This window comes from Streptomyces sp. SAJ15 (genome assembly GCF_007595705.1).
In the GTDB taxonomy this organism is placed as follows: domain Bacteria; phylum Actinomycetota; class Actinomycetes; order Streptomycetales; family Streptomycetaceae; genus Streptomyces.
In genome coordinates this window covers 1-97,489 of record NZ_NISY01000021.1, presented here as the reverse complement: position 1 = coordinate 97,489, position 97,489 = coordinate 1, and the positions used below count along the sequence as shown (strand labels likewise).

The following is a 97,489-nucleotide window of genomic DNA, read 5'->3' as shown; positions in this document are numbered from 1 at the left end:
GGCTGCACACCTACAATCACCACCGCGGCCACACCGCACTGAAAGGCCAACCACCCGCCAGCCGCGTCCCCAACCTCACAGGGCAATACACCTAGCCGAGCAGCCCGCCCAGCGCGCCGCCGCTGGAGCCGCCGCCGGAGGTGGAGCCGCCGCCACCGCCGCCACCCGCGCCCGGGGCGCTGCCACCGCCGGGGGCGGCGGGGGCGGTGTCGCCGGCACCACCGGTGCCGCCGGTGGAGGAGGGGCCGGCGGAGGTGGTCTCCGGGGCTGCGGGCTGCTGCTCCTGCGGCTGCGGGGCCTGCGGCGCGGTCTGCGCGCCCTGCGCGCCCTGGGTCTGGCTCGGCTGACCGCCGACGGTGGCGTTGCCGGAGCCGATGGTGCCCGACTCGCGCACCGCGCCCGGCGCGGAGGACGACGGGACCGAGGCCGAGGGGGCCGGGGTGCGCTCACGGGTCGCCGGGGCGCCGGTCGACCCGGCCGGCCCCTGGGTGTCGCGCGGAGTGCGGCCCTCGGACTTGCGGGGCAGCGGCGAGCCGGGCAGGTCGTTGGTCGGGGGGTCGCTGGGGCCGGGCGCGTTCACCATGTCGGAGGTGCGCACGGCGCCACCCAGCATCGAGCCGAAGAGCAGGGTCAGCCCGGCGATGACGGAGACCATGACGGTGCCGCGGCGCAGCACCCGACGGCGCAGCTGCCACACCTCGACGCGCGGCCCGAGCCGCCGCCATGCCTCGCCGGCGAGCCGGGCGTCCATGGAGTACACCGGGGCCCCCGCGATGATCAACGGGCTCCAGGCGGCGAGGTAGATGATGTCGGGGGCGTCGTAGGCGGGGACGGTGCGCCAGCTGACGGTCACGATCAACGCGGCGGACAGCAGCGCGCCGATCGCGGCGGCGACCCGCTGCCAGAGGCCGAAGACGGTGAGCACGCCGACCACGACCTGGAGGAACGCCACGGTCAGCCCGGCGCCCACCGGGTGCGCGAGGGCGAGGTCACGCAGCGGGGAGGCCATCGGCCAGGGGTGCAGGGACTGCAGCCAGGTGACCATCGAGCCGCGCTCGCCGCCGTCGAAGTAGACGGGGTCGGAGAGCTTGCCCATGCCCGCGTAGATCGAGATGAGGCCCAGGAAGATGCGCATGGGCAGCAGCACGACGCCCAGGTTCATCCGCCGGCCGGGGTAGTACGCGTGCCGCACGGAGTCGCCCGACCGCCGCGACCGCCGCGGCTCCTCGTCGTCGGCGCCCAGATGGGCCTCGGCGACCAGGCCGCCCGGCCCGTCGTCGTACGCGCGCCGCGGGTACTCCCCCGGCGCGCTGCGGGCCAGCGGCAGCTGCGCGGTGGCATCGGCCTCGCCCCGGGGGCTGCGCGGCCCGATGACCCCGGTGGGCGGGTCGTCGAGCCGCACCCGCGGCAGCACCTGGGTGGCCGCCCCCGCCTCCTCGGCGTCCACGCCGCGGATGCCACCCGCGTGCCGTACGGCCTGGAGGAGCTGGGCCGCGGCCGGGTCGCCGCCCGGCCCGGTCCGCCCGGTCCACACCACCGGCCGCCGCCGCGGCGCCGATGGCACCGCGTCCAGCCGGACCGTGTCCTCCGCCAACCGGCTCCCGCCCGGCGGCTCGGCGAGCCGCACCCGGAAGCTCGCGTGATTGACGATGACCTGCGCCGGATCACATGGCACCTTGGCCATGATCAGCTGCGGCTCGTCATCAAATCCCGATGAGCGTCCCCCCGAAGGCGTGCGGGGTGTTCTGGTGTCCACGCTCATCTAACCGAGTGACCCGCGTTTAAGACACTCCCTTGACCGCCACCAAGTGTCCGAGACCCGTCAAGTCAAGATCACCCCCCGCCTCCCACCCCGAGTCCGCGCCCGCCGCCCCGGCGCCGCCCGCGGGCCCCCACCCCCACGTCGGGCCGCGTCCGCGGAAAGCCCCCGCACGACCCCCACCAGCCGACTCTGGCCGGCGCGGCCACAGCAGCGGCCTGGATCGCGGGACGACGTAAGCCCGCCCCGAAGGCGCTGACACTGGCGACGGCGCGCAAGCCCCCCGGAACGGACACGGGCCGCCCCACCCAGCCCCCCAGACGGCCGCACGAGCACGGGCGGGACACCCCACCCCACCCCCAACGGGCACACGACAACGTCGCCCGCCACCAGCCACCCGGGCCAGCGCCAGCCGGCTCCGCAGGCGCGAGCGACAGCACGGGCCGGGGCCCGGACACCCCACCCCACCCCCAACGGGCACACGACAACGTCGCCCGCCACCAGCCACCCGGGCCAGCGCCAGCCGGCCAGCAGGCGCTGCCAACAGCACGGGCCGGGGCACCGCCCAGGAACACCCCACCCACCAACGGGCACACAGGGCAGCCACGCGGGCCGGCGCCAGCCGGCTCCGCGGGCGCTCGCGCCGGCACGGGCAGGGGCACCCGCCCCGTCAGGGGCGGGTGGGCGGGGAAAAAACCGCGTACGGCGGCGCACGCCACGAACCGGCACAGCGGAACACGCACCCCCGTGCCGCAGGCCAAAAGACACCGCCCGCAGAGGCGCCCCCGGGTACGCCCAATGGGTCACACCCGCCGGCGCAAGGCTCAGCGGGCCCTGGCGACGGCACGCACGGGCAGGCACCCACCCGCCCCGTCAGGGGCGGGTGGGCGGGAAAAAACCGCGTACGGCGGCGCACGCCACGAACCGGCGCAGCGGAACACGCACCCCCGTGCCGCAGGCCAAGAGGCACCGCCCGCAGAGGCGACTCGGGGCACACCCAAAGGGGTCACGCCCGCCGGCGCGAGGCTACGCGCGGCGGCGCGCGGCCTCGTACAGGACGACGCCCGCCGCCACACCCGCGTTCAGCGACTCCGCGCCGCCCGGCATCGGGATCCGCACGCGCAGATCGCAGGTCTCGCCGACGAGCCGCGACAGGCCCTTGCCCTCGCTGCCCACGACGATGACGACGGGGCCGTCGAGGGCCTCCAGCTCGTGCAGCTCGACATCGCCGTCCGCGGCGAGGCCGACGACCGTGAGCCCGGCCTTCTGGTAAGACTCAAGGGCGCGCGTCAGGTTGGTGGCGCGCGCCACCGGCGTACGGGCGGCGGTGCCCGCCGAGGTCTTCCAGGCGCCGGCCGTCATGCCGGCGGCGCGCCGCTCGGGGACGACCACGCCGTGCCCGCCGAAGGCGGAGACGGAGCGGACCACGGCGCCCAGGTTGCGCGGGTCGGTGACGCCGTCGAGGGCGACGATCAGCGGGTCCTCGCCCTCCGCGGCGGCCGCGTCGACGAGGTCCTCGGGGTGCGCGTAGTCGTACGGCGGGACCTGGAGCACCAGGCCCTGGTGGTTGAGCCCGTTGGTCATCCGGTCGAGCTCGCCGCGCGGCGCCTCCATGAGGTTGATGCCGCCGCGCTCGTTCGCCAGCTGCAGCGCCTCGCGCACCCGCTCGTCGTTGTCGATGAACTGCTGCACGTAGAGCACGTTCGCCGGGACGCCCTCGCGCAGCGCCTCCACGACCGGGTTACGGCCGACCACCAGCTCGTTGGTGCCCTTGGGGCCACCGCGGCGCGGAGCCGGACGGCGGGCCGCCGCCTTGGCGCGGGCGTTCGCGGCGCGCTGCTTGACGTGTCCCTTCCGCATCTCGGCGGGCGGGGTCGGGCCCTTGCCCTCCAGGCCACGGCGTCGCTGGCCGCCGCTGCCGACCGTCGCGCCCTTCTTGTTGCTGGTGCGGCGGTTCCTGCGCTGGCTGTTGCCGGCCATGGGTCACCCGTTTCCTACAAACGTATGTACTAACTCAGTCATCAGTGTGCCGCCCGGTCTCCCAGGCGGCACAACATGCGAGGTCAGCGCCTACGCGCGGACCCCTGGCTCAGCGGCTGCCGAGCTCCCAGCGCGGACCCGCCGGAGTGTCCTCGATGACCAGCCCGGACTGCTGAAGCTGGTCGCGGATGGCGTCGGCCGTCGCGTAGTCCTTGCGGGCGCGGGCCGCTTGCCGCTGGTCCAGCACCATCCGGACCAGGGAGTCGACCACGCCGTGCAGGTCGTCGCCGCGCTCGCCGCCGGCCCACTGCTCGTCCAGCGGGTCCAGGCCCAGCACCCCGAGCATCGCCCGGACCTCGGCCAGCCGCGCCACCGCCGACTCCTTGTCGTCCGCGGTGAGGGCGGAGTTGCCCTGTCGGACGGTGGTGTGCACGATCGCCAGCGCCTGCGGCACGCCCAGGTCGTCGTCCATCGCCTCGGCGAAGGCCGGCGGCACCTCGGCGGCCGGGTCGACGACCTTGCCCGCCAGCTCGGTGACCCGCTGCACGAAGCCCTCGATGCGCGCGAAGCCGGCCTCGGCCTCGCGCAGCGACTCCTCGCTGTACTCGATCATCGAGCGGTAGTGCGGGGTGCCCAGGTAGTAGCGCAGCACGATCGGGCGCCACTGCTTGACCATCTCCGAGACCAGCACCGAGTTGCCGAGCGACTTGCTCATCTTCTCGCCGCTCATGGTGACCCAGGCGTTGTGCGTCCAGTAGGCGGCGAAGTCGTCGCCGAACGCCTTGGCCTGGGCGATCTCGTTCTCGTGGTGCGGGAAGATCAGGTCCACCCCGCCCGCGTGGACGTCGAAGGCGCGGCCCAGGTACTTGTGCGCCATCGCCGAGCACTCCAGGTGCCAGCCCGGACGGCCGCGGCCCCACGGGGTCTCCCAGCTGGGCTCGCCCGGCTTGACGGCCTTCCAGAGCGCGAAGTCGCGCGGGTCGCGCTTGCCGCCGTCGGCCGCGTCGCTGGCCGCCTGGAGGTTCTCCAGCTCCTGGTTGGACAGGCTCAGATAGCCCTCGTACGAGCGCACGTCGAAGTAGACGTTGCCCTCGGCGGCATAGGCGTGACCGCGGTCGATCAGCCCGCGCATCATCTCGATCATCTCCGGCACATGGCCGGTCGCCCGGGGCTCGTACGTCGGCGGCAGGCAGCCCAGCGCGTCGTACGCCGAGTTGAACGCGCGCTCGTTCTCGTAGCCGATCGCCCACCACGGGCGGCCCTGCTCCAGGGACTTGACGATGATCTTGTCGTCGATGTCGGTGACATTGCGGACGAACGTCACGTCATAGCCGCGGTACGCGAACCAGCGACGCATGATGTCGAAGTTCAGCCCCGACCGGATGTGTCCGATGTGCGGGGCGGCCTGCACGGTCGCGCCACACAGGTAGATCGAGACGCAGCCCGGCGTGAGCGGGGTGAAGTCACGGATCTGCCGGGCGCTGGTGTCGTACAGGCGAATAGTCACGCGTCAAGGGTAGTCGGAACGCGGCAGTGCCCCGCGACCATTCGGCCGCAGGGTCACCGAAGCGTGACAGAAGTCCGGAATCACCCCATCCGTGGGCCGGTCAGAGCCCCATGCCCGCGATGTGCGCCGGCTGGACGCGGACGATGACGCGCGGCGCGTCCTGCGCCGAGGCCGGGTTGAAGTCCGCGTACCGCTTGCCGGTGTACTTCAGCGACAGTTCGTCGATGAGCTCCTGCGCCCCCTCGCTGTCCAGCCGCGCCTCGCCGCGCAGCTCCGCGTAGGTGTACGGGGAGTCGCTCGGCTGCACCACCACCGACACCCGGGGGTCGCGGCGCATGTTCTTCTCCTTGCGGCGGCCGAGCGTGGTGGAGATGAGCACGTCGTCCCCGTCGCGCTTGACCCAGGTCGGCGACGCCTGCGGGCTGCCGTCGGGGTTGAGCGTCACCAGTGTGACGAAGACCGGGGAGTCCAGCATGTCCTTGACCGCGTCGGGAAGTGTGACCGGCACCGGCGGAGTCCTTCCGTAAGGGGCCCGGATGGGCCGCGTACGGATAGCCGTTCCGCGCCGGGCCACCGCCGGAGCGACGCCCGGTCCGGCTTCCACCCGTAGGGCCACGGAGTTACGCCGGGAAGACCAGCGCCGGCCGGCCCGAGTCCCTCCGCCGGCCCTCGCCGGCGCCGAGGCTCACCGGCCCAGGCCCTCGCCGGCCCAGGTCCTCGCCGGCGCCGGGCCTCATCAAGCCTCGCCGGCCACCGGCGGCCACCGCCGACCACGGGCCCCGCAGGGGGATCGGCTCCTCGGGCCGCTCCCGCCGGGCCCGGCGCGGCGCCCGCGGCGCGGCCCGAGCCCGCCGCCGGGGGCTACACCGGGTAGACCAGCGCCGTGGCGATCGCCGCCAGGCCCTCGCCGCGCCCGGTCAGGCCCAGGCCGTCGGTCGTGGTGCCGGAGACCGACACCCGCGCGCCCACCGCCTCGGAGAGCACCCGCTGCGCCTCGTCCCGCCGCTTGCCGACCTTCGGTCGCACGCCGATCACCTGGATCGCGACGTTGCCGATCTCGAAGCCGGCCGCGCGCACGATCCGGGCGGCCTCGGTGAGCAGGGTGACGCCGGAGGCGCCGGCCCACTCGGGGCGGTCGGTGCCGAAGTGGGCACCGAGGTCGCCGACACCGGCGGCGGAGAAGAGCGCGTCACAGGCGGCGTGGGCGGCGACATCGCCGTCGGAGTGCCCGGCCAGCCCCCACTCGTCGTTCCCCGGGCCCTCCCAGCGCAGGCCCGCGCACCACAGCTCGCGGCCGCGCTCGAAGGCGTGCACATCGGTGCCGATGCCGGTCAGCGGCAGCGGCGGCACGGCCGGGGTCCGGCCCTCGGCCGACGTCCGCGGCGGCTCAGGCGAAGCCATCGGTCACCCTCCTCCGGGCCAGCACGGCCTCGGCCAGCACCAGATCCAGCGGACGCGTCACCTTGAACGCCTCCTCGTGGCCGGGCACCACCACGACCTCGACGCCGAGCCGCTCCACCATGCCCGCGTCGTCCGTCGCGCCCTCGCCGGCCACCGCGACCTTCGCGTGGGCCTCCGCCAGCGTGGCCCGGTCGAAGCCCTGCGGGGTCTGCACGGCGCGCAGCAGGGCGCGCTCGGGGGTGGCCACCACCGGCTCGGGCTCGCCGGCCCGCTCGCCGGTGCGCGGCTCGACCTGCTTGACGGTGTCGGCGAGCGGCAGCGCCGGGACCACGGCGGGCGCCCCGTCCCGCACCGCCGCGACGACGGCGTCCACGGTGTCCACCGGCACCAGCGGGCGGGCGGCGTCATGGACCAGCACGGTGGTGACGTCGTCGGGAAGCGCGGCCAGGCCCAGCCGGACCGACTCCTGGCGGGTGCCGCCGCCGGGCACCACGAGCACCTCGGTGTCGCGGGGCAGCGGGTACTCGTCCAGCAGGTGGCGCACCTCGGCCGCGCCGTCCGGCGGCGCCACGACGACGACCAGGGAGACGGCGCGGGAGCCGGCCATCGCCCGGACGGCGTGGACCAGCATCGGAATGCCGCGCAGCGTACGCAGCGCCTTGGGGGCGCCGGGGCCGAGGCGCACGCCTCGGCCGGCCGCGGGGATGACCGCGGCGGTGCGGGAGAGCCGCCCGGGGCCCTGCGGGCCCTCGGAGGCGGACAATGCGTTGGCGTTCAGGTTTGCTTCCTCGGCCGAAATGGGTATGGCCACAGCGTGCCGGGCGCGATGCCCCGACCGGACCCTTCCGTGACACCGGTCGAGCCAGCTGCCCGGGCCCGGCACACCCAGTTCCGTGACCCCCGCGCAGAGCACCGGCTCGGCGTCTGGAGATCGCGGCTCGGGGACCCGTTGCAGATCAGGTTCGGCGGATCAGCGGATCGGAGTCGCTAGGGGCGTCGATCGGCCCGGTCGGCCGGGGCGCCAGGGAATGCACAGATGCCGCAGCGCCCGGCGACGGCGGACAAGGCTTGGTGAGCACCAAGCCCGCGTCACGTCTTCCGGGCACCGCGGCATTCGTACGTCAGGACGCGAGGACCTCGTCGAGCAGGGCCTCTGCCTTGTCCTCGTTCGTGCTCTCAGCGAGGGCGAGCTCACTGACCAGGATCTGCCGGGCCTTGGCGAGCATGCGCTTCTCACCAGCGGAGAGACCGCGCTCGCGCTCACGACGCCACAGGTCGCGCACGACCTCGGCGACCTTGATCACGTCACCGGAGGCGAGCTTCTCGAGGTTCGCCTTGTAGCGACGGGACCAGTTCGTGGGCTCTTCCGCGTACGGTGCGCGCAGCACCTCGAAGACCCGGTCCAGCCCGTCCTGGCCGACCACATCACGCACACCGACGAACTCCGCATTGTCCGCCGGCACACGAACCGTGAGGTCGCCCTGTGCGACCTTCAGCACCAAGTAGGTCTTGTCCACGCCTTTGATCTGGCGAGTTTCGATGGCCTCGATCAGCGCGGCCCCGTGATGGGGATAGACCACGGTGTCGCCAACCTTGAACGTCATGTGACAGGTACCCCTTCCGTGGCTATCCAGGGTAACACGGGAAGAGGCTGTTCTGAATGGCGTTTTCGCAGGTCAGGGCATATCTCGGGGCTTGACAACAACAGCCGGAACGTGCTGCGAGGGGGTCGCGGAAGCGGGTATTCGCAGGTCGGAGCCACTGTCCGGGCACACTGAAACGCGCACGTTACACCGCCCGAGACCGCCACGCGAGTGGCTGTACGTCCCGTTTTGCCGGAGTCCGCGGGCGCCTCTCGCGCTACTCCGTTCGATCCCCGTCCGCCGGAACGCGGTGATTCGCGAATTGATCACGCCACAGATGATCAAGAGAGTGATCAATTCACGGTCGGTGGCTCCCGGCGTACTCCACGCATTCCTTACGGATAATCCGCCTTCCGGACGCCGGGACGATATTCCGACCCGCTACTGATCGTCGGGGGGCGGGTCGGGTGCGGCCCGGCGAGGACGGCTCGGTAACCTAAGCCCGCTGATCCAACCTTTACCTCGTCCTAGGAGATGCCGCCGCCGTGAGCAGCGACCTTCGACGCGGCGCCCTCGCCGCCACCGCCCTCGTGCTCTCGATCGCCCCGCTCTCCGCCTGCGCGGCCGGGAACGACGCACAGACGCTGGAGATCAAGCCGGACAACGCCGCGACGTCCGTGGGCGGCATCAAGCTCCAGAACGCGACGCTGATCACCCAGCCCGACCTCAAGGGCCACGGCCCGGCCGTGATCTCGGTCAAGATCTTCAACAACGGCCAGCGCGACCAGACCCTGGAGGGCATCGCCGTCAAGGGCGCGGACGAGCCGGTCAAGCTCACCCCGGCCAAGGGCTCGGGCAAGCTGGTCGTGCCGGCCAACGGCTCGCTGACGCTCGGCGGCAAGGACAACGCCTCCGCGGTGATCCCCAGCGGCCGCGAGGCGGTCAAGGACGGCGACGCGCAGACCATGACCTTCGACTTCAGCGAGACCGGCAAGGTCTCGCTGGACGCCTTCGTGGTGCCGGCCACCAGCTACTTCGACAAGTGGGGCCCGGAGAAGCCGCCGACCGCCCCCAAGCCGCAGACCCCGGCCAAGCCGGGCACGCCGACCGGTGAGACCACCCCGGGCGCCCCGACCGGCTCTCCCACCGGCACCCCGGCCGGCACCCAGAACCCGAAGAACCCGGAGCAGCCCGGCGCCGAGACGAACAAGCCGGGCGGCGCGGCCACCACCCCCGGCGGCGCGGTCGCCCCGGGCGAGCCCGACCCGAACGGCGCCCACGCCGGTCACTGATCCACCCGTCCCGCCCGCGCGGACGCCTACGACAGGGGCGTACGCGCGGGCGTAGCGGCGAACACGCGTGAGGGCGGCCCCGCAAGACCCGGGGCCGCCCTCACGCGTCGTAGGCGCCGCTCGGCCCGGTGGAGGACCGGACCTACGGCGCTCTACGGCTCGCGCCCGCGGCGCGTTCTACGGCTCGAACTTGTAGCCCAGACCGCGCACCGTCACCAGGTACCGCGGGGCGCCCGGGTCCGGCTCGATCTTGGCGCGCAGCCGCTTGACGTGGACGTCGAGGGTCTTGGTGTCGCCCACGTAGTCGGCGCCCCAGACGCGGTCGATCAGCTGCATGCGGGTCAGCACGCGGCCCGCGTTGCGCAGCAGCATCTCCAGGAGGTCGAACTCCTTCAGCGGGAGGTCGACCTTGCCACCGCCGACCGTCACCACGTGCCGGTCCACGTCCATCCGCACCGGACCCGCCTCCAGGGCGGCCGGGGCGACCTCCTCCGGCTCGCCGCGACGGCGCAGCACGGCCCGGATGCGGGCCACCAGCTCGCGCGACGAGAAGGGCTTGGTCACGTAGTCGTCGGCTCCTATCTCCAGCCCGACGACCTTGTCGATCTCGCTGTCCTTGGCGGTCACCATGATCACCGGGACGTTGGAGCGGCCGCGGAGCTGGCGGCACACCTCGGTCCCCGGCAGACCGGGCAGCATCAGGTCGAGCAGCACCAGATCGGCGCCGTTGCGCTCGAACTCATCCAGCCCCTCGGGCCCCGTTGTCGCGATGGCGACCTCGAATCCCTCCTTGCGGAGCATGTACGACAACGCATCGCTGAACGACTCTTCGTCCTCGACGACGAGCACTCGGGTCACGGAAGGACCTCCGGGGCTGAAAGCGGATCGTTGGTGAAGGTCTCGTACGCCCGGTCCGGGTCCTCGCCTTCGAGGTCCTCGGGGCCGATCAGGGGGTGACCGAGGCGGCCGCGCTCGCGCTCCGCCTTGGCCGCGGCCCGATCCCGGACGCTGCCTGCCTCCGGCAGGCGCAGGGTGAAGGTGGAGCCCTGGCCTTCGGCGCTCCACACCGTGACCTCCCCGCCGTGCGAGGCGGCCACGTGCTTGACGATGGCGAGACCGAGGCCGGTCCCGCCGGTCTGCCGAGAGCGGGCCGGATCGACGCGGTAGAAGCGCTCGAAGATCCGCTCACGGTCCTTCTCGGAGATGCCGATGCCCTGGTCGGTCACCGCTATCTCGATCAGATCCCCGCCGGGGGCCACCACCCGCCGGGCGGCGATCCCGACCCGGGTGCGGGCGGGGCTGTAGTTCACGGCGTTCTCGACGAGGTTGCCCAGCGCCGCCGCGAGCTGGCCGCGGTTCCCCCACACATGGAGGTCGGCGGAGCCACCCGCCCGTCCGTCCTCGCCCGTGCCCCCTCCGGGCGCCACCAACGAGGTGGCCATGGTGATCTGCTTGGTGCCCGCCTGGTGGCGGCAGCGGTCGATGGCCTCGGTGACCAGCTCGTCCACCCGCACCGGCTCGGCGTCCTCCAGCGGGTCGTCGTTCTGCACCCGGGAGAGGTCGATGAGCTCCTGGACCAGGTTGGTGAGCCGGGTCGCCTCGATCTGCATCCGCCCGGCGAAGCGGGTGACCGCCTCGGGGTCGTCGGAGGCGTCCATGACGGCCTCGGAGAGCAGCGAGAGCGCGCCGACCGGGGTCTTGAGCTCGTGGCTGACATTGGCCACGAAGTCGCGTCGTACGGCCTCGATGCGGCGGGCCTCGGTGAGGTCCTCCACCAGCAGCAGCACGAGCCGGGAGCCGAGCGGGGCGACTCTGGCGGAGACGGCCAGCGCGTCGCCGCGGCCCGTGCCGCGCCGTGGCAGGTCCAGCTCGATCTGGCGTATCTCCCCGTCCCGCCGGGTGTCGCGCGCCATCTGCATCATGGGCTCGACGGCGAGCTTGCCGCCGCGCACCAGTCCGAGGGCGTACGCGGCGGAGCTGGCCTTGACGACGGCGTCCGCCTCGTCGAGCACCACGGCCGAGGAGCGCAGCACCGAGAGCACGGTGTCCACGCCCGGCGGCAGCACGGCGTCGGTGTGCAGGGAGGACCGCGTGGGCTTGGCCTGGTCGCGCTCACTCCAGCGGAACGCCAGCATGGCGATCACGCCGGTGCACAGACCGGCGATCGCTGCCAGTGCGGCGACGGCCGCGTCCACGTTCATGCATCCAGGTTATGCGTGCCGCGGGACCGCCCCCTAGCCGTCGAGGGGCTCCCCCGGGGAGACGTTTCCCAGAGTTCACCGGGGAGTCGGTGCCGGTTCATTCCGCCCGCCCCGCCCGGCCGGCCGGTGCCCGCCGGGCGGGGCGGGCATCCGCCGTTCGAAAATGTTTGTTCCCCAGAGTTCACCGAGGGGTCTGGACGCGTTCATACAACATGCCGAAACCCGACGCGTTTCAGCCGGACCGTAGGCATCGTGGAACCGGCATGACAGTCGGGCAGAGAGACGAGAGAAGGTCAGTGATGCGGGACGCCTACCACGAGGAGCTCGATTCGATCGGTGAGGGCCTGGTCGAAATGGCCCGGCTCGTCGGGTCGGCCATCGGCCGCGCCACGACGTCGATGCTCGACGCGGACCTGAAGCTCGCCGAGAGCGTCATCGCCGCCGACGAGAAGGTCGACGACCTCCAGCGCGACCTGGAGGCCCGCGCGATAGCCCTGCTCGCCCGCCAGCAGCCGGTCGCCACCGATCTGCGGATCGTCGTCACCAGCCTGCGGATGAGCGCCGACCTGGAGCGCTCCGGGGACCTGGCCCAGCACGTGGCCAAGCTGGCCCGGTTGCGCTTCCCCGACACCGCGGTCCCACGCGACCTGCACGCCACCATCCTGGAGATGGGCCAGCTCGCCCAGCGGCTGATGGCCAAGGCGGCCGAGGTGATCATCACCAAGGACGTCGACCTGGCGCTCCAGCTGGAGCACGACGACGACGCGATGGACCTGCTGCACCGCACGCTCTTCCAGCACCTGATGGACGACCGCTGGAAGCACGGCATCGAGACCGCCGTGGACGTGACCCTGCTGGGCCGCTACTACGAGCGCTTCGCCGACCACGCGGTGTCGGTCGCCAAGCGCGTGGTCTACCTGGTCACCGGCGAGCACGCGGACGAGATCGTTCCGGCCGAGCCGGTGGACGGGGCCTGAGCCGCGTTCCGGCCAGCACCGGGAGAGGTTCCGGCCGCACCGGGGGAAGATGCGGCCGAATGCCGCCACGCGCCCTTGATGCGCCCTTACCGACGGGAGTGGAATAGCCCTCAGGAATTGACCCCATTCCAGGAGGTACACCCATGGCGAACTCCTCCAGCCCCGTCTCGCGCATAGCACCTCCCGTGGAGAGCAGCGGCTGCAACTGCGGCCCCAGCTGCCAGTGCGGCTGCCAGTCCGGCGGCCCCTGCAACTGTGGCGGCTCCTGCGGCTGAACCTGACCCGTGCGACCACGTACGGAGGGCCCCCGACCGACGTCCGGTCGGGGGCCCTGCCATGGCTCAGGACCTGCCCGGTCGGCTCAGGACGCGCTTGAGCCCCTGCACGGGGCCGCGAGGGGGAGACCAGCGCGCGATGGGTCAGTAGAGTCGCCGCATGGCGGCACCAGTGCTTCAAGCGATCGAGGCGGACGGGACGACCTGGGACGACCCGTCCGAGGAACAGCTACACGACCTGCTGGCCGACATGAGTCTCAGCTGTCGGTTCGTCGTCGTGAACCGGCTCGATGGGGAACCCGCTGACCAGCACTACATGCAGGTGTATCTCAACGACGACCTGAGCTATCAGGTGGAGTACCGCGAGGGAGGGCCGGACCGGCACTTCCAGGCATGGGTACCCCGCGAGCACGAGATCTTCGCGGTGGAACCCGTGGCGAAGGTGCTTCAGGACTGGGCCTTCGGACGACCCGGTTGGCGTGAGGCCCTCTCCTGGGTCCCGTGGTCGCCCGCGGAGTCGTGCGCCCGCCACCACCCCCTCACGGCCCCTCGCTGACGGCTGCGACCAGGACAGGCGCCTCGTAGCGGGCGGCGAGCAGCGACAAGCCCCCTACTCGCGGAGCATCCGCGGGTAGGGGGCTTGATCGTTGGTTCTTACTTCTTCTTGCCCTGGTTCTTGACGGCCTCGATGGCGGCCTTGGCGGCCTCCGGGTCGAGGTAGGTGCCGCCCGGGGTGACCGGGCGGAAGTCGGCGTCGAGCTCGTAGGCGAGCGGGATGCCGGTGGGGATGTTCAGCCCCGCGATGTCGGCGTCGGAGATCCCGTCCAGGTGCTTGACCAGCGCGCGCAGGCTGTTGCCGTGCGCGGCGACCAGCACGGTGCGGCCGGCGAGCAGGTCCGGGAGGATGCCGTCGTACCAGTACGGCAGCATGCGGGTGACGACGTCCTTGAGGCACTCGGTGCGCGGACGCAGCTCGCTCGGGATGGTCGCGTAACGCGGGTCGTCGCTCTGCGACCACTCGGTGCCGTCCTCCAGCGGCGGCGGCGGGGTGTCGTAGGAGCGGCGCCACAGCATGAACTGCTCCTCGCCGAACTCGGCGAGGGTCTGCGCCTTGTCCTTGCCCTGCAGCGCGCCGTAGTGGCGCTCGTTGAGCCGCCAGGAGCGGTGCACCGGGATCCAGTGCCGGTCGGCCGCCTCCAGCGCCAGCTGCGCGGTGCGGATGGCGCGCTTCTGGAGCGAGGTGTGGACCACATCGGGGAGCAGGCCGGCGTCCTTCAGCAGCTCACCGCCGCGGACCGCCTCCTTCTCGCCCTTCTCGTTGAGGTTGACGTCCACCCAGCCGGTGAACAGGTTCTTCGCGTTCCACTCGCTCTCGCCGTGGCGGAGGAGGATCAGCTTGTACGGTGCGTCGGCCATGCCGTCGAGCCTAATGGAAATCCATGGCACCCCGACCGCCAGGGGATGTAAGCTGCGCTGGGCCAATTCGGCTCTTACGCAAGCTGGCACACTCGGGGGAGCGGCACGTGTCCTTGGCCACGGTGAAGAGGGCGGCGAAAGAGAGCGTCTCGGGGCTGCCCCGCGCGTTCTGGTGGCTGTGGACCAGCACGCTGGTCAACCGGCTCGGCGCCTTCGTCGCCACCTACATGGCCCTCTACCTGACCGTGGAGCGCGGCTACTCCGCCTCGTACGCGGGCCTGGTCGCCGCCCTGCACGGGCTCGGCGGCGTGGTCTCCTCGCTCGGCGCCGGGGTGCTGGCCGACCGGCTGGGCCGGCGGCCGACCATGCTGATCGGGCAGATCGCCACCGCCGTCTCGGTCGCCGCGCTCGGCTTCATGCGGCACCCGGTGGCCATCGCGGCCATGGCCTTCGTCGTCGGCGCGGCCGTCAACGCCTCGCGCCCCGCCGTGCAGGCGATGCTGGCCGACATCGTGCCCCCGAAGGACCGGGTGCGGGCCTTCGCGCTGAACTACTGGGCCATCAACCTGGGCTTCGGCGTCTCCGCCGCGGCCGCCGGCTTCCTGGCCGAGTACAGCTACCTGGCCTGCTTCCTCGGCGAGGCCGCGCTCACCCTCGCCTGCGCCCTGGTGGTCTTCGTGAAACTGCCGGAGTCCCGGCCCGAGCAGACCCCGCGCGCCGAAGGGGCGGCGGCGGAGCCGGAGGTCCGGCTGGGCACGGTGCTCCGCGACGGCCGCTTCATGAGCGTGGTCGGGCTCTCCTTCCTCATCTCCCTGATCTTCCAACAGGGGATGGTCGGCCTCCCCGTCGCCATGGGCGCCGAGGGCTTCTCCAGCGCCGACTACGGCCTGGTCGCCGCCGTCAACGGCGTTCTGATCGTCGCCATGCAGATCCCCGTCACCCGGCTCATCGAGCACCGCGACCCGCGGCGGCTGCTGGTCCTCTCCGCCCTGCTGGCCGGCTACGGCTTCGGGCTCACCGCCTTCGCCGGCTCGCTGGGCGTCTACGCCCTCACCGTCTGCGTCTGGACCCTCGCCGAGATCGTCAACTCCCCCACCCAGATGAGCCTGGTCGTGAAGCTCTCCCCGCTCCACGGCCGCGGCCGCTACCAGGGCGTCTACTCCATGTCCTGGTCCGTCGCCGCCCTCGCCGCGCCCCTGGCGGCCGGCCAGGTCGTCGACCGCTACGGCGCCGACTGGCTGTGGGCGGGCTGCGCCGCGCTGGGGACGGTGGCGGCGCTGGGGTACTGGCTGCTGATGCGGAACCTCGCGGGGCGGGAGGAGCCGGTGGCGGCGCGGGCCGAAGACCGCAGGGATGAGGGCGACGCCGACGCCGACGCCACCGCCGGCACCAACGCCCCCGGCTCTGTCGCCTGACGGGTGGTCATTCCGGTTGCCGGTTGCCGTGACCGGCGACGCCAACCATCACAGGTGCCTGGCCCGGACGGTCGCGCCCAATTCGGGCTGAAGACCGGCGTTTCGGAGTTCGACCAGCAAGGATTGCCTGACCTGACGCAGCTTCTCCCCGCCAACCCGTATCGCTACCTTCTGGTACGCCGTCTCAACAGCAACCCATACGCCGATGACGTTCGTCTGCCGCTTGCACTCGACATCGGCGACGGCAGTTCGAATCTCCAGCTGTCCAGGCTTCGCGGTGTTCAGGAACACATCGCTGTCTCCCGGGTCCATTGGATGGGTGTACTGGAACCCCTTTTGTTTCATACATGCGGACCACGAACGAAAGGCAGAACGCACACGAGAGTCTTTTTCGACTTCTCTGCCGACATCAAGAGCCACGGCCGCCGCATAGTCTTCGTCATCCATACGAGGCGCACCTTTTCCCAGAGAACGCTCGGCCTCGGCCCTGCATCCGCCAGCGGGCAGTTTCTTACCGTCTTCGGTATGCGTCGCCCCACCATTGAGTGCGTGTTGCTGCCGCTTCGTGAGTGACGGCTCTTTTATGTCACCGCCGCTCTCCTCGGCCTTGGTTAGGTGATATCCGTAACGTCGAGCCCGAGAAAGCGAGGTGAGACCGTAAGCATTCTCATTCATTCCTTGGTTCAACATGGGCGAGGGGGAGGAATTGTGCTGGGTGAGGTCGACTCGATATCCAAAGCGATTCATGCAGGATTGCGCCCGCCGGTTCAGTTCATCCTGCAGCGCAGCCATCTGACTCATGGTCAGTCGATAGGAGTCCAGAGGCAAGTTGACCTTACCGGTGTCAAGAATGCGCGCTATGTGCGCGACCGGAGGTTCACCAGGCGGCGGCTGGCGTGGCGTTTCCGAAGCGCAGCCGGCGAGCAGGGCTGCGGCGCATATCATCCACGTGACACCTTTTCGGGTTTCCATCTTCCCCCCACGTCGGTACCCGGTACCGCCCGCTGCCCCTGCCGATCACAGCAGGGGCAGCGGAATCGCTCCTCAATCGATCGGATCAGCCAGTGTAGATGAACTGGTTCGAAGAGGCCGTGTTGTCGTACTGAGCCCCAAGAGTCGCACGGGACTTGTCCGACCCGACACAGATGCTCTTCCCCCTATAGTTCGCCTTCGTGTAGAGGCAGAGCTTGTAGGTGTTGGCCGTGTTCTTCACGGAGGAGAACCGGTTGTCGATGGAACCTCCTTGGTAGAACTTGTACCCCGAATAGCTCTTCAGAGAGCCCGCACGGTCAAAGATATTTCCACGGAAGTTGTCACCGTCATAGGCGCACATCTCCGAGTCACCACACTTGCCGTCGTAGCTGTCAGCAAACGCCGGCCCAGATATGCTTAACGTTCCCACGATGGCAATCCCGGCAGCAATGCCCGCGATCTTCCGCATGAACTGATCCCCTCGTAGATGCTGCCCACGGGACAGCAATGGTCAGAAACCTTCCGGGTGGTGATGTGTCCGGCACCGGGGGACTCCAGTCGGCACCCCGTCGGGTGACTGGCCGCACAGCCTGGCAGCCTGTGCGGCTCGGCAAGCACGACCCCTGCTGCTGGATCACGCATCAAACGCTATTGACGTCAAGCACAGGCGCACGAGGAACCAGAGCACGATCCGTATCCCTCGCACGGCGGAGCAACGTCATCCCTCTGGTGGAGAAGCCCAGACGCGAGTGGGTGCCGCGGGGTGCCGCGCTCGGCGACCGGCAGACACCCTGAACCCCCACCCCGACGACGGGAAAGCGCAGACCGGAGCCCTGCGGCCGATCCAGAAGCTCATCCGCTACGACATCGAGCACAGCCGGGCCGGTCGCCCCCGGCTCTGCCGCCTGACGGGAGGTCATGTCGGGTGCCGGGGGTTGCGGTGCCCCTCCGTCTGACGGCCTTCCGCCAGCCCGCTGGCCCGTTAGCCCGTCGAGTCCCGCGTCGGCCCGTCGACCCGTCGGGCCTCGACAGCCCGTCGATCCGTCAGCCCGTCGGGTCCTGGGTCAGGCGGGTGAACGCCTCCAGGTTGCGGGTGGACTCGCCGCGCGCCGTACGCCACGCGTACTCGCGGCGGATGGCCGTCGCGAAGCCCATCTCCAGGAGGGTGTTGAAGCTGCCGTCCGCGTTCTCGAGCACCGTGCCGAGGAGCCGGTCCAGCTCCCGGGGGGTGACGGCCGCCAGCGGCAGCCGTCCGACGAGGTAGATGTCGCCCAGCTGGTCGATGGCGTAACTCATCCCGTACAGCCGGGTGTTGCGCTCCAGCAGCCAGCGGTGCACGGCCTCGTGGTTCTCGTCCGGCCGGCGCACCACGAAGGCGTTGACGGAGAGGGAGTGGCGGCCGACGCGCAGCGAGCAGGTGGTGGCCAGCTTGCGGGTGCCGGGCAGCTTGACGACGTAGGAGCCGTCGGAGGGGCTCTCCCACTCCAGCTCGGCCTCCTTGAGCGTCGACTCGATGACCTGCCGCGCCTCGGTCTGCTCCGCGGTCCTGTCCACCTTGTCCACCGCCTTGTCGGCCGTGTCAGCCTTGCCGGTCGTGTCGGCCCTGCCGGTCGTGTCAGCCCTTTCAGCCATGGTGCGAGCGTACGCGACGACGCTCGTGCAGGGCGGCTTGATAGACGTCCGCCGTGGCCGCGGCGGCGGTGTCCCAGCCGAAGGAGCGGGCGTGCTGGGCGGCGGCCGCGCCCATCCGCTCCGACAGGGTGGCGTCGGCGACGAAGCCGTGCAGCGCGGCGGCGTAGTCGGCCGGGTCGTGGCCGTGGACCAGGAACCCGGAGACCCCGTGGCGCACCGCCACCGGCAGGCCGCCGACGGCCGCCGCGACGACCGGCGTGCCGCAGGCCTGCGCCTCGATGGCCACCAGCCCGAAGGACTCGCTGTACGAGGGCATGACCAGCACCGACGCGGCGCGGTACCAGTCCGCCAGCTGGTCCTGGCCGACGGGCGGCCGGAAGCGGACGACGTCGGCGACGCCGAGCCGCGCCGCCAGCTTGTGCAGCCGCTCCGGCTTGGCCAGGCCGGTCCCGCTGGGCCCGCCGACCACCGGGACCACCAGCCGGGAGCGGAGCGCCGGCTCGCGCTCCAGCAGCTCCGCGACCGCGTGCAGCAGGATGTCCGGGCCCTTCAGCGGCTGGATGCGGCCGGCGAAGAGGGGGATCAGCGCCTCCTGCGGCAGCCCGAGCCGGGCCCGGGCGGCGGCCCGGCCGTCGGCCGGCCGGAAGCGGTCCAGGTTCACCCCCGGATGGACGACGGCGACCTTGGCCGGATCCGCGTCGTAGAACCGCTCCAGCTCCCGCGCCTCACCTTCGGTGTTGGCGATCAGCCGGTCCGCGGCCCGGACGATCTGCGTCTCGCCGATGACCCGCGCGGCGGGCTCCGGGGTGTCGCCCTCGGCCAGCGCCGCGTTCTTGACCTTGGCCATGGTGTGCATGGCGTGCACCAGCGGCACGCCCCAGCGCTCGGCGGCGAGCCAGCCGACGTGGCCGGAGAGCCAGTAGTGCGAGTGCACCAGGTCGTAGTAGCCGGGCCGGTGCCCCGCCCACGCCTGCATCACCCCGTGCGTGAAGGCGCACAGCTGGGCCGGCAGGTCCTCCTTGGCGAGGCCCTCGTACGGGCCCGCGTCGATGTGGCGGACCAGGACCCCGGGCGCCAGCTCCACGGCGGGCGGAAGCGCTCCGGTGGTGGCGCGGGTGAAGACCTCCACCTCGATGCCGAGGTCCGCCAGCCGCTTGGCGAGCTCGACGATGTACACGTTCATCCCGCCCGCGTCGCCGGTGCCCGGCTGGTGGAGGGGCGAGGTGTGCACGCTCAGCATGGCGATGCGGCGGGGGCGGCGCAGGTGCCGCAGCGTACGGGCGGCGCCGGCGGCGCGCCCGGTGGTTCCGCCGCGGCCGGCGGCTCCACGCACCGAGCCGCTGCCGCGGCCGGTTCCGAGCGCGCGGTCCCGCAGGCCGCCGAGCCGCGATATGTACTGGCTCACCGCGCGATACCTCCTTGCCGGGTACGTGGCTCTTGGTCGCTCTTGGTCGCTCTTGGTCGCTCTTGGACGCGCTTCGACGCCTCAACGCGTCAACACCGGAACGACCCGTTCCCATTTCCGCTTTGCCAAAGCGTGACCCGGGGCGGCGAGGGGAGCGGCGAGGAAAGTGGGTGGGTCGGGCCGTGGGCGCAGCCGGGCACAGGACCGAAACCGCATATTTACGGGCGACGACCCCACAACGCTGACTTACTCCCTCTTTGCCCACAAATATGCGACAGCGTTTCGGCCCTGTGCCCTGCGCCCCCGGCCGCTCCCGCCGTCCCCCGGCCGCGGGCCCGATCACGGACGGGGGAGTTGGGGTGGGCGGGCCGGGTGGGTGGGCAAAGGTGGGCGGGTGGGAGCGGTGGGCGGGCCGGGTGGTGGGCACCCTGCGGGCCCGATCACGAACGGGCGGCTGGGGTGGGTGGCAGCGGTCAGCCGGACTGGGCCGTCCGTGGGGCGGTGGGGGCGACCCGGCGGCGGTGGGTGCTGGGGCTGACCCCGCGTACGCGCTTGAACGCGGTGCTGAAGCCGAAGGCGTCGGCGTAGCCCACGCGGCGCGCCACGGACGCGACCGTGGCGTTGGGCTCGGCGAGGAGGTCGGCGGCGCGGGCCATGCGCCACTCGGTGAGGTACGCCAGAGGGGACTCGCCGACCAGGTCGTGGAAGCGCTTGGCCAGGGTGGTGCGGGAGACCCGGGCCTCGTCGGCCAGGGAGGCGAGCGTCCAGGCGCGCTCGGGTGCCGCGTGCATGGCGCGCAGGACCGGGCCCACGGCGTCGTCGCCGAGCGCGCGGTACCAGCCGGGCGAGGCGGCCTCGGGGCGGTCGAACCAGTCGCGGAGAGTGCACACCAGGAGCCAGTCCAGCAACCGGTCCAGCACGATCTGGCGGCCGGGGCGGCCGGCGGACAGTTGGGCCTCCAGGTAGTCGCGCATGCCCGTGCAGTCGTGGTCGTCCGGCACCACCAGCACCGGCGGCAGCACCCGCAGCAGTCGTCCCGGCACCTCGCCGCGCACGTGGTAGGCCCCGGCCAGCAGTACCGTGCTGCCCTCCGGCGCGTCGCCCCGGGCCGTCCAGGGGCCGGCGCAGCGCACGTCGCGCACGCGCTCCGCCGCCGTGTCCGGGTCGTCCGCGAAGACGAAGGGCTCCGGGCCGCGCACGATCGCCGCCTCGCCCAGCCGCAGCCGGCGCACCAGCCGCCCGCCGGGGCCGGCCGCGATCCAGCCCTCGCCGCGCATCGGGACGCACAGCGTCAGCGAGGCGCCGTCGGTGAACCTCAGCGCCCAGGGGGGCGACAGCACCGAGCGGTCGAAGACGGCGCCGTCGGCGCGCACACCGCGCAGCAGATCGTCGAACGGGTCCATGACCTCACCCTATGCGCCGCGTACGAACACGCATGCGTCCCGGACGGGCGGCCATGTCCGCTCGTGATCACGGCCGGTTGACTGCCTGTCATGACAACGAACACGAACGACATCCTGGTCCTGGGCGCCACCGGTAAGACGGGGCGCAGGTTGGTACGGCGGCTGCGTGAGCAGGGCGCCTCGGTGCGCGCCGCCTCGCGCTCCAGCGCGGTGCGCTTCGACTGGACCGAGCCCGCCACCTGGGAGCCGGCGGTGGCCGGGGCCGCGGCGGTCTACCTGATCACCCCGGAGGAGGCCGAGCCGGTGCACGACTTCGTCGGGCGGGCCGCGGCGGCGGGGGTGCGCCGCTTCGTGACGCTCTCCGGACGCGGCATGGATCTGGTCGGCGAGGACTTCGGACGCGGCATGGCCGCCGGTGAGCAGGCGGTACGGGAGTCGGGCGCCGAGTGGACCATCCTGCGCCCCAACAACTTCAACCAGAACTTCAGCGAGGACCTCTGGCACCAGCCGCTGCGCGACGGGCGGCTCGCGCTGCCCATCGGCGACGTTCCGGAGACCTTCGTCGACGTCGACGACGTCGCGGAGGTCGCGGCGACCGTGCTGACGCGCGACGGGCACGCGGGTCGGGTGTACGAGCTCTCCGGCCCGCGCGGGCTGACCTTCCGGGAGGCCACCGAGACCATCGCCCGCGCGACGGGCCGCACCATCGACTACGTCGAGCTGACCCCGGACGAGTACCGCGCGGAGCTGCGCGGCCTCGGCTACCCCGAGCCCTTCGTGAGGGCCTTCAGCGCCCTGTTCGATCTGCATCGCGAGGGGCACACCTCGGAGCCGGTGGACGGGGTGCGGCAGGTACTCGGTCGCGAGCCCCGCGCCTTCGAGGCGTATGTCGAGCGGGCGGCGAAGGCGGGCGCCTGGTCCTAGCGCGCCACGCGTGGCCGCTGGCGCATCCGAGCGCGGATCCCGTCCGCGTACGCCCGTACGGCGGCGCCCCGGCGGTCGTCCGGAGCCGCCGCCTCACCGCGACACTCGCGGCACACCCCGCCGGGGAGCGCCTGCGGGCTGCCGGGCGCGCGGCAGACTGCGCACTCCATGAGGACGGGCGCGAGGCGCGGCGGCGCCGGAAGCTCTCGTTCGGGTGGCATTTTCGCGGTCAGGCGGGCCTGGAGGAAGCGACGCGGGTGGTGGACGGCCTCGGGCAGCCCGGCGGTCAGTACGGAAGCGGCGTACGGCTCGCTCGCCCCGCGTCGGAGCCACTCCCGGGCGAGCGGTTCGAGCGCGGCGCAGTCGGCGGCGGAGAGGGCGAGACGGGGGTCGACCTCCCCGAGCCGGGCGAGCACGGCGTACGCGGGACGCGGCGCCGCCGCACCCTCCGCGCGCGGCTCGCCCTCCGGGGCCTGGCCCGTGTCCCGCCCGGCCTGGTAGGCCGCCCACCAGGCGTCATCTCGGGCGACGCGCGAGAAGTGCGTACGGGTCACCCACCGCCCACCCTCGGTCCGCTCCCGGAACAGCCGAAGATGCCCGGCCTCGGCCAGCCGCCGCAACGCGGTCCCCAAGGCGCACTGTCCGTAGGGAAGCTGCGCGGCCAGCGCCTTGATCGAGATGCACGCCCCGTCCGGCAGCCGATCGACGTACGCGGCGATGGCCGCCTCCCGCGCGGGCAGCCCGGCGAAGTCGTCGGCACGGCGCGGCCCTTGACCGGAAACGGCCCGCTTCCCGAAGCCGGGACTGGCCATCGGAGGCGAGGAGGGGGCGGAGGGGGGCGCGGGAACGCTAGAGTCTGAAGCAGCCATTGAGATCGCTCCTAACGATCTTGAAGGTCAGACCCCTGGCAGGTGCTGCTAACACCCGCTGGGGGTCGTTGCTTTGTGGCCCGCACGCTACACGCCCGCCCCGCTCCGTCGCGACTCGATCACAAAAAGTCATCTGGCCTGCTGAGGGCGGCCGTTGGTGCGCGGGGAGGGTGGGTGGGTCAAGCCTCCCGGCCAATCCTTCGGAGAGGTCTCGGGTCCCGAATCCCGCGCCCCGAGACCCGGACTTTCAGTTCACGGAGTCTCGCCCATAGCGGCGTGGAGCCAGTCCAAGGACCCGGTGTTCAGCAGCTCGTCGGCAAGGCGATTCGCTGTCTCGGTGGTGAGTCGAGCGCGGCTGTTGTCGATCCACCGCTGCGCGTTCTCGTAGCCCTGCGCCCGGTACTCAATCCCTTGAATCAGGCATTCGAGCTTGTCGGCGTCACGCGCGCACCGAGCCTCGGGTGTCTCCTTCGCCTCGTACTCAGCCACGACGCCCCGCACTGCCTCCGCCAGCGGTTCAGGCATACCGGCCGTCTGGTCAGCCGTCACGGCTTCAGGGTCAGCCGAGGGGGCGTACTTCTTCCCCAGGTGGTTGACGTCGCCAGTCCTGGTCTCTTGGGAGTCATGCCACACGGCCAGCAGCGCCGCCCGCGCCGGATCGGCTCCCTCCAACTGGGCGATCACAGAGGCGATCAGCGAAGTACGCCACGAGTGCTCGGCCACGCTCTCCGGGTCCCGCACGCCCGCCATCCACCAGCCCGTGCGCCTGGCGTGTTTGAGCGTGCCCGCCTCAAGCAGGAATCGCGACACCGCGGACAAGTCGTCAGCCACCGTCAGCCCCTCTCACGCCTCATGCGTCGGCGAGGCGAATCGCGTATCGGATGCCGTCGAGCTCACGGCGCGCTCGTGCCGAGACCTCCCTGCTATCCAACATCACGCCAAGCCGTTCGCGCAGACCACTCGCGCGGCCGGCTACGTGTAAGAGACGAGGCCGAATGGCCAACAATGCCCAAAGTGTGTGCACGTACAGCTCCGAGTAGCCGTGCCTGGGGTCGAGCCTCTCTACGAGGTGCTGCAGCAGCTTGCCGCCGGTCCACGGGCCCGGCTTGCCGGATGCGATGAAGTCGTCTGACAACTCGACCTGCTCGACTTCTCCGACCCAATACGCCCAGTAGTTCAGATTCGCTGCTTCGCCTGATTGATCACCAGCAAGCTTCGTTGAGACGAAGTGGCCCATGCGGTCACGATCTCCCTGCCGTGTGGCCACCGCCGCCAAGGAACGGGAGCTGAGCCAACCGGTCAACCAGTCCTCGGCGCACTTGACCCGTTGTTGGCAGGCGAGCCAGTCGGCGGAGTCACGCCGATCGTCATAGCCCGAGAGGTAGAGCGCTTGACGCCGAAGAAGGAACTCACCTGGCTGCCTGGCCTCCTCAGCCGTCCGCCGCAGTTGGCTGAAGAACCCTTCCCGATCTGCAGCGGACATCTCCGGGCCTCCCGGAACCGGGCCTCGTCGTGGTCGAGAGGGCGCTGACCGTAGACGCACTGCCTCAGGAGCCTCGCCGTTGAGCGGCCACGCAAGCAGTTCGACTAGATCGCGCTGCATCACCCATGCACCGAGGGGGCTGGCCTCCTGGCTGCCAGCGGCCTTCTCCAGAGTGCTGGAAAGAATCACGTCAGCCTCCATCGCCCGCCCGAGGAGGTGTATCAAGCCCGGCGAGGCACCCATCCTCAGCAGACGATGCCGGTGTGTCAGCGTCTGACCGACCGGAACCGCCGTCAGGGGCCGGCGGCCGGACTCCCACCCAGCCACGGTGTCCGCCGATACATCAAAGCGATCCGCCAACCCTTCCTGTGTCAGGCCAAGGTGCTCCCGGATCAGCCGCAGCACGTAGCCGGACACGACACCGCCGCGGGCGCGTTCGGGCCTTCCCCGACTGTCAGTAGGGGTTGTGGAAGAGCGGACCGCCATGTTGCCCCCAAGTGTCGTCGTCACGCCGCCGATACCCGTACTCGCAGTCCGTTCCTGACTGGGGCGCGCGACCCTACTGTCTCACTCACCGATTCGCATCGGCGACTGAGCGTAGCGAGGAAGGGAAGCATGGTCATGGGCAAGCACGACGGCAAAGACCCCGACCAGCCGGAGGAGCCGAAGCTCCCCCCGCCGAGCCAGGACGGCCACAACCCCGATTCGGACATCTACAAGGACGGAACGGGAGACCACCGGAAGTGAGCCACCGCGACACGGAAGACCTGGTCCAGGGACTCGCGCAGTCCCTGGACCAGGGCGGCTGGTTCACGAAGCCGTGGATGCGTGAGGCGTACCTGGCCGTCCCCCGGCACGCGTTCGTCCCCGACCTCGTATGGGTGTGGGACGAATCCGCCGAGCTCTATCGCGCGCTGCGCCGCTCGCAGGACGAGGACCGCTGGCATACGTTGGTGTACGCGCGCGAGCCGGTTGTCACTCAGGTGGATGATGGCGTCGAACGCGATACGGGCCGGGAACCGACGAGTTCGCTCAGCGCGCCCGGCGCGGTCTTCGCCATGCTCGGCGCCAGCGATCTCGACGTGGGCATGCGGGTCCTGGAAATCGGGACGGGTACGGGCTACAACGCGGCGCTGCTGTCTGAGTGGGTGGGCGCGGAGAACGTGACCACGATCGAGGTCGATTCGGCCGTGTTCGCGCGGGCGCGCGCCGCGCTGAACGGGTGCGGCTACCGGCCCACGGCGGTACACGCGAACGGCGAAGCCGGCTACCAGGCCCGTGCTCCGTACGACCGGCTGCTGTCCACGGCCGCCGTGCGGCGGATTCCCCGTGCGTGGCTGGAGCAGGTACGGACGGGCGGCGTGATCGTCACGCCGTTCGGCACCGCCTACCGCAACGCGGGGCTGCTGCGCCTCGATGTGGATAAGGACGCCACGGCGAGCGGCCAGTTCGTGGACTCGGTGGACTTCATGTGGGTCCGGGGCCAGCGGCCGTCGCAGGTGAGGCCCCGGCGCGAGGGCGAGCCACGACTGTCGGCGTCGCCGATCGCGCCACAAACTGTCACCGAGGCGGGTAAGCACGCCGAGTTCGCCATGGGGCTGCGCGTGCCCGGCGTCCGCTCCGGGCACCTGGGCACCCGCCCCGACGGGACGTACCGCCTCCTGCTGTGGGACACGCGCGGCTCCTACGCCTCCGTGCACTACGCCGGATGGCGTGATGGCGACGGGGTCCTCCAGCACGGCCCCCGCGACCTGTGGGACGAGCTCGTCGCCGCACACACCTGGTGGGACCGGCACGGCAGGCCCCCGCTCACCCGCTTCGGGCTGACCGTCTCTCCATCCGGCGAGCACCAGGTGTGGCTGAACAGTCCCGACGGTCCCACCTGGGAACTCCGGGATCCAAGGGAGATCTGAGAGGGGTGCAGGACCCATGACCGAAACAACCACCACAGGGACCACAGCACGGCATGCGGCCGCCAGCCCACCCCCCACCGTCACCCACGCCACCCCCCTGAAACGGGACGTGATCTACGACCGCCGCGCCCAGCAGGCCGCGCTCGCGATCCGGCTGCACTGTGCGGACGGCAGTGCGCTCGATTCGGCGCTGATCCTCACCCCGGACCAGGTCGAGCTCTACCACCTCCAGCTCGCCCAGGCGATCGAGCAGCGGGCCGCCGCGCGCCGTGAGGGCGCGTGGTGACGGGCGAGGGGGCGGGCGGGCCCTCCCGTCGTGAGGCGCTGCGCCGGGTCGGGGCGGTGACCGACGGGGTCGTACGGGCGCAGAACGAGCGCGGGCCCGTCGACGCGGGGCAGGGGGCGTACACGGCGGGCCATCAGCGCGTCGACCGTGCCTGGCGGGCGGCGCTCATCCACCTCACGGAGTGCGCGGCCTGCCGCAAGGGCGACGCCGCGTGCGAGACGGGGCGCGGGCTGCTCGGGGCGTACCGCGCCGCGCGGAGAAGCGGATCGTCGCAGCCGGGGGCGTAGAGGGGCGGGGCCGTGGGTCCGGGTGAACGCTTAGAGTCATAGACATGCCCGCCCGTCCCCCCGCCCCGGCCCGACCCGTCGGCTCGGTGACTCGCGGCACCACCAATCCGAACCGGCTGCGGCGTATGGACCGCTGGATCGCCGCCGTACACGGTCCCGCGCTGCTGCGGGCGGAGGCGCCGGTGGCGGTGGATCTGGGGTACGGGGCGGCGCCCTGGACGGCCGTGGAGCTGCTGGAGCGGCTGCGTACGGTGCGGCCGGACGTGCGGGTGGTCGGGGTGGAGATCGAGCCCGCGCGGGTGGCGGCCGCCAAGCCGTATGAGCGGGAGGGGCTGGTCTTCGCGCACGGCGGGTTCGAGGTGCCGCTGCCGGGCGGGCACGGGGAGCGGCCGGCGCTGATCCGGGCGGCGAACGTGCTGCGGCAGTACGGGGAGGACGAGGTCGCGGCGGTGTGGCGGCGGCTGTGCGATCGGCTGGCGCCGGGCGGGCTGCTGGTGGAGGGGACCTGCGACGAGATCGGGCGGCGGCACGTGTGGGTGGCGCTGACCCCGCAGGGGCCGCTCAGCGTCACGTTCGCGACCCGGCTCGGCTCCCTGGAGCGCCCCTCCGACCTGGCCGAGCGGCTGCCCAAGGCGCTCATCCACCGCAACGTCCCCGGCGAGCCCGTGCATGCCTTCCTGCGCGACTTCGACAGGGCCTGGGCCGCCGCCGCGCCGTACGCCCCGCTCAGCGCGCGCCAGCGCTGGGTCCGCACCGTCCGCGTGCTCCGCGACGACCTGGGCTGGCCGGTCCTGCACGGGCCCCGTCGCTGGCGGCAGGGTGAGGTCACGATCGCCTGGGAGGCCCTCGCCCCCGGGTCCGGCTGACCCGCGCGACCTGCTGGACCGGGTCGCCGGCCACCCTTGCCTCGGGCCGGGCTGACCCGCGAACCGCCGGACCGGCGCCGGCCCGTCTTCCCCGGGTCCGGCGCCGCCGGCGACCCGCTAGACCGGGGCGCCGGCCGGGAGGGCCGGGAGGGCCGGGAGGGCCGGGAGGGCCGCGAGCTCCCGCAGGGCCTCCGCCGTGCGCGTCCCCCGCCGCGCCGTGTACGTGCACAGCACCTGGCCCTCGTCGGTGGGCAGCGCCAGCACCTCGTAGGTCAGGTCGAGCTCGCCGACCAGGGGGTGCCGGACGCGCTTGGTGCCCGAGGTGCGTTCGGTGACGGCCTGGGCCTCCCAGTGGCGTCGGAAGTCGGGGCTGTGGTCGAGGAGCCGGCAGGCGACCTCGCTGATCCGCCCCTGGGGGCGGCGGCCGGCCTCGGCGCGGAGGGCGGCGACCATCTCCTCGGCGAGTCGCTCCCAGTCCGGGTGGAGGGCCTTGGCGTCCGGGTGGAGGAAGGTCAGCAGGGCGGCGTTGCGGTCGGCCTCGGGGACGGCCGCCAGGTCGAAGGAGACCAGGCCGCCGAGGCGGTTCCAGGCGAGGATGTCCAGGGCGGGGCCGTAGACGAAGGCCGGCACCGTGTCGTCGAGGGCGTCCAGCAGCTGGCGCACCTGGGGCCGCACGCGCGCGCGGGGCCCCTGGTCGCCGCGCTGCCGGCGCCGGGGCTGGGCGACGTTGCGCAGATAGGTGTGCTCGGCGGGGGTCAGCCGCAGGGCCCGCGCGATGGCGTCCAGGACCGGGTCCGAGATGGCGGGGGCGCGGCCCTGCTCGATGCGGGTGTAGTAGTCCACGCTGATCCCGGCCAGCTGGGCGACCTCCTCGCGGCGCAGCCCGCGCACCCGGCGGCGGGTCGATCCCGCGGGCAGCCCGAGCGCGGCCGGGTCGAGCGCGGCCCGGCGGGACTTCAGGAAGGCGTTGATCTCCGGTTCGGCATGCCGCATCGGCCCATTATCGACGGGGCGGCAACAAGGTGGTTCTGGCGGACCCAGGTTGAAACGGGCCTGGTACGTGCTGCGCCGGCGGCGGAAGGTGGAACGCGTAACCGAAAGACAGCACAGGTCACGGCTCGACGGAGGCACCCCCCATGCAGCGCAGGATTCTCGGCGGCACCGGCATCTCGGTCAGCGAATACGCGCTGGGCACGATGATGTTCGGTGCCTGGGCCAACAACGACCACGACGACGTGGTGCGCATCATCCACCGCGCCGTCGACGCGGGCATCAACCTCATCGACACCGCCGACGTGTACTCGGCGGGCGAGTCCGAGGAGCTCGTCGGAAAGGCGCTCAAGGGCCGCCGCGACGACATCGTGCTGGCGACCAAGGGGCACAGCCCGATGGGCGAGGACCCCAACCTCGGCGGCAACTCACGACGCTGGATCACCCGCGCCGTCGAGGACAGCCTGCGCCGGCTGGACACGGACTACATCGACCTCTACCAGATCCACCGCCCCGACCCGGCGACCGACATCGACGAGACGCTCGGCGTCCTGACCGACCTGGTGCGCGCCGGCAAGGTGCGGGCGGTCGGCTGCTCCACCTTCCCCGCCGAGCAGATCGTCGAGGCGCACTGGACCAGCGAGCGGCGCGGCCACGTCCGCTTCCGCAGCGAGCAGCCGCCGTACTCGATCCTGGCGCGCGGCGCCGAGGCGGCGGTGCTGCCGACCGCGCAGAAGTACGGGATGGGGGTGCTGGCCTGGGGTCCGCTGTCGGCGGGCTGGCTGTCGGGCCGCTACACGAAGGCGTCCGACATCGATCTGACGGGCGGTCGGCACGCGCTGGAGCGGCAGAAGTTCGACCCGGCGCTGCCGGAGAACGCACGGAAGCTGGAGGCGGTGGGGCAGCTGGTCCAGGTGGCGGAGGAGGCCGGGCTCTCCCTGCCGCACCTGGCCACCGCCTTCGTCCGCGCCCACCCGGCCATCACCTCGGTCATCATCGGCCCGCGCACCTACGAGCAGCTGGAGGACCTGCTGGCCGGCGCCGACGCGGTGCTCGACGACGGGGTGTTGGACCGGATCGACGCGATCGTGCCTCCCGGCATCGACCTCAACCGCGCGGACAGCTACTACCTGCCCCCGGCCCTGAAGAACGCGGCGCTGCGCCGCCGGTGACGGCACCGCTCCGACCGCTAGAGTGCGGGCCCTACGAAGGGGGCGCCCATGGCCAAGGTCGAGATCAGCCTCGATGCCGAACTGGTGGTGGAAGTCATGGTGCTGGCCGGGGTGGGCTCGCCCCAGGACGCCGTCGAGGCGGTGGTGCGCGACTACATCGCCCGCGGCCACCGCACCGAGGCCCGCACCGAGCTCCGCGACCAGGGCCTGCGGGAGGCCGAGGCCGCTCCACGAGAACAGGGCTGACCGGCCGCTCAGGACAGCGTACGGAGGAGGGCGGCGACCAGTTCGCGGTCGCTGTCCGCGGTGAGGCGGTCGGCCGCGGCCGCCGGGGGCAGCCACTCCAGCCGGTCGACCTCGCGGTTCGGCACGAACGAGCCGCCGGTGGCCTCCGCCGCCCAGTAGCGGACCTCCTTGGGGCGGCCCTGCGCCAGGTAGTGGCGGGTGGGCAGCTCGTCCCCCAGGGCGCAGGTCATGCCGGTCTCCTCCAGCACCTCGCGGACGGCGGCCTGCCGCGCCTCCTCGCCGCGCTTCAGCTTGCCCTTGGGGAACGACCAGTCGTCGTACTTGGGCCGGTGCACCAGGGCGAGTTCGATCCGCCCGACGGCACCGGCGCGGCGCCACAGCACGCACCCCGCGGCGAAGACGGGCCGGACGGCCGCCGTGTCCGGCACCGCCGCGGGCTCGCTGCCTGCCATCACGTCCACGTCTCCTTCCACCGACACCTGGACTTCCACCGGCGCCCGGACTGCCATCGGTGCCTGGGCCTCCGCCGGTGCCTGGGCCTCCACCGGCAGCCGGACTCCGTCGGCGGACCTCGGCGCCCGGTTACCAGGCGGTCGCCCCCGCCGCCAGCCGCTGCCACACCCGGCCGAAGGCGAACCTCGCCGCCTCGACATCGTGCCGCTGGTCGGCGTGGAGCACCCCCAGCGCGTACGCCGTGGCCGGGGCGATCCGCGGGGTGCGGGCCGCCGAGGCCGCGGCGGCCGCGGCCTCGGCGGCGTCGCGGTGCCGGTCCAGGGCCTGCGCGGCGGCGAGGAGCCGCACGGCGAGCGAGGGTTCGGCCTCGACCGGGCCGGTCGTGTCCGCGCGCTCCCCCTCGTCCAGCACCTCCAGCGCGTAGCGCCGCAGCCGCACCAGGCGCCGCACCTGGTGCCAGGGCGCGTCCTGCCGTTCGCTGGCCGGCGGCGCGTCGGCCGCGGCGGTCGCGGCGAGGCCGTAGGCGAGCGCGTCGGCGTTGTACGGATGCCCTGCCACGCCCAGCGGCAGCGCCTCGACGGCCTCCACCAGCCGCCGGTGCGCCAGCTCCGCCAGCGGTGGCAGCTCCTGCCCGGCCGGGCGTTCGGCGGCGCCCGGCGCCAGCGGCACCTCGGAGGCGAGCAGCGCGACGGCGTCGGCGACGGCGTGGAAGCGCGAGGAGCCCAGCGCCTGGAGCGCAGCAGTGTGCGCGCGGGTCCGGGCCAGCGTCAGCTGGCGCTCGAGCAGCGCGCCGGCCCGCGCGGCGCCCACGGTGAGCGTGCCGCCACGGGACTCCTCCCGCGACCCGGCCACGGCGCCGCCGGTTCCCCGGCCCCCGGCCGCCGCCCGGCCACCGGTCCCGTGGCGCCCACCGGCCCCCGCAGACCGCGTCGCGTCGCCGCCGGTCACCTCCGCGCCGCCGGGCACGGACGGTCCCGCGCCGCCGGCACCCGCGCGCCCCGTTCCGGTCGGGTCGCCCGTGCCTCCCCCGGCGTCGCCGCCGAGTCCCGGCGCTCCGGCCCGGCCGGCCGCGCCCGCCTCCGCCCCGCGGTCCGTGCGGCCGCCCCCGCGCCCCGTGCCGCCGACGCGTCCGTCGGGCTCACCGTCGTCGGCCGCCAGCGAGACGCCGCGGCGGCCGCGCCCGGTCCGGGCGCCGGGCACCGACGCCCGCGTCCCGCCGCGCCGGGCGCCGGGCCCCGCGGCCGTCGAGCCGTCGACGGGCGCGGGCTCGGCGCTCCCCCCGTCGCCGATCTCCGCCGTGACCCCGCCCCGCGCCACCGGCGCGGCGCTGACGCCCGGCGCCGCGGCGGCACCGGCGACCTGGTCCGCGCCGGAGAGCCGGTGGAGGGCGCCGCGCAACCGGCTCAGCCGGGCGGCGTAGGCGTGCTCGCGGGCGAGCAGGCCGGCGAGCCAGGCCAGTTCGGCGCGCAGCTCGTCGGCCCACGGCTGGTCGGTCAGCGGCTGGTAGACGAGGAGCGCGCCACTGATACGGCGGGCGGAGCGGCGCAGCAGCCGGGCCGCCTCGGCCGCCTCCTCGGCATCGGAACCGCTCTCGCGGTGCAGCCGCAGGCTGCGCAGGAAGTCGGCGGCCTGCGCGTGCAGATAGCGGGAGAGCACCTCCCCCGCGGAGGGGGCGCCCGCCTCCACGGGCCGCGCCGCGGCGGGCCCCCGCGGACCGTGCGGGGCGGCCCCGGTCGGCGCCCCGACCATGGCTGAGGCGGGGGCCGGGAGCCCGGCCGCGCGATCGGTCATGTCGTGTCCCCCGAGGCCGAAGACGTCGGTCGAGGGGGCACCGGAGCCGTCCGGCCCGCCCCCCGTAACCCCTGTCGGCGGCAGGTCATGTCGCTGTACCACGCCGGCGCCTCCGGGCGTCGATGAGCATCTCTTGTACGTTGTGCAGCGGCTGCCCGTTGGCGTCCATGGCGTGCCGCGTCCACTCGCCGTCCGGGCCCAGGTGCCAGGAGGCGGTGGAGTCGGCCATGCCGGTCTCCAGCAGCCGGTTCAGGGCGGCGCGGTGGGCGGGGTCGGCGACCCGCACCAGCGCCTCGATCCGTCGGTCCAGGTTGCGGTGCATCATGTCGGCGCTGCCGAGCCACACCTCGGGCTCGCCGCCGTTCCCGAAGGCGAAGACCCGCGAGTGCTCCAGGAAGCGGCCGAGCACGCTGCGCACCCGTATGTTCTCCGAGAGCCCCTCCACGCCCGGTCGCAGCGCGCAGATGCCGCGCACCCACACGTCGACCGGCACCCCCGCCTGGGCGGCGCGGTAGAGGGCGTCGATGACGGCCTCGTCGACCATCGAGTTGACCTTGATGCGGACGGAGGCGGGCCGCCCCGCGCGGTGGTGGGTGATCTCCTTGTGTATCCGCGTGACCAGCCCGTCGCGCAGCGACCGGGGGGCGACCAGCAGCCGGCGGTAGGTCTCCCGGCGCGAGTAGCCGCTGAGCCGGTTGAACAGGTCGGACAGGTCGGCGCCCACCTGCGGGTCGGAGGTCAGCAGCCCCAGGTCCTCGTAGAGCCGGGCCGTCTTGGGGTGGTAGTTGCCGGTGCCGACGTGCGAGTAGCGGACCAGGGTGTCGCCCTCCTGGCGGACCACCAGCGACAGCTTGCAGTGCGTCTTGAGGCCCACCAGGCCGTAGACGACGTGGCAGCCGGCCTCCTCCAGCTTCCGGGCCCACTTGATGTTGGCCTGCTCGTCGAAGCGCGCCTTGATCTCGACCAGCACCAGCACCTGCTTGCCGGCCTCGGCGGCGTCGATGAGCGCGTCGACGATCGGCGACTTGCCGGAGGTCCGGTAGAGCGTCTGCTTGATCGCCAGCACGTCCGGGTCGCCCGCGGCCTGCTCCAGGAACGCCTGCACCGAGGTGGAGAAGGAGTCGTACGGGTGGTGCAGCAGCACGTCCCGCTCGCGCAGCGCGGCGAAGATGTCGGGCGCCGAGGCGGACTCGACCTCGGCCAGGTCGCGATGGGTGCCGGCCACGAACTTCGGGTACTTCAGCTCCGGCTGGTCCAGCGACGCGATGCCGAAGAGCCCGGTGAGGTCGAGCGGGCCGGGCAGCGGATAGACCTCGGCGTCGGAGATCTTCAGCTCGCGGACCAGCAGGTCCAGGACGTACGGGTCGATGGACTCCTCGACCTCCAGCCGCACCGGCGGGCCGAAGCGGCGCCGCAGCAGCTCCTTCTCCAGGGCCTGGAGCAGGTTCTCGGCGTCGTCCTCCTCGACCTCCAGGTCCTCGTTCCGGGTCACCCGGAACATGTGGTGCGCCAGCACCTCCATCCCCGGGAACAGCTCCTCCAGGTGCGCCGCGATCACGTCCTCCAGCGGGACGTACCGCTGCGGCGAAGCCTCCAGGAAGCGGGTCAGCAGCGGCGGCACCTTCACCCGTGCGAAGTGGTCATGGCCGCTGACCGGGTTGCGCACCACGACCGCGAGGTTGAGCGAGAGCCCCGAGATGTACGGGAAGGGGTGCGCCGGGTCCACCGCCAGCGGGGTGAGCACCGGGAAGATCTGCTGCTTGAAGAGGGTGAAGAGCCGGGACTGCTCCTTCTCGGTCAGGTCCGGCCAGCGGATCAGGTGGATGCCCTGGTCGACGAGCTCGGGCGCCACGTCCTGCTGGAAGCAGGCGGCGTGCCGCGCCATGAGCTCACGGGACCGGGTCCAGATCAGGTCCAGCACCTCGCGCGGCTGCAGCCCGGAGGCGGAACGGGTGGCCACCCCGGTGGCGATGCGACGCTTGAGACCGGCGACCCGGACCATGAAGAACTCGTCCAGGTTGCTGGCGAAGATCGCCAGGAAGTTGGCGCGCTCCAGCAGCGGGGTGTTCGGGTCCTCCGCCAGCTCCAGGACCCGCTCGTTGAACGCCAGCCAGCTGCGCTCGCGGTCCAGGAACCGGCCCTCCGGCAGCTCCCCGCCCTGGTCCGGGCCGTGTCCCTCCTCGTACGCGTCCGCGTCCGTGTCCAGCTCGGGGTCGAGCACCCGGGTGCTCTGGGCGCCGACCGCGTTCGGCCGGTGCGCGGCGATCGAGCCGACCGACGGCTGCGGCTCGGGCTCCGCCTTGGGCGCGGGGGCGGGTGCGGTGCGCGACGGGGCCGACTCGGCGGGCGCGGCCGCGCCGCCCGCGCGGGAGGCCGTCCGCTCCACGCCGGAGGCCGCGTTCTCCGCGCGGGACTGCGTCCGGGGGGCGGGCGCCCCCTGGCCGGGCTCCGGACGCGGCCGGGACTGCTGTGAGCTGGACTCCGGCTGCGGCTGGGAATGAGCGTGCGCCTGACCACTGGACTGGTTCATGTCCTCATTCTTCCGCGCTCGGGGGAGGTCGGGCGCGTCGGAACTGGGCACCGGAGCGACACGGAGCCTCCGGTACTGGGGCTTGGGCACAGCGGGCTGCATTCAGTGATGCTCGCAACCGAGATTGAATCAGCGGTAACGGCGACATGGCGGGAAGGAAATGGCGGCGCATCCCGCAGGCGACCATGCCTTCACAGGCCCCCGCACCGCCCACGGGCTCCGGCGCCCACCTCGCCTCGCTGACCGCGACGCTCCGCCGGCCACCGGGCGCGCGGCATCGCCGGCCGCCGGGCCCGGAGCACCGCCGGCCGCCGGGCGCGGGCACCCGCCGTCGGGTGTCCGTAGGACGGGTACGCCCCGGGCCCGGCCCGGCCCCGGAGGGCGGGGCCGGGCGGGCTGCGAGGCCGGTCGGGCCGCGGAGCCGGGCGGGCGGCGGGGAGCCGGGGCCGGGCGGAGCGCGGAAGGTCAGGCCTCCGTGCGGTACATCAGGTCCACCTCGTGGGTGACGAAGCCGAGCCGCTCGTAGACCGTGACGGCGGCGGTGTTGTCGGCGTCGACGTAGAGCATCGCGGTCGGCAGGCCCTGGGCCGCCAGGTGGCGGAGACCGATGGCGGTGAGGGCCTTGCCGAGGCCGCCGCCCTGGGCGCCGGGGGCCACGCCGAGGACGTAGACCTCGCCGAGCTGCTCGGCGGCGTGCACCTTGGTCCAGTGGAAGCCGGCGATCCGGCTGGGCTCCGCCTCGCCTTCGGCGCCCGCGGCGCCGCCGCGCCGTTCGGCCAGGAAGAAGCCCTTGGGGTCGAACCACGGCTGGGCCTTGCGGTCGTCCAGGTCGCGCTGGCCGAGGGAGCCCTGCTCGGGGTGGTGGGCGAAGGCGGCGGCGTTGACGGCCAGCCAGGCGGCGTCGTCCTCGCCGGGCCGGAAGGTCCGCACCGTCACGCCCTCCGGAAGGACCGGCTCGGGGATGTCCAGGGTGCTCAGCTCTCCCAGCGGCCGGCGCATCTGGCGCAGTTCGCGGAAGAGGGACAGCCCCAGCACCTGCGCCAGGTGGCGGGCGGCCGGATGCCCACCGTGCGCCCACACCCGCAGTCGCTTGCCGGACTCGTGCAGCAGCGCCACGCCGAGCGCGCGGCCGTGCCCCTGGCCCCGGTGGGCCGGGTGGACGACCAGCTCGGCCGCGGGGGCCTCCACCGGGTCGGTGTCCTCCAGCTGCGCGTATCCGACGAACTCGCCCCCGCGGTCGTGCAGCAGCAAGTGGCGCACCCCGGCCCGCTGTCCCCGCAGTTGGATCCGGCCCTGCTCCGACACGGCCGGCTGTCCGTCGGTCCGCGCGGCTTCCGCGATGAGGTCCAGCACCACCTGGGCCTGCTCGGGCGTCAGCTCCTGGAGGACGTCGATCCGCCGCCCGCCGATCGCCCCGGCCATCTCGTTCACCACGTCATTCATGGGCCCGAGCCTACGGCGGAGCCCGCGCCGACAGGGCGCAACCAGGTCGTAACCCCGGCCCCCCTGCCCTGCTACGCGCGTTGACCGTATGCTGCGGCCGTTCGACCAGAGCACATCAAAAGGGGACCACATGCCGGCAATGAGATCTCAGGGACAACGGCGCGGGACGCGGCGCCGGTTGACGGCGGCGGTGGCCGTGCTCGCGGGCACGGCCGGTGTGCTGACGGCCGCGATACCCGCGGGGGCGCAGGGGACCGACACCACGTCACACGGGCCCGCCGGGCACGGGGGCGACCACCACGGCCGCACCGTCGACGTGCAGCTGCTGTCCTTCAACGACCTGCACGGCAACCTCGAGCCGCCGCAGGGCTCCTCCGGCACCGTCACCGAGCGGCTGCCGGACGGCACCACCAAGGCGATCCCGGCGGGCGGCGTGGAGTACCTCGCCACCGCGCTGCGCAACGCCCGCAAGGGTCACCCGTACTCCGTCACCGCCGCCGGCGGCGACATGATCGGCGGCAGCCCGATGCTGTCCGGGCTCTTCCACGACGAGCCGACCGTCGAGGCGCTCAACAAGCTCGACCTGGACGTGACGTCGGTCGGCAACCACGAGTTCGACGAGGGCCTCGCCGAGCTCAAGCGGATGCGGGACGGCGGCTGCCACCCCACGGAGGGCTGCTACGAGAAGGGCAAGACCTTCCGCGGCGCCGACTTCCCCTACCTCGGCGCCAACGTCGTCTCCGAGAAGACCGGCAAGCCCGTCCTCCAGCCGTACACCGTCTGGAAGCGCAACGGCGTGAAGATCGGCTTCATCGGGGTCACGCTGGAGGGCACCCCGGACGTGGTGACCGCCGAGGGCATCAAGGGCCTGAAGTTCCGCGACGAGGTGGAGACGATCAACAAGTACGCCAAGGTGCTCCAGCGCCAGGGCGTGAAGTCGATCGTCGCGCTCATCCACGAGGGCGGCATGCCCGCCTCCGGCGCGTACAACTACGACTGCGACAGCCCGAGCGGCGGCGCCGGCGTCTCCGGCCCCATCGTCGACATCGCCAAGAACGTGACGCCGAAGGTCGACGCGCTGGTCACCGGCCACACCCACCAGGCGTACGCGTGCACCATCCCGGACCCGTCCGGCACCCCGCGCACCGTCACCTCCGCGGCGTCCTTCGGGAAGCTCTACACGGAGACCACGCTCACCTACGACCGCCGCACCGGCGACATCGTCCGCACCCGGGTGAAGTCCGCCAACCACGTGGTGCACCGGGAGCAGCCCAAGGCCCCCGACATGACCTCGCTCATCAAGCGCTGGAACGCGCTGGCCGCGCCCATCGCCGGCCGGCCGATGGGCTACATCTCCGCCGACATCCCGGGCCGCGGCGCGACCACCCTGGAGACCCCGCTGGGCGACCTGATCACCGACGCCCAGCTGGAGGCGCTCGCCCCGGCCGACAAGGGCGGCGCCCAGCTCGCCCTGATGAACCCCGGCGGCATCCGCTCCGACCTCGTCTACAAGGCGGCGGGGAGCGAGGGCGACGGCGTGGTCACCTACGGCGAGTCCTTCACCGTGCAGCCCTTCGCCAACATGATGAACGTCATCGACCTGACCGGTGATCAGCTGCTGACCGCGCTGCGCCAGCAGGTCAGCGGCCCCAACGCGGAGGCCCCGAAGATCCTCCAGGTCTCCAAGGGCTTCACCTACACCCTGGACATGACGAAGTCCGGCGCGGACCGGATCGTGACCGGCTCGGTGAAGTTGAACGGTGAGCCGATCGACCCGGCCAAGACCTACCGCGTCGCGCTGAACCAGTTCCTCGCGGGCGGCGGCGACGGCTTCCCGGTCTTCAAGGAGGGCGGGAACAAGGTGGTCGGCCTGGCCGACCTGGAAGCCCTCAACACCTACCTGGGCGCCCACTCCTCCGCCCAGTCCCCGCTGGCGCCGCCGGCGGCGGACCGGATCACGGTCGTCGAGTAGCACCCGAACCACCGGCCGGCGGTCCGGACGGCGGCGCCCCGCGATGGCGGGTCGCCGCCCGGCCGCCGGCCGTCCTCCCCGCACTCACTGCAGACAGACCCCGGCGAACCGCAGCGCCCCGCCGGCCCGCTCGTCGTCGGCGCCCAACAGCGCCTGCCCGAGCTGTCCGGCCTGGCTCGCCTCCCCGGTCCGGGGCAGACAGCCGAGCGCCTCGACCTTGTGTCCGGGGAAGCGGCCGAGCTCCACGGGGGCCGTGCGCATCGTCAGCGAGACGGTTCCGGCACCGTCGACGGAGAGCCGTCCGGCGTCGTGGACGACCGAGTCGAACGGCCCCTCCTCGCCGGGGCCCGACGTCGAGACCACCATCAGCGCGCCGGACGGCGAGACCTTGAGGTCGCTGGCGTGCCGCACGTCCGCGGCCGGCAGGGGAACCCGCCAGGCCACCGCGGTGGGGGTGCCGAGGGCCAGCCGGCCCGGATCGAAGGTGGCGGCGCGCACCGTCGCCGGGCGCGTGTCGTCGCCCCGGTCGGCCCACACGGCCACCAGCCGCTCCCCGTGCGGGAAGAGCGCGAAGCCCTGGTAGTCGTCGCCCCGCTCCACACCGGGGACGGTGAAGGAGCCCAGCACCGCGAGGGTGTCCCGCACCACCCGCAGGTGGTAGCCGGTGCCGCCGCCGGCCAGCGCGATGTAGTGGTGCGGCCGTCCCGGCACCGCGTCCAGCGCCTCCAGGTCGCCCGGGGGCGTGCCCTTCCAGTGCAGCTCCCGGACCTCGGGGTCGGCGCCGGGCCGCAGCCGCACCGTCGCCACCCGCCCCTCGCCCGGCTGTCTGTTGTCCCGCACCAGGAGCGCCTCGGTGGCCTCCCGATCGTGCCCGACCACCGCGACCCCGCTGATCCCGTGGGTGGCGCCCTGCTCCCCCACGGACTGCCAGCCGTGGTCCATCGCGGCCGGTGGATACGCGTGCGCGGCCATGGGGACGGCGCCCAGACACACGAGGAACGCGACCGCGACGACCAGCCTCTGTCTGATCATCATGTCGCGACGGTAAGCGGGGGCACCCCCCACGGACGTGAGGCCGGAAGCGGACCTCCCCACGGCGGGGGCGATTTCCGCCCGACGGCCTACAACGGGTGGGCCATCCGGCCGGGACACGGGGGCCGGCCGCCGGGCCACCCGCACCGGCCACCGGGATACGGGGGCCGGCCGCCGGGACGCCCGGACCGACCACCGGGACACCCGCACCGGCCGACAGGCCACCCGGGACACCCGCACCGGCCGACAGGCCACCCCGGCCGGCCGGTGGGCAGAGCCGGCATCGCGGAATGCCCGCTACCAGCGCCAGTAGCCGTGCGCGATCCAGCCGGACACACCGGTGTCCCCGTCGTGGACCTTGTCCCACTGGCCGTCGGCGGAGACGTCGCGGTGCGCCAGCCGGTGGTCCCGGTAGCAGAGACCGAGCACCCCGCTGGAGGCGCTGGCGGCGGCGCGGATGCGCACGCCGTCGCCGGTGCACCGGCCGTGGACGTCGTCGGCGCTGGCCGGCGCGGCGAGGACCGCGCCGCCGATCGTGGTGGCCACCATCAGGGCCCGCACACCGGAGCCACACACTCCGCACACCGGAGGCGCGCACTCCGCCCGCGCCGCGCGGATTCCGGCGTGGGCTACGCCACGTACCACCGGTTCGGCTTGCGTGCGGCGCGGGAGCCCGTGGTGGGATGGACCGATGCGATCCCCCACACGCATGCCTTCTTCACCCTCGTACGCCTTCGACTCGGAACAGCGCCCCCGCAACCCGTACGACGAACTCGCCGAGTTGGCCGACCCGTACGACCCCGACGACCCGCTGGGGCTCGGGCTCAAGGCCGACGATGAGGAGGGCGACTCCTGGTCGCCGCCGGACCACCGGCGGGTCAGGCGGCGTCGACGCCGACGCCCGTTCGGGACCGTCCGCGCCGCCCTGCGCGCCCTGCCCCTGCTGCTCAAGCTGGTCATCGGGCTGGCCGCCGGCACGCTGATCCTCGTGCTCGCCGACCGCTGCGCCGTGATGTACGCGGAGCGGCAGGCGGCGCAGCGGGTCCAGCAGCAGCTCGGGCTGGCCACCGCGCCGGAGGTGACGATCCGCGGCTTCCCCTTTCTCACCCAGGTGTTGGACCAGCGGCTGGAACAGGTGGACATCGCCGTTCCGGACGTCGCGGCGAACCGGGTGTCCCTGGCGACCGTGCGGGCCAGCGCCCGCGACATCCGGCTCACCGGCTCGCTGCCCGACGCCATCGACGGTGCCGTCGTGGGTAGTTTGAAGGGGGAGGTGCTCCTCTCCTTCGACGACCTCAACCGCGAACTCGGGGCCTCACAGGTCCGGTTCAGCGAACTCGGACACGACCGGGTGCGTGCCTCCGGGAAACTCCCGGTGGCGGGGCAGGAGTTCCAGCTGCGGGCCGAGGCCAGGATCCGACGCGAGGGCACCCGGGGCATCTCCACCGACGTCAGCGGCGTACGCCTGGACCTCCCCGGCGTCGCCACCTACCGGCCCGACCGGCCCGCCGGGCTGTTCCTGCACCGACCGGCCGCCGAGCGGATCGGCCGCGACGCGAGCAAGGCGAAGGCCATGCTGTCGGTGCCCGCGCTGGCCCGGCGGCTGGGCGTGCCGGACGGCGCCGCGCGGGAGGCGCAGCACAGCGACGCCCGGCTGCACGAGATCACCGGCTCGCCCCGGTTCGTCAAGCGGCTGACCGGCGTCAACCTGGTGGACACCCTTGCCGACCACCCCTGGCTGCTGCGCCGGCTCGGCATCGACCCGGACGTGGCCACCGCCCTGACCCGACTCCGGCCGCCGGAGCTGTCGAAGCAGCTCGCGCTCTCCTTCCGGCTGCCCGAGCAGGCCGACGAGCTGCGGCTGCGCCATGTCACCGTGGAACGGGACGGCATCCGGGCCGAGCTGAGCGGCCGCCACCTGGACTTCGGCCGAGGACGCGGCACGGGCTGACCCCGACCCGCCGGCCCCGGACCCGCGGCCGAACACAGGCGCCGGAGGGCCGCGCCGCCGGACCGCCACGCGGCCCGCGCCCGGCCGGCGTCAGCTACAGCCGCAGGAGCGCCGCACCACCAGGGCGGACGGGAACTGCTTCAGCCGCTCCCGCCGCGAGCCGGTCACCCGCAGCCCGTCGTCGAGCACCAGGTCGACCGCGGCCCGCGCCATCGCCTCTCGGTCGGAGGCGACCGTGGTCAGCGGCGGGTCGGTGAGCGCCGCCTCCTTCACGTCGTCGAAGCCGGCGACGGCCAGGTCCCCGGGCACGTCGAGCCGCAGCTCCCGCGCGGCGCGCAGCACGCCGATCGCCTGGTCGTCGGTGGCGCAGACGATCGCCGGCGGCCGGTCCGGGCCGGAGAGCAGCTCCAGCGCGACCTTGTAGGCGTCGTAGCGGTTGTACGGGGCCTCGAAGAGGCGTCCCTCCAGCGGCTGCCCGGCCTCCCGCATGGCCCGCCGCCAGCCCTCGACGTGGTCGGTGACCGGGTCGCCGACGGTCGGCGTGGTCTCCAGACCGCCGAGGCAGGCGACGTACGGATGGCCGTGCTCCAGCAGGTGGCGGGTGGCCAGGTGGGCGCCGCCCACGTCGTCCGTGACCACCGCGACGTCCTCGATCGCCTCGGGACGGCGGTGCAGCAGCACCACGCGCGCGTCCCAGGCGTCGATCTCGGCGGCGGCGTGCTCGCTGGGGCCCTGGCTGATCAGGATCAGCCCGGAGACCCGCATGCCCAGGAAGGCGCGTAGGTAGTGCACCTCGCGCTCGTCGAGGTAGTCGGAGTTGCCGACGAGCACCATCTTCCCGCGCTCGGCGGCCGCCCGTTCCACGGCGTGCGCCATCTCGGCGAAGAACGGCTGCCGGGCGTCGGGGACGATCAGTCCTATGAGGTCGGTCCGGCGGCTGGCCATCGCCTGCGCCACCCGGTCCGGCCGGTACCCCAGCTCCTTGATCGCGGCGAGCACACGCTCCCGCGTGGCCGGGGCGACCGGCCTCGGTCCATTGTTGATGACGTAGCTGACGACAGCGGTCGAGGTCCCCGCCAGCCTTGCCACATCGTCCCGCGTCACCTTGGCCACGGGCGCAGTCTACGCGGGTCCAGCTACGGCTTGGCCGTGCGTCCGACGGCGGCGCTCGCACCCCGCTCGGCCGACCGGTCCGACTCCGCCTCGCTCCGGGCCGCGCCGCCCCTCGTCGCGGCCTGGGCCTTGGCCTCCTCGGCGACCCGTTCGGCCTTCTCCGGGATCACGAAGCGATAGCCGACGTTCCGCACGGTCCCGATCAGCGACTCGTGCTCGGGGCCGAGCTTGGCGCGCAGCCGCCGTACGTGCACGTCCACCGTCCGGGTGCCGCCGAAGTAGTCGTAGCCCCAGACCTCCTGGAGCAGCTGGGCACGGGTGAAGACCCGCCCGGGGTGCTGTGCCAGGTACTTCAGCAGCTCGAACTCCTTGAAGGTGAGGTCCAGCACCCGGCCCTTGAGCTTGGCGCTGTAGGTCGCCTCGTCCACCGAGAGATCGCCGGTGCGGATCTCCATCGGGGAGTCGTCGGAGCCGATCTGCTGGCGGCCCATGGCCAGCCGCAGCCGGGCCTCGACCTCGGCCGGGCCCGCGGTGTCCAGCAGCACGTCGTCGATGCCCCAGTCGGCGGTGACCGCGGCCAGGCCGCCCTCGGTGACCACCAGCATCAGCGGGCAGCCGGGGCCGGTGGAGCGCAGCAGCTGGCACAGGCTGCGCACCTGGGGAAGATCGCGGCGGCCGTCGATGAGGATCACATCGGCGCCGGGGGTGTCCACCAGCGCCGGGCCCTCCGCCGGCGCGACCCGCACGCTGTGCAGGAGCAGACCGAGCGCGGGGAGCACCTCGGTGGAGGGTTGCAGTGCGTTGGTCAGGAGCAGGAGCGAGCTCATCGGCCGCCACCCTCCCCGGTCGCGGTCGCACGGTACTGCACGCTCATCCGGTCCTGCACGCCTGGCTCACCCATCACGTCAGTTCCTTCCTCGGTCCCTGCGAGGCTATGCGGCACTGCTTCGTACGCTCGCGCTCCGCGCCCTGGAGCACGTGTGCGCTCAAACGCGCGAAACGCGCCTGAAAGCACAAAAGGACCCGGGGGCTGCGTTGCCCGAGTCCTCTTCCCAGCAGAATAGCCCACATGGCACCTGGAGCAGAGGCCGGAACGGAACGCCGCCGTGTTCCCCCGGTCACTCGGCGGAACACCTCCGTCCCCCGGCGCGTCACCCTGTTGACGGCCGACGGGGTCCCGATCGAGGCGGCGTACGCGCCGCGCGCGACGGCGCCCGGGACGGCCGGCGACCCGGCCGCCGAGCCGGTCATCGTCGTCGCGCACGGCTTCACCGGGGCCCTGGAGCGCCCCGCGCTGCGCCGCGCGGCGGAGACGTTCGGCCAGCGTGCGGCCGTGATCACGTTCTCCTTCCGGGGGCACGGCCGGTCCGGCGGGCGCTCCACCATCGGCGATCTGGAGGTCCTGGACCTGGCGGCGGCGGTCCGCTGGGCCCGGCGGTTGGGCCACCGACGGGTGGCCACGGTCGGCTTCTCGATGGGCGGCTCGGTGGTCCTCCGACACGCCGCGCTGCACAGGCCCGGAGACGGAACCGGGGGCGCACGGCCGGCCCCCGGGCCGGCGCGCGACCTGGGGCACGGGGCGGAGCACGAGGGGCGCACGGACGCGCACTCCGACGCGGTGGTCGCCGTGAGCGCCCCGTCCCGCTGGTTCTACCGCGGCACCGCGCCTATGCGGCGGCTGCACTGGGTGGTATCCGGCCCGGCCGGCCGGATGGTCTCTCGGTACGGGCTGGGCACCCGCGTCGCCGCCCGGCGCTGGGACCCGGTGCCGCTGTCCCCCGTCGCGGCGGTCCCGCTCATCGCGCCCACCCCGCTGCTCATCGTGCACGGCGACCGCGACGCCTACTTCCCGCTCGACCACCCCCGCATGCTCGCCGCGGCGGCCGCGCCGGGAGGGGCCGAGCTGTGGCTCGAACCCGGCTTCGGCCACGCCGAGGCCGCCGCCGACGCCGCGTTGCTGGACCGGATCGCGACATGGGCCGTGCGGACGGCCGCAGCCCCCGACTGAGGCCGCCGTCCCCGACCGGCCACCGCCCCCGACCGAGACCGCCGTCCCCGACCGGCCGCCGTCCCCCGACCGAGGCCACTGCGCACACCCGAGCCGACACGTACGCCCGACCCCGCCGGGTGAGCCCGAGACGACCCATACGCCCGAGCCGCCGCGTACGCCCGGAACGGCCCCGGCGGCACCGCCCCGCCGCGGCTAGCCTGGAATGAGCGCAGACGCGGCTTGGAGGCGGATCATGACCTCTGCCCGGTCTCTCCCCATCGCGGACCACGGCCTCATCGGCGACCTGCGCAGCGCCGCGCTGGTCGCGACGGACGGCACCATCGACTGGTACTGCTGTCCCCGCTTCGACGCGCCCAGCGTCTTCGGCGGGATCCTCGACGCGGAGCGGGGCGGCCGGTTCGAGCTGGCGCCGGACATCCCCACCCGGACCAAGCAGTTCTACTTCCCCGACACCAATGTGCTGATCACCCGGTTCTTCGCGGAGGACGGGGTGGGCGAGGTGCAGGACTTCATGCCGGTCACGGACGACTCGCGGGAGGCCGACCGGCACCGGCTGATCCGGCGGGTGCTCTGCGTCCGTGGGTCGCTGCCGTTCCAGGCCCGGATCGCGCCGCGGTTCGGCTACGGCGCCGAACCGCACACGGTGCGCGCCCGCTACAACGACGCCCTCTTCGAGTCGCCCTCGCTGACCCTGGACCTGAACGCGAGCGTCCCGCTGGAGCCGCAGGGCCAGGACGTGTGGGCCACGTTCAAGCTGCACGAGGGGGAGCAGGCGGTCTTCGCGCTGGACCGGGTCGGCGGCACCTCCCACCTCACCCACCGGGAGTGCGCGCTGACCGAGGCGCAACGCCAGTTCGACGCGACCGTGCGCTACTGGCGCGGCTGGCTGGCGGCGTCCCGCTACCGCGGCCGGTGGCGGGAGATGGTGCACCGCTCCGCGTTGACCCTGAAGCTGCTCAGCTACGCGCCGACCGGCGCCATGGTGGCGGCACCCACCACCAGCCTGCCCGAGCAGCCCGGCGGCGAGCGGAACTGGGACTACCGCTACGTCTGGGTGCGGGACGCCGCGTTCTGCGTCTACGCGCTGCTGCGGCTCGGCTTCACCCGCGAGGCCGAGGCGTTCATGCGCTTCCTCCGCGAGCGGATCCACTTCGAGCAGGACGACTCCACCGGTCCGCTCCAGATCATGTACGGCATCGACGGCCGCCGCGACCTCCCCGAACGCACCCTGAACCACCTGGCGGGCCATCTCGGCTCCCGCCCGGTGCGGGTCGGCAACGGCGCCGCCGACCAGCTCCAACTGGACATCTACGGGGCGCTCATCGACTCCCTGTACCTGTACGACAAGTGGGGTCAGCCCGTCTCCAGCGACGACTGGGACACCGTCAGCGCGCTGGTCGACTGGGTCTGCGCACACTGGGACCAGCCCGACGAGGGGGTGTGGGAGACCCGCGGCGGCCGCAAGAACTTCCTCTACTCCCGGCTGATGTGCTGGGTGGCCATCGAGCGGGCCGTCCGGATGGCCCGACACCGCGGGCTCCCCGCGGACCTGACCTACTGGGGCGGGGTCCGGGACGAGATCTACCGGCAGATCATGGCGCGCGGCTGGTCCGCCGAGCGCGGCGCGTTCACCCAGACCCTGGACGACTCCACGGTGCTGGACGCCTCGGTCCTGATGATGCCGCTGGCGAAGTTCGTCTCCCCCACCGACCCCAAGTGGCTCTCCACCCTGGACACCCTCGGCAAGGACCTGGTCTCCGACTCGCTGGTCTACCGCTACGACCCGGAGGCCAGCCCGGACGGCCTGCGCGGCGAGGAGGGCACCTTCTCGATCTGCTCGTTCTGGTACGTGGAGGCGCTGACCCGGGCCGGACGGCTGGACGAGGCCCGGCTGGCCTTCGAGAAGATGCTCACCTACGCCAACCACCTGGGGCTCTACGCGGAGGAGATCGGCCGCACCGGCGAACAGCAGGGCAACTTCCCGCAGGCGTTCACCCATCTCGCCCTCATCAGCGCGGCCTTCAACCTCGACCGCGCGCTGGGCTGAGCGGGGCGGCCGCCGGGGTCCGGGCAGAGCCCCCGGACCCCGGCGCCGGGCTCACTCCGCCAACGGCTCCGCGAACTGCGCCTCGTACAGCCGGGCGTACGCCCCGCCCGCGGCGACCAGCTCCTCATGGGAGCCCTGCTCCACGATGCGGCCCGACTCCATCACGAGGATGACGTCGGCGTCGCGGATGGTGGAGAGCCGGTGGGCGATGACGAAGCTGGTGCGGCCGGTGCGCAGCGAGGCCATGGCGTGCTGGATCAGCACCTCGGTGCGGGTGTCGACCGAGCTGGTGGCCTCGTCCAGGATGAGGATGGCCGGCTCGGCCAGGAACGCCCGGGCGATGGTGATCAGCTGCTTCTCGCCGACGCTGAGGTTGGACCCCTCGTCGTCCAGCACGGTGTCGTAGCCGTCCGGGAGCGTCCGTACGAACCGGTCCACGTGTGTGGCCTTGGCCGCCCGGACGATCTCGTCCATGCCGGCGCCCTCCGCCCCGTAGGCGATGTTCTCGGCGATGGTGCCGCCGAACAGCCAGGTGTCCTGGAGCACCATCCCGATGTGGGAGCGCAGCTCCTCGCGCGACATGGCGGCGATGTCCACCCCGTCCAGGGTGATCCGCCCCCCGCTGACCTCGTAGAACCGCATCAGCAGATTGACCAGGGTGGTCTTGCCGGCGCCGGTGGGACCGACGATGGCGACCGTCTGCCCGGGGTGGACCGCCAGCGACAGGTCCTCGATCAGCGGCTTCTCCGGCTGGTAGCGGAAGGAGACCTTCTCGAACGAGACGCGTCCGGTGACCCGCTCCGGCCGGGGCGCGCCGACCGCGTCCGGGCGCTGCTCCTCGGCGTCCAACAGCTCGAAGACCCGCTCGGCGGAGGCGACGCCGGACTGGATCAGGTTGGCCATGCTGGCCACCTGGGTGAGCGGCTGGCTGAACTGGCGCGAGTACTGGACGAACGCCTGGACGTCGCCGATCGACAGCGAGCCGCTGGCCACCCGCAGCCCGCCGACCACCGCCACCAGCACATAGTTCAGGTTGCCGATGAACATCATCGCGGGCTGGATGATCCCGGATATGAACTGGGCCTTGAAGCCGGCCTCGTACAGCTTCTCGTTCTGCTCGCGGAAGATCTGGGCCGACTCCTGCTGGCGTCCGAAGACCTTCACCAGCGCGTGGCCGGTGTACATCTCCTCGACGTGGGCGTTGAGCGTGCCGGTGGTCTTCCACTGCGCCACGAACTGGGGCTGCGCCCGCTTGCCGACGCGGGCCGCCACCACCACCGACAGCGGCACCGTCACCAGGGCCACCAGCGCCAGCAGCGGCGAGATCCAGAACATCATCGCCAGCACGCCGACGATGGTCAGCAGCGAGGCGACGGCCTGGCTGAGCGTCTGCTGCAGGGTCTGCTGGATGTTGTCGATGTCGTTGGTCGCCCGCGAGAGCACCTCGCCGCGCGGCTGCTTGTCGAAGTACGACAGCGGCAGCCGGGACAGCTTCTCCTCCACCTGCTCGCGCAGCCGGAAGACGGCACGCTGCACCACGACGGTGTAGATACGGGCCTGCACCAGGCCGAACACCGAGGCGCCGAGGTAGATCAGCACCACCCAGCCCAGCACCACCCCGACCGCGTCGAAGTCGATGCCCTGGCCGGGGACGACGGGCATGGAGGCGACCATGTCGGCCAGCGTGCCCTCGCCGCTGTCCCGCAGCCGCCGCACCGCCTCCGCCTTGCTGACCCCCTCGGGCAGCGAGCGACCGACGATGCCCGCGAAGATCAGGTCGGTGGCGTGGCCGAGGATCTTCGGGCCGAGGACGGTCAGCGCGATGCTCACCACGCCCAGCGCCAGCGCGACCATGGAGATGCCCCGCTCGGGGCGCATGGTCGCCAGCAGCCGGCGGCCGGAGCCCCGGAAGTCCATCGAGCGCTCCGTGGGCTGACCGCCCATGAAGCGCGCCATGCCGGAGGCCGGCGCGGGCCCCCGGCGCGGCGTCGAGCCGCCGGGCTGCCCGCCCTTGGTCGTCGACGTGCTCATGCGGCCTCCCGCTCGGTGAGCTGGGAGAGCACGATCTCCCGGTAGGTGGGGTTGGACTCCATCAACTCGGGGTGGGTGCCGGTGCCGACGACGCGGCCCTCGTCCAGCACCACGATGCGGTCCGCGTTGCGGATGGTGGAGACCCGCTGGGCGACGATGACGACCGTGGCCTCGCTCGTCTCCGCGGCCAGCGCCAGCCGCAGCCGGGCGTCGGTGGCGTAGTCGAGCGCCGAGAAGGAGTCGTCGAAGAGGTAGATCGCCGGTCGGCGCACCAGCGCCCGGGCGATCGCCAGCCGCTGCCGCTGACCGCCGGAGACATTGCCGCCGCCCTGGGCGATCGGGGCCGCGAGCCCCTCCGGCAGTTGCTCGACGAACTCCCGTGCCTGGGCCACCTCCAGCGCCCGCCACAGCTCCTCGTCCGTCGCGTCGGGGTTCCCGTAGCGCAGGTTCGAGGCGACCGTCCCGCTGAACAGGTACGGCTTCTGCGGGACCAGGCCGACGGTCTCGGTCAGCACCACCGGGTCCAGCGCGGTGACGTCCACGCCGTCCACCCGCACCCGGCCGGCGGTGGCGTCGAACAGTCGCGGCACCAGCCCCAGCAGCGTGGACTTGCCACTGCCGGTGGAGCCGATGACGGCCGTGGTCTCACCCGGCCGGGCGATCAGCGAGACGTCCCGCAGCACCGGCTCCTCGGCGCCCGGGTAGCGGAACTCCACCCCGGTCAGCTCCAGCAGCCCGCGACGCCGCGCGGCCGGGACGGTTACCGGGACGCGCGGCGGCGCCACGCTGCTCTCGGTGGTGAGCACCTCCTGGACGCGTTCCGCGCACACCTCCGCGCGGGGCACCATCATGAACATGAAGGTGGCCATCATCACGGACATCAGGATCTGCATCAGATAGGCCAGGAACGCGGTCAGCGCACCGATCTGCATCTCGCCGTCGTCGATGCGGTGTCCGCCGAACCAGACCACGGCCACGCTGGAGAGGTTCACCACCAGCATCACGGCCGGGAACATCAGCGCCATCAGCCGGCCGGCCCGCAGCGAGACGTCCAGCAGGCCCTCGTTGGCCGTCGTGAAGCGTCGGCGCTCGTGGTCGTCCCGCACGAAGGCGCGGATCACCCGGATGCCGGTGATCTGCTCGCGCAGCACCCGGTTGACGGTGTCGATCCGGGACTGGACGCCGCGGAACAGCGGCCGCATCCGGATCAGGACGACCCCGGTGATGAGGCCCAGCACCGGCACGATCAGCAGCAGCAGCCCGGAGAGCGGCACATCCTGCTGGAGCGCCAGGGCGATGCCGCCCACGCACATGATCGGCGCCGCGACCATCAGCGTGAACGCCATCAGCACCAGCATCTGGACCTGCTGCACGTCGTTGGTGGTGCGGGTGATCAACGAGGGCGCCCCGAAGCGACCCAGTTCGCGGGCGGAGAAGGACTGCACCCGGTCGAAGACGGCCGCCCGGATGTCACGGCCGAGCGCCATGGCGGTGCGCGCGCCGTAGTAGACCCCGCCGATGGAGCAGACCACCTGCACCAGCGTCACGCCGATCATGACGCCGCCGAGCCGCAGGATGTATCCGGTATCCCCCTTGACCACGCCGTCGTCGATGATGTCCGCGTTCAGCGTCGGCAGATACAGCGTGGCGAGCGTCGCGACGAGCTGTAAAAAGACGATAAGTGTGATGGGACGGATGTAGGGCTTGAGATGGGCCCGTATGAGTCGGAGCAGCACATCGAAACCCTAAGCGGACAGCGACCGGCCCGGCGCCTGGATTGGCTGTGGCGTTCCACCCGTCATCATGGAGGGCGTTAACCGCCGCGGCGCGCCGGGCGGACGGACGCGAAAGGGGGTCGCGATGGCGACCGGGGACAGGGCCGGGCATCCGGCCGGGCCGCCCGTGCCCGCCGGCACGATCCGCTACTGGGCGGCCGCGAAGGCGGCGGCCGGCACCGCCGAGGAGGCATACGCGGCGGGCACCCTCGCCGAGGCCCTCGACGCGGCCCGGCGGGCGCACAGCGAGCGACCGGACTTCGCCCGGGTGCTCCAGCGCTGTTCGTTCCTGGTCGACGGGGCCCCCGTCGGCACGCGCGACCACACGACGGTCCCATTGGCCGAGGGCGGCACGGTCGAGGTGCTCCCGCCGTTCGCAGGAGGATGACCCCGAGCGATGAGCAATCAGCCACACGATCCACAGCACGCCTACGACCAGCGGCAGCCGTACGGGGGCTATGACGCCTACGGGCAGCCGTACCCGTACGGGCAGCCCCAGCAGTCGTACGGGCAGCAGGACTCCTACGCCGGGTACGACCCGCACGGACAGCAGCCCGCCGCCGACTGGAACGGCTACGGCGAGCAGCAGGCGTACCCCCATCCGCAGGCGCCCTACGGGCAGCAGGACCCGTACGCCTATCCGCAGGACGCGCAGGGCCACGCCGGCTACCAGGAGCCGTATCCCGCGCCGGTGGGGGCGGACACCGCCTACTTCCCGCAGCAGCCCGCCGACGCCACCGGGTACGCCGCGCCGGGCCACCCGGCCCCGACGGCCGTGCCGGAGCCGCCGCTTCCGGCGCCGGAGCCGGCGGCCGCTCCCGCCGCGCCGAAGCCGATGACCGCGGCCGAGCGGGCCCGCGCCGAGGGGCGCGCGCAGATCATCGACCCGGGGATGACGCCGGCGCTGCTGACCGCCGCGCTCGCCGGACTGCTGGCCGCCACCGCGCCGCTGCCCCGGGTGGCGGTCGCCGTGGTCGTGGCGCTGCTCCAGGCGGTCACCGCGGCCGGCTGGTTCCGGCTCAACGGCATGTGGCCCGCGCGACAGGGCATCGCGCTGGCCTTCGCCGGCGGGCTGGCCGCCGACGTCGGACTGCTGGCCACCGACCGGGCGGACGCCCCGACGGTGGTCCTCGGCACGCTGGGCGTCTGGCTGCTGCTGGTGCTGATCCTCCAGCTGCGCAACCGCAGCAACCCGGACGAGCGGATGTACAGCCTCACCACCACCACCGTCTCGACGGCACTCGCCGTGCTGGCGGGCGGCTATCTGGCCACGGACGCCGAGTCCTCCGACGCGGTCGTCGTGGGGGCGGCCGCCGTGGCCGTGGCGGCACTCGCCCGCGCGCTGCCGCTGCCGACGGCCGTCTCGGTCGTCGTCGCCCTGCTCGCGGCGGCCGGCGCCGGTGTGGGCGCCGGGCAGCTGACCGACACCGGCGCCACCGGGGCCGCCGCGCTGGCGCTGGCCGCCGGGGTCTGCGCGCTGATCGGGCTGCGTGTGGCGGCCTACGACTACCCGTCGCGCTTCGTCCATATGACGGCCGGTGTCGCGCTGCCGCTGGCCGCCGCCGCGCCCGCCGTCTACTTCATCGGTCGCGCTATCGCTTAGGTGTTCCCGTTAGGCTCGACAGCCACGGAACGGCCTGATCGAGATCTTGGGGGACGACATGGCGGACGCGGAGATGACCTATGCGGCGGACGGCCGGCCCGGGGCACCGGCCCCGGCCGGCCCACCGCCGGCGCCCCCCGCCCCGCCCCGGCGGCGCAAACGCGGCCGCGGACTGAAGATCACCGCGGTCGTCCTGGTGGTCCTCGGCGGCCTCTTCACGGCCGCCGACCGTCTCGCCGTGGACTTCGCCGAGTCCGAGGCCGCCGAGAAGATCAAGTCCAAGCAGGGCCTGGACATCACCCCCGAGGTCTCCATCAAGGGCTTCCCCTTCCTCACCCAGGTCGCCGGCAAGGAGCTGGACGAGGTCGAGGTGAGCCTGGACGGCATGACCTCCAGCACCAGCGACGGGCGGCAGGTCAAGGTGACCGAGCTGTCCGCGACCCTGCACCAGGTGCGGGTCTCCAGCGACTTCTCCTCCGCCACCGCGGACCGCGCCTCCGGCAAGGCGCACATCAGCTACGCGGACCTGTCCGCGGCCGCCGGCCCGGGCATCAAGGTCTCCTACGCCGGGAAGAGCGCGGCGGACCGAAACCAGGTCAAGATCACCGGCTCCCTGCTGGGCCTGAACGTCAGCGCGCGCGGCACCATCGCCGTCGCGGACGGCAACACCATCCGGGTGCGGGCCGACAAGATCCCCGGCAGCAGCCTGCCCGGCTGGGAGGAGAAGGTCCGCAAGCGCACCGACTGGGAGCGCACGATCAACGACATGCCCGCGGGCCTGAAGCTCAGCGACGCGAAGATCACCCCGGACGGCATGGACATCACGGTGACGGGCACCGACGTCAACCTGGCCGGTTAGGCGCAGCCCCCTCTCTCCCCCCCGGCGCAGACCACCCCTCGGAAATCCGTTCTCAAAATCCGGACACACTCCCGCGGTCGGGGGACGGCGGGAGCGGCCGGGGGCGCAGGGGCGGAGAAGTCCGGGACGCTGTCGCATATTTGTGGGCAAAGAGGGGGCGCCGCCGCGGCACGGGGTCGTCGCCCGTAAATATGCGGTCCCGGACCTCCGCCCTGGAGCCCCCGGCCCGGCACCACGGCTCACGCGCTCCGAGGCCGGCACAGCCGGCCCGCCACCCCCGCACGCACGACGATCCCGCAGAGCGGACGATCGCATCTCACCATTTGACACACCGGTGACATGCCCGCCGATCCGTCCCTACGATCGGCCCTATGAAGCGACAGGCGGATCTCACGAAGCGGCGGGCAGTCGATCTGTGCCGTGTCGCCGCCATGCTCTGTCGCACCGTCTGACGGGGCTGTGCGCTTCACGCCGCACCCGCCGCCCCCTCGCCCGTTCAGGGCCTCCCCGCATATCGCTCGCGCAGGGCGCGCGGCCGAATCGCCGCCGTCGCCATACCGTCGCGTACCGCAAGGCCCGTACCGCAGGGCCCGCACAAGGCCCGTACCGCAAGGCCCGCTCGCAGGGACCGTACCGCCCGTACCGCCGCAACTGCCCCGGAGGAGAGAACATGAGCCGCAGTGACGTCCTGGTGGACGCCGACTGGGTCCAGGACCGCATCGACGACCCGAAGACGGTCATCGTGGAGGTCGACGAGGACACCTCGGCCTACGACAAGAACCACATCAAGAACGCCATCCGCATCGACTGGAAGAAGGACCTCCAGGACCCGGTGCGCCGCGACTTCGTGGACCAGGCCGGCTTCGAGAAGCTGCTGTCCGCCAAGGGCATCGCCAACGACGACACGGTCGTCCTCTACGGCGGCAACAACAACTGGTTCGCGGCGTACGCCTATTGGTACTTCAAGCTCTACGGGCACCAGGACGTCAGGCTTCTCGACGGCGGCCGCAAGAAGTGGGAGCTGGACTCCCGCGACCTGGTCGCCGAGGTCCCCGAGCGGGCGGCGACCGAGTACACGGCCCAGCCCCAGGACTCCTCCATCCGCGCCTTCCGCGACGACGTGGTGGCGGCGATCGGCTCGCTGAACCTGGTCGACGTGCGCTCCCCCGACGAGTTCTCCGGCAAGCTGCTGGCCCCGGCCCACCTGCCGCAGGAGCAGTCGCAGCGCCCGGGCCACGTGCCCACCGCCCGCAACATCCCGTGGTCCAAGTCGGCCAACGACGACGGCACCTTCAAGTCCGACGAGCAGCTCAAGGCCCTCTACGAGGGCGAGGGCGTCGACCTGTCGAAGGACACCATCGCCTACTGCCGCATCGGCGAGCGCTCCGCGCACACCTGGTTCGTACTGCACGAGCTGCTCGGCCAGACCAACGTCAAGAACTACGACGGCTCCTGGACCGAGTACGGCTCCCTGGTCGGCGTGCCGATCGAGCTCGGCGCCAACGCCTGATCGCTCCCCTCCCTCCTCCCCCTCCCCCCTCCCCCCTCCCCCCTCCCTCGCGAGAACAGCGAACCAAAGGAACGTCACATGTGTGGAGCACAGGCAGGCGGCCCCGACGCCTCGACCATCAAGCCCGGTGAGACCACGATCCAGGGATCGGTGACCCGCGACGGCGAGCCCGTGGCCGGTTACGTCCGCCTCCTGGACAGCACCGGCGAGTTCACCGCGGAGGTCCCCACCTCCGCGACCGGACAGTTCCGCTTCTACGCCGCCGAGGGCACCTGGACCGTGCGTGCACTGGTCCCGGGCGCCACGGCGGACCGCACCGTCGTCGCCCAGCAGGGCGGCCTGGCGGAGGTCGCGATCGCCGTCTGAGTCTGGTCCCGGCTCGACGGACACGAGGGCCGCACCCCTGGGGTTGGACAGCTCGCAGCGGGGTGCGGCCCTCGGCATGCCGTCGTTCGGACACGCCGGGACGGGCGAGCCGGGCCGGAGGCGTCCCCCCGTCAGCCATGACCTGTCAGCCATGACCCGTCAGCCATGACCCGTCAGCCATGACGCGTCAGCCATATGATCGGCACGCCTCCATGTGACCCGGGTCACTTTTCCTTACGTTGGTGACCGTGCCAACAGTGAGAAGACCCAGGTCCCGGCGGTGCCGACTCCTCACCGCGTGCTGCGCCCTGCTGTTCACGGCCCTGACGCCGGGCGTAGCCCAGGCCGCGGCCCAGCTCCAGGCCGGGGTTCCCATCCAGGGCCCAACCCCAACCTCGACCTCGACCTCGACCCCGACCTCGGTCGAGGCCCCCGCGGTGCGCCCCCTCGACCCGCGGATCACCGAGATCATGCGGAAGCCCGCGTACCGGCACGCCCTGTGGGGGCTCTACCAGAAGCGCCCGGAGACCGGCGAGGTGCTCCACTCCGAGCTCGCCGACCGCTTCTTCCTCCCGGGCTCCACGGCCAAGCTCTTCAGCGTCTCCGGGGCCTGGCACACCCTCGGCGGCGACCACCGCTTCGTCACCCCGGTGCACGCCGTCGGCACCCGGCGCGGCTCCACCCTGGAGGGCGACCTGGACCTGGTCGCCCAGGGGGACCTCACGATGGGCGGGCGGACCCGCCCGGACGGCACCGTCGCCTTCACCGACGTCGACCACACGTACGCCAACGACGTCCCCGGCGCCACGCTCACCCCGGAGAACCCGCTGGCGGGCCTCGACGAGATCGCGCGGCAGGTGCGGGACGCCGGCATCACCCGCGTCGAGGGCGATGTGATCATCGATGACCGGCTCTTCGAACGGGAGCCGGTGTTCGACCCGGTCCCCACCCCGCTGATCATCAACGACAACGTCATCGACCTGCTGACCACGCCCGGGGCGAGCCCCGGCGACCCGGCCCGGCTGGACTGGCGGCCGCGGGTCGCCCCGTACCAGGTCACCTCCTCGGTCCGTACGGTCGCGGCCGGCGAGCCCACGAACATCACCGTGACCGCCTCCGAGGACGGCACCCGGATCCGGCTCTCCGGCACCATCGCCGCCGACTCCGACCCGGTGCTGCGGATCTCCGAGATCGCCGACCCGGCGGCCTTCGGCCGCACCGCGCTGATCGAGGCGTTGGGCCGGGCCGGAGTGACGGTGACGGCGGACGCGGTCGGCCCCAACCCGGCCGACCGGCTGCCCGCCGACTACCAGGGCGATCCGCGTGTGGCCGCGTACACCTCGCCGCCGTACGCCGAGTACGCCAAGCTGATCCTCAAGGTCAGCCACAACCTGGGCGCCAACCTGGCGATCTGCCTGATGGCGGTGAGCACCGGCAGCCACGACTGCATGGCCGGCTTCCCGGTGCTGGCCCGCTTCCTGGAGGGGGCGGGCGTGGACCCGACCCAGATCCAGCTGTTGGACGGCCGGGGCGGCAACCCGGTGGACCGGGCCACCCCGCTGGCCGAGGCGCAGTTGCTGGAGTACTGGCTCCGTACGGACGAGGCCACCCGCTTCCGGGAGGCGCTGCCGATCCTCGGCGTCGACGGCACCCTCGCCGACTCCTGCCGCGACTGCCCCGCCCGCGGCAAGGTCTTCGCCAAGACGGGCACGGTCGCCGGCTACGACGCGCTGAACGACCGGCTGGCGGTCGGCGCCGAGACCATCGCCGGCTACCTGGAGACCGGCGACGGCCACTACGACGTCTTCTACGCGGGGGTGAACGGCGCCGCCACGCCGACCGCCGACATCTCCGGCGTGCTGGACATCGCCAACGACCTGGCCCTGATCGCCGCCTATCTCCAGGAGGACGCCAGCCCGCCCCAGGAGGAGTCCGGCCGGCCCCGGGAGGACGCCGACCAGGGGACGTAGCCGCCGCGGAGCGTTACAGAACGCGCTCGCGGTCGTACGCTGAAGGCATGTACGCGCGACGGCGGCGCGCCTACTTCTTCATGATGGGCGCGTGTCTGACGCTCTTCATCACGGCCTGGGCCGTGGTACGGCTGTGGTCGGTCCCGGTCGCCGTCGGCATGTGCGTGGTGGCCATGGTCATCCCGCCGCTGGCCGCGATCGTGGCCAACCGCAGGGGGCCGGACGACCGGTGGTGGGACGAGACCGGGGACCGGCAGTCGGACGAGTGGTGGCGCGAGCTGGACCGCCGTGAGCCGCGCTGAGCCACCCGCGTGAGCCGGCGGCTGAGCCACCCGCGTGGACCACGGCGCGGAACGACCGCGGCCCGGCCGCCGTCAGCGCACGAGCGACCGCGGACCGGCCGCCGTCAGTAGACGAGCGACCGCACCCCGTCCGGCATGATCTCGCTGACGAAGACCTGCGCCCCGGCGATCCGCGCGCCCTCGATGAGGTCCTTCTCCTCGATGCCGCGCCGGGCCGCGCACTGCGTACAGAGCGTGATCTTGCCGCCGCCCGCCAGGATCCCGTCGATCAGGTCCGGCAGCGGCGCCGCGTGCGGCAGCTCGAACTCCGCCGCCCGCCCCGGCAGCGCGAACCACGAGGACTCCCCGGTCAGCCAGAGCGAGACCTCGACGCCACTGGCCACGGCGACCGCCGCCACCGTGAACGCCTGGGAGCACCGCTCGGGCGCGTCGGCCCCCGCCGTCACCTTGATCACCAGCTTCTTCGCCATATCCGCACTGTAGTGCGCGCGGGGCGCGCGCCGACGGGGCGCACCTCACGGTGTCGCGAGACCGGTGCCGACTAGACTTGGGCACGGTCCGTAACACCTCATCCCCCGAGGAGCACGCTCGTGCTTGAGGCAGTCTTCACCGCCCTGATGGTCCTGGTCGCCGTGGCCACGCTCGGCTTCGTCGGCCTGACCTGGAAGAAGCTCTACCAGGGCCAGCGCTGATCCCGCCGCAGCCCGCCGCCCACCCCGACTCACAGATCGCCTGAGTTCATGATCGAGATTCCGTCCGACCTCCACCCGGACCTCGTGCCCCTCGCCTTCCTCCTCGGCAACTGGCAGGGCGTCGGCGTCGCCGACTTCCCCGGCTCCGAGAAGTGCAACTTCGGCCAGGAGGTGACCTTCACCCACGACGGCCGGGACTTCCTGGAGTACGTCTCGCACAGCTGGGCGCTCGACGCCGAGGGCAACAAGGTCCGCCCGCTGGAGACCGAGTCCGGGTACTGGCGCATCGACAAGGAACGCAAGGTCGAGATCGTGATGATCCGCGACCAGGGCGTGGTCGAGGTCTGGTACGGCGAGCTGGCGGACAAGAAGCCGCAGATCGACCTGGTCACCGACGCCGTCGCGCGCACCGCGGCCTCCGGCCCGTACTCCGGCGGCAAGCGGCTGTACGGCTACGTCAAGAGCGACCTGATGTGGGTGGGCGAGAAGGCCACCCCCGAGGTGCCGCTGCGGCCGTACATGTCGGCGCACCTGAAGAAGGTCGTCACCCCCGAGGAGGTCGCGGAGATGGCCCGCAACCTCGGCGACCTGCCGGACGACGGCATCGCCTTCTTCCGCTGACGCACCACCGATCCACCCACCGCCACCACGGGGGAAGTCCGGTCCGAGTCCGGCGCTGACCCGCAACGGTAGGCGGCACCCCCCGTGGGCGCCGCGAGCCCGATCACCCGTGGTGGCGTTGCTCCTGACAACTCGCCGTGGACTGCGAGGGGAACGACGCCGGCGCGCCGTACGCGAGGACAGCGCACCCGGACCGCTCCTCGGCACGTACGGGACGCGGCCCGAGCGGAAAGCGACGGCGCCGCGGTGACACCTCCGAGCATCAGCCCGAGCCCGATGACGACGGAAGCGCCGGTGGCGGGCGAGGGCGCCGACGGCGCACCGGCGCGGCGGCTGCCGTTACCGCCCCTCGTGGCCGGCCTCTCCCTCGCTCTGCTGGCCTCCCTCGTCTGCGGCGTGGGACTGGGCGCGGCGGGGCTGTCCTGGGCCGAGGTGCTGCGTCATCTGCGCGCCGGGCTGACCGGGGCCACCATCGGGCGGGACGAGGTGGCCGCGTACACGATCGTCTGGGAGCTGCGCTTCCCGCGGGCGGTGCTGGCCGCCGTGGTCGGGGCCGGGCTCGCGGCCATCGGGGTGGCCGTGCAGGCCATGGTCCGCAACGCGCTCGCCGACCCGTTCGTGCTGGGCATCTCCTCCGGGGCCGCCGTCGGAGCCAACGCGGTGCTGCTGTTCGGGGCCTTCTCGGGGCTCGGCCTCTGGGCGCTCTCCGCCTCGTCCTTCGTCTCCGCGCTGGCCGCGATGGCGCTGGTGTACGCGGTGGCCCGCTCGCCGCACGGGCTGACCCCGCTGCGGCTGGTGCTCACCGGCTCCGCCATGTACTACGGCTTCTCGGCCATCACCACCCTCATGGTCTTCACGGCCAACCGCGGAGAGGCGGCCCGCTCCGCGCTGATGTGGCTGATGGGCAGCCTGAGCGGCGCCAGTTGGGCCTCGGTGCCGATCGCCGCCGTCGCCGTGCTGGCCGGACTGGCCCATCTGGGCTACTCCGCCCGCCGGCTCAACGCGCTGGCCATGGGCGACGAGACGGCGGCGGCGCTGGGGGTGGACGGCCGCCGGCTGCGCGCCGAGCTGTTCCTGGTGACCGCCGCCGTCACCGGGGCCGTGGTGGCCGTCAGCGGAGCGATCGGGTTCGTCGGGCTGATGGTCCCGCACATCGCCCGGATGCTGGTCGGCGCCGACCACCGCCGGCTGCTGGCCGTGGCCCCGCTGCTCGGCGCGGTGCTGCTGGTGTGGGTCGACATCCTCTCCCGGGTGCTGCTGGCCCCGGTCGAGCTCCCGCTCGGGGTCATCACCGCCGTCCTGGGCGTGCCGTGCTTCGTGCTGCTGATGCGCCGCCGGGGCTACACCTTCGGAGGTGCGTGATGCGCCTCGCCACGCCCTCCGCCAGCGCCCGGCCCGCCGCGCCCGGGGTCGCCCGCCGGGCGGCGCCCGCCACCCTTCGGCCGGGCCCCTCCCCCGCCATCCCCCGCCCCCATGGAGGTGCCTGATGCGGGTCGACATCGACGGGCTCGGCGTCGAGATCGCCGGAGCGCGACTCGTCCGGGACGTGGCGCTGCGGGCCGGCAGCGGGCAGCTGGTGGGACTGGTCGGGCCGAACGGGAGCGGCAAGTCCACCCTGCTGCGCTGCGTCTACCGGGCGCTGCGGCCGGCCGCCGGGACGGTGCGGCTGGACGGGGAGGACCTGTGGGCGATGAGCCCCCGGGAGAGCGCCCGGCGGCTGGCCGCGCTGCCGCAGGAGTCGAGCAGCGAGTTCGACTTCACCGTGGCCGAGGTGGTCGCCATGGGCCGGCTGCCGCACCAGAGCGGCGCCGGCCGGACCACCGCCGCCGACCGGGAGGCGTGCGCCGCAGCGCTGCGTCGGGTCGCCGCCGACCACCTGGCCGGCCGCGGCTTCCTCACCCTCTCCGGCGGCGAGCGGCAGCGGGTGCTGATCGCCCGCGCGCTCGCCCAGCAGCCGCGGGTGCTGGTGCTGGACGAGCCGACCAACCACCTGGACATCGCCCAGCAGCTGGAGGTGCTGGCGCTGGTGCGGGACAGCCGGCTGACCGTGCTCACCGCCCTGCACGACCTCAACCTGGCCGCCGTCCACTGCGACCTGCTGTACGTCATCGCGCGGGGCCGGATCGTCGCCTCAGGCGCCCCGCACGACGTGCTCACGCCCGAGCTGCTCGCCGAGGTCTTCGGGGTGCGCGCGCACCGCGTGCCGCACCCGGAGTCCGGGGCCGTGCAGCTGCTCTTCGACCGGCTGCCCGCGGGCTGACCACCCCGCCCCGCCGAGTCCGCCCCCCGCCCGTGCCCACCGCCCCTCCGCGCCCCCAGACGAGGACCCCATGACCTTGCGCAGCCACGCCCTGCCCGCCGCCCTGACGCTCGCCCTCGCGCTCGCCCTGACCGGGTGCGGCGCCGATGTGGCGGACGACAAGCCGTCCGCGGCGGACTCCGCGAAGGACCGCCCGGTCACCGTCGAGAACTGCGGCAGGAAGGTCACCTACGACCGGGTCCCCGAGCGGGTGGTCACCAACGACGTCGGCATCACCGAGATCATGTTCGCGCTCGGCCTGGAGGACCACATGGCCGGCTATGTGATGGGGGACGACCGGGGCGACCTGGAGGACATCCCCTGGAAGGGCGGCTACGACAGGGTCGAGCGGCTCTCCGACAAGGAGATCAACCGGGAGCTGGTCCTGGACGCCGGGGCCGACATGGTCTTCGCCGGTTGGAACTACGGCTTCGGCGAGGGCAACGGCTTCACCCCCGCGGCCCTGAAGAAGGTCGGCGTCGACTCCTACGTCCTCACCGAGTCCTGCCGCAACGGCGGCGACGGCAAGGCGCGCGGCGTGATGTCACCGCTGGAGGCGCTCTACACCGACCTGGACAACCTCGGGAAGGTCTTCCATGTGGAGGACCGGGCCACCGCGCTGATCGCGAAGTTCAGGAAGCAGGTCGCCGACGCCCAGGCGGACCTTCCGGCGGCGGGCGACCGTCCCACCGTCTTCCTGTACGACGCCGGCGAGGACAAGCCGTTCACCTCCGGCCGCTACGCTGGGCCGCACGACATCATCACCAAGGCCGGCGGCGACCACGTCATGAAGGACCTCGAGGACTCCTGGACCACGGTCGGCTGGGAGAGCGTGGTCGAGCGGGACCCCGAGGTCATCGTGATCAACGACTACGGCGACACCACCGCCGAGCAGAAGAGGAAGTTCCTCAAGAGCTACCCGCCGCTGCGGAACGTGTCGGCGGTCAGGAACGACCGGATATTCGTCCTCGACTACGTCGACCTGGTGGAGAGCCCCCGCAACCCTGCCGCCATCGCCACCCTGGCCGACTATCTCAAGGGTGTGCGGGAGACGAACCGCGAACACGGGGGCTGATCCTGCCTACACTGGGCGGGTGGCGAGTACCGACTGGAAATCCGATCTGCGGGAGCGCGGATACCGCCTGACCCCGCAGCGCCAGCTCGTTTTGGAGGCCGTCGAGCGCCTCGGGCACGCCACCCCCGACGACATCCTCACCGAGGTGCGCCGCACCGCCAGCGGGATCAACATCTCCACGGTCTACCGCACCCTGGAGCTGCTCCAGGAGCTGGGGCTGGTCAGCCACGCCCACCTCGGCCCCGGCGCGCCCACGTACCACCTGGCGGACCGGCACCACCACATCCACCTGGTGTGCCGGGACTGCACGGACGTGATCGAAGCCGATCTGTCGGTGACCGAGGAGTTCGCCTCCCAGCTGCGCGACACCTTCGGCTTCGAGACCGATCTCAAGCACTTCGCGATCTACGGCCGGTGCGCCGACTGCGCCGCCAAGAGCGGCCGGCGGCCGGGACGGGGCCCGGACGCCAAGTCGTAGGCTGTGCTGCATGAAGAGCCCTTTGCTGTCGCTGCCCGGCGCCGTCCCCGGCGAGGGCCCCGACGAAGGTGTCGCCGCGCACTACGGCGACCTGTTCCGTGAGCAGCGCGCGCTCGCCGACGGCACCGGTTTCGTGGACCTCTCGCACCGCGGGGTGGTCACGGTCAGCGGTGCCGACCGGCTGAGCTGGCTGCATCTGCTGCTCACCCAGCACGTCAGCGAACTCCCCCCGGGCCAGGCCACCGAGGCGCTGGTCCTCTCCGCGCACGGCCACATCGAGCACGCCCTCTACCTGGTCGACGACGGCGAGACGACCTGGGCCCATGTGGAGCCCGACACCCAGGGCGCGCTGATCGCCTATCTGGAGAGCATGAAGTTCTTCTACCGGGTGGAGATCGCCGACCGCACCGACGCCTGTGCCGTGGTGCACCTGCCGGCCGGCTCCATCGCCACCGCACCGCCGGACGCGGTGGTGCGCGAGACCGCCCACGGCCGCGATCTCTTCCTGCCGCGCGCGGAGCTGGAGTCCTTCGCCGCGGCCCACGGCCCGGCCGCCGGCATGCTGGCGTACGAGGCGCTGCGCGTGGAGGCGCACCGGCCGCGGGTGGGCATGGAGACCGACCACCGCACCATCCCGCACGAGCTGGGTTGGATCGGCACCGCCGTCCACCTCCAGAAGGGCTGCTACCGCGGCCAGGAGACCGTCGCGCGGGTGCAGAACCTGGGCAAGCCGCCGCGCCGGCTGGTCTTTCTGCACCTGGACGGCAGCGAGGTGAAGCTGCCGGGGCACGGCGCGCCGGTGCGGCTGGCCGCCGACGGCGAGGAGGGCCGCCAGCTCGGCTTCGTCACCACCTCCGCCCGCCACCACGAACTGGGCCCGATCGCGCTGGCGCTGGTGAAGCGGAACGTTCCGGTGGACGCCCCGCTGATCGTGGACACCACGGCGGCGGCCCAGGAGGTCGTCGTAGAGCCGTAGCCCGGCTACGTCGCCTGTACTACACCTCGATCAGCACGGTGAACGGGCCGTTGTTCGTGAGCGAGACCCGCATGGACGCTCCGAAGCGGCCCGTCTCCACCTGCGCTCCCAGGGCCCGCAACCGGGCCACCACCTCGTCGACGAGCGGCTCGGCGACCTCGCCGGGCGCGGCCGCGTTCCAGGTGGGGCGCCGACCCTTACGGGCGTCGCCGTAGAGGGTGAACTGGCTGATGACCAACAGCGGGGCGGAGATGTCCGAGCATGACTTCTCGTCCTCCAGAATGCGTACCGTCCACAGTTTGCGGGCCAGTTGAGCGGCCTTCTCCGCGGTGTCCTCGTGGGTCACCCCCACCAGCACGCACAGCCCCTGACCAGCGATCTCGCCGACCGTCTCGCCGTCGACGACGACGCTCGCCCCGTCCACTCTCTGTACCACAGCACGCATGGGCACCATCATGCCTGCGTGCCACAGGGCACCGCCTCCGCGCATGCCTATGCGCGCCCCTGACGCAGAGTGGCACGATGCGTGCTGCCAGTGCGTGACGAGGCCACGCGGCCGGGGCGCGTGGCGAGGGGACGGAGAGCCATGAGTACGACAACCGACGACGAGCGGCGCCTGGACGGCCTGCACCTCGCCGAGCTGCGCAAGCTACGGCGCGGCTCCCAGCGGGAGGAGGCCGACCTCAGCTATGTGCGCCGGCTGCTCCAGGGCCGGATCGACATCCTCCGCGCGGAGTTGGGCCACCGCTCGGTGGCCTCGGTCCCGGCGCAGCCGGTGCTGGACCGGCTGCCGGAGATCCTGGCGGACGAGCCCTCGCGGCAGCGGACCTCCGCGCGCCATGTGACGCTCGGCACCCCGCGCAGCGAGGAGTACCGGCGGCTGGCCGACGCGATGCTCGCCGAGGTCGAGCTCTCCGACCTGCGCGCCCGCACCGACGAGGAGCTGCACGGCGCGATGGGGCGGCTGATGAGCTACGAGCAGCAGGTTTCGCGGCGGCGTCAGCAGCTCCAGCACACGGCGGACGGTTGCAGTGCCGAGATCGCGCGCAGGTACCGTGAGGGAGAAGCACAAGTAGACGACCTGCTCGCCTGACCCGTCGGCCCCGCGCGGCGCGCGGCTCCGTACGGAGGGCGGGGTCTCCCGCTCCGCTCGGCGGCCCCGGGGGCAGGTCGCGCACCACCCCCGGAAGGCCGACGATGACCTCCTCCAGCACCGCCACCGCCATACGCCCGGTCCTCGCCGAGGTCGTACGCTCCGGCTTCGTCGAGGGCCACCACCGCGGGTCGCTGGTGGTGCTGGCGGCCGACGGCGGCGTCGAGCTGGCGCTGGGCGACCCGGACGCGCCGGTCTTCCCGCGCTCCGCCAACAAGCCGATGCAGGCGGCCGCGGTGCTGCGGGCCGGTCTGGAGCTGTCCGGGGAGCGGCTGGCGCTGGCCGCCGGGAGCCACTCCGGAGAACCGTTCCACCTGGCGCTGGTGGAGAAGATGCTGGCCGAGTTCGAGCTCCCCGCCACCGCCCTGCAGACCCCGCCCGACCTGCCGCTGGACCCGGTCGAGGCGGAGAGCTACCTGGCGGCGGGCCGGGTCCGGGACCCGCTGACCATGAACTGCTCCGGCAAGCACGCGGCCATGCTCGCCGCCTGCGCCGTGGCCGGCTGGCCGCGACAGAGCTACCTCGACCCCGCCCACCCGCTGCAGCAGCTGACCCGGGAGGTCGTGGAGGCGGCCGGCGGCGAGCGGGTGACCCATGTGGGCACCGACGGCTGCGGCGCCCCGCTGATGGCGCTGAGCCTCACCGGGCTGGCCCGCGCCTTCCGCTCCTTCGTGCTCGCCGACCCGGGCACCCCCGAGCGTCGGGTGGCCGACGCGATGCGGGCGCACCCCGAGTACGTCGCCGGCACCCGCCGCCCCGACACCTGGCTGATGCGCGAGCTCCCCGGCACCCTCGCCAAGATGGGCGCCGAGGCGGTCCAGGCCGTGGCCCTCCCCGACGGCCGGGCCCTCGCGTTCAAGGTCGACGACGGCGCCACCCGCGCCCTGGGCCCCGTCCTGGCCCGCGCCCTGGCCCACCTCGGCGTCTCCTCCCCGGTCCTCGCCCGCATCGGCGACGCCCCGCTGCTGGGCGGCGGCGAACGCGTGGGCGAGATCCGCGCGGCGTTCTGACGGCGGCCGCCAAAACCACATGCGGGCAGGGCCCGACGGCACCTAGCGTTGAGGACATGGGCCTCGACATACGGACGGTCGGCGACTCCGATCTCGCCGACTGGATTCGCGCGCTGCACATCGGCTTCCTCCAACCGCCCAAGGTCACCAAGGAGGAGCTGGAGTTCCGGCGCACGGGCATCGATCTCGACCGGACGCAGGGGGCGTTCGACAGCGAGGCCGACCGCTGCGTGGCCACGTTCCGCAGCTTCGCCCTGGAGCTGACCGCGGTCGGCGGGGCGGCCGTGCCGACCAGCGGCATCAGCAATGTCACGGTCTCGCCCACCCACCGTCGCCGGGGCCTGCTCGGCCGGATGATGGAGCGCGAGCTGCGGGCGGCCCGGGAGCGCGGGGACGCCGCCGCGTCGCTGATCGCCGCGGAGTACCCGATCTACGGGCGGTTCGGCTTCGGCCCGGCCGCCTGGGTCACCGAGTGGGAGATCGACGTGGCCCGCTCCGGCCTGGACCCGCGGCACTCCGGCCCCGTCGACGGCGCCCGGATCGACCTGGTCGACGCCGCGACGGTGCGCACCCTGGGCCCCGCCCTGCACGACCGGCTGCGCGCCACCCGGCCCGGCTTCATCGAGCGGTCGGAGCGCTGGTGGCTGATCCAGACCGGCGAGCTCGGCTACCCCGACAACGGCTGGAAGGAGCCGTTCTACGCCGTCTACCGCTCCCCCGAGGGCTCGGTCGACGGGCTGGTGGCGTACGTCTCCGACGACCGCTGGGAGGCGAAGCGCCCGCACGACACCGCCACCGTGGTGCAGTTGCTCGCCGCCTCCCCGGCCGCCGAGCGCGCGCTGTGGCACTACGTGATGTCGGTCGACTGGGTCACCCGGGTCAGGACCGGGCTGCGCGCCCCCGACGACCTGCTGCCGCTGCTGCTGCCGGACCCGCGGGCGGCCACGGTGGTCGCGCACGCGGACTTCCTGTGGCTGCGGCCGCTGGACGTGCCCCGCCTGCTGGAGGCCCGCGGCTACGGATGCGCGGACACGCTGGTGCTGGAGCTGACCGACCGGGCGGGGCTGGCCGGCGGCCGCTATCTGCTGGAGGCGGGCCCGGACGGAGCGAGCTGCGCGCCCACCACCCGGTCCGCCGATCTCGCCCTGGACATCGCCGACCTGGGCACGCTGTGGCTGGGCGACGAGTCGGCGGTGCGGCTGGCGGCGCTGGGCCGGGTGGCCGAGGAGCGGACCGGCGCGGCCGCGCGGGCCGACCTGCTGCTGCGCACCCCACGCCGGCCGTGGTGCCCGGACGTCTTCTGAACCGCCGCACGCCCGAGCCGCCGCACGCCCGCGCCCCCGCCAGGGTCAGTTCTTGAGCAACCGGTGTGGCCCGGCGCCCTGTTCGGCGAACCGGTCGTAGGGGTTGGCCAGCGCGCACTTGGCGATGGAGAGGCAGCCGCAGCCGATGCAGTCCGTCAGATGGTCGCGCAGGTTCTCCAACTGCTCGATCCGCTCGTTGAGATCCTTGCTCCAGCAGCGGGAGATCTGCGCCCAGTCGTCCTTGGTCAGCACATGGTCGTCGGGGAACATCGAGAGGACGTCGCGGATCTGCGCCAGCGGCATGCCCACCCGCTGCGACGCGCGCACGAACGCCACCCGGCGCAGCGTGTCACGGGTGTAGCGGCGCTGGTTGCCGCTGGTCCGGCGGCTGTGGATGAGGCCCTCCCGCTCGTAGAAGCGCAGTGCGGAGGCGGGCACCCCACTGCGCTGGGACAGCTCTCCGACGGTGAGTTCGTGGGTCTTCCAGGAAAGTTGGGACATGATCCCGAGACTAGCTTGACTTCAACCTTGGTTTAAGTCGGATTCTCGACGCATGGACACCACGAAGAACGTTTCCGCAACCCCCGCCGCTCCGCTCCGCGTCGCCGTCATCGTCGGTTCCACCCGCGACGGCCGCTTCGGCCCGGTCGTCGCCGACTGGTTCACCGAGCGCGCCCGCGCCCACGGCGGACTGGAGGTCGATGTGATCGACCTGGCCAGGACACCGCTGCCGTCCGAGCTCAGCCACCAGCCGGACGCGGAGGCGGCCGCCGCGCTGGCCGAGGTGACCCCGCGGCTGGCCGCCGCCGACGCGTTCGTCGTGGTCACCCCGGAGTACAACCACAGCTACCCCGCCTCCCTGAAGAACGCGCTCGACTGGCACTCCACCGAGTGGCACGCCAAGCCCGTGGCCTTCGTCTCCTACGGCGGGCTCTCCGGCGGCCTGCGCGCGGTCGAGCATCTGCGCCCGGTCTTCTCCGAACTGCACGCGGTCACCATCCGGGAGACCGTCAGCTTCCACCAGGCCTGGGCGCGCTTCGACGAGGACGGCCGCCCCAAGGACCCGACGGGCCCCGACGGCGCCGCCAAGAGCCTGCTCGACCAGCTCACCTGGTGGGCGCGGGCCCTGAAGGACGCCCGCGCGGTGCGGCCGTACGCCGCCTGAGGGCATGGCACCGCGCCATCTGAGGGGTACGACGCCGCGACGGCTGAGAGGGACGACACCGCGACCGCTGGGCGGCACCGCCCCGCGACGCCTGTGGGGTACGACACCGCGGCGTCCGGGCGCCACGAGGCCACGGCGCCCGGGCGGGAGCGGCCCCGGGGCCCGAGGGGCGGCTCTCCCGGCCGCTGGGCGCACCGCCGTCGCCGGCCCGCCCGTTCGGCTCCCGCACCCCGTACGGCGGGGGGCCGCGCACCCCTCACCCGGGCGGCGCCCCGGCGTCCGGCCGGAAACCGACGGCCTCCGTCCCGGCGCGAGGTCGCGGCGCGGCGGTCGCCGTCCCCGCGGTCACGGGGTGCTCCCCCGGCAGCGGTCGCCGCGCGACCTCATGGGCGTCGTCCGGGGCCATGCCCAGCATGCGCAGCATCAGCTCCGCCATCTCCTCGCACACCTCCGGGCCGGCGCCGTCCGGGCGGGAGAGGGTCAGCTCGACCAGCCCCAGCAGCGCCCCGGCGACACCCGCCAGCGCCACCTGGGAGTTGGCCACGCGGAAGCTCCCGGCGGCCACCGCCAGCTCGATGTCGCGCGTCGCGCGCGTGGTCAGACCGCACTCCTCGTGCAGGCAGTTCATGCCCGTGCGGAGCAGGATGCGGGCGACCTCGGGGTGGGTCTCGGCGAGCCGGCCGGTCAGTCGGACGCCCACCGCGAAGGACTCGGCGGGGTCGTCGAGCCGGGCGGTGCGCTCCTCCAGCAGCGTGGCGTACTCCTCCAGCGTGTCCGCGACGGCCGCCTCGAACAGCTCGGCCTTGCTGGTGAAGTGGTTGTAGAAGGAGCCGAAGCCGACATCGGCGCGGTCGGTGATCTGCTGGATGCTGACGTCGGCGGGGCCCTGGTCGGAGAGGATCGCGCGGGCCGCGCCGATCAGCGCGCCGCGCGTCCGCGCGCGCCGGCGGTCCGTGCGGGTGGCGCCGGTCACCGCACCCGCCCCGGCCCGCCGGGCCCGGGCCCCCCTCGGCTGCCCCGCCGGCGTCTCGCGCGTCTTCGTGGCGCCGGGTGAAATCCCGTCGTTCTGCACGGCGTTGCCCCCGTCTCGCGTCGTACCGCTCTGGGCTCACCCTACTGGCGGCCACAGATCTGAGCGGAGCATCAGGACCGTCACTGCCATCAGGGTGGCAGGCGCGCCCCGTGCCCCGACACCCCATTCCGGCCAGCATCGTTGCCAGACCTCAACATTCTCCGCACAACCGTTTTCCGTTGCCGACGCATCTAGTGAGTCGAAGCACAAAGATCATCATCTAGTCGCAACGGGGGACCCTCTCATGTCGCAGAACGGGATATCTCGGCGCGCCCGCGGGGCACTCTCCGCGGTCGTGGCCGCCGGGGTGCTCGTCCCGACGGCGCTGGCCGCCGGGACCGCCCACGCCGCACCGGCCGCCGCTGCCGCTCCCAAGGTCGTCTGCACCTCGGCCAAGGCGGGCCTCGCGGACAAGCTCACCAAGGACATCACCGCGGCGCTGCGCGGCCGCCCCGGCACGGTGGCCGTCGGGCTCAACGACCCGGCGACCAAGACCGTCTGCACGCTGCGCGGGGACCAGCGGTACGACTCGGCGAGCACCGTGAAGGTCACCGTCCTGGCGACGCTGCTGTGGGACGCCAAGAAGAGCAACCGGAAGCTCACCGAGCGCGAGTCCCGGCTCGCCACCGCGATGATCACGCGCTCGGACAACGACTCCACCACCGCGCTGTGGAGGCAGCTCGGGACCTCCAAGGTCAAGGGCTTCCTCAAGGCCGCCGGGATGACCAGGACCACCCTCGACCCCGACCGGCCGGACCGGTACTGGGGCCTGACCCAGATCAACGTGCGGGACGAGCAGAAGCTGCTGTCCCTGATCACCACCAAGAACAAGGTCCTCAGCGACAGCGCGCGCGCCTACATCCTCAAGCTGATGAACAAGGTCGTCGCCGACCAGCGCTGGGGCACCCCGGCCGGCGCCCCGAGCACCGTGAAGGTCCACGTCAAGAACGGCTGGCTGCCGCGGAAGACGCACGGCTGGCGGGTGCACAGCCTGGGCGCCTTCACCGGCGGCGGCCGCACCTACACGATGACGGTCCTCACGCACGACGTCCGCACCGACACCGACGGCATCAACACCATCCAGGCCGTCTCCCGCGTGATCCACAGGGACCTCAACCCGGGCGCCAAGAAGGTCACCCTCGTCCCGACCCACACGCCGAAGGCGGTCATCCCGCCCGTCGCCGGCTGACACTCCCGCGCCGCGGAGCGGGTACGCCCTTCCCCGGGCGTACCCGCTCCGCGGCGCCCGAGTTCACGCGTCGAGGAGCGGGATCAACTCCTGCTCCTCATACCGCAGATGGCCTTCGAGCTCGTCCGCGAGCCGCTCCACCTCGGCCAGCACCAGCGCCGGCTCCACCCCCCGCGCGGAGACCGCCTCGCGCAGCCCCTCCAGGGCGGCCGCGATCTTCACATGCTCCTCGCGCAACCGCTCCAGCACCGGCGCGAGCTCCGGGTGGCGCCCGGCCAGGAACGGGAACATCCCGGCGTCCTCGCCGGCGTGGTGGTTGTGCAGTCCCTGGCAGAGCGTCAGGCAGTTGACGCGCAGCTGGGCGCCGAGCCCCGGCCCGGACGCGGCGATCTCCGCGCGCACCAGCGCCAGTTCGCGGCGTATGCCGTCGTGCGCCTGCTGGAGCACCGCCCCCATGGACGTCGCCGTCGGCTTCGGCGGGCCGTCCGGGATCGGCTCCAGCGCCACCACCGGTATCACGCGCTCCGTCTTCGCCTGGTACTCGGCCCATCCGGGGTCCGACTCCACCGCCCGCGCGAACGCCTCGTCCCGCTCCGCGCCCTGGAGCACGACGGCCCGCGCGTCATAGGTGAACAGCCCGTCCTCGACGGTCACCCGGGGCTGGGCGACGAGGTTGTGGAACCAGGCCGGGTGCTTCGGCGCGCCCCCCGCGGATGCGATCACCAACACCCGCTCCACATCGGGGAGGAAGCCCACCGGCGTGGTGTGCCGGGCTCCCGACCGCGCCCCGGTGGTGGTCAACAGCAGCAGGCGCGCCCCCTCGAAGGGGCCTCGCACCCGCCCGCCGTTGGCGCGGAACTCCTCGATGACCTGCTGATTGAAATCGTTTGGCATGCGCTGCTTTCCTGGTCCGCCACATGGCGTGACCCGTTGAGGGGAAGTGCTCAGAGCAGAGAACTGAAAGCGCCAAACGAAACGGTGGGCCCCTCGCCCACGCCGGCCTCAAGCGGAGGCCGGGTACCTCACTCGCTCACGGCCCATGGCCGACCCGGCAGTCATGAGCACGACGCTAACGCCGCCGTCGCCCCGACACAAGATCTTTTTTTCCCGGGCCGGCGACACATAGCACTCTTGCAAGCATTCGCTTGCAAAAGTTAGCAGGGCGCGGCACCATCGGAGCCATGGCATCACTGAACGTCGGCAACCTGGGCGACTTCCTGCGCGAGCAGCGGCGCACCGCCCAGCTCTCGCTGCGCCAGCTCGCCGATGCCGCGGGGGTGTCGAACCCGTACCTCAGCCAGATCGAGCGCGGGTTGCGCAAGCCGAGCGCCGAGATCCTTCAGCAGCTCGCCAAGGCGCTGCGGATATCCGCCGAGACGCTCTACGTCCAGGCCGGCATCCTCGACGAGCGGGATCGGGAGGAGGCGGAGGTCAGAAGCGTGATCCTGGCCGATCCGTCGATCAACGAGCGGCAGAAGCAGGTGCTGCTCCAGATCTACGAGTCCTTCCGCAAGGAGAACGGACACGCGCCCACCGGCGGCGCCGAAGCCGGCGACACCCACGACTCCAGCACCACCGACGGCGGCGTCCGCGCCGACGACGCCTGACCCTCGACCCACCCATCCGGGAGGACCATTCGCCATGGCCATCACCGACGACGTGCGCAAGTCCCTCACCGACCCCACCCCCCTCTACTTCATGGCGGGCACGGCCGACCTGGCCGCCCAGAAGCTCAAGGAGGTGCCGGCGCTCGTCGACAAGATCCGCGCCGAGGCCCCGGAGCGCATCGCCGCCGTGCGGAACACCGACCCGCAGGCCGTGCAGGAGCTGGTGACGCAGCAGGCCAAGGACGCCCAGGAGAAGCTCGTCGAGCTGCTCGGCTCGCTCGACACCGACCTGAAGAAGGTCCGGGACACCGCGCAGGACCTCGCCCTGCAGGGCGTGGGGCGCGCCGTCGAGCTGGTCGTCAAGGCGCGGGAGACCTACGAGGAGGTCGCCGAGCACGGGCGGGAGACCGTGCGGAACTGGCGCGGCGAGCCCGAGGAGGCGACCGAGAGCGCCGCCAGCCGGCCCGCCCAGCCGCCGGCCGACTCCGGCTCCACCGCCGGTTCCGGGGCGTCCACCGCAGGCTCCGGGACCTCCACCGCCGGCTCCGCCGCGGCCCCCGCGGGCGGTGCGGCCAACGGGTCCGCGGGCGCCACCGGCGGCTCCACCCAGCCCCGGGCCGCCGCCGCGGCCGCCAAGCCCGCCGCCAAGAAGCCGGCCCCGGGCCGCAAGCCCGCCGCGAAGAAGCCGGGCGCCAAGGCCGGCGAGTAGCACCCGGCACGGGCGGAGCGGGCACGCCCCGCGTCATCGCTCCGCCCACCCGGTACCGTGGCAGGCCAGGCACATCGACACATCAACGAGGCGGTGGACCACGTGCTCATGGAGAAATTCGGCGAGCTCCTCTCCTATGTTTCCCTTGGCCTGCTGCTCTTCAGCCTGTTCGCGTTCGTCGACTCCGCCTTCCGGCGCGAGGACGCCTATCGCGCCGCCGACAAGCAGACCAAGCCCTTCTGGCTGATCATCCTGGGGCTGGCGACGGCGGTGAACCTCTTCATGGGGATCTTCTCGTTCCTGCCGATCATCGGGCTGATCGCGACGATCGTGTACATCGTCGACGTGCGGCCCGCGCTGCGGCAGGTCTCCGGCGGCCGCGGCGGCGGACGGCGCCGCGGCTCCAGCTCGGACGGGCCGTACGGCCCCTTCAACGGCCGCTGACCCGCACGACCGCAAGGTCCACGGCGCGCACCCGCCGTACGTGCTCCTCGGCGACCGTCAGGGCCGCGGCGCGGACCCGCCGCCCCGTTCCAGCAGCAGCACCGCCAGGTCGTCCGTCAACTCCCCGCCGTTCAACGCCCGTACCTCGGTGACCATGGCGTCCAGCAGCGACTCGCCGCGCAGCCCGGCCGCCAGCTGACGGGTGGCGATGTCCACCATGCCCTCCTGGCCGAGCCGTTGACGGCTGCCCTGTCCGACGCGGCCCTCGATCAGCCCGTCGGTGTACATCATCAGGCTCCAGGAGTCGCCGAGTTCGACCTGTCGGCGCGGCCAGCGGGCGTTCGGCAACAGACCCAGCGCCGGGCCGCTCTCCTCGTACGGCAGCAGCCGCGGCGGCTGGCCGGGGCGCATCGCCAGCGGCGAGGGATGGCCGGCCAGGCAGACCCCGGCGCGGCGGCCGTCCGGGGCGATGTCGATCGTGCACAGCGTCGCGAAGATCTCGTCATCCGCGCGCTCGTGCTCCAGCACCTGCTGCAGGGTGTCCAGCAGCCGGTCGCCGCAGAGCCCGGCGAAGGTCAACGCGCGCCAGGCGATGCGCAGTTCGACACCGAGCGCCGCCTCGTCGGGGCCGTGCCCGCAGACGTCGCCGATCATCGCGTGCACCGTACCGTCCGCGGTGCGCACCGCGTCGTAGAAGTCCCCGCCGAGCAGCGCCCGGCTGCGGCCCGGGCGGTAGCGGGCGGCGAAGCGCAGGTTGGAGCCCTCCAGCAGCGGGGTGGGCAACAGCCCGCGCTCCAGCCGGGCGTTCTCCTGGGCGCGCAGCCGCGACTCGCTGAGCTGGCGCTGCGCGAGATCGGCGCGCTTGCGCTCCACGGCGTAGCGGATGGCGCGGCCGAGCACCCGACCGTTGAGCTCGTCGCGGAAGAGGTAGTCCTGCGCCCCGACGCGCACCGCCTCGGCGGCGCGCTCCGTGTCGCCCTCGGAGGTGAGCGCCAACACGGCGTGCGCGGGAGCCAGCCGCAGCACCTGCCGCAGCGTGTCGAGGGCGTCACCGGCGGCCTTGCCGCGGTCGGGCAGGGCCAGGTCGAGCAGGATGCAGTGGACGTCCTCGGTGAGCAGCCGGGCCGCCTCGGTGAGGTTGCGGGCGGTGCGGATGCGCAGCCGGGTGCCGTCGTCGTCGAGCAACTCCGGCACGGTGACGGCGCAGGCCGGATCGTCCTCGATCACCAGCAGCGTGAGCCCTGTCTCGGGCATCGCTACGGGCCGGGGCTGAGCGGTCAACACCTCCCGTTGCCGTGGCACGGGTACGGACATGCTTGGCATCCTTCCCTCCCCCCGAGGGCACGGCTCCCCGCCCAAGCGGCGGATCACCGGTCCCGGTCCACGCCCGCCGGTTCGGCCTGGCGGTGTGCTCCGGAAACACTGCCTGGCGACCCTAGCGGTAGGGCGGGCCGAAACGGAATGACCTCCGGCAAGCGACTTTTGTCATATGCCGCTGCGCTTCGGAGATTTGACGCCCATAACTGAAACCCGGGATGACGAAAGTCACGCGAGAGGCAGGAGAATCACGCGCCCGTCACACATTCCGTCATGATTCGTCACCCGATCCACGCAAACGGATCGCGGCCCCGATTCGGTCGGCGGAACGTCACCGCACCACCACGCCACGCACCACCACGGAGCGCCACCGGCGCCCCGGAAACGGCCCGTGGAACGGCGCCGGCACACCCCGCGGCGCATCTGTGGCGCGCCCTGCGGCTCCCCTGTGACGCGCCCCGCGGCTCACTCGTGGCGCCCCCGCGGCTCACTCACCCGGCCGCACCACGCCCAGGATCGGCATGGAGCCGGCGCCCGCCATGGTGATCTGCCGACCCGGCCGCGGCGCGTGCACCATCGTGCCGTCCCCGACATACATGCCGACATGGCTGGCGTCTTTGAAATAAATGATCAGATCGCCGGGGCGCATGTGCTCGATATCCACTTTCGGCAGTTGTTTCCACTGCTCCTGCGAGGTCCGCGGGATCGTGTGGCCGGCCGCCGACCACGCCTTCGAGGTGAGCCCCGAACAGTCGAAAGAGTCCGGCCCCTCGGCACCCCACACATAGTCCTTGCCGATCTGCGCCGTCGCGAAGTCGACCGCCCGCCGACCCGCCGGGGTGGCCCCGCCGGTGATGTCGTCGAGTATTCCGGAGCCGAGCCAGCGGGTCTGGGCCGCGCGTTCCTTCTCCTCCTCCAGCTTCCGCAGCCGCTCCCGCTCCTCCTTCTTCAGCCGCGCCTCCCACTGCTTCGCCCGCGCCAGCTTGGCCCGCACCCGCTGCCGCGCGGCCGCCTTCCGCGCCCGGCTCCGGTCGAGGCCCTGCCACTCCCGGGTGGCGGACTCGGCGTAACGGTCGAGGGTGGTCTGGGTCGCCGCCAGCCGGGCGATCACCCCATGGGTGGCCCGCTGTCCCTTGCGTACCAGATCGACCCCCTTGAGGAAGTCCTCCGGGTCGTCCGAGAGCAGCAGCCTGGCCTCGGGCGGCACACTGCCGCCGTGCCGGTACTGCGCCCGGGCCATCGCGCCCGCCTGCCGCTTGAGCGTGACCAGCTCGCCCTGGGTGCGCACCACCGCCTGGGCGATCCGCACGATCTCCTTCTCCTGGCGGGCCTGCTTCTCCCGCGCCAGGTTGTAGGCGTCGGTCGCGGCCTCGGCCTGCCGATAGAGGGTCTCCACCTGTCGGTGCACCTCGGCCACGCTGGGCCGGTCGTCCGCGGAGCCGGAGGGATCCGCCGAGCCGGAGGGGGCGGGGGAGCCGGAGGGGGCGGGGGAGCCGGGGGACGCCGTCGCCGAGGGCGATCCCGCGCCCGGGCCGCCCCCCGGGCCCGCGGACGGCGTCGGTCTGGGTGGGGGCTCCGGACGGCCCGGCGCCGCGTACCCCCCGTCGGGGAGGCACAGCATCCCCACCGCACAGACCACCGCGGTCGCCGTGAGGACGCCCGCACCCCTTCCTCTGCCGCGCCCCGCCCTGCCGTCGCGCCCCACCGGCCGCCTCCGTCCCTCCCGCAGGCGCCGGAGTCCCGCGGCCGACGCCTTACTGACGCGTAGGGACGGATAGTGACACGCCCTTACGCATTCCGACAGAGCGCGGCCCGCGTGGCGGACCGGGCCGGCGCACCGCGGGCGCGTGACGGGCGCACGGCGGGTGGCGCGCCTGCGAGGCCCGCGTGCGCGGCAAGAGGTGCACCATGGAATGCACGCCGGAGTGCGCCACCACCCTGACGGGCGAGGTTCACCTCTCGTTCACTCACCCCCATCGGCGGCTTCACCTGATCTGCCTAATTTCGGCGCTACGAGGTGCGGACCGCGACGGATGCGGTCGCAGCGCGTCACGACTGACGTCGGACCGCACCCCACCTGTCTCCTCGCACGCCGTCCCCACCGGCGGCTCCCGGAAGGAACTCCCGAAAAGTGAAGCTTCAGCGCAACAACCGGCTTCGCGCCATCGCCGCCGGTGCCCTCGTCGTCTCCGGTGTCCTCGTCCTCTCGGCGTGCGGTTCGGATGACAACAGCGGCTCCTCCGGCGGCGGCTCGTCGAAGGCGACCAGCAACATCAAGTGCGATGGCTCGGGCAACCTGCTCGCCTCCGGCTCCTCGGCGCAGAAGAACGCCATGGACCTGTGGATCAAGAACTACGGCGGCGCCTGCGACGACGTCAAGATCAACTACAAGGCCACCGGCTCCGGCGCCGGCATCCAGGAGTTCCTGCAGGGCAAGACCGCCTTCGCCGGTTCGGACTCCAAGCTGAAGCCCGAAGAGGTCACCGCCTCCGAGAAGGTCTGCAAGGGCGGCAAGGGGATCAACCTGCCGATGGTCGGCGGCCCGATCGCGGTCGGCTTCAACATCTCCGGCGTGGACAAGCTGGTCCTGGACGCCAAGACCCTCGCCGACATCTTCGACTCGAAGATCACCAACTGGAACGACGAGGCGATCAAGAAGCTGAACCCGGACGCCAAGCTTCCCGACCTGAAGATCCAGGCGTTCCACCGCTCCGACGAGTCGGGCACCACCGACAACTTCACCAAGTACCTCAAGGCCGCCGCGCCCGAGGCGTGGAAGCACGAGCCGGGCAAGGCCTGGGAGGGCAAGGGCGGCCAGTCCGCCGACGGCTCCTCCGGTGTCTCCTCGCAGGTGAAGCAGGTCAACGGCGCGATCTCCTACTTCGAGCTGTCCTACGCCACCTCCCAGAGCCTCAAGACCGTCGACCTCGACACCGGCGCCTCCGCCCCGGTCCCGGCCACCGTCGACAACGCCTCCAAGGCGATCGCCGAGGCCAAGGTCGTCGGCCAGGGCAAGGACCTCGGGCTGGACCTGGCCTACGACACCAAGGCCGACGGCGCCTACCCGATCACCCTGGTGACCTACGAGATCGCCTGCGACAAGGGCAACAAGGCCGACACCCTGGCCGCGACCAAGTCCTTCCTTGAGTACGCCGCCAGCGAGGGCGGGCAGACCTCCCTCAAGGAGCTCGGCTACGCCCCGATCCCGGCCGAGATCATCGCCAAGGTCCGCCAGAGCGTCAGCAGCATCTCCTGACCCGTATCCGGCCCGACCTGATCTGAAGAGTGCGGCCGGTTCCCCTTCAGCCCCGCTGGAGCGGAGCCGGCCGCGCCATCCGGTGCACCGCCGCACCAGAAGCCGCCGCGCCCCGGCGCGCTTCGCAGACCGGAGAACCCATGAAAACGGATATAAAGCCAGACTTCCCAGCCGCGCCTCCACCGGCGGCGCGCGACAAGAGCACCGGCCGCATCGGTGACAAGATCTTCGTCGGCCTGGCCCGGGGCGCCGGCGTCACCCTCCTGGTGATCATGGCCGCGATCGCGGTCTTCCTCACCCTCCGCTCGGTGAACGCCATCTCCAAGGACGAGGGCAACTTCTTCACCACCTTCGAGTGGAACGCCAACGCCAACCCGCCGGTGTTCGGCATCGCGGTGCTCGCCTACGGCACCATCGTGACCTCGATCATCGCGCTGGTGATCGCCGTCCCGGTCGCCGTCGGCATCGCGCTGTTCATCTCGCACTACGCCCCGCGCCGGCTCGCCGCGCCCATCGCGTACGTCATCGACCTGCTCGCCGCCGTCCCCAGCATCGTCTACGGCCTGTGGGGCGCGCTCTTCCTGGTCCCGCACCTGAGCGGCCTCTACGAGTGGTTCGACGAGTACCTGGGCTGGACCGGGATCTTCGAGTACAACGACGGCGCCGCGCGCTCGCTGTTCACCGTCGGCATCCTGCTGGCGGTCATGATCCTGCCGATCGTCACCAGCGTCAGCCGCGAGGTCTTCCTCCAGGTCCCCAAGATGCACGAGGAGGCCGCACTGGCCCTCGGCGCCACGCGCTGGGAGGTCATCCGGATGTCGGTGCTGCCCTTCGGCCGCTCCGGCATCATCAGCGCCTCGATGCTCGGCCTGGGCCGCGCGCTGGGCGAGACCATGGCCGTGGCCACCGTGCTCTCCCCGAGCAACGACATCATCACCAGCCTGCTGGACCCGGGTGGCGGCACCTTCGCGCAGAACATCGCCGCGCGCTTCAAGGAGGCCACCGACATCGAGGGCAGCATCAGCCGTGACGCCCTGATCGCCTCGGGCCTGGTGCTCTTCGTCATCACCCTGCTGGTCAACGGAGCGGCCCGCATGATCATCGCCCGCCGCAAGGAGTACTCGGGGGCCAACGCATGAGCGACGCACGCGCGGCCGCTCAGCCGCAGACGAGTACGAAGGCCGCACCTCTGCGCCGCGCGGGCGGAGAAGCGAATGAAGGGGCCCACGCATGAGCGACGCACGCGCGGCCGCTCAGCCGCAGACGAGTACGAAGGCCGCACCTCTGCGCCGCGCGGGCGGAGAAGCGAATGAAGGGGCCCACGCATGAGTGACGTGCTGATGGACAAGCGTCCCGCCGCGGACAACGTGCCGCCGCCGGCCCCGCTGCGCCAGCCCCGGCTTCCCCGCTGGACCCCGTACGCCATCGCCGTCGGCGCCGTCGCCGCGGGCTCCGGCATCGGGCTCGGCTTCGACCTGCACAGCAAGATCCAGTGGGGCCTGATCGCCTCCCTGCTCTTCGTCCTGGTCAGCTATGTCCTCGCCGCCAAGGTCGAGGGCTCCCGCCAGGCCAAGGACCGGCTGGCGACCAGCCTGGTCTGGGTCTGCTTCCTGCTCGCCGTGATCCCGCTGGTCTCGCTGATCTGGGAGACCATCGCCCGCGGCCGCAAGGTCCTCGACGGCTACTTCCTCAGCCACTCCATGGAGGGCACCCAGGGCATCTTCCCCGGCGGCGGCGCCTACCACGCGCTCATCGGGACCCTGGAGCAGGTCGGCATCGCCACCCTGATCGCGACCCCGATCGGCCTGCTGACCGCCATCTACCTGGTGGAGTACGGCCGCGGGAGGCTCGCCAAGGCCGTCACCTTCTTCGTCGACGTCATGACCGGCGTCCCGTCGATCGTGGCCGGCCTGTTCATCCTCAGCTTCTGGATCATCGCGCTGGACTTCGAGTACTCCGGCTTCGCGGGCGCGATGGCTCTCGCGATCCTGATGATGCCGGTGGTCGTCCGCTCCACCGAGGAGATGCTCAAGCTCGTCCCCAACGAGCTGCGTGAGGCCTCGCTCGCCCTGGGCGTGCCCAAGTGGCGCACCATCCTGAAGGTGGTCGTGCCCACCGCCATCGGCGGTATCACCACGGGCGTGATGCTCGCCGTGGCCCGTATCGCCGGTGAGACGGCCCCGATCATGCTGTTGGTCTTCGGATCGAACTCGATCAACAACGACCCCTTCAACGGCGCGCAGTCCTCCCTGCCGTACTACATCTACGAGCAGTGGGGCCAGGGCAACGAACCCTCCTTCGACCGGGCCTGGGCAGCGGCGCTGCTCCTCATCGCCTTCGTCATGATCCTGAACCTGGTGGCCCGCGGCATCGCCCGCTGGAAGGCCCCGAAGACCGGTCGCTAAGCAATTGCGGCTCCGCCGCGAGGCGGCCAACCTCGAAGAGAAGTGATTTCCATGGCCAAGCGAATCGACGTCAGCGGCCTCACCGCCTTCTACGGCAACCACAAGGCCATCGAGGACATCTCGATGACCGTTGAACCCCGCTCCGTGACCGCCTTCATCGGCCCGTCCGGCTGCGGCAAGTCCACCTTCCTGCGCACCCTGAACCGCATGCACGAGGTCACCCCCGGCGGCCGCGTCGAGGGCAAGGTGATGCTGGACGACGAGAACCTCTACGGGGCCGGTGTCGACCCGGTGGCGGTGCGCCGCACGGTCGGCATGGTGTTCCAGCGCCCCAACCCCTTCCCGACCATGTCGATCTTCGACAATGTCGCGGCCGGGCTCCGGCTCAACGGCTCGTACAAGAAGAGCGAGCTGGCCGACGTCGTGGAGAAGTCCCTGAAGGGCGCCAACCTCTGGAACGAGGTCAAGGATCGGCTCAACAAGCCGGGCGCCGGCCTCTCGGGCGGTCAGCAGCAGCGACTGTGCATCGCCCGGGCGATCGCCGTCGAGCCGCAGGTGCTGCTGATGGACGAGCCCTGCTCGGCGCTCGACCCGATCTCGACCCTCGCCATCGAGGACCTGATCGGCGAGCTCAAGGAGCGGTTCACGATCGTGATCGTGACCCACAACATGCAGCAGGCGGCGCGTGTCTCGGACCGCACGGCCTTCTTCAACCTGGCGGGCGTCGGGCAGCCGGGCAAGCTGATCGAGATCGACGAGACGGAGCGGATCTTCTCCAACCCGTCGGTCCAGGCCACCGAGGACTACATCTCGGGCCGCTTCGGCTGACCGGCGCGGCGTCCGTGGCCGGCTGACCGGCCCGGCGCCCACGGCCGACGGAGGCTGCCTTGCGGCGCTGCATGGCGGTGCCGCCGCAAGGTGAGAAAGAGGGCCCGCCCCCGGCTCCCGGGGGCGGGCCCTTCCGTATGCGTCAGGTGCGGGTCGGGGGTGCGGGGCGTCGGCCGACGCCCCGCACCCGACCGTCAGCCGAAGGCGAGGCTCACGACCCAGAAGCTGAACGCGGCGACCAGGGCCGCGGCCGGCATGGTGATGAACCACCCGAGGATGATGTTCTTCGCGACGCCCCAGCGCACCGCGCTCACCCGCTTCGTCGCGCCGACACCCATGATCGCCGAGGTGATCACATGCGTGGTGGAGATCGGGGCGTGGAACATGAAGGACGCCGTGTACATCACGGACGCCGCGGTGGTCTCGGCGGCGAAGCCCTGCGGCGGGTCCAGCTCGATGATCCGGCGGCCGAGGGTGCGCATGATGCGCCAGCCGCCGGCGTAGGTGCCGAGCGAGAGCATCAGCGCACAGACGATCTTCACCCAGACCGGGATGGGGTCGCCCGCGTCCTCCACATCGGCGATGACCAGGGCCATCACCACGATGCCCATGGTCTTCTGGGCGTCCTGCAGACCGTGACCGAGGGCCATGCCCGCCGCCGAGACGGTCTGGGCGATGCGGAAGCCGCGCTTGGCCTTGTGCGGGTTGGTCCTGCGGAAGATCCACATGATGAGGACCATCACCAGGTAGCCGAGGAGCAGCCCGACGAAGGGGGAGACGAACATCGGGATGACGATCTTCTCCAGCACCCCGGACCAGATGACCTCGGTCCCGCCGGCCAGCGCCGCGCCCACCATGCCGCCGAAGAGGGCGTGCGAGGAGGACGAGGGCAGGCCGAAGTACCAGGTGATCAGGTTCCAGGCGATGGCGCCGACCAGGGCGGCGAAGAGGATGCCCATCCCCTTGTCGCCGTGCGGCGTCTCGATCAGGCCCTCACTGACGGTCTTGGCGACGCCGCTGCCCAGGAAGGCACCCGCGAGGTTCATCACCGCGGCCATCGCCAGCGCGGCCCGCGGGGTCAGCGCTCGCGTGGAGACCGAGGTCGCGATGGCGTTCGCGGAGTCGTGGAAGCCGTTGGTGTAGGTGAAGAAGAGCGCGACCCCGATGGTCACGACAAGCGCGAAGGTGTCCATGGCCGGGGGTCAGGACTCCTTGACCGCGATGGTCTCGACGGTGTTCGCCACGTGCTCGAAGGCGTCCGCGGCCTCCTCCAGCACATCCACGATCTGCTTGAGCTTGAGCACCTCGATGGCGTCGTACTTGCCGTTGAAGAGTTGCGCCAGCAGCTTGCGGTGGATCTGGTCCGCCTGGTTCTCCAGACGGTTGACCTCGATCCAGTATTCGGTGAGGTTGGTCATCGTGCGGAGGTTGGGCATGGCCTCGGCGGTCAGCTCCGCGGCCCGCGCCAGCACCTCGATCTGCTGCTCGACCCCCTTGGGCAGCTCCTCGACCTGGTAGAGAACCACCAGGTCGACGGCCTCCTCCATGGCGTCCATGATGTCGTCGAGCGACGAGGCGAGGGAGTAGATGTCCTCACGGTCGAACGGCGTGATGAAGGAGGAGTTCAGCTGGTGGAAGATCGCGTGCGTCGCGTCGTCCCCCGCGTGCTCCGCGGCCCGCATCCGTTCGGCAATCTCGGCCCGAGCGGAGGAGTCCGCCCCGAGCAGTTCCATCAGGAGCTTCGAGCCCGTGACGATGTTGTCCGCGGAGGCCGCGAACATGTCGTAGAAGCTCGTCTCCCTGGGGGTCAGACGAAAGCGCACTGGGGATCCTCGGGGTACAGCGGATTCGGTCTCGTTGATGCTAGGCGCATCATCCGGCCACGGCTAACCGGCATTCACCCAGTGTCGCTTATCAGGCAGCGCGCTCATCACAGGGTCCTGACGCCAGGGGACAAATGGGGTATCACATACCCGCGGGGGGTATGCTGGCGGTATCGCGAAAGCAACGGGAGGACGCGATGACGACCATGGCAGCCGGCACCGGCGCGGCGGACGACGAGGAGCAGGCGACGGCCCCCGGCCGGCCGCTCGGTCCGCACGGCTACAGCAAGCAGAAGGACCAGCACCTCAAGCGACTGCGCCGGATCGAGGGCCAGATCCGGGGCCTGCAGCGGATGGTCGAGGAGGACGTCTACTGCATCGACATCCTCACGCAGGTCTCCGCCGGCACCAAGGCGCTCCAGTCCTTCGCCCTCCAGCTGCTCGAAGAGCACCTGCGGCACTGCGTCGCGAGCGCCGCGGTCAAGGGCGGCGAGGAGATCGACACCAAGGTCGAGGAGGCCACCGCGGCCATCGCCCGACTGCTGCGGACCTGAGGACCGGGCCGGACGGCGCCGACCCGCCGCGCCCGCGCTCCGCGACCCCTTTCTCCAGGGCTTCCCTCTCGCCGGCCGGCGGCAGCGGCGCGGCTACGGAACGTTACTGTCGGGGGTCGGATTCCGCGGCTGGATCTGATCGGTCCGGCCGGTCGGCGTCCACCCCGAGAACCTCGTCGATCCGGTCCGGACTGAGCCGGTCCTCATCCGCGCTCGATGCGGCGATCATCAGGTCGCCGTACAGATCGATCTCGATGAGGGCCACGGGGTCCGGGCCCGCCGAGCCACGACGCGCAACCACGTGTCACACCTCCTCTTGCGCATACACGCGAGCACCTACGAGCAGCGGCTTCCCAGCGTAGGGATCGGTACACACTCCGCGCATGGCACGGACGGACCATTTCGAAGGGATCCGAACGGCCCTACCCCACCGGGCGCTGCTCAAGAGCCGGTCCGGAGACGATTGCCAAGGCGCCGAGTCCGAATCCGCCGCCGCGGGGCTAGCCCCGGCGCGGTCCGACCGTGCCCGTGTAGATGTCCGCGGGCGCGGGCAGCCGCACCGCGACCTCGATCCCGAAGTCATACAGCTCCGTCGTCGATACGACCGTCGATACGACGTCCTGTCGGCCGGAGCCGTCGCCCCAGCCCTTGCTCACGGTGAAGCGATGCCGCACCTTCCGCAGCCGCCCCAGCTCGTCGACGTACGCGTCGAACGCCACCGTGTCCTCGGCGAACCCTTTCGCCGCGGCGGCCAGCGCGTCCCGCACCCCGGAGGAGGCGGCCCGCGCCGCGGCGCCGATGTCGGTGATGCCGCGGTAGTGCCGCACCACGGCGCCGTCCAGCCGCTCCTCGCCGACCAGGGTCACCCGGCGCGCCGCGCGGAGCAGTTCGGCGGCGGCCATCGGATCGGTCGCCCCGCCGGTGACCAGGTTCCCGTCCGAGGCGCCCGAGACGTCCACCCGGACCCACTTCCCGGCGGGCACGCCGGCGCCCCGGTTGCGCATGAACAACGCGCCCGACGCCAGCAGCTCGGTGATCGGCTCATGCTCGACCTCCCCCATCGCGTCCTTCGGCAGCACCACCCGCAGCCGGCCCATCCGGCGGGCGAAGTCGTACCGGCCGCTCCCCCGGATCGCGACCCGGGTGCCGCCGCTCGCCGTCTCCATGGTGGTGCGCACCCGCGAGGTCTCGGCCCAGGCCAGCACGTCCGCGGCCCGGCGCAACTCGCCCCGGGCCGTCGTCGTCTCCCGCTCCCCGGACGCCCCGAGCGCGCCCGGCCCGGCGTCGGCCCCGGACTCCCCCGGCCTTCCCGGCTTCCCGGTGTGGCCATGGGCCCCCGGCCGGTCGTCCACCACCACCGTCTCGGCCGAGCAGGCCGCCGAGGTCACCATCAGGCCGGCCATCAGACTCCCGGTCACCGCGGTCGCGAGCGCCCCGCGCCGGACACCGCCGTCCGCCGGAGAGGCACCGCGCTCCGGCGCCTCGAACCCGCGCCCGCGCTGCTGTCTCACCATCGGCCGCCGACCCCCTGGCCACGCTCGTGCTCACGCGCCCCTGCCGTGAGACCCACCGTGTCCAACGACCCGGCCCAGCGGGCCGTCACGGCCAGGTAGCGTGGTCTCGTGCTCGACCAAGGCGACTCAGGCAACACCGGAAACGCCGACCACACCGGCCTCGCTGAACACCACACGTCCGTCCTGGAGAAGGGCGCGTTCGCCATGGCCCACTGCTCCTGCGGCTGGCTCGGCCCCGCACGGCGGGCGCGATCCCGGGCCCGCGCCGACGCCGACTCCCACACCCCGGCCTGAGCGCCCGTACGGCCCGTCCCGGGCGCGCGTCCCGGATCTCCACGTTCCGCCCCCTCCTGTGAGGGAACCGCGGCCCCCCGGTAGCCCTCTGGCTAGTGGGGAAGCAGAGCCGTGACAGGACGGGGAGGCGAAGGCCGCTATGGACAGGCGCACACTGCTGGCAGCCAGCACGGGACTCGCGGCGGCAGCCGCATGGACCACGGGATGTGACGACGAGTCGGCCACCTCCGGGCGCGGCCCGGGCGCCGCGCCCGCCACCGACCCCTCAGACCTCCGCTCCACCGCGCTGCGCACCCGCGCGGCCGGTGGGGCCAAGCCGGGCACCAAGGACTGGACGGCCCTCGGCAAGGGCCTCCAGGGCCGGCTGATACGCCCGGGCGACGCGGACTACGCCACCGCCCGACAGCTGTACAACACCCGCTTCGACGGACTGCGCCCGGCGGCCGTCGCGTACGTCGCCAACAGCACCGACATCGCCGAGTGCCTGGCCTTCGCCCGGCGTCACGGCACCCGGGTCTCGATCCGCAACGGCGGCCACAGCTACGCCGGTTGGTCCAGCGGAAACGGGCGGATGGTCATCGACGTCTCCCTGCTGTCCTCGGTCCGCACCACCTCCGGCGGCGCGACCATCGGCGCGGGCGCCAAGCTCATCGACGTCTACACCCGGCTCGGGGCGCACGGCGTCACCATCCCGGCCGGCTCCTGCCCCACCGTGGGAGTCTCCGGACTCACCCTGGGCGGCGGCCACGGCGTGGTGTCGCGGGCGTACGGGCTCACCTCCGACAGCCTCACCGGCGCGCGGATCGTCACCGCCGACGGCCGGACCCTCGACGTCTCCAAGGACCGGGAGGCCGATCTGTTCTGGGCGCTGCGCGGCGCCGGGAACGGCAACTTCGGCGTGGTGACCGAGCTGCGCTTCCGCACCCACCGGGCGGCCGACGGCGTGTCGGCGTACCTCACCTGGCCCTGGAAGAAGGCGGCGGCCGTGCTGCGCGCCTGGCAGGAGTGGGGCCCCAGCCAGCCCGACGAGATCTGGTCGGCCCTGCACCTCTCCGCGACCCCCGGCAGCACCCCCCGCGTCTCGGTGAGCTGCTTCTCGCTGGGCACCTACGGCGAGCTGCAGAACGCCGTCGACCGGCTCGCCGACCGGGCCGGCGGCCCGGGCCCGGCCTCCAGCGTGACGCTGCGCCGCCGGTCCTACCTGGACGCCATGGAGCGGTACGCGGGCTGCGGATCCGTCAGCACCACCCAGTGCCATCTGCCCGGCAAGACGCCCGGCCGCACCAAGAGCGGTGTCCTCAAGCGCGAGACCTACGCGGCGCGCTCGGACTTCTTCGACCGCTCGCTCAGCGCGGCCGGCATCCGGGCGCTGCTCGACCAGGCCGAGCGGTACGGCCGACGGACGAGCGGCGGCGGCGGGGTCGCGATCGCGCTCACCGCGCTGGGCGGTGCCGTCAACCGCGTCTCCCCGCTGGCCACCGCCTTCGTCCACCGGCGCTCGCGCTTCCTGGCGCAGTACACCGCCTCCTGGGCGGCGGGAGGCTCGGGCGGCGCGCAGACCGCCTGGCTGGACGGGGCGCACACGGCGATGCGCCGGTACGCCTCGGGCGCCGCGTACCAGAACTACACCGACGCCGGGCTGAAGGACTGGCGCAAGGCGTACTACGGGGACGCCGCGGGCCGGCTGACGAAGCTGAAGAAGCAGTACGACCCGCACCGCCTCTTCGACTTCCCGCAGGCGCTGTAGACGGCGCGCCGGGGCCGGACGCCCGCCGCGCGCGGCCGCGCAACGGCTGCGGGTACGGCTACGGCTACGGCGCGGGTGTCGCGGATACGGGAACGGCCCGCCGCTTCTGAGTGAAGCGGCGGGCCGTTCCCGTGGTTCCCGGGTCTCGTGGCCGTTCGACCGTGCGGTCCGCGGGCGGGCCGGGACCGCGTGACCGGGCGAGCCGGCCGGGCCGCGGATCCGACCGACGGGGCCGGTCCGGCCGAACCGGAGTGTGGCTCAGGCGGCCAGGTCCTCGTCCTGTCCGCGGCGGCGGGGCCCCGGCATGGCCGGCCGGTCGGCGGCGGGCCCGTGGCCCGGACGACCGCGCGGGGCGGCGCTCACCAGCCAGCCGACCGGGGAGCCGGCGACCGCGGTCGCCAGCGGCGTCAGCAGCATCATGGCGAGCGGGGCGAGCAGCAGGGCCACGGCCGTGCCGAGGGCGAAGCCGCCGATGACGTCGGTCGGGTAGTGCACGCCCATGTACACGCGGCAGAAGCCCTCGAAGAGCGCGAGGCCGATGGCGGCGAGGCCGTACTTCCGGCTGGCCATGAAGACGCCGACGGCGAGCGCCATGGCCAGCGTGGCGTGGTCGCTCACGAACGAGTAGTCGCTCTTGCCGGCCACCAGGACCTCGAGCCCCTGATGGTCCTTGAAGGGCCGGGGGCGCTCCACGAAGTTGCGGATGGGGATGTTGGCGATCAGCGCGACGCCCGCGGCCAGCGGGGCCCACACCAGGCCGGCGACGGCGCTCGGGGCGTCAGCGCCCCGCTTGCGCGCGCCCCACCAGGCGCCGAGCATCACCACGGCCAGCCCGAAGATGATGCCGAACTCGCCCACGAACTCCATGACGCGGTCGAACCAGTGCGGGGCGTCCTTGGCCAACCCGTTGATGTCGTAGAGCAGGGTGACGTCGGGGTTGGACCCTGTCCCTGACTCCGCCAGGGAGGACCCCAGTGAGAGTCCAGCCATATGCCGCGGCCCCTTCTCTTGCCTGTCGCTCGTGCAGCTGCCGGCCCCCGCTGGGTAGTGCTGCTACCTCACCCCCAGGGAACGCTCACATCACACTCTGCGTTCCACTCTCCACCCAAAGATCACCGGGACGTTATCGAAGGGTGACCCGTAGTCGCAGCTCAGGGCCAACGCTTCACACTGAGTCCGGCTTGGGCAGCGCTTTCGCGCCATCGGCCGTCACCCGCGTGGCACCGATGTAGTCGGGGGTGTCGATCTTGTCGTAACGGATGACGGCGCCAGTGTAGGGCGCGTTGATCATCTGTCCGCCCCCGACGTAGATCCCCACGTGGTGGATCGAGCGTGGATCATTGAGGTCGTAGGCGAAGAACACCAGGTCACCGGGGAGCAACTCATCCCGTTTGGGGTGCGGACCGGCGTTCCACTGATCGTTGGCGACGCGAGGCAGCTCGATACCCACCGAGTGGTAGGCCGCCTTGGTCAGCCCCGAACAGTCGAACCTCCCGCCCTCCTCCGGCGTGCCGTCGCCGCCCCACAGGTACTCCGTGCCCAGCTTGTCCTGGGCGAAGTAGATCGCCCCGGCGGCCCGCCGCGAGGACGGCACCTTCCGCACCGGAGCCTCGAAGCTCTTGGCGAGGGTGGTGATCGTCTTCACATAGTTCTGCGTCTCCCGGTACGGCGGCACGCCCGAGTACTTGATCACCGCGTAGGCGCCCGCGTTGTAGGACGCCAGCATGTTGTGGGTCGGATCGCCCGGAACGTCCTTCACGTACTTGGCGAGCGAGCAGTCGTAGGCGGCCGCGGAGGGGATCGCGTCCCTGGGGTCCCAGATGTCGCGGTCGCCGTCCTTGTCGCCGTCGACGCCGTGGACGGCCCAGGTGCCGGGGATGAACTGCGCTATGCCCTTGGCGTTCGCCGGGCTCTGCGCCTTGGGGTTCCAGCCGCTCTCCTGGTAGAGCTGGGCGGCGAGCAGTGCCGGGTTGATGGCGGGACAGAGGTTCCCCCAGCGCTGCACCAGCGGGGCGTAGGAGGCGGGCACGGCGCCCTTCGCCAGCCCCACGGTGTCGCCCCCCTGACCGGACATCAGGTTTCCGGCCACCACATAGGTGCCGATGACGAGCAGCGCCACGAACGAAGCGCACAGCGCGACACCGACACTGACACCCAGCCAGACCTTACGCACTCGCCAATCCTCCCCCATGCGACGACCTTACGAACGTGTTTCCGCATGCACGGCGCGAAATGACCCGCCGGGGGCGGGCCAGGGGCAGGGGGCCGAGGTCGGGGCCGGGTGAACGGACACCGGAACGGTCGGACACGGACACGGGAGCGGCCGGGCACGGACACGGGAGCGGCCGGGCACGGGAGCGGCCGGGTGGTCGACGCCCCGGAGCCGTCGGACGGCAGGCCACCGGACGGCGTGACTCCACATCAGCCGCCGAACGTACACGGTCTTCCCGGAGTCGCCGAGGCCCGGCAGTCGGCCCGGGAGCCACCCGGGGCGGCGGGGCCCCCGGCGCCGCCGTGCCCCACGGCGAGACCACGGAAGTCGCCCCTTCGCCCCTGCGGCCCGCTACCCGGCCCGGACTGCCGGCGATCGCCCGGCGATTACCCGCCGACCGCTCGGCGACCGCTCGGCGATTGCCGCGCGTGACCGGCCATGATACACAGAGTGACGCCAAGTCGCCCTGTCGACACTCCCAGCACCCAGTCGGGCGAGCGTGGTCTACAACACGGACCCGATCCGGCAAGAAATGCCGTCAAGTCGACATGCGAGAGCGGCAACGTCGGCGAAGATAGAGCCTGAACGTGCGTTACACACGGCAGGCGCACACAACGACCCATAAGGGGCGGTGAGTTCAAATGTTGCTGGCGGCCGACAAGGGCGACATCACGACCATCATCGGCGGGATCGCCCCAGACTGGGGCCCCTTCGGGAGGCTGGGCGCCGAGGCTCAGGTGATGATCGAGGTCGTGATGGCGGTCTCCATCCTGCTCTGCCTCGGCATCGCCATCTGGGGAGCGGCGAAGCAGCGCATCGGCGCCACCGCCCTGCGCGACACCTTCAGCGCCGAGCAGGGCAAGGGTCTGATCGTGGCCGGCCTGACCGGAGTGTTCATCATCGGATCCCTGGGCACGCTGTTCACGATCGTGTACGGCATGGCCATCTGACCCCCGGTCCGATCCGCTCGACCCCGCTCCATCGCGCGGCGTCGGTACGCCGTCCGTACGCCCCGACACCCGCCCGGCCACCCGTCTGGGCGTACGGGCGCCCGGCTTCCCGACGCCCCTCCCGCTCATGCTCCCGCCCCATTCACACCCCCACCGGTCCCCCTCCCCCACCGAGGCCGCCGCCTCCGGTCCTCCTGCTGAGGTCGTGTCAGCCTGATGTGCACTCACACCGTCGTCCCCGATCAGCCGTCCGCGCCGCTACCGTCATATGTGGGCGGCATGACAGTGACGGCTGAAGGGGCGTACGCGCGATGAGTCTCGGCGGCGACGACGGCTACGGCGGCGACGGCTACGGCGGCGACGCCGGCCGCTCCGGCGGCGGTCATCTGACGCGTACCCGTCTTCCCGAAGGCGATGCGGACGCCTTCGGCTCCCCGCGCCGCGGCGCCCGCACCGCCAAACCCAGCCGCAACCTCATCACCGTCGTCAGCGTGGTGGTCCTCCTCATCGCCGCCATCGCCTTCGCCAACCGCGGCGGCGGCTCCGGCGACTCCGACTCCGACGGCTCCTCCGGTGGCCGCGACCCCAAGGCCCAGTCGACGGCCCCCACGGGGGAACGACCCGTCTCCGGCAAGGACACGGCAACCGGCATCGCCACCGGCTTCGCCCAGTCGGAGCAAGGCGCCCAGAGCGCGGCGGCGAACTACGCGGTGGCGCTGGGGTCGGCGGAGATGTTCCGGACCGAGAGCCGGCGCGCCATCGTGGGAACCATTTACGCCCCAGGAACCGCCGAGACCAAGCAGAGCGACCTGGACAAGGTCTACACAGACAAGGATCTCCTCGGTGCGGTCGGCCTCAAGCCCAACGGGGATGTTCCCGAGGGCATGACCTTCGTCTCACGCACCACGCCAGTGGGCGCCAGAGCGGAGAAGTTCGAGGGAGACACGGCAAGCGTTGCCGTGTGGTGCTCCTCTCTTCTCGGGATGGCCGGCACAGGCTCCACGAACCCGGTATCCGAGAACTGGTACACCAGGACGTTCGAGCTGAAGTGGATCAACGGTGACTGGAAGATCACCGGTGTCACGCAGAAGGACGGACCGACGCCCGTCGGCCGTGACCAGGCAGCTTCCTCGGCCGAGGAGATGGCTGATGCCGTGCAAGGGTTCGGAGGGTTCACGTATGCCCGTTAACCGCCGTGGCCTCTTCTCGTTCGCCACCGTCTTGGCAGCCGCCCACACAGCCGTGCTGACGCTGGCGACTCAGGCGCATGCCGATCCTTCACCCAGGCCCTCGGGGAAGAACTGTGAGGACTACCCCGAAGAGTTCAAGGACCTCTGCAAGCCTGGTGACGGGGATCATTCCCCATCAGATCTGACGGACCCCTCCGCCCCCCTCGACCCCGCCGCCTCCCTGGCCCGTGGTTGTGCCGACGCCGCCGCGTGGATCGTGGGCAAGGTCTCCAAGCTCGTCGAGGAGACGGCCAGCGTCGACTTCACCAACGAAGCGTTCCTGCGCCAGTACGCGGTGGTCTTCGCCGCCTCGACCATCCTCACCCTGATCCTCTGGCTGCTCGCCGTGGCCAAGCGCGCCATCCGTGGCGTGCCCTTCACCGAGGCGATCAGCGAGGCGATCGGCTTCCTGTGGCTGACGGTGCTGGCCTCGGCCTTCACACCGCTGATCCTCTACACGGTGGTCACGGCGACCGACGCGGTCACCGACGCCATCGCCTCGGGCACCGGCGCCGACAACGACGCCTTCTTCGGCTCGTTCGCGCAGGCGCTCAAGAAGGACGAGGACATCGGTGGCGGACCGATCATGCTGATCGTCGTCTCGCTGGTGACCATCCTGGCCGCGGGCGTGCTCTGCCTGGAGCTGGTGATCCGGGCCGCCCTGCTCTACGTGGGGGCGCTGCTGGGCACCGCCGTGTACGCCGGGCTGGTCGACAAGAACATGTGGGGCCATGTGCGCCGCTGGGCCGGGATCATGATCGCCGTCATCCTGGTGAAGCCGGTCATCGTCGTCGTACTCGCCCTGGCCGGCGCGCTGTCCGCCGACGAGGAGGGGCCGGACGCGTTCTCCGCGGTCGTCTCCGGTCTGTCGATCATCATCCTGGCCATCTTCGCCAGCGCGATGATCTACCGCTTCGTCCCCGGCTTCGGCGACGAGATCGTCAAGGCCCGCAGCGCCAGCGCCGACCCGGCCTCGCGCCAGGCCGCGGCGATCGTCAGCTCCCCTGCCGCGCTGGTGAAGCAGGGCATCACCACCCACAGCGCCCGCGGCACCGGTGGCGACGCCGGCGGGGGCGCCCGCGGCGGTGGTCAGCCCAAGCCGGCCAACCCCGTCTCCGGCGGGGTCGCCGCCCACAGCACCCGTTCCGGAGGCGGCGGCTCCACGTCCGGCTCGGGCGGCGCCGGCGTCGGCTCCACCGCCGGCACCCCCGCCCCCCGCACCACCCCGTCCAACCGCACCAGCAACCATCCGGGAGGTGACCGGCGTTGACGATTGAGGCCCAGTCCCACCCCATCACGCCCCGCCGTACCTATCTCATCGGTCGCGCCCGTCCCAGCGCGATCGTCGGCAAGAACCGCGAGACCGGCGAGATCACCCTGATCATCGCCGGCGCGTTCATCGGCATGATGTGCGGCCTGCTGGTGCCGCTGCTCACCCTGCGCATCGTCACCCTGGTCGGTTTCCCGACGCTCGCCCTGGCCGCCGTCTACGTGCCGTACAACGGCCGCACCTTCTACAAGTGGTTCGAAGTCAAACGCTCGTACAAGCGGACGGTCCGCAAGAGCGGCACCTACCGCTCGGTCGCGGCCGAGGCCGGCACCCGCTTCGACGGCCGGGAGATCGAGGTCGGCCCGCCGCCCGGCATCGGTCGCATCAGCTGGCTCGCCGCCCCCTTCGGCCCGGACGAGATCGCCGTCCTGCTGCACGCCGACCGCCGCACCGTCACCGCCGCCATCGAGATCGAGGGCCCGGGCGTGGGCCTGCGCGACAGCGAGGACCAGGAGGCCCTGGTCGACCGGTTCGGCACCCTGCTCAAGCACGTCGCCAACGGGGACGGCTTCGTCACCCGGCTGCAGATGCTGGCCCGTACGCTCCCGGCCGACCCCGACGCGCACGCCAAGGACGTCGAGCGGCGCGGCGACCCCGACGCGCCCGGCTGGCTCAAGGACTCCTACGACCAGCTCCAGTCGATGGTCTCCACCTCCTCCGAGCAGCACCGCGCCTACCTCGTCGCCTGCATGCACTACACCCGCGAGCTCGCCAACGAGGCGCAGGCCATCGCCCGCGCGGCCCGCCACACCGCGGGCACCCGCAAGCTCGACAAGGACGCCGGTCTTGCCGTGGTCATGGCCCGCGAGCTGACCGACATCTGCGCCCGGCTCGCCGAGGCCGACATCCGGGTCCGGCAGCCGCTCGGCCAGGGCCGGCTGGCCTCCCTGATCCACTCCATGTACGACCCGGACCACCCCATCGACCACATCCAGGCCATGACCCAGCGCAACGCCTGGCCGGCCGAGCTGGACGCGATGGAGCCGACGTACCTCCAGGCCAAGACCCGCGAGTCGAGCACCCGCGAGCCCTGGTGCCACGCCACCGCGTGGGTGAAGGAGTGGCCCATGACCCCCGTGGGCGTCAACTTCCTGGCGCCCCTGCTCGTCCACACCCCCGACGTCATCCGCACCGTCGCGGTCTGCATGGACCTGGAGCCGACCGAGGTCGCCATCGAACGGATGCTGACCGAGAAGACCAACGACGAGGCCGAGGCCAGCCGCGCGGCGAAGATGAACCGCACCGTCGACCCGCGCGACATCGCCGCCCACGGCCGGCTCGACCAGCGCGGCGAGGACCTCGCCAGCGGCGCCGCCGGCGTCAACCTCGTCGGCTACATCACCGTCTCCGCCCGCTCCCCCGAGGCACTCGGGCGCGACAAGCGGACCATCCGGGCCTCCGCCGGCAAGAGCTATCTGAAGCTGGAGTGGTGCGACCGCGAACACCACCGGGCCTTCGTGAACACCCTGCCGTTCGCCACCGGCATCCGCCGGTAGCGGCTCCGGAGAGAGTAGAGAGGACGAGAGGGGTTCTGCCGTGGTCGATCCGATTGGCGCCGTCACCGACGCCTTCACCAGTCTGCTGTTCGGAAAGGTGGAGACGACACGGCTGCCGGTCCGCACGTCCACGGGGCAGGCGCAGGCCGTCTATCTGCCCACCGCGGCTCCGGGCCTCGGCGACTCGGGGGTGATCATCGGCCGGGAGGTCTACTCCGGTAAGGGCTATATCTACGACCCCTTCCAGCTGTACGGGCAGCAGCTGCCCGCCCCGCACTGGCTGGTCCTGGGCGAGTCCGGCAACGGCAAGTCGGCCCTGGAGAAGACCTACGTCCTCCGCCAGCTCCGGTTCCGCGACCGCCAGGTCGTCGTGCTCGACGCACAGGGCGAGGACGGCGTCGGCGAGTGGAACCTCATCGCCCAGGAGCTGGGGATAACCCCCATCCGGCTCGACCCGATGACCGCCCGCGAGGGCGGCATCCGGCTCAACCCGCTCGACCCGTCGATCACCACGACCGGACAGCTGGCCCTGCTGCGTACGATCATCGAGGTCGCCATGGGGCACGGCCTGGACGAGCGCTCCGGCTTCGCCCTGAAGGTCGCCCACGCCTACGTCAACGAGACCATCGTCGACCGCCAGCCCGTCCTCACCGACATCGTGGAGCAGCTGCGCCACCCGGAGGCCGAGTCGGCCGAGTCGATGAACGTCGACATAGACGACGTGCGGGCCTGGGGCCTGGACGTCGCCCTGGTACTGGACCGTCTGGTCGACGGCGACCTGCGCGGCATGTTCGACGGCCCGACCACCGCCGGCATCGACCTCGAAGCGCCCCTGATCGTCTTCGACCTCTCGCACATCGACCGCAACTCGATCGCGATGCCCATCCTCATGGCCATCGTCGGCGTCTGGCTGGAGCACACCTGGATCCGGCCTGACCGCAAGAAGCGCATCTTCCTGGTCGAAGAGGCGTGGCACATCATCAACAGCCCGTTCGTCGCCCAGCTCTTCCAGCGGCTGCTGAAGTTCGGCCGCCGTCTCGGCCTGTCGTTCGTGGCCGTCGTCCACCACCTCTCGGACGTGGTCGACGGCGCCGCCGCCAAGGAGGCCGCGGCGATCCTCAAGATGGCCTCGACCCGCACCATCTACGCCCAGAAGGCGGACGAGGCCCGCGCCACCGGACGCGTGCTCGGCCTGCCCCGCTGGGCGGTCGAGATCATCCCCACCCTCACCCCGGGCATCGCGGTCTGGGATGTCAACGGCAACGTCCAAGTGGTCAAGCACCTGATCACCGAGGCGGAACGGCCCCTCGTCTACACCGACCGCGCGATGACGGAGGACGGGCTCGCCCTGGAGCTCGCCGCCCGCGCGGACGCGGAGGCCGAGGAGCGCGCGGCCGCCTCCGTGGAGCAACACCTGGCCGAGGAGGCGGCGGCGACCGCCGACGCGGCGTACGGCGGGTCGTCGTACGGGTCGACGGTGGCGTGACATGAGCGCGCGACCGGGACCGGGCGACGGGTACGGCGGCGGGCCGGGGGCCCGCGGGCGCGGCGGGTCGGCGGAGCGTGGCATCCCGGACGGCCTGCTGGTCGGCGTGCTCGGCTTGCTGCTCGGGCTGACGCTGCTGGTGTGGTCCGCGACCGGGCTCTCGGCCCTGCTCGCCCACGGCTCCTGGCCGCGGAACGTCAGCTTCCTGCGCACGCCCATGGCACTACGACACCTGGTCGGCGAGCCACAGGACCTGCCGACCGCCTGGCCGGACACCCCGCCGGACCAGCTGTCCGGTTACGGGCTGTTCTGGGGGATCCTCATCGGCGAGCTGATGGTGCTGTTCGTCCTCGCCGTCTTCGTGATCGGTACGGCGACGCGCTACCGGCTGGTGCGCGCCCGCCGCCGCGCCGAGCGCCTCAAGGGCGCGGTCCCCGCGGAGGCCGCGGGTACGGATCCGCACCGCGCGGGCCCGGCGACGGGCATGGGCTCGGGCGCGGCGGACGCCATGGGTGCGGACGGCGACGGCATGGGGGCGGGCGGGTGGCGGCTCCCGGCCGCCCCGGACCCGCGCTCGGCCCCGCGGCCCACGCCGTCGCCCCCCGCGACGCGCGACGCGGACACCGCCTTCGTCTTCGGCCGCGGCGACGCGGCCCCTCCGGGCACCATCCCGAGCCCCAGCGCCCCCGGACAGCCCCACGTCGCGGGCGCGGTGGCCCCCGGGGCAGCGGGCCCTCCCTCGGGGCCGGGCGTTCCGGGGCTTCCCCAGGGCCTGAGCGCCTACGAAGGCGATCCGGCGGCCCTCGGCCGACCCGCGCCGAGCAACGGCGCCTCCGTCCCCTCAGAGGCCGCGACAGGCCCGCTGACGGCCCCGGTTCCGGATGCCCCGCCCGTCGCCGGAGCCCACGTCCCGAGTCCCCCTATGACGGGATCCCATGTGCCGGCACCTCATGTGTCAGGGCATCACATGTCGGGACCACATGTGTCGGGTCCTCAGGCCGCCGGTGTCGACACCGGTCCGGTGCCCACTCCGCGCGGAGCGGCGTTCACCGCGTCCGAAGCGGCCCTTCCGCGCCTCATCTACGGCACCCAGCGTGGAGACGCCGCCGTACGCGCCGTACTGGACGCCGAGGGCCCCGTCCTCGCCGTCACCAGCGACCCGGAACTCTGGAAGACCACCAAGGACGCCCGCGCGAAGCTGGGCCCGGTGCACGTCTTCGACCCCTCGCATCTCCTCGACACTCCCGCCAGGCTCCGCTGGAACCCGGCGGCGGGGTGCGCCGCCCGGGAGGTCGCCGCGGCCCGCGCGGCGGCACTGCTGGCCCCCGTGCGGCCCGGGCACGCGCTGGACCGGCCCACGGCTGAGGCCGCGGAGACGCTGCTGCGCTGCTGGCTGCACGCCGCCGCGGTGGACGGCCGGCCCTTCCGCCAGGTGCACCGGTGGGCGCAGGGCAACGCGGCTCATGAGCCGGTACGGATCCTGCGTACACACCCGAAGGCGGCGGGCGGCACGGCCGGGGAGCTGGAGGCCACGCTGACGGCCCACCCCGAACGACGCGACATGGCACAGGAGCTGACGGCCCGTGCTCTGGGCGCGCTCTCCTCCATTCACATCCGGGACGCCTGCAACCCCGGCAGAGCCGATGGGCTGGCGCTGGAGTCATTCATCACCGAGGGGGGAACGCTCTACGTGGTGGGTGAATCCATCGAGGATCCACGGACCCACCCGGGTGCGATGCCGCTGCTCACCGCACTCGCATCGAGCGTGGTCGAGCGCGGCCGGCGCATGGCCGAACGGTCATCCTCCGGTCGGCTCGACCCACCACTCACGCTGGTCCTGGACGATGTGGCCGCGGTGGCGCCCATCCCGGCCCTGCCGGATCTGCTGACCGCGGGCGGTTCCCAGGGCCTGCTGACGCTGGCCCTGATGCGTTCCCAGGAGCAGGCCCGCACCCGCTGGCCCGACGCCCACAAGACGCTCGCGCGATAGCCGACGGAGGCTGGTCGCCAGATACCAGCCACCAGCTACCGCCCCGGCTTCGACTCCGACAGAGCACGCGTACGCACTCGCCCTCATTCACCCTCGCAGCGAGAAAGGACCGGTAAACGCAAAAAAGCTCTGTCCCCGGTGAATACCGGGGACAGAGCTTTTTTCAAAATTTGTTCGGCGGCGTCCTACTCTCCCACAGGGTCCCCCCTGCAGTACCATCGGCGCTGAAAGGCTTAGCTTCCGGGTTCGGT

At 72.3% G+C, this 97,489-nt stretch carries 92 protein-coding genes, 1 rRNA gene, 2 pseudogenes and 1 riboswitch; of the genes and pseudogenes, 51 read left to right on the top strand and 44 right to left on the bottom strand.

Going from position 1 to position 97,489, the window contains the following annotated elements; translation table 11 throughout:
• Window positions 1-91: 91 nt before the first annotated feature.
• The 7 genes from CD790_RS32515 to CD790_RS32485 all read right to left on the bottom strand — a co-directional run bounded on the left by CD790_RS32515 (window position 92) and on the right by CD790_RS32485 (window position 8,251).
• Window positions 92-1,762: a DoxX family protein gene (locus CD790_RS32515; protein ID WP_144386976.1), complete on the bottom strand. Its 1,671-nt coding sequence runs from the start codon at window positions 1,760-1,762 to the stop codon at window positions 92-94.
• Between the two features lie 1,023 nt (window positions 1,763-2,785).
• Window positions 2,786-3,739 carry a 23S rRNA (guanosine(2251)-2'-O)-methyltransferase RlmB gene (gene rlmB, locus CD790_RS32510; RefSeq protein WP_144386975.1) on the bottom strand — a complete coding sequence of 318 codons (954 nt, stop codon included), beginning with the start codon at window positions 3,737-3,739 and terminating at the stop codon, window positions 2,786-2,788.
• A gap of 109 nt (window positions 3,740-3,848) precedes the next feature.
• On the bottom strand, window positions 3,849-5,246 hold the full coding sequence (cysS, locus tag CD790_RS32505) for a cysteine--tRNA ligase (protein ID WP_144386974.1): 1,398 nt from the start codon (window positions 5,244-5,246) through the stop codon (window positions 3,849-3,851).
• A 100-nt stretch (window positions 5,247-5,346) separates the two neighbouring features.
• Window positions 5,347-5,754 carry a PPOX class F420-dependent oxidoreductase gene (locus tag CD790_RS32500; RefSeq protein ID WP_144386973.1) on the bottom strand — a complete coding sequence of 136 codons (408 nt, stop codon included), beginning with the start codon at window positions 5,752-5,754 and terminating at the stop codon, window positions 5,347-5,349.
• Between the two features lie 353 nt (window positions 5,755-6,107).
• Window positions 6,108-6,647, bottom strand: a complete 540-nt coding sequence (gene ispF, locus CD790_RS32495) for a 2-C-methyl-D-erythritol 2,4-cyclodiphosphate synthase (protein WP_144386972.1) — start codon at window positions 6,645-6,647, stop codon at window positions 6,108-6,110.
• A complete protein-coding gene (gene ispD, locus CD790_RS32490) occupies window positions 6,634-7,410 on the bottom strand; it encodes a 2-C-methyl-D-erythritol 4-phosphate cytidylyltransferase (RefSeq protein ID WP_144386971.1) in 777 nt (258 codons plus the stop codon). Before ispD ends, ispF begins: the two co-directional genes overlap by 14 nt.
• A 358-nt stretch (window positions 7,411-7,768) precedes the next feature.
• Window positions 7,769-8,251 (bottom strand): CarD family transcriptional regulator, encoded by a 483-nt coding sequence (locus CD790_RS32485; protein ID WP_009716930.1) that lies wholly within the window; start codon window positions 8,249-8,251, stop codon window positions 7,769-7,771.
• A 524-nt stretch (window positions 8,252-8,775) separates the two neighbouring features.
• Between CD790_RS32485 and CD790_RS32475 the strand changes: the two genes are divergently transcribed.
• Window positions 8,776-9,522: a DUF461 domain-containing protein gene (locus CD790_RS32475; protein WP_144386970.1), complete on the top strand. Its 747-nt coding sequence runs from the start codon at window positions 8,776-8,778 to the stop codon at window positions 9,520-9,522.
• A 177-nt stretch (window positions 9,523-9,699) separates the two neighbouring features.
• Here CD790_RS32475 and CD790_RS32470 read toward each other — a convergent pair whose 3' ends face one another.
• Together CD790_RS32470 and CD790_RS32465 are read right to left on the bottom strand one after the other, a co-directional pair.
• On the bottom strand, window positions 9,700-10,380 hold the full coding sequence (locus CD790_RS32470) for a response regulator transcription factor (RefSeq protein ID WP_144386969.1): 681 nt from the start codon (window positions 10,378-10,380) through the stop codon (window positions 9,700-9,702).
• Entirely contained in the window at window positions 10,377-11,723 is a 1,347-nt protein-coding gene (locus CD790_RS32465) for a cell wall metabolism sensor histidine kinase WalK (protein WP_144386968.1), read from the bottom strand. Before CD790_RS32465 ends, CD790_RS32470 begins: the two co-directional genes overlap by 4 nt.
• 299 nt (window positions 11,724-12,022) lie before the next feature.
• Here CD790_RS32465 and phoU point away from each other — a divergent pair, with 299 nt between their 5' ends.
• Window positions 12,023-12,700 carry a phosphate signaling complex protein PhoU gene (phoU, locus tag CD790_RS32460; RefSeq protein ID WP_144386967.1) on the top strand — a complete coding sequence of 226 codons (678 nt, stop codon included), beginning with the start codon at window positions 12,023-12,025 and terminating at the stop codon, window positions 12,698-12,700.
• A gap of 435 nt (window positions 12,701-13,135) precedes the next feature.
• Window positions 13,136-13,531 carry a hypothetical protein gene (locus tag CD790_RS32455; protein ID WP_144386966.1) on the top strand — a complete coding sequence of 132 codons (396 nt, stop codon included), beginning with the start codon at window positions 13,136-13,138 and terminating at the stop codon, window positions 13,529-13,531.
• 98 nt (window positions 13,532-13,629) lie between these two features.
• Here the strand turns inward: CD790_RS32455 and CD790_RS32450 are convergent, their stop codons facing one another.
• Window positions 13,630-14,391, bottom strand: coding sequence for a phosphoglyceromutase (locus tag CD790_RS32450; RefSeq protein WP_144386965.1), 762 nt, complete (start codon window positions 14,389-14,391; stop codon window positions 13,630-13,632).
• Between the two features lie 107 nt (window positions 14,392-14,498).
• Here CD790_RS32450 and CD790_RS32445 point away from each other — a divergent pair, with 107 nt between their 5' ends.
• A complete protein-coding gene (locus CD790_RS32445) occupies window positions 14,499-15,806 on the top strand; it encodes an MFS transporter (RefSeq protein WP_144386964.1) in 1,308 nt (435 codons plus the stop codon).
• Window positions 15,807-15,854: 48 nt separating this feature from the next.
• On the opposite strand, the gene CD790_RS32440 is transcribed toward CD790_RS32445, so the two are convergent.
• The 5 genes from CD790_RS32440 to CD790_RS32420 form a co-directional block, all read right to left on the bottom strand.
• Complete coding sequence (locus CD790_RS32440) at window positions 15,855-16,598, bottom strand: hypothetical protein (protein ID WP_144386963.1); 744 nt, start codon at window positions 16,596-16,598, stop codon at window positions 15,855-15,857.
• Between the two features lie 265 nt (window positions 16,599-16,863).
• Window positions 16,864-17,247: a peptidase inhibitor family I36 protein gene (locus tag CD790_RS32435; RefSeq protein ID WP_144386962.1), complete on the bottom strand. Its 384-nt coding sequence runs from the start codon at window positions 17,245-17,247 to the stop codon at window positions 16,864-16,866.
• Between the two features lie 575 nt (window positions 17,248-17,822).
• A complete protein-coding gene (locus CD790_RS32430) occupies window positions 17,823-18,410 on the bottom strand; it encodes a YbjN domain-containing protein (protein WP_260868057.1) in 588 nt (195 codons plus the stop codon).
• On the bottom strand, window positions 18,403-19,815 hold the full coding sequence (gene mshA / locus CD790_RS32425) for a D-inositol-3-phosphate glycosyltransferase (protein WP_399218611.1): 1,413 nt from the start codon (window positions 19,813-19,815) through the stop codon (window positions 18,403-18,405). The genes CD790_RS32430 and mshA overlap by 8 nt, the downstream gene beginning before the upstream one ends.
• Before the next feature lie 473 nt (window positions 19,816-20,288).
• A complete protein-coding gene (locus CD790_RS32420) occupies window positions 20,289-21,218 on the bottom strand; it encodes an AraC family transcriptional regulator (RefSeq protein WP_144386961.1) in 930 nt (309 codons plus the stop codon).
• A 90-nt stretch (window positions 21,219-21,308) separates the two neighbouring features.
• Here CD790_RS32420 and CD790_RS32415 point away from each other — a divergent pair, with 90 nt between their 5' ends.
• Complete coding sequence (locus tag CD790_RS32415; RefSeq protein ID WP_144386960.1) at window positions 21,309-22,142, top strand: NAD(P)H-binding protein; 834 nt, start codon at window positions 21,309-21,311, stop codon at window positions 22,140-22,142.
• Here the strand turns inward: CD790_RS32415 and CD790_RS32410 are convergent.
• From CD790_RS32410 to CD790_RS32400, 3 genes are all read right to left on the bottom strand, one after another.
• Window positions 22,139-22,954, bottom strand: coding sequence for a hypothetical protein (locus CD790_RS32410; protein ID WP_144386959.1), 816 nt, complete (start codon window positions 22,952-22,954; stop codon window positions 22,139-22,141). The genes CD790_RS32415 and CD790_RS32410 overlap by 4 nt on opposite strands.
• Window positions 22,955-23,263: 309 nt before the next feature.
• The gene (locus tag CD790_RS32405; RefSeq protein ID WP_144386958.1) at window positions 23,264-23,842 is read right to left on the bottom strand and encodes an HD family hydrolase; all 579 of its coding nucleotides are present in this window, start codon (window positions 23,840-23,842) and stop codon (window positions 23,264-23,266) included.
• A gap of 19 nt (window positions 23,843-23,861) precedes the next feature.
• Window positions 23,862-24,980 carry a DNA-binding transcriptional regulator gene (locus CD790_RS32400; RefSeq protein ID WP_144386992.1) on the bottom strand — a complete coding sequence of 373 codons (1,119 nt, stop codon included), beginning with the start codon at window positions 24,978-24,980 and terminating at the stop codon, window positions 23,862-23,864.
• 129 nt (window positions 24,981-25,109) lie between these two features.
• Here CD790_RS32400 and CD790_RS36440 point away from each other — a divergent pair, with 129 nt between their 5' ends.
• Genes CD790_RS36440 through CD790_RS35050 form a run of 5 tightly spaced genes read left to right on the top strand, consistent with a single transcriptional unit; the run spans window position 25,110 to window position 27,846 of the window.
• Window positions 25,110-25,241 (top strand): hypothetical protein, encoded by a 132-nt coding sequence (locus tag CD790_RS36440; protein ID WP_260868056.1) that lies wholly within the window; start codon window positions 25,110-25,112, stop codon window positions 25,239-25,241.
• Window positions 25,238-26,407: a methyltransferase domain-containing protein gene (locus CD790_RS32395; protein WP_260868055.1), complete on the top strand. Its 1,170-nt coding sequence runs from the start codon at window positions 25,238-25,240 to the stop codon at window positions 26,405-26,407. The genes CD790_RS36440 and CD790_RS32395 overlap by 4 nt, the downstream gene beginning before the upstream one ends.
• A gap of 16 nt (window positions 26,408-26,423) precedes the next feature.
• The gene (locus CD790_RS32390) at window positions 26,424-26,693 is read left to right on the top strand and encodes a hypothetical protein (protein ID WP_144386957.1); all 270 of its coding nucleotides are present in this window, start codon (window positions 26,424-26,426) and stop codon (window positions 26,691-26,693) included.
• Window positions 26,690-26,980, top strand: a complete 291-nt coding sequence (locus tag CD790_RS32385) for a hypothetical protein (protein ID WP_144386956.1) — start codon at window positions 26,690-26,692, stop codon at window positions 26,978-26,980. Before CD790_RS32390 ends, CD790_RS32385 begins: the two co-directional genes overlap by 4 nt.
• Window positions 26,981-27,024: 44 nt before the next feature.
• Complete coding sequence (locus CD790_RS35050) at window positions 27,025-27,846, top strand: class I SAM-dependent methyltransferase (protein WP_186319374.1); 822 nt, start codon at window positions 27,025-27,027, stop codon at window positions 27,844-27,846.
• A gap of 117 nt (window positions 27,847-27,963) precedes the next feature.
• On the opposite strand, the gene CD790_RS32375 is transcribed toward CD790_RS35050, so the two are convergent.
• Entirely contained in the window at window positions 27,964-28,839 is an 876-nt protein-coding gene (locus CD790_RS32375; protein WP_144386955.1) for a helix-turn-helix domain-containing protein, read from the bottom strand.
• A gap of 143 nt (window positions 28,840-28,982) precedes the next feature.
• Between CD790_RS32375 and CD790_RS32370 the strand changes: the two genes are divergently transcribed.
• Window positions 28,983-30,008 (top strand): aldo/keto reductase, encoded by a 1,026-nt coding sequence (locus CD790_RS32370; RefSeq protein WP_144386954.1) that lies wholly within the window; start codon window positions 28,983-28,985, stop codon window positions 30,006-30,008.
• A 48-nt stretch (window positions 30,009-30,056) separates the two neighbouring features.
• The gene (locus tag CD790_RS32365) at window positions 30,057-30,254 is read left to right on the top strand and encodes a type II toxin-antitoxin system VapB family antitoxin (protein ID WP_144386953.1); all 198 of its coding nucleotides are present in this window, start codon (window positions 30,057-30,059) and stop codon (window positions 30,252-30,254) included.
• An 8-nt stretch (window positions 30,255-30,262) separates the two neighbouring features.
• Here the strand turns inward: CD790_RS32365 and CD790_RS32360 are convergent, their stop codons facing one another.
• From CD790_RS32360 to mshD, 5 genes and pseudogenes are all read right to left on the bottom strand, one after another.
• Complete coding sequence (locus CD790_RS32360; protein ID WP_144386952.1) at window positions 30,263-30,706, bottom strand: NUDIX hydrolase; 444 nt, start codon at window positions 30,704-30,706, stop codon at window positions 30,263-30,265.
• A gap of 130 nt (window positions 30,707-30,836) precedes the next feature.
• Window positions 30,837-31,907 (bottom strand): metal-binding protein, encoded by a 1,071-nt coding sequence (locus CD790_RS32355; RefSeq protein ID WP_399218618.1) that lies wholly within the window; start codon window positions 31,905-31,907, stop codon window positions 30,837-30,839.
• A gap of 156 nt (window positions 31,908-32,063) precedes the next feature.
• Window positions 32,064-32,456, bottom strand: a pseudogene (locus CD790_RS37055) (CHAD domain-containing protein); the annotation flags it as partial.
• 127 nt (window positions 32,457-32,583) lie between these two features.
• Window positions 32,584-35,028: an RNA degradosome polyphosphate kinase gene (locus tag CD790_RS32350; RefSeq protein ID WP_260868054.1), complete on the bottom strand. Its 2,445-nt coding sequence runs from the start codon at window positions 35,026-35,028 to the stop codon at window positions 32,584-32,586.
• A gap of 465 nt (window positions 35,029-35,493) precedes the next feature.
• The gene (gene mshD, locus CD790_RS32345) at window positions 35,494-36,471 is read right to left on the bottom strand and encodes a mycothiol synthase (RefSeq protein ID WP_186319372.1); all 978 of its coding nucleotides are present in this window, start codon (window positions 36,469-36,471) and stop codon (window positions 35,494-35,496) included.
• A gap of 139 nt (window positions 36,472-36,610) precedes the next feature.
• On the opposite strand from mshD, the gene CD790_RS32340 reads away from it, so the two are divergent.
• On the top strand, window positions 36,611-38,443 hold the full coding sequence (locus CD790_RS32340) for a bifunctional UDP-sugar hydrolase/5'-nucleotidase (RefSeq protein ID WP_144386951.1): 1,833 nt from the start codon (window positions 36,611-36,613) through the stop codon (window positions 38,441-38,443).
• Between the two features lie 84 nt (window positions 38,444-38,527).
• Here CD790_RS32340 and CD790_RS32335 read toward each other — a convergent pair whose 3' ends face one another.
• Both CD790_RS32335 and CD790_RS32330 read right to left on the bottom strand, forming a co-directional pair.
• Window positions 38,528-39,478 (bottom strand): hypothetical protein, encoded by a 951-nt coding sequence (locus CD790_RS32335; protein ID WP_144386950.1) that lies wholly within the window; start codon window positions 39,476-39,478, stop codon window positions 38,528-38,530.
• 294 nt (window positions 39,479-39,772) lie between these two features.
• Window positions 39,773-40,024 carry a hypothetical protein gene (locus CD790_RS32330; protein WP_186319369.1) on the bottom strand — a complete coding sequence of 84 codons (252 nt, stop codon included), beginning with the start codon at window positions 40,022-40,024 and terminating at the stop codon, window positions 39,773-39,775.
• Window positions 40,025-40,184: 160 nt separating this feature from the next.
• Between CD790_RS32330 and CD790_RS32325 the strand changes: the two genes are divergently transcribed.
• Window positions 40,185-41,426, top strand: a complete 1,242-nt coding sequence (locus CD790_RS32325; protein ID WP_260868053.1) for a DUF2993 domain-containing protein — start codon at window positions 40,185-40,187, stop codon at window positions 41,424-41,426.
• A 90-nt stretch (window positions 41,427-41,516) separates the two neighbouring features.
• Here the strand turns inward: CD790_RS32325 and CD790_RS32320 are convergent, their stop codons facing one another.
• Both CD790_RS32320 and CD790_RS32315 read right to left on the bottom strand, forming a co-directional pair.
• Window positions 41,517-42,539 (bottom strand): LacI family DNA-binding transcriptional regulator, encoded by a 1,023-nt coding sequence (locus tag CD790_RS32320; protein ID WP_144386947.1) that lies wholly within the window; start codon window positions 42,537-42,539, stop codon window positions 41,517-41,519.
• Window positions 42,540-42,562: 23 nt separating this feature from the next.
• Window positions 42,563-43,366, bottom strand: a complete 804-nt coding sequence (locus CD790_RS32315; protein ID WP_144386946.1) for a response regulator transcription factor — start codon at window positions 43,364-43,366, stop codon at window positions 42,563-42,565.
• 242 nt (window positions 43,367-43,608) lie between these two features.
• Here CD790_RS32315 and CD790_RS32310 point away from each other — a divergent pair, with 242 nt between their 5' ends.
• Window positions 43,609-44,547 (top strand): alpha/beta hydrolase, encoded by a 939-nt coding sequence (locus tag CD790_RS32310; RefSeq protein WP_144386945.1) that lies wholly within the window; start codon window positions 43,609-43,611, stop codon window positions 44,545-44,547.
• Window positions 44,548-44,782: 235 nt separating this feature from the next.
• Window positions 44,783-46,597 (top strand): glycoside hydrolase family 15 protein, encoded by a 1,815-nt coding sequence (locus CD790_RS32305; protein ID WP_144386944.1) that lies wholly within the window; start codon window positions 44,783-44,785, stop codon window positions 46,595-46,597.
• 51 nt (window positions 46,598-46,648) lie between these two features.
• Here CD790_RS32305 and CD790_RS32300 read toward each other — a convergent pair whose 3' ends face one another.
• Window positions 46,649-48,628, bottom strand: coding sequence for an ABC transporter ATP-binding protein (locus CD790_RS32300; RefSeq protein WP_144386943.1), 1,980 nt, complete (start codon window positions 48,626-48,628; stop codon window positions 46,649-46,651).
• Entirely contained in the window at window positions 48,625-50,364 is a 1,740-nt protein-coding gene (locus tag CD790_RS32295; protein WP_144386942.1) for an ABC transporter ATP-binding protein, read from the bottom strand. Before CD790_RS32295 ends, CD790_RS32300 begins: the two co-directional genes overlap by 4 nt.
• Window positions 50,365-50,530: 166 nt before the next feature.
• Between CD790_RS32295 and CD790_RS32290 the strand changes: the two genes are divergently transcribed.
• The 8 genes and pseudogenes from CD790_RS32290 to CD790_RS32260 all read left to right on the top strand — a co-directional run.
• Window positions 50,531-50,791 carry a MoaD/ThiS family protein gene (locus CD790_RS32290; protein ID WP_144386987.1) on the top strand — a complete coding sequence of 87 codons (261 nt, stop codon included), beginning with the start codon at window positions 50,531-50,533 and terminating at the stop codon, window positions 50,789-50,791.
• A 9-nt stretch (window positions 50,792-50,800) separates the two neighbouring features.
• A complete protein-coding gene (locus CD790_RS32285) occupies window positions 50,801-52,006 on the top strand; it encodes a hypothetical protein (RefSeq protein ID WP_144386941.1) in 1,206 nt (401 codons plus the stop codon).
• Between the two features lie 46 nt (window positions 52,007-52,052).
• A complete protein-coding gene (locus CD790_RS32280) occupies window positions 52,053-52,865 on the top strand; it encodes a DUF2993 domain-containing protein (RefSeq protein ID WP_260868052.1) in 813 nt (270 codons plus the stop codon).
• A 371-nt stretch (window positions 52,866-53,236) separates the two neighbouring features.
• Complete coding sequence (locus tag CD790_RS37050; protein WP_350203226.1) at window positions 53,237-53,317, top strand: putative leader peptide; 81 nt, start codon at window positions 53,237-53,239, stop codon at window positions 53,315-53,317.
• A 218-nt stretch (window positions 53,318-53,535) separates the two neighbouring features.
• Window positions 53,536-54,375 carry a sulfurtransferase gene (locus CD790_RS32275; RefSeq protein WP_144386940.1) on the top strand — a complete coding sequence of 280 codons (840 nt, stop codon included), beginning with the start codon at window positions 53,536-53,538 and terminating at the stop codon, window positions 54,373-54,375.
• Between the two features lie 78 nt (window positions 54,376-54,453).
• Window positions 54,454-54,741: a DUF1416 domain-containing protein gene (locus CD790_RS32270; RefSeq protein WP_144386939.1), complete on the top strand. Its 288-nt coding sequence runs from the start codon at window positions 54,454-54,456 to the stop codon at window positions 54,739-54,741.
• A 257-nt stretch (window positions 54,742-54,998) separates the two neighbouring features.
• Entirely contained in the window at window positions 54,999-56,711 is a 1,713-nt protein-coding gene (gene dacB / locus CD790_RS32265) for a D-alanyl-D-alanine carboxypeptidase/D-alanyl-D-alanine-endopeptidase (RefSeq protein ID WP_260868051.1), read from the top strand.
• A 35-nt stretch (window positions 56,712-56,746) separates the two neighbouring features.
• Window positions 56,747-57,013 (top strand): annotated as a pseudogene (locus tag CD790_RS32260) (DUF3099 domain-containing protein); the annotation flags it as partial.
• Window positions 57,014-57,117: 104 nt separating this feature from the next.
• Here the strand turns inward: CD790_RS32260 and CD790_RS32255 are convergent.
• Window positions 57,118-57,483, bottom strand: coding sequence for a DsrE family protein (locus CD790_RS32255; protein WP_144386937.1), 366 nt, complete (start codon window positions 57,481-57,483; stop codon window positions 57,118-57,120).
• Window positions 57,484-57,753: 270 nt separating this feature from the next.
• Here CD790_RS32255 and CD790_RS32245 point away from each other — a divergent pair, with 270 nt between their 5' ends.
• The 6 genes from CD790_RS32245 (at window position 57,754) to CD790_RS32220 (ending at window position 63,154) form a co-directional block, all read left to right on the top strand.
• Window positions 57,754-58,326, top strand: a complete 573-nt coding sequence (locus tag CD790_RS32245; RefSeq protein ID WP_144386935.1) for an FABP family protein — start codon at window positions 57,754-57,756, stop codon at window positions 58,324-58,326.
• Window positions 58,314-58,456: riboswitch (cobalamin riboswitch) on the top strand. (Overlaps the previous gene by 13 nt.)
• A gap of 146 nt (window positions 58,457-58,602) precedes the next feature.
• Window positions 58,603-59,688, top strand: a complete 1,086-nt coding sequence (locus CD790_RS32240; RefSeq protein WP_144386934.1) for an iron ABC transporter permease — start codon at window positions 58,603-58,605, stop codon at window positions 59,686-59,688.
• Window positions 59,689-59,812: 124 nt separating this feature from the next.
• The gene (locus CD790_RS32235) at window positions 59,813-60,586 is read left to right on the top strand and encodes an ABC transporter ATP-binding protein (protein ID WP_186319367.1); all 774 of its coding nucleotides are present in this window, start codon (window positions 59,813-59,815) and stop codon (window positions 60,584-60,586) included.
• Between the two features lie 70 nt (window positions 60,587-60,656).
• Window positions 60,657-61,700, top strand: coding sequence for an ABC transporter substrate-binding protein (locus CD790_RS32230; RefSeq protein WP_186319365.1), 1,044 nt, complete (start codon window positions 60,657-60,659; stop codon window positions 61,698-61,700).
• Window positions 61,701-61,719: 19 nt separating this feature from the next.
• Window positions 61,720-62,178: a Fur family transcriptional regulator gene (locus tag CD790_RS32225; RefSeq protein ID WP_144386933.1), complete on the top strand. Its 459-nt coding sequence runs from the start codon at window positions 61,720-61,722 to the stop codon at window positions 62,176-62,178.
• A gap of 10 nt (window positions 62,179-62,188) precedes the next feature.
• The gene (locus CD790_RS32220) at window positions 62,189-63,154 is read left to right on the top strand and encodes a folate-binding protein YgfZ (RefSeq protein ID WP_144386932.1); all 966 of its coding nucleotides are present in this window, start codon (window positions 62,189-62,191) and stop codon (window positions 63,152-63,154) included.
• A 19-nt stretch (window positions 63,155-63,173) separates the two neighbouring features.
• On the opposite strand, the gene dtd is transcribed toward CD790_RS32220, so the two are convergent.
• Window positions 63,174-63,599 (bottom strand): D-aminoacyl-tRNA deacylase, encoded by a 426-nt coding sequence (gene dtd / locus CD790_RS32215; protein WP_144386931.1) that lies wholly within the window; start codon window positions 63,597-63,599, stop codon window positions 63,174-63,176.
• Between the two features lie 141 nt (window positions 63,600-63,740).
• Here dtd and CD790_RS32210 point away from each other — a divergent pair, with 141 nt between their 5' ends.
• The 3 genes from CD790_RS32210 (at window position 63,741) to CD790_RS32200 (ending at window position 66,621) form a co-directional block, all read left to right on the top strand.
• Window positions 63,741-64,247 (top strand): aerial mycelium formation protein, encoded by a 507-nt coding sequence (locus CD790_RS32210; RefSeq protein ID WP_144386930.1) that lies wholly within the window; start codon window positions 63,741-63,743, stop codon window positions 64,245-64,247.
• A gap of 104 nt (window positions 64,248-64,351) precedes the next feature.
• Window positions 64,352-65,317: an asparaginase gene (locus CD790_RS32205; protein ID WP_144386929.1), complete on the top strand. Its 966-nt coding sequence runs from the start codon at window positions 64,352-64,354 to the stop codon at window positions 65,315-65,317.
• Window positions 65,318-65,373: 56 nt separating this feature from the next.
• Window positions 65,374-66,621 (top strand): GNAT family N-acetyltransferase, encoded by a 1,248-nt coding sequence (locus tag CD790_RS32200; RefSeq protein ID WP_144386928.1) that lies wholly within the window; start codon window positions 65,374-65,376, stop codon window positions 66,619-66,621.
• 45 nt (window positions 66,622-66,666) lie between these two features.
• Here CD790_RS32200 and soxR read toward each other — a convergent pair whose 3' ends face one another.
• Window positions 66,667-67,122: a redox-sensitive transcriptional activator SoxR gene (gene soxR, locus CD790_RS32195; protein ID WP_144386927.1), complete on the bottom strand. Its 456-nt coding sequence runs from the start codon at window positions 67,120-67,122 to the stop codon at window positions 66,667-66,669.
• Between the two features lie 52 nt (window positions 67,123-67,174).
• On the opposite strand from soxR, the gene CD790_RS32190 reads away from it, so the two are divergent.
• Entirely contained in the window at window positions 67,175-67,786 is a 612-nt protein-coding gene (locus CD790_RS32190; protein WP_144386926.1) for an NADPH-dependent FMN reductase, read from the top strand.
• 256 nt (window positions 67,787-68,042) lie between these two features.
• Here the strand turns inward: CD790_RS32190 and CD790_RS32185 are convergent, their stop codons facing one another.
• Entirely contained in the window at window positions 68,043-68,759 is a 717-nt protein-coding gene (locus tag CD790_RS32185) for a TetR/AcrR family transcriptional regulator (protein WP_260868050.1), read from the bottom strand.
• 343 nt (window positions 68,760-69,102) lie between these two features.
• Here CD790_RS32185 and CD790_RS32180 point away from each other — a divergent pair, with 343 nt between their 5' ends.
• Window positions 69,103-70,047: a serine hydrolase gene (locus tag CD790_RS32180; protein ID WP_144386925.1), complete on the top strand. Its 945-nt coding sequence runs from the start codon at window positions 69,103-69,105 to the stop codon at window positions 70,045-70,047.
• 63 nt (window positions 70,048-70,110) lie between these two features.
• On the opposite strand, the gene CD790_RS32175 is transcribed toward CD790_RS32180, so the two are convergent.
• Window positions 70,111-70,941, bottom strand: coding sequence for a nitroreductase/quinone reductase family protein (locus tag CD790_RS32175; protein WP_144386924.1), 831 nt, complete (start codon window positions 70,939-70,941; stop codon window positions 70,111-70,113).
• 287 nt (window positions 70,942-71,228) lie between these two features.
• Between CD790_RS32175 and CD790_RS32170 the strand changes: the two genes are divergently transcribed.
• From CD790_RS32170 to CD790_RS32160, 3 genes are all read left to right on the top strand, one after another.
• The gene (locus CD790_RS32170; protein WP_260868049.1) at window positions 71,229-71,654 is read left to right on the top strand and encodes a helix-turn-helix domain-containing protein; all 426 of its coding nucleotides are present in this window, start codon (window positions 71,229-71,231) and stop codon (window positions 71,652-71,654) included.
• Between the two features lie 34 nt (window positions 71,655-71,688).
• Window positions 71,689-72,363 (top strand): hypothetical protein, encoded by a 675-nt coding sequence (locus CD790_RS32165; RefSeq protein WP_144386923.1) that lies wholly within the window; start codon window positions 71,689-71,691, stop codon window positions 72,361-72,363.
• A gap of 108 nt (window positions 72,364-72,471) precedes the next feature.
• On the top strand, window positions 72,472-72,807 hold the full coding sequence (locus tag CD790_RS32160) for a DUF2516 family protein (RefSeq protein ID WP_144386981.1): 336 nt from the start codon (window positions 72,472-72,474) through the stop codon (window positions 72,805-72,807).
• A 57-nt stretch (window positions 72,808-72,864) separates the two neighbouring features.
• Here the strand turns inward: CD790_RS32160 and CD790_RS32155 are convergent, their stop codons facing one another.
• Window positions 72,865-74,121 carry a PP2C family protein-serine/threonine phosphatase gene (locus CD790_RS32155; RefSeq protein ID WP_144386922.1) on the bottom strand — a complete coding sequence of 419 codons (1,257 nt, stop codon included), beginning with the start codon at window positions 74,119-74,121 and terminating at the stop codon, window positions 72,865-72,867.
• A 490-nt stretch (window positions 74,122-74,611) separates the two neighbouring features.
• On the bottom strand, window positions 74,612-75,532 hold the full coding sequence (locus CD790_RS32150) for a C40 family peptidase (protein WP_313956564.1): 921 nt from the start codon (window positions 75,530-75,532) through the stop codon (window positions 74,612-74,614).
• 723 nt (window positions 75,533-76,255) lie between these two features.
• Here CD790_RS32150 and pstS point away from each other — a divergent pair.
• The 4 genes from pstS to pstB all read left to right on the top strand — a co-directional run bounded on the left by pstS (window position 76,256) and on the right by pstB (window position 80,613).
• Complete coding sequence (gene pstS / locus CD790_RS32145; protein WP_144386921.1) at window positions 76,256-77,380, top strand: phosphate ABC transporter substrate-binding protein PstS; 1,125 nt, start codon at window positions 76,256-76,258, stop codon at window positions 77,378-77,380.
• Between the two features lie 140 nt (window positions 77,381-77,520).
• The gene (gene pstC, locus CD790_RS32140; protein WP_144386920.1) at window positions 77,521-78,519 is read left to right on the top strand and encodes a phosphate ABC transporter permease subunit PstC; all 999 of its coding nucleotides are present in this window, start codon (window positions 77,521-77,523) and stop codon (window positions 78,517-78,519) included.
• Window positions 78,520-78,705: 186 nt separating this feature from the next.
• Window positions 78,706-79,785, top strand: coding sequence for a phosphate ABC transporter permease PstA (gene pstA, locus CD790_RS32135; RefSeq protein ID WP_144386919.1), 1,080 nt, complete (start codon window positions 78,706-78,708; stop codon window positions 79,783-79,785).
• A 51-nt stretch (window positions 79,786-79,836) separates the two neighbouring features.
• Complete coding sequence (gene pstB / locus CD790_RS32130; protein ID WP_144386918.1) at window positions 79,837-80,613, top strand: phosphate ABC transporter ATP-binding protein PstB; 777 nt, start codon at window positions 79,837-79,839, stop codon at window positions 80,611-80,613.
• 194 nt (window positions 80,614-80,807) lie between these two features.
• Here the strand turns inward: pstB and CD790_RS32125 are convergent, their stop codons facing one another.
• Both CD790_RS32125 and CD790_RS32120 read right to left on the bottom strand, forming a co-directional pair.
• Window positions 80,808-81,806, bottom strand: coding sequence for an inorganic phosphate transporter (locus tag CD790_RS32125; RefSeq protein ID WP_144386917.1), 999 nt, complete (start codon window positions 81,804-81,806; stop codon window positions 80,808-80,810).
• A 9-nt stretch (window positions 81,807-81,815) separates the two neighbouring features.
• Window positions 81,816-82,436, bottom strand: a complete 621-nt coding sequence (locus CD790_RS32120) for a DUF47 domain-containing protein (RefSeq protein WP_144386916.1) — start codon at window positions 82,434-82,436, stop codon at window positions 81,816-81,818.
• A 197-nt stretch (window positions 82,437-82,633) separates the two neighbouring features.
• Between CD790_RS32120 and CD790_RS32115 the strand changes: the two genes are divergently transcribed.
• Window positions 82,634-82,990 carry a metal-sensitive transcriptional regulator gene (locus CD790_RS32115; RefSeq protein ID WP_144386915.1) on the top strand — a complete coding sequence of 119 codons (357 nt, stop codon included), beginning with the start codon at window positions 82,634-82,636 and terminating at the stop codon, window positions 82,988-82,990.
• A 103-nt stretch (window positions 82,991-83,093) separates the two neighbouring features.
• Here CD790_RS32115 and CD790_RS32110 read toward each other — a convergent pair whose 3' ends face one another.
• The gene (locus CD790_RS32110; RefSeq protein ID WP_144386914.1) at window positions 83,094-83,291 is read right to left on the bottom strand and encodes a hypothetical protein; all 198 of its coding nucleotides are present in this window, start codon (window positions 83,289-83,291) and stop codon (window positions 83,094-83,096) included.
• A gap of 199 nt (window positions 83,292-83,490) precedes the next feature.
• Window positions 83,491-84,393: a hypothetical protein gene (locus CD790_RS32105; protein WP_144386979.1), complete on the bottom strand. Its 903-nt coding sequence runs from the start codon at window positions 84,391-84,393 to the stop codon at window positions 83,491-83,493.
• 219 nt (window positions 84,394-84,612) lie between these two features.
• On the opposite strand from CD790_RS32105, the gene CD790_RS32100 reads away from it, so the two are divergent.
• Both CD790_RS32100 and CD790_RS32095 read left to right on the top strand, forming a co-directional pair.
• Window positions 84,613-84,798 carry a hypothetical protein gene (locus CD790_RS32100; RefSeq protein WP_144386913.1) on the top strand — a complete coding sequence of 62 codons (186 nt, stop codon included), beginning with the start codon at window positions 84,613-84,615 and terminating at the stop codon, window positions 84,796-84,798.
• A gap of 139 nt (window positions 84,799-84,937) precedes the next feature.
• Window positions 84,938-86,545: an FAD-binding oxidoreductase gene (locus CD790_RS32095; RefSeq protein ID WP_144386912.1), complete on the top strand. Its 1,608-nt coding sequence runs from the start codon at window positions 84,938-84,940 to the stop codon at window positions 86,543-86,545.
• Window positions 86,546-86,803: 258 nt separating this feature from the next.
• Here CD790_RS32095 and CD790_RS32090 read toward each other — a convergent pair whose 3' ends face one another.
• Both CD790_RS32090 and CD790_RS32085 read right to left on the bottom strand, forming a co-directional pair.
• Window positions 86,804-87,535 carry a phosphatase PAP2 family protein gene (locus CD790_RS32090; protein ID WP_144386911.1) on the bottom strand — a complete coding sequence of 244 codons (732 nt, stop codon included), beginning with the start codon at window positions 87,533-87,535 and terminating at the stop codon, window positions 86,804-86,806.
• Between the two features lie 175 nt (window positions 87,536-87,710).
• On the bottom strand, window positions 87,711-88,736 hold the full coding sequence (locus CD790_RS32085) for a bifunctional lytic transglycosylase/C40 family peptidase (protein ID WP_144386910.1): 1,026 nt from the start codon (window positions 88,734-88,736) through the stop codon (window positions 87,711-87,713).
• Window positions 88,737-89,398: 662 nt separating this feature from the next.
• Between CD790_RS32085 and CD790_RS32080 the strand changes: the two genes are divergently transcribed.
• The 6 genes from CD790_RS32080 to CD790_RS32055 all read left to right on the top strand — a co-directional run bounded on the left by CD790_RS32080 (window position 89,399) and on the right by CD790_RS32055 (window position 97,238).
• Window positions 89,399-89,707 (top strand): hypothetical protein, encoded by a 309-nt coding sequence (locus tag CD790_RS32080; RefSeq protein ID WP_144386909.1) that lies wholly within the window; start codon window positions 89,399-89,401, stop codon window positions 89,705-89,707.
• Window positions 89,708-90,018: 311 nt separating this feature from the next.
• On the top strand, window positions 90,019-90,897 hold the full coding sequence (locus CD790_RS32075) for a hypothetical protein (RefSeq protein ID WP_144386908.1): 879 nt from the start codon (window positions 90,019-90,021) through the stop codon (window positions 90,895-90,897).
• The gene (locus CD790_RS32070) at window positions 90,887-92,206 is read left to right on the top strand and encodes a hypothetical protein (protein WP_144386907.1); all 1,320 of its coding nucleotides are present in this window, start codon (window positions 90,887-90,889) and stop codon (window positions 92,204-92,206) included. Before CD790_RS32075 ends, CD790_RS32070 begins: the two co-directional genes overlap by 11 nt.
• Before the next feature lie 2 nt (window positions 92,207-92,208).
• Window positions 92,209-93,762 carry an SCO6880 family protein gene (locus tag CD790_RS32065; protein ID WP_144386978.1) on the top strand — a complete coding sequence of 518 codons (1,554 nt, stop codon included), beginning with the start codon at window positions 92,209-92,211 and terminating at the stop codon, window positions 93,760-93,762.
• A 40-nt stretch (window positions 93,763-93,802) separates the two neighbouring features.
• Window positions 93,803-95,248 (top strand): ATP-binding protein, encoded by a 1,446-nt coding sequence (locus tag CD790_RS32060; RefSeq protein WP_144386906.1) that lies wholly within the window; start codon window positions 93,803-93,805, stop codon window positions 95,246-95,248.
• Window position 95,249: 1 nt separating this feature from the next.
• Complete coding sequence (locus CD790_RS32055; RefSeq protein WP_260868047.1) at window positions 95,250-97,238, top strand: TraM recognition domain-containing protein; 1,989 nt, start codon at window positions 95,250-95,252, stop codon at window positions 97,236-97,238.
• 172 nt (window positions 97,239-97,410) lie between these two features.
• Here CD790_RS32055 and rrf read toward each other — a convergent pair.
• Window positions 97,411-97,489: ribosomal RNA gene (gene rrf / locus CD790_RS32050) — 5S ribosomal RNA — on the bottom strand; the annotation flags it as partial.

Bases quoted from the DNA above. Each gene is read 5' to 3' on its own strand.
- CD790_RS32160 (WP_144386981.1), top strand. From the start codon at position 72,472: ATGGAGAAATTCGGCGAGCTCCTCTCCTATGTTTCCCTTGGCCTGCTG.
- CD790_RS37050 (WP_350203226.1), top strand. From the start codon at position 53,237: ATGAAGCGACAGGCGGATCTCACGAAGCGGCGGGCAGTCGATCTGTGC.
- CD790_RS32340 (WP_144386951.1), top strand. From the start codon at position 36,611: ATGAGATCTCAGGGACAACGGCGCGGGACGCGGCGCCGGTTGACGGCG.
- CD790_RS32155 (WP_144386922.1), bottom strand. From the start codon at position 74,121: ATGTCCGTACCCGTGCCACGGCAACGGGAGGTGTTGACCGCTCAGCCC.
- ispF (WP_144386972.1), bottom strand. From the start codon at position 6,647: ATGGCTTCGCCTGAGCCGCCGCGGACGTCGGCCGAGGGCCGGACCCCG.
- CD790_RS32205 (WP_144386929.1), top strand. From the start codon at position 64,352: ATGACCTCCTCCAGCACCGCCACCGCCATACGCCCGGTCCTCGCCGAG.
- CD790_RS32365 (WP_144386953.1), top strand. From the start codon at position 30,057: ATGGCCAAGGTCGAGATCAGCCTCGATGCCGAACTGGTGGTGGAAGTC.
- CD790_RS32090 (WP_144386911.1), bottom strand. From the start codon at position 87,535: ATGGCTGGACTCTCACTGGGGTCCTCCCTGGCGGAGTCAGGGACAGGG.
- CD790_RS32315 (WP_144386946.1), bottom strand. From the start codon at position 43,366: ATGAGCTCGCTCCTGCTCCTGACCAACGCACTGCAACCCTCCACCGAG.
- CD790_RS32175 (WP_144386924.1), bottom strand. From the start codon at position 70,941: ATGCCAAACGATTTCAATCAGCAGGTCATCGAGGAGTTCCGCGCCAAC.
- CD790_RS32285 (WP_144386941.1), top strand. From the start codon at position 50,801: ATGAGCAATCAGCCACACGATCCACAGCACGCCTACGACCAGCGGCAG.
- CD790_RS32325 (WP_260868053.1), top strand. From the start codon at position 40,185: ATGCCTTCTTCACCCTCGTACGCCTTCGACTCGGAACAGCGCCCCCGC.
- CD790_RS32095 (WP_144386912.1), top strand. From the start codon at position 84,938: ATGGACAGGCGCACACTGCTGGCAGCCAGCACGGGACTCGCGGCGGCA.
- CD790_RS32170 (WP_260868049.1), top strand. From the start codon at position 71,229: ATGGCATCACTGAACGTCGGCAACCTGGGCGACTTCCTGCGCGAGCAG.
- CD790_RS32350 (WP_260868054.1), bottom strand. From the start codon at position 35,028: ATGAACCAGTCCAGTGGTCAGGCGCACGCTCATTCCCAGCCGCAGCCG.
- CD790_RS32440 (WP_144386963.1), bottom strand. From the start codon at position 16,598: ATGGCTGCGCTGCAGGATGAACTGAACCGGCGGGCGCAATCCTGCATG.
- CD790_RS32515 (WP_144386976.1), bottom strand. From the start codon at position 1,762: ATGAGCGTGGACACCAGAACACCCCGCACGCCTTCGGGGGGACGCTCA.
- CD790_RS32165 (WP_144386923.1), top strand. From the start codon at position 71,689: ATGGCCATCACCGACGACGTGCGCAAGTCCCTCACCGACCCCACCCCC.
- CD790_RS32180 (WP_144386925.1), top strand. From the start codon at position 69,103: ATGTCGCAGAACGGGATATCTCGGCGCGCCCGCGGGGCACTCTCCGCG.
- CD790_RS32435 (WP_144386962.1), bottom strand. From the start codon at position 17,247: ATGCGGAAGATCGCGGGCATTGCTGCCGGGATTGCCATCGTGGGAACG.
- CD790_RS32190 (WP_144386926.1), top strand. From the start codon at position 67,175: ATGGACACCACGAAGAACGTTTCCGCAACCCCCGCCGCTCCGCTCCGC.
- CD790_RS32070 (WP_144386907.1), top strand. From the start codon at position 90,887: ATGCCCGTTAACCGCCGTGGCCTCTTCTCGTTCGCCACCGTCTTGGCA.
- CD790_RS32115 (WP_144386915.1), top strand. From the start codon at position 82,634: ATGACGACCATGGCAGCCGGCACCGGCGCGGCGGACGACGAGGAGCAG.
- CD790_RS32375 (WP_144386955.1), bottom strand. From the start codon at position 28,839: ATGCGGCATGCCGAACCGGAGATCAACGCCTTCCTGAAGTCCCGCCGG.
- CD790_RS32255 (WP_144386937.1), bottom strand. From the start codon at position 57,483: ATGGCGAAGAAGCTGGTGATCAAGGTGACGGCGGGGGCCGACGCGCCC.
- CD790_RS32245 (WP_144386935.1), top strand. From the start codon at position 57,754: ATGATCGAGATTCCGTCCGACCTCCACCCGGACCTCGTGCCCCTCGCC.
- CD790_RS36440 (WP_260868056.1), top strand. From the start codon at position 25,110: ATGGTCATGGGCAAGCACGACGGCAAAGACCCCGACCAGCCGGAGGAG.
- CD790_RS32230 (WP_186319365.1), top strand. From the start codon at position 60,657: ATGACCTTGCGCAGCCACGCCCTGCCCGCCGCCCTGACGCTCGCCCTC.
- phoU (WP_144386967.1), top strand. From the start codon at position 12,023: ATGCGGGACGCCTACCACGAGGAGCTCGATTCGATCGGTGAGGGCCTG.
- CD790_RS32465 (WP_144386968.1), bottom strand. From the start codon at position 11,723: ATGAACGTGGACGCGGCCGTCGCCGCACTGGCAGCGATCGCCGGTCTG.
- pstA (WP_144386919.1), top strand. From the start codon at position 78,706: ATGAGTGACGTGCTGATGGACAAGCGTCCCGCCGCGGACAACGTGCCG.
- CD790_RS32335 (WP_144386950.1), bottom strand. From the start codon at position 39,478: ATGATGATCAGACAGAGGCTGGTCGTCGCGGTCGCGTTCCTCGTGTGT.
- CD790_RS32075 (WP_144386908.1), top strand. From the start codon at position 90,019: ATGAGTCTCGGCGGCGACGACGGCTACGGCGGCGACGGCTACGGCGGC.
- dtd (WP_144386931.1), bottom strand. From the start codon at position 63,599: ATGCGTGCTGTGGTACAGAGAGTGGACGGGGCGAGCGTCGTCGTCGAC.
- CD790_RS32420 (WP_144386961.1), bottom strand. From the start codon at position 21,218: ATGGACCCGTTCGACGATCTGCTGCGCGGTGTGCGCGCCGACGGCGCC.
- CD790_RS32455 (WP_144386966.1), top strand. From the start codon at position 13,136: ATGGCGGCACCAGTGCTTCAAGCGATCGAGGCGGACGGGACGACCTGG.
- rlmB (WP_144386975.1), bottom strand. From the start codon at position 3,739: ATGGCCGGCAACAGCCAGCGCAGGAACCGCCGCACCAGCAACAAGAAG.
- CD790_RS32300 (WP_144386943.1), bottom strand. From the start codon at position 48,628: ATGAGCACGTCGACGACCAAGGGCGGGCAGCCCGGCGGCTCGACGCCG.
- CD790_RS32330 (WP_186319369.1), bottom strand. From the start codon at position 40,024: ATGGTGGCCACCACGATCGGCGGCGCGGTCCTCGCCGCGCCGGCCAGC.
- CD790_RS35050 (WP_186319374.1), top strand. From the start codon at position 27,025: ATGCCCGCCCGTCCCCCCGCCCCGGCCCGACCCGTCGGCTCGGTGACT.
- CD790_RS32235 (WP_186319367.1), top strand. From the start codon at position 59,813: ATGCGGGTCGACATCGACGGGCTCGGCGTCGAGATCGCCGGAGCGCGA.
- CD790_RS32400 (WP_144386992.1), bottom strand. From the start codon at position 24,980: ATGGCGGTCCGCTCTTCCACAACCCCTACTGACAGTCGGGGAAGGCCC.
- CD790_RS32275 (WP_144386940.1), top strand. From the start codon at position 53,536: ATGAGCCGCAGTGACGTCCTGGTGGACGCCGACTGGGTCCAGGACCGC.
- CD790_RS32085 (WP_144386910.1), bottom strand. From the start codon at position 88,736: ATGGGGGAGGATTGGCGAGTGCGTAAGGTCTGGCTGGGTGTCAGTGTC.
- CD790_RS32410 (WP_144386959.1), bottom strand. From the start codon at position 22,954: ATGGCCAGTCCCGGCTTCGGGAAGCGGGCCGTTTCCGGTCAAGGGCCG.
- CD790_RS32105 (WP_144386979.1), bottom strand. From the start codon at position 84,393: ATGGCCGGCCTGATGGTGACCTCGGCGGCCTGCTCGGCCGAGACGGTG.
- CD790_RS32220 (WP_144386932.1), top strand. From the start codon at position 62,189: ATGAAGAGCCCTTTGCTGTCGCTGCCCGGCGCCGTCCCCGGCGAGGGC.
- CD790_RS32240 (WP_144386934.1), top strand. From the start codon at position 58,603: ATGACGACGGAAGCGCCGGTGGCGGGCGAGGGCGCCGACGGCGCACCG.
- CD790_RS32360 (WP_144386952.1), bottom strand. From the start codon at position 30,706: ATGGCAGGCAGCGAGCCCGCGGCGGTGCCGGACACGGCGGCCGTCCGG.
- CD790_RS32430 (WP_260868057.1), bottom strand. From the start codon at position 18,410: ATGGCTGAAAGGGCTGACACGACCGGCAGGGCCGACACGACCGGCAAG.
- CD790_RS32305 (WP_144386944.1), top strand. From the start codon at position 44,783: ATGACCTCTGCCCGGTCTCTCCCCATCGCGGACCACGGCCTCATCGGC.
- pstC (WP_144386920.1), top strand. From the start codon at position 77,521: ATGAAAACGGATATAAAGCCAGACTTCCCAGCCGCGCCTCCACCGGCG.
- CD790_RS32450 (WP_144386965.1), bottom strand. From the start codon at position 14,391: ATGGCCGACGCACCGTACAAGCTGATCCTCCTCCGCCACGGCGAGAGC.
- CD790_RS32370 (WP_144386954.1), top strand. From the start codon at position 28,983: ATGCAGCGCAGGATTCTCGGCGGCACCGGCATCTCGGTCAGCGAATAC.
- CD790_RS32415 (WP_144386960.1), top strand. From the start codon at position 21,309: ATGACAACGAACACGAACGACATCCTGGTCCTGGGCGCCACCGGTAAG.
- pstB (WP_144386918.1), top strand. From the start codon at position 79,837: ATGGCCAAGCGAATCGACGTCAGCGGCCTCACCGCCTTCTACGGCAAC.
- soxR (WP_144386927.1), bottom strand. From the start codon at position 67,122: ATGTCCCAACTTTCCTGGAAGACCCACGAACTCACCGTCGGAGAGCTG.
- CD790_RS32080 (WP_144386909.1), top strand. From the start codon at position 89,399: ATGTTGCTGGCGGCCGACAAGGGCGACATCACGACCATCATCGGCGGG.
- CD790_RS32055 (WP_260868047.1), top strand. From the start codon at position 95,250: ATGAGCGCGCGACCGGGACCGGGCGACGGGTACGGCGGCGGGCCGGGG.
- CD790_RS32270 (WP_144386939.1), top strand. From the start codon at position 54,454: ATGTGTGGAGCACAGGCAGGCGGCCCCGACGCCTCGACCATCAAGCCC.
- CD790_RS32125 (WP_144386917.1), bottom strand. From the start codon at position 81,806: ATGGACACCTTCGCGCTTGTCGTGACCATCGGGGTCGCGCTCTTCTTC.
- mshD (WP_186319372.1), bottom strand. From the start codon at position 36,471: ATGAATGACGTGGTGAACGAGATGGCCGGGGCGATCGGCGGGCGGCGG.
- CD790_RS32210 (WP_144386930.1), top strand. From the start codon at position 63,741: ATGAGTACGACAACCGACGACGAGCGGCGCCTGGACGGCCTGCACCTC.
- CD790_RS32310 (WP_144386945.1), top strand. From the start codon at position 43,609: ATGGCACCTGGAGCAGAGGCCGGAACGGAACGCCGCCGTGTTCCCCCG.
- CD790_RS32390 (WP_144386957.1), top strand. From the start codon at position 26,424: ATGACCGAAACAACCACCACAGGGACCACAGCACGGCATGCGGCCGCC.
- CD790_RS32200 (WP_144386928.1), top strand. From the start codon at position 65,374: ATGGGCCTCGACATACGGACGGTCGGCGACTCCGATCTCGCCGACTGG.
- CD790_RS32485 (WP_009716930.1), bottom strand. From the start codon at position 8,251: ATGACGTTCAAGGTTGGCGACACCGTGGTCTATCCCCATCACGGGGCC.